Origin of the sequence: Samsonia erythrinae, assembly GCF_004342665.1 — a bacterium.
GTDB lineage: Bacteria > Pseudomonadota > Gammaproteobacteria > Enterobacterales > Enterobacteriaceae > Samsonia > Samsonia erythrinae.
This window is the reverse complement of record NZ_SMBY01000002.1, coordinates 1-115,343: the sequence shown is the minus strand read 5'-3', so window position 1 is coordinate 115,343 and position 115,343 is coordinate 1. Positions and strand designations below refer to the sequence as shown.

General features: G+C 54.6%; 105 protein-coding genes, 1 rRNA gene and 1 other RNA gene (1 of these 107 running past the window's edge). 55 read left to right on the top strand and 52 right to left on the bottom strand.

Annotated elements, in window-relative coordinates; translation table 11 throughout:
* The 5 genes from cas7e to EDC54_RS04910 form a co-directional block, all read right to left on the bottom strand.
* Window positions 1-776: the 5' portion of a type I-E CRISPR-associated protein Cas7/Cse4/CasC gene (cas7e, locus tag EDC54_RS04930; protein ID WP_132453874.1), read on the bottom strand. It extends 292 nt beyond the left edge of the window; 776 of the gene's 1,068 nt are visible here — the first part of the coding sequence; it begins with the start codon at window positions 774-776; the stop codon falls past the left edge of the window.
* 3 nt (window positions 777-779) lie between these two features.
* A complete protein-coding gene (gene casB / locus EDC54_RS04925; protein WP_132453872.1) occupies window positions 780-1,421 on the bottom strand; it encodes a type I-E CRISPR-associated protein Cse2/CasB in 642 nt (213 codons plus the stop codon).
* On the bottom strand, window positions 1,405-2,973 hold the full coding sequence (gene casA / locus EDC54_RS04920; protein ID WP_132453870.1) for a type I-E CRISPR-associated protein Cse1/CasA: 1,569 nt from the start codon (window positions 2,971-2,973) through the stop codon (window positions 1,405-1,407). Before casA ends, casB begins: the two co-directional genes overlap by 17 nt.
* Before the next feature lie 147 nt (window positions 2,974-3,120).
* Window positions 3,121-5,841 carry a CRISPR-associated helicase Cas3' gene (gene cas3, locus EDC54_RS04915; RefSeq protein WP_132453868.1) on the bottom strand — a complete coding sequence of 907 codons (2,721 nt, stop codon included), beginning with the start codon at window positions 5,839-5,841 and terminating at the stop codon, window positions 3,121-3,123.
* 29 nt (window positions 5,842-5,870) lie between these two features.
* On the bottom strand, window positions 5,871-6,599 hold the full coding sequence (locus EDC54_RS04910; protein ID WP_230514468.1) for a bactofilin family protein: 729 nt from the start codon (window positions 6,597-6,599) through the stop codon (window positions 5,871-5,873).
* Window positions 6,600-6,881: 282 nt separating this feature from the next.
* Here EDC54_RS04910 and EDC54_RS04905 point away from each other — a divergent pair, with 282 nt between their 5' ends.
* From EDC54_RS04905 to EDC54_RS04885, 5 genes are all read left to right on the top strand, one after another.
* Window positions 6,882-7,817 (top strand): aminoimidazole riboside kinase, encoded by a 936-nt coding sequence (locus EDC54_RS04905; RefSeq protein WP_132453866.1) that lies wholly within the window; start codon window positions 6,882-6,884, stop codon window positions 7,815-7,817.
* 187 nt (window positions 7,818-8,004) lie between these two features.
* The gene (locus tag EDC54_RS04900; protein ID WP_132453864.1) at window positions 8,005-9,552 is read left to right on the top strand and encodes a carbohydrate porin; all 1,548 of its coding nucleotides are present in this window, start codon (window positions 8,005-8,007) and stop codon (window positions 9,550-9,552) included.
* 79 nt (window positions 9,553-9,631) lie between these two features.
* Complete coding sequence (locus EDC54_RS04895) at window positions 9,632-11,002, top strand: sucrose-specific PTS transporter subunit IIBC (protein ID WP_132453862.1); 1,371 nt, start codon at window positions 9,632-9,634, stop codon at window positions 11,000-11,002.
* Window positions 11,002-12,411, top strand: a complete 1,410-nt coding sequence (locus tag EDC54_RS04890) for a glycoside hydrolase family 32 protein (protein ID WP_132453860.1) — start codon at window positions 11,002-11,004, stop codon at window positions 12,409-12,411. The genes EDC54_RS04895 and EDC54_RS04890 overlap by 1 nt, the downstream gene beginning before the upstream one ends.
* Window positions 12,412-12,441: 30 nt before the next feature.
* Entirely contained in the window at window positions 12,442-13,461 is a 1,020-nt protein-coding gene (locus EDC54_RS04885; protein WP_132453858.1) for a substrate-binding domain-containing protein, read from the top strand.
* 107 nt (window positions 13,462-13,568) lie between these two features.
* Here EDC54_RS04885 and exbD read toward each other — a convergent pair whose 3' ends face one another.
* Both exbD and exbB read right to left on the bottom strand, forming a co-directional pair.
* Entirely contained in the window at window positions 13,569-13,994 is a 426-nt protein-coding gene (exbD, locus tag EDC54_RS04880) for a TonB system transport protein ExbD (protein WP_132453856.1), read from the bottom strand.
* A gap of 3 nt (window positions 13,995-13,997) precedes the next feature.
* On the bottom strand, window positions 13,998-15,023 hold the full coding sequence (gene exbB / locus EDC54_RS04875; protein WP_132453854.1) for a tol-pal system-associated acyl-CoA thioesterase: 1,026 nt from the start codon (window positions 15,021-15,023) through the stop codon (window positions 13,998-14,000).
* Between the two features lie 505 nt (window positions 15,024-15,528).
* Here exbB and metC point away from each other — a divergent pair.
* Together metC and EDC54_RS04865 are read left to right on the top strand one after the other, a co-directional pair.
* The gene (gene metC, locus EDC54_RS04870) at window positions 15,529-16,752 is read left to right on the top strand and encodes a cystathionine beta-lyase (RefSeq protein ID WP_132453852.1); all 1,224 of its coding nucleotides are present in this window, start codon (window positions 15,529-15,531) and stop codon (window positions 16,750-16,752) included.
* 256 nt (window positions 16,753-17,008) lie between these two features.
* The gene (locus EDC54_RS04865; RefSeq protein ID WP_132453850.1) at window positions 17,009-17,668 is read left to right on the top strand and encodes a DedA family protein; all 660 of its coding nucleotides are present in this window, start codon (window positions 17,009-17,011) and stop codon (window positions 17,666-17,668) included.
* A gap of 31 nt (window positions 17,669-17,699) precedes the next feature.
* Here EDC54_RS04865 and EDC54_RS04860 read toward each other — a convergent pair whose 3' ends face one another.
* Window positions 17,700-18,674 (bottom strand): AraC family transcriptional regulator, encoded by a 975-nt coding sequence (locus EDC54_RS04860; RefSeq protein ID WP_132453848.1) that lies wholly within the window; start codon window positions 18,672-18,674, stop codon window positions 17,700-17,702.
* A 204-nt stretch (window positions 18,675-18,878) separates the two neighbouring features.
* Here EDC54_RS04860 and EDC54_RS04855 point away from each other — a divergent pair, with 204 nt between their 5' ends.
* On the top strand, window positions 18,879-19,619 hold the full coding sequence (locus EDC54_RS04855) for an NADPH-dependent oxidoreductase (protein ID WP_132453846.1): 741 nt from the start codon (window positions 18,879-18,881) through the stop codon (window positions 19,617-19,619).
* A 3-nt stretch (window positions 19,620-19,622) separates the two neighbouring features.
* On the top strand, window positions 19,623-20,786 hold the full coding sequence (yqhD, locus tag EDC54_RS04850; protein WP_132453844.1) for an alcohol dehydrogenase: 1,164 nt from the start codon (window positions 19,623-19,625) through the stop codon (window positions 20,784-20,786).
* 107 nt (window positions 20,787-20,893) lie between these two features.
* On the opposite strand, the gene EDC54_RS04845 is transcribed toward yqhD, so the two are convergent.
* Window positions 20,894-21,820: an alpha/beta fold hydrolase gene (locus EDC54_RS04845; RefSeq protein ID WP_132453842.1), complete on the bottom strand. Its 927-nt coding sequence runs from the start codon at window positions 21,818-21,820 to the stop codon at window positions 20,894-20,896.
* Between the two features lie 93 nt (window positions 21,821-21,913).
* Between EDC54_RS04845 and EDC54_RS04840 the strand changes: the two genes are divergently transcribed.
* A complete protein-coding gene (locus EDC54_RS04840) occupies window positions 21,914-22,495 on the top strand; it encodes a CGNR zinc finger domain-containing protein (RefSeq protein WP_132453840.1) in 582 nt (193 codons plus the stop codon).
* A gap of 178 nt (window positions 22,496-22,673) precedes the next feature.
* Window positions 22,674-23,501 (top strand): 2,5-didehydrogluconate reductase DkgA, encoded by an 828-nt coding sequence (dkgA, locus tag EDC54_RS04835; RefSeq protein WP_132453838.1) that lies wholly within the window; start codon window positions 22,674-22,676, stop codon window positions 23,499-23,501.
* A gap of 36 nt (window positions 23,502-23,537) precedes the next feature.
* Here the strand turns inward: dkgA and EDC54_RS04830 are convergent, their stop codons facing one another.
* From EDC54_RS04830 to parC, 4 genes are all read right to left on the bottom strand, one after another.
* The gene (locus EDC54_RS04830; RefSeq protein WP_132453836.1) at window positions 23,538-24,275 is read right to left on the bottom strand and encodes a GntR family transcriptional regulator; all 738 of its coding nucleotides are present in this window, start codon (window positions 24,273-24,275) and stop codon (window positions 23,538-23,540) included.
* Window positions 24,276-24,610: 335 nt separating this feature from the next.
* The gene (gene ftsP / locus EDC54_RS04825; RefSeq protein ID WP_132453834.1) at window positions 24,611-26,026 is read right to left on the bottom strand and encodes a cell division protein FtsP; all 1,416 of its coding nucleotides are present in this window, start codon (window positions 26,024-26,026) and stop codon (window positions 24,611-24,613) included.
* A 90-nt stretch (window positions 26,027-26,116) separates the two neighbouring features.
* Entirely contained in the window at window positions 26,117-26,854 is a 738-nt protein-coding gene (locus EDC54_RS04820; protein WP_132453832.1) for a 1-acylglycerol-3-phosphate O-acyltransferase, read from the bottom strand.
* Between the two features lie 222 nt (window positions 26,855-27,076).
* Window positions 27,077-29,347, bottom strand: coding sequence for a DNA topoisomerase IV subunit A (parC, locus tag EDC54_RS04815; protein WP_132453830.1), 2,271 nt, complete (start codon window positions 29,345-29,347; stop codon window positions 27,077-27,079).
* Window positions 29,348-29,848: 501 nt separating this feature from the next.
* Between parC and EDC54_RS04810 the strand changes: the two genes are divergently transcribed.
* The gene (locus tag EDC54_RS04810; protein WP_132453828.1) at window positions 29,849-30,880 is read left to right on the top strand and encodes a CAP-Gly protein; all 1,032 of its coding nucleotides are present in this window, start codon (window positions 29,849-29,851) and stop codon (window positions 30,878-30,880) included.
* Between the two features lie 100 nt (window positions 30,881-30,980).
* Here EDC54_RS04810 and parE read toward each other — a convergent pair whose 3' ends face one another.
* From parE to nudF, 5 genes are all read right to left on the bottom strand, one after another.
* Window positions 30,981-32,876: a DNA topoisomerase IV subunit B gene (gene parE, locus EDC54_RS04805; protein WP_132453826.1), complete on the bottom strand. Its 1,896-nt coding sequence runs from the start codon at window positions 32,874-32,876 to the stop codon at window positions 30,981-30,983.
* Between the two features lie 84 nt (window positions 32,877-32,960).
* Window positions 32,961-33,542: an esterase YqiA gene (yqiA, locus tag EDC54_RS04800; RefSeq protein WP_132453824.1), complete on the bottom strand. Its 582-nt coding sequence runs from the start codon at window positions 33,540-33,542 to the stop codon at window positions 32,961-32,963.
* Window positions 33,542-34,369, bottom strand: coding sequence for a 3',5'-cyclic-AMP phosphodiesterase (gene cpdA / locus EDC54_RS04795; protein WP_132453822.1), 828 nt, complete (start codon window positions 34,367-34,369; stop codon window positions 33,542-33,544). The genes yqiA and cpdA overlap by 1 nt, the downstream gene beginning before the upstream one ends.
* Before the next feature lie 27 nt (window positions 34,370-34,396).
* Window positions 34,397-34,819 carry a DUF1249 family protein gene (locus tag EDC54_RS04790; RefSeq protein ID WP_132453820.1) on the bottom strand — a complete coding sequence of 141 codons (423 nt, stop codon included), beginning with the start codon at window positions 34,817-34,819 and terminating at the stop codon, window positions 34,397-34,399.
* 4 nt (window positions 34,820-34,823) lie between these two features.
* The gene (gene nudF, locus EDC54_RS04785) at window positions 34,824-35,456 is read right to left on the bottom strand and encodes an ADP-ribose diphosphatase (protein WP_132453818.1); all 633 of its coding nucleotides are present in this window, start codon (window positions 35,454-35,456) and stop codon (window positions 34,824-34,826) included.
* A 324-nt stretch (window positions 35,457-35,780) separates the two neighbouring features.
* Here nudF and tolC point away from each other — a divergent pair, with 324 nt between their 5' ends.
* The 3 genes from tolC (at window position 35,781) to EDC54_RS04770 (ending at window position 39,274) form a co-directional block, all read left to right on the top strand.
* The gene (tolC, locus tag EDC54_RS04780) at window positions 35,781-37,172 is read left to right on the top strand and encodes an outer membrane channel protein TolC (RefSeq protein ID WP_132453816.1); all 1,392 of its coding nucleotides are present in this window, start codon (window positions 35,781-35,783) and stop codon (window positions 37,170-37,172) included.
* A gap of 264 nt (window positions 37,173-37,436) precedes the next feature.
* Entirely contained in the window at window positions 37,437-38,102 is a 666-nt protein-coding gene (locus tag EDC54_RS04775) for a DUF1190 family protein (RefSeq protein WP_132453814.1), read from the top strand.
* Window positions 38,103-38,113: 11 nt separating this feature from the next.
* Window positions 38,114-39,274, top strand: a complete 1,161-nt coding sequence (locus EDC54_RS04770) for a glutathionylspermidine synthase family protein (protein ID WP_132453812.1) — start codon at window positions 38,114-38,116, stop codon at window positions 39,272-39,274.
* A 70-nt stretch (window positions 39,275-39,344) separates the two neighbouring features.
* On the opposite strand, the gene ygiD is transcribed toward EDC54_RS04770, so the two are convergent.
* From ygiD to rsmI, 3 genes are all read right to left on the bottom strand, one after another.
* Complete coding sequence (gene ygiD / locus EDC54_RS04765; RefSeq protein ID WP_132453810.1) at window positions 39,345-40,130, bottom strand: 4,5-DOPA-extradiol-dioxygenase; 786 nt, start codon at window positions 40,128-40,130, stop codon at window positions 39,345-39,347.
* A gap of 181 nt (window positions 40,131-40,311) precedes the next feature.
* An RNA gene (gene rnpB, locus EDC54_RS04760) (RNase P RNA component class A) lies at window positions 40,312-40,689 on the bottom strand.
* Window positions 40,690-40,714: 25 nt separating this feature from the next.
* Window positions 40,715-41,602: a 16S rRNA (cytidine(1402)-2'-O)-methyltransferase gene (rsmI, locus tag EDC54_RS04755; RefSeq protein ID WP_132453808.1), complete on the bottom strand. Its 888-nt coding sequence runs from the start codon at window positions 41,600-41,602 to the stop codon at window positions 40,715-40,717.
* A 60-nt stretch (window positions 41,603-41,662) separates the two neighbouring features.
* On the opposite strand from rsmI, the gene EDC54_RS04750 reads away from it, so the two are divergent.
* The 4 genes from EDC54_RS04750 to dolP are packed head-to-tail and all read left to right on the top strand — an operon-like array spanning window position 41,663 to window position 45,241.
* Window positions 41,663-43,672 (top strand): penicillin-binding protein activator, encoded by a 2,010-nt coding sequence (locus tag EDC54_RS04750; protein WP_132453806.1) that lies wholly within the window; start codon window positions 41,663-41,665, stop codon window positions 43,670-43,672.
* On the top strand, window positions 43,669-44,025 hold the full coding sequence (locus EDC54_RS04745; protein ID WP_132453804.1) for a YraN family protein: 357 nt from the start codon (window positions 43,669-43,671) through the stop codon (window positions 44,023-44,025). The genes EDC54_RS04750 and EDC54_RS04745 overlap by 4 nt, the downstream gene beginning before the upstream one ends.
* A gap of 41 nt (window positions 44,026-44,066) precedes the next feature.
* Complete coding sequence (gene diaA, locus EDC54_RS04740; RefSeq protein WP_132453802.1) at window positions 44,067-44,657, top strand: DnaA initiator-associating protein DiaA; 591 nt, start codon at window positions 44,067-44,069, stop codon at window positions 44,655-44,657.
* A gap of 11 nt (window positions 44,658-44,668) precedes the next feature.
* Window positions 44,669-45,241, top strand: coding sequence for a division/outer membrane stress-associated lipid-binding lipoprotein (gene dolP, locus EDC54_RS04735; protein ID WP_132453800.1), 573 nt, complete (start codon window positions 44,669-44,671; stop codon window positions 45,239-45,241).
* Between the two features lie 341 nt (window positions 45,242-45,582).
* Here dolP and mtgA read toward each other — a convergent pair whose 3' ends face one another.
* The 4 genes from mtgA to EDC54_RS04715 form a co-directional block, all read right to left on the bottom strand.
* Window positions 45,583-46,317: a monofunctional biosynthetic peptidoglycan transglycosylase gene (mtgA, locus tag EDC54_RS04730; protein WP_132453798.1), complete on the bottom strand. Its 735-nt coding sequence runs from the start codon at window positions 46,315-46,317 to the stop codon at window positions 45,583-45,585.
* Window positions 46,314-46,967: an isoprenoid biosynthesis glyoxalase ElbB gene (gene elbB / locus EDC54_RS04725; RefSeq protein WP_132454424.1), complete on the bottom strand. Its 654-nt coding sequence runs from the start codon at window positions 46,965-46,967 to the stop codon at window positions 46,314-46,316. Before elbB ends, mtgA begins: the two co-directional genes overlap by 4 nt.
* Before the next feature lie 379 nt (window positions 46,968-47,346).
* The gene (gene arcB / locus EDC54_RS04720; protein ID WP_132453796.1) at window positions 47,347-49,692 is read right to left on the bottom strand and encodes an aerobic respiration two-component sensor histidine kinase ArcB; all 2,346 of its coding nucleotides are present in this window, start codon (window positions 49,690-49,692) and stop codon (window positions 47,347-47,349) included.
* Between the two features lie 93 nt (window positions 49,693-49,785).
* Entirely contained in the window at window positions 49,786-50,727 is a 942-nt protein-coding gene (locus EDC54_RS04715; RefSeq protein WP_132453795.1) for a TIGR01212 family radical SAM protein, read from the bottom strand.
* A gap of 655 nt (window positions 50,728-51,382) precedes the next feature.
* On the opposite strand from EDC54_RS04715, the gene gltB reads away from it, so the two are divergent.
* Together gltB and EDC54_RS04705 are read left to right on the top strand one after the other, a co-directional pair.
* Window positions 51,383-55,843: a glutamate synthase large subunit gene (gltB, locus tag EDC54_RS04710; protein WP_132453793.1), complete on the top strand. Its 4,461-nt coding sequence runs from the start codon at window positions 51,383-51,385 to the stop codon at window positions 55,841-55,843.
* Between the two features lie 9 nt (window positions 55,844-55,852).
* Window positions 55,853-57,271: a glutamate synthase small subunit gene (locus EDC54_RS04705; protein WP_132453791.1), complete on the top strand. Its 1,419-nt coding sequence runs from the start codon at window positions 55,853-55,855 to the stop codon at window positions 57,269-57,271.
* A gap of 35 nt (window positions 57,272-57,306) precedes the next feature.
* On the opposite strand, the gene EDC54_RS04700 is transcribed toward EDC54_RS04705, so the two are convergent.
* Window positions 57,307-57,720 carry a GFA family protein gene (locus tag EDC54_RS04700; RefSeq protein ID WP_132454422.1) on the bottom strand — a complete coding sequence of 138 codons (414 nt, stop codon included), beginning with the start codon at window positions 57,718-57,720 and terminating at the stop codon, window positions 57,307-57,309.
* A 369-nt stretch (window positions 57,721-58,089) separates the two neighbouring features.
* Here EDC54_RS04700 and EDC54_RS04695 point away from each other — a divergent pair, with 369 nt between their 5' ends.
* Window positions 58,090-58,863, top strand: coding sequence for a (S)-acetoin forming diacetyl reductase (locus EDC54_RS04695; protein ID WP_132453789.1), 774 nt, complete (start codon window positions 58,090-58,092; stop codon window positions 58,861-58,863).
* 77 nt (window positions 58,864-58,940) lie between these two features.
* Here the strand turns inward: EDC54_RS04695 and sspB are convergent, their stop codons facing one another.
* The 5 genes from sspB to zapE form a co-directional block, all read right to left on the bottom strand.
* Complete coding sequence (gene sspB, locus EDC54_RS04690; protein ID WP_132453787.1) at window positions 58,941-59,447, bottom strand: ClpXP protease specificity-enhancing factor; 507 nt, start codon at window positions 59,445-59,447, stop codon at window positions 58,941-58,943.
* Window positions 59,448-59,452: 5 nt separating this feature from the next.
* Window positions 59,453-60,094 carry a stringent starvation protein SspA gene (gene sspA, locus EDC54_RS04685; RefSeq protein WP_132453785.1) on the bottom strand — a complete coding sequence of 214 codons (642 nt, stop codon included), beginning with the start codon at window positions 60,092-60,094 and terminating at the stop codon, window positions 59,453-59,455.
* 325 nt (window positions 60,095-60,419) lie between these two features.
* Complete coding sequence (gene rpsI, locus EDC54_RS04680; RefSeq protein ID WP_039346610.1) at window positions 60,420-60,812, bottom strand: 30S ribosomal protein S9; 393 nt, start codon at window positions 60,810-60,812, stop codon at window positions 60,420-60,422.
* Between the two features lie 15 nt (window positions 60,813-60,827).
* On the bottom strand, window positions 60,828-61,256 hold the full coding sequence (rplM, locus tag EDC54_RS04675) for a 50S ribosomal protein L13 (RefSeq protein WP_012773011.1): 429 nt from the start codon (window positions 61,254-61,256) through the stop codon (window positions 60,828-60,830).
* 238 nt (window positions 61,257-61,494) lie between these two features.
* On the bottom strand, window positions 61,495-62,643 hold the full coding sequence (zapE, locus tag EDC54_RS04670) for a cell division protein ZapE (RefSeq protein WP_132453783.1): 1,149 nt from the start codon (window positions 62,641-62,643) through the stop codon (window positions 61,495-61,497).
* Between the two features lie 215 nt (window positions 62,644-62,858).
* Between zapE and zapG the strand changes: the two genes are divergently transcribed.
* The 3 genes from zapG to degS all read left to right on the top strand — a co-directional run bounded on the left by zapG (window position 62,859) and on the right by degS (window position 66,193).
* A complete protein-coding gene (gene zapG, locus EDC54_RS04665) occupies window positions 62,859-63,263 on the top strand; it encodes a Z-ring associated protein ZapG (protein WP_132453781.1) in 405 nt (134 codons plus the stop codon).
* 241 nt (window positions 63,264-63,504) lie between these two features.
* Window positions 63,505-64,875: a serine endoprotease DegQ gene (gene degQ, locus EDC54_RS04660; protein WP_132453779.1), complete on the top strand. Its 1,371-nt coding sequence runs from the start codon at window positions 63,505-63,507 to the stop codon at window positions 64,873-64,875.
* Window positions 64,876-65,095: 220 nt separating this feature from the next.
* On the top strand, window positions 65,096-66,193 hold the full coding sequence (gene degS, locus EDC54_RS04655; RefSeq protein ID WP_132453777.1) for an outer membrane-stress sensor serine endopeptidase DegS: 1,098 nt from the start codon (window positions 65,096-65,098) through the stop codon (window positions 66,191-66,193).
* Window positions 66,194-66,291: 98 nt separating this feature from the next.
* On the opposite strand, the gene murA is transcribed toward degS, so the two are convergent.
* The 7 genes from murA to mlaF all read right to left on the bottom strand — a co-directional run bounded on the left by murA (window position 66,292) and on the right by mlaF (window position 71,129).
* On the bottom strand, window positions 66,292-67,554 hold the full coding sequence (gene murA, locus EDC54_RS04650; RefSeq protein ID WP_132453775.1) for a UDP-N-acetylglucosamine 1-carboxyvinyltransferase: 1,263 nt from the start codon (window positions 67,552-67,554) through the stop codon (window positions 66,292-66,294).
* 77 nt (window positions 67,555-67,631) lie between these two features.
* Window positions 67,632-67,886 (bottom strand): BolA family iron metabolism protein IbaG, encoded by a 255-nt coding sequence (ibaG, locus tag EDC54_RS04645; RefSeq protein WP_132453774.1) that lies wholly within the window; start codon window positions 67,884-67,886, stop codon window positions 67,632-67,634.
* Window positions 67,887-68,009: 123 nt separating this feature from the next.
* Complete coding sequence (gene mlaB, locus EDC54_RS04640; protein ID WP_132453772.1) at window positions 68,010-68,300, bottom strand: lipid asymmetry maintenance protein MlaB; 291 nt, start codon at window positions 68,298-68,300, stop codon at window positions 68,010-68,012.
* A 13-nt stretch (window positions 68,301-68,313) separates the two neighbouring features.
* Window positions 68,314-68,943 (bottom strand): phospholipid-binding protein MlaC, encoded by a 630-nt coding sequence (gene mlaC / locus EDC54_RS04635; RefSeq protein WP_132453770.1) that lies wholly within the window; start codon window positions 68,941-68,943, stop codon window positions 68,314-68,316.
* 12 nt (window positions 68,944-68,955) lie between these two features.
* Window positions 68,956-69,522 (bottom strand): outer membrane lipid asymmetry maintenance protein MlaD, encoded by a 567-nt coding sequence (mlaD, locus tag EDC54_RS04630; protein WP_132453768.1) that lies wholly within the window; start codon window positions 69,520-69,522, stop codon window positions 68,956-68,958.
* Window positions 69,523-69,526: 4 nt separating this feature from the next.
* Entirely contained in the window at window positions 69,527-70,309 is a 783-nt protein-coding gene (mlaE, locus tag EDC54_RS04625) for a lipid asymmetry maintenance ABC transporter permease subunit MlaE (RefSeq protein ID WP_132453766.1), read from the bottom strand.
* A gap of 7 nt (window positions 70,310-70,316) precedes the next feature.
* Window positions 70,317-71,129 (bottom strand): phospholipid ABC transporter ATP-binding protein MlaF, encoded by an 813-nt coding sequence (mlaF, locus tag EDC54_RS04620; protein ID WP_132453764.1) that lies wholly within the window; start codon window positions 71,127-71,129, stop codon window positions 70,317-70,319.
* Window positions 71,130-71,490: 361 nt separating this feature from the next.
* On the opposite strand from mlaF, the gene EDC54_RS04615 reads away from it, so the two are divergent.
* The 12 genes from EDC54_RS04615 to rnk all read left to right on the top strand — a co-directional run bounded on the left by EDC54_RS04615 (window position 71,491) and on the right by rnk (window position 80,139).
* Entirely contained in the window at window positions 71,491-72,453 is a 963-nt protein-coding gene (locus EDC54_RS04615; RefSeq protein WP_132453762.1) for a calcium/sodium antiporter, read from the top strand.
* 17 nt (window positions 72,454-72,470) lie between these two features.
* Window positions 72,471-73,496: an arabinose-5-phosphate isomerase KdsD gene (gene kdsD, locus EDC54_RS04610; protein ID WP_132453760.1), complete on the top strand. Its 1,026-nt coding sequence runs from the start codon at window positions 72,471-72,473 to the stop codon at window positions 73,494-73,496.
* A 20-nt stretch (window positions 73,497-73,516) separates the two neighbouring features.
* Window positions 73,517-74,083, top strand: a complete 567-nt coding sequence (gene kdsC, locus EDC54_RS04605) for a 3-deoxy-manno-octulosonate-8-phosphatase KdsC (protein ID WP_132453758.1) — start codon at window positions 73,517-73,519, stop codon at window positions 74,081-74,083.
* On the top strand, window positions 74,080-74,646 hold the full coding sequence (gene lptC, locus EDC54_RS04600) for an LPS export ABC transporter periplasmic protein LptC (RefSeq protein WP_132453756.1): 567 nt from the start codon (window positions 74,080-74,082) through the stop codon (window positions 74,644-74,646). The genes kdsC and lptC overlap by 4 nt, the downstream gene beginning before the upstream one ends.
* Window positions 74,627-75,199: a lipopolysaccharide ABC transporter substrate-binding protein LptA gene (gene lptA, locus EDC54_RS04595; protein WP_132453754.1), complete on the top strand. Its 573-nt coding sequence runs from the start codon at window positions 74,627-74,629 to the stop codon at window positions 75,197-75,199. The genes lptC and lptA overlap by 20 nt, the downstream gene beginning before the upstream one ends.
* Before the next feature lie 3 nt (window positions 75,200-75,202).
* Window positions 75,203-75,928, top strand: coding sequence for an LPS export ABC transporter ATP-binding protein (gene lptB / locus EDC54_RS04590; RefSeq protein WP_132453752.1), 726 nt, complete (start codon window positions 75,203-75,205; stop codon window positions 75,926-75,928).
* 48 nt (window positions 75,929-75,976) lie between these two features.
* On the top strand, window positions 75,977-77,410 hold the full coding sequence (rpoN, locus tag EDC54_RS04585) for an RNA polymerase factor sigma-54 (RefSeq protein WP_132453750.1): 1,434 nt from the start codon (window positions 75,977-75,979) through the stop codon (window positions 77,408-77,410).
* A gap of 22 nt (window positions 77,411-77,432) precedes the next feature.
* On the top strand, window positions 77,433-77,720 hold the full coding sequence (gene hpf / locus EDC54_RS04580; RefSeq protein ID WP_132453748.1) for a ribosome hibernation promoting factor: 288 nt from the start codon (window positions 77,433-77,435) through the stop codon (window positions 77,718-77,720).
* Between the two features lie 98 nt (window positions 77,721-77,818).
* Complete coding sequence (gene ptsN / locus EDC54_RS04575) at window positions 77,819-78,292, top strand: PTS IIA-like nitrogen regulatory protein PtsN (RefSeq protein WP_132453746.1); 474 nt, start codon at window positions 77,819-77,821, stop codon at window positions 78,290-78,292.
* A 144-nt stretch (window positions 78,293-78,436) separates the two neighbouring features.
* Complete coding sequence (rapZ, locus tag EDC54_RS04570; RefSeq protein WP_132453744.1) at window positions 78,437-79,294, top strand: RNase adapter RapZ; 858 nt, start codon at window positions 78,437-78,439, stop codon at window positions 79,292-79,294.
* A gap of 11 nt (window positions 79,295-79,305) precedes the next feature.
* Window positions 79,306-79,578: a PTS phosphocarrier protein NPr gene (gene npr / locus EDC54_RS04565; RefSeq protein WP_132453742.1), complete on the top strand. Its 273-nt coding sequence runs from the start codon at window positions 79,306-79,308 to the stop codon at window positions 79,576-79,578.
* Between the two features lie 150 nt (window positions 79,579-79,728).
* Window positions 79,729-80,139, top strand: a complete 411-nt coding sequence (gene rnk / locus EDC54_RS04560) for a nucleoside diphosphate kinase regulator (protein WP_132453740.1) — start codon at window positions 79,729-79,731, stop codon at window positions 80,137-80,139.
* Between the two features lie 72 nt (window positions 80,140-80,211).
* On the opposite strand, the gene pmbA is transcribed toward rnk, so the two are convergent.
* Window positions 80,212-81,552: a metalloprotease PmbA gene (pmbA, locus tag EDC54_RS04555; RefSeq protein WP_132453738.1), complete on the bottom strand. Its 1,341-nt coding sequence runs from the start codon at window positions 81,550-81,552 to the stop codon at window positions 80,212-80,214.
* Window positions 81,553-81,804: 252 nt separating this feature from the next.
* Here pmbA and yjgA point away from each other — a divergent pair, with 252 nt between their 5' ends.
* Window positions 81,805-82,356 (top strand): ribosome biogenesis factor YjgA, encoded by a 552-nt coding sequence (gene yjgA / locus EDC54_RS04550; RefSeq protein ID WP_132453736.1) that lies wholly within the window; start codon window positions 81,805-81,807, stop codon window positions 82,354-82,356.
* Between the two features lie 75 nt (window positions 82,357-82,431).
* Here yjgA and EDC54_RS04545 read toward each other — a convergent pair whose 3' ends face one another.
* The 4 genes from EDC54_RS04545 to aaeX form a co-directional block, all read right to left on the bottom strand.
* Window positions 82,432-83,886, bottom strand: a complete 1,455-nt coding sequence (locus tag EDC54_RS04545; RefSeq protein ID WP_132453734.1) for an NAD-dependent succinate-semialdehyde dehydrogenase — start codon at window positions 83,884-83,886, stop codon at window positions 82,432-82,434.
* A 137-nt stretch (window positions 83,887-84,023) separates the two neighbouring features.
* A complete protein-coding gene (gene aaeB, locus EDC54_RS04540) occupies window positions 84,024-86,012 on the bottom strand; it encodes a p-hydroxybenzoic acid efflux pump subunit AaeB (protein ID WP_132453732.1) in 1,989 nt (662 codons plus the stop codon).
* 11 nt (window positions 86,013-86,023) lie between these two features.
* Window positions 86,024-87,013, bottom strand: coding sequence for a p-hydroxybenzoic acid efflux pump subunit AaeA (gene aaeA, locus EDC54_RS04535; protein WP_132453730.1), 990 nt, complete (start codon window positions 87,011-87,013; stop codon window positions 86,024-86,026).
* Window positions 87,014-87,020: 7 nt separating this feature from the next.
* A complete protein-coding gene (gene aaeX, locus EDC54_RS04530) occupies window positions 87,021-87,224 on the bottom strand; it encodes a p-hydroxybenzoic acid efflux pump operon protein AaeX (RefSeq protein WP_132453728.1) in 204 nt (67 codons plus the stop codon).
* 362 nt (window positions 87,225-87,586) lie between these two features.
* Between aaeX and aaeR the strand changes: the two genes are divergently transcribed.
* On the top strand, window positions 87,587-88,528 hold the full coding sequence (gene aaeR / locus EDC54_RS04525; RefSeq protein ID WP_132453726.1) for an HTH-type transcriptional activator AaeR: 942 nt from the start codon (window positions 87,587-87,589) through the stop codon (window positions 88,526-88,528).
* A gap of 39 nt (window positions 88,529-88,567) precedes the next feature.
* Here the strand turns inward: aaeR and tldD are convergent, their stop codons facing one another.
* The 8 genes from tldD to csrD form a co-directional block, all read right to left on the bottom strand.
* Window positions 88,568-90,013, bottom strand: coding sequence for a metalloprotease TldD (tldD, locus tag EDC54_RS04520; protein WP_132453724.1), 1,446 nt, complete (start codon window positions 90,011-90,013; stop codon window positions 88,568-88,570).
* Window positions 90,014-90,069: 56 nt separating this feature from the next.
* Entirely contained in the window at window positions 90,070-93,894 is a 3,825-nt protein-coding gene (gene yhdP / locus EDC54_RS04515; protein ID WP_132453722.1) for an AsmA2 domain-containing protein YhdP, read from the bottom strand.
* 40 nt (window positions 93,895-93,934) lie between these two features.
* Window positions 93,935-95,404: a ribonuclease G gene (gene rng / locus EDC54_RS04510; protein ID WP_132453720.1), complete on the bottom strand. Its 1,470-nt coding sequence runs from the start codon at window positions 95,402-95,404 to the stop codon at window positions 93,935-93,937.
* Window positions 95,394-95,987 carry a Maf family protein gene (locus tag EDC54_RS04505; protein WP_132453718.1) on the bottom strand — a complete coding sequence of 198 codons (594 nt, stop codon included), beginning with the start codon at window positions 95,985-95,987 and terminating at the stop codon, window positions 95,394-95,396. Before EDC54_RS04505 ends, rng begins: the two co-directional genes overlap by 11 nt.
* Window positions 95,988-95,995: 8 nt before the next feature.
* The gene (gene mreD, locus EDC54_RS04500) at window positions 95,996-96,484 is read right to left on the bottom strand and encodes a rod shape-determining protein MreD (RefSeq protein ID WP_132453716.1); all 489 of its coding nucleotides are present in this window, start codon (window positions 96,482-96,484) and stop codon (window positions 95,996-95,998) included.
* Window positions 96,481-97,464, bottom strand: coding sequence for a rod shape-determining protein MreC (gene mreC / locus EDC54_RS04495; protein ID WP_132453714.1), 984 nt, complete (start codon window positions 97,462-97,464; stop codon window positions 96,481-96,483). The genes mreD and mreC overlap by 4 nt, the downstream gene beginning before the upstream one ends.
* Before the next feature lie 170 nt (window positions 97,465-97,634).
* Window positions 97,635-98,678: a rod shape-determining protein MreB gene (gene mreB / locus EDC54_RS04490; RefSeq protein ID WP_132453712.1), complete on the bottom strand. Its 1,044-nt coding sequence runs from the start codon at window positions 98,676-98,678 to the stop codon at window positions 97,635-97,637.
* 317 nt (window positions 98,679-98,995) lie between these two features.
* Window positions 98,996-100,936 carry an RNase E specificity factor CsrD gene (gene csrD / locus EDC54_RS04485; protein ID WP_132453710.1) on the bottom strand — a complete coding sequence of 647 codons (1,941 nt, stop codon included), beginning with the start codon at window positions 100,934-100,936 and terminating at the stop codon, window positions 98,996-98,998.
* Window positions 100,937-101,093: 157 nt separating this feature from the next.
* Here csrD and acuI point away from each other — a divergent pair, with 157 nt between their 5' ends.
* The 16 genes from acuI to EDC54_RS04410 all read left to right on the top strand — a co-directional run bounded on the left by acuI (window position 101,094) and on the right by EDC54_RS04410 (window position 115,013).
* The gene (gene acuI, locus EDC54_RS04480) at window positions 101,094-102,071 is read left to right on the top strand and encodes an acrylyl-CoA reductase (NADPH) (RefSeq protein WP_132453708.1); all 978 of its coding nucleotides are present in this window, start codon (window positions 101,094-101,096) and stop codon (window positions 102,069-102,071) included.
* Between the two features lie 159 nt (window positions 102,072-102,230).
* Window positions 102,231-103,232 (top strand): protein-methionine-sulfoxide reductase catalytic subunit MsrP, encoded by a 1,002-nt coding sequence (gene msrP, locus EDC54_RS04475; protein WP_132453706.1) that lies wholly within the window; start codon window positions 102,231-102,233, stop codon window positions 103,230-103,232.
* Window positions 103,233-103,268: 36 nt separating this feature from the next.
* Window positions 103,269-103,868, top strand: coding sequence for a protein-methionine-sulfoxide reductase heme-binding subunit MsrQ (gene msrQ / locus EDC54_RS04470; protein WP_132453704.1), 600 nt, complete (start codon window positions 103,269-103,271; stop codon window positions 103,866-103,868).
* A gap of 241 nt (window positions 103,869-104,109) precedes the next feature.
* A complete protein-coding gene (aroQ, locus tag EDC54_RS04465) occupies window positions 104,110-104,562 on the top strand; it encodes a type II 3-dehydroquinate dehydratase (protein WP_132453702.1) in 453 nt (150 codons plus the stop codon).
* A gap of 24 nt (window positions 104,563-104,586) precedes the next feature.
* On the top strand, window positions 104,587-105,054 hold the full coding sequence (accB, locus tag EDC54_RS04460; protein WP_132453700.1) for an acetyl-CoA carboxylase biotin carboxyl carrier protein: 468 nt from the start codon (window positions 104,587-104,589) through the stop codon (window positions 105,052-105,054).
* Window positions 105,055-105,065: 11 nt separating this feature from the next.
* Window positions 105,066-106,409 (top strand): acetyl-CoA carboxylase biotin carboxylase subunit, encoded by a 1,344-nt coding sequence (accC, locus tag EDC54_RS04455; protein WP_132453698.1) that lies wholly within the window; start codon window positions 105,066-105,068, stop codon window positions 106,407-106,409.
* Between the two features lie 163 nt (window positions 106,410-106,572).
* The gene (locus EDC54_RS04450) at window positions 106,573-106,815 is read left to right on the top strand and encodes a YhdT family protein (RefSeq protein WP_132453696.1); all 243 of its coding nucleotides are present in this window, start codon (window positions 106,573-106,575) and stop codon (window positions 106,813-106,815) included.
* Window positions 106,805-108,256 (top strand): sodium/pantothenate symporter, encoded by a 1,452-nt coding sequence (gene panF, locus EDC54_RS04445; RefSeq protein WP_132453694.1) that lies wholly within the window; start codon window positions 106,805-106,807, stop codon window positions 108,254-108,256. Before EDC54_RS04450 ends, panF begins: the two co-directional genes overlap by 11 nt.
* A gap of 17 nt (window positions 108,257-108,273) precedes the next feature.
* Window positions 108,274-109,161 carry a 50S ribosomal protein L11 methyltransferase gene (gene prmA, locus EDC54_RS04440; RefSeq protein ID WP_132453692.1) on the top strand — a complete coding sequence of 296 codons (888 nt, stop codon included), beginning with the start codon at window positions 108,274-108,276 and terminating at the stop codon, window positions 109,159-109,161.
* A gap of 329 nt (window positions 109,162-109,490) precedes the next feature.
* Window positions 109,491-110,456 carry a tRNA dihydrouridine synthase DusB gene (gene dusB / locus EDC54_RS04435; protein WP_132453690.1) on the top strand — a complete coding sequence of 322 codons (966 nt, stop codon included), beginning with the start codon at window positions 109,491-109,493 and terminating at the stop codon, window positions 110,454-110,456.
* Between the two features lie 23 nt (window positions 110,457-110,479).
* Window positions 110,480-110,776, top strand: coding sequence for a DNA-binding transcriptional regulator Fis (fis, locus tag EDC54_RS04430; protein ID WP_012883002.1), 297 nt, complete (start codon window positions 110,480-110,482; stop codon window positions 110,774-110,776).
* 240 nt (window positions 110,777-111,016) lie between these two features.
* Window positions 111,017-111,793, top strand: a complete 777-nt coding sequence (locus EDC54_RS04425) for an isocitrate lyase/PEP mutase family protein (protein WP_132453688.1) — start codon at window positions 111,017-111,019, stop codon at window positions 111,791-111,793.
* On the top strand, window positions 111,777-112,823 hold the full coding sequence (locus EDC54_RS04420) for a bifunctional transcriptional activator/DNA repair enzyme AdaA (RefSeq protein WP_132453686.1): 1,047 nt from the start codon (window positions 111,777-111,779) through the stop codon (window positions 112,821-112,823). The genes EDC54_RS04425 and EDC54_RS04420 overlap by 17 nt, the downstream gene beginning before the upstream one ends.
* A gap of 277 nt (window positions 112,824-113,100) precedes the next feature.
* The gene (locus EDC54_RS18140; protein WP_268991092.1) at window positions 113,101-113,223 is read left to right on the top strand and encodes a hypothetical protein; all 123 of its coding nucleotides are present in this window, start codon (window positions 113,101-113,103) and stop codon (window positions 113,221-113,223) included.
* A gap of 256 nt (window positions 113,224-113,479) precedes the next feature.
* Window positions 113,480-114,247, top strand: coding sequence for an amino acid ABC transporter substrate-binding protein (locus EDC54_RS04415; protein ID WP_132453684.1), 768 nt, complete (start codon window positions 113,480-113,482; stop codon window positions 114,245-114,247).
* 100 nt (window positions 114,248-114,347) lie between these two features.
* Window positions 114,348-115,013, top strand: coding sequence for an amino acid ABC transporter permease (locus EDC54_RS04410; protein ID WP_010681530.1), 666 nt, complete (start codon window positions 114,348-114,350; stop codon window positions 115,011-115,013).
* A 242-nt stretch (window positions 115,014-115,255) separates the two neighbouring features.
* On the opposite strand, the gene rrf is transcribed toward EDC54_RS04410, so the two are convergent.
* Window positions 115,256-115,343, bottom strand: a 5S ribosomal RNA gene (gene rrf / locus EDC54_RS04405); the annotation flags it as partial.

Below are 115,343 nucleotides of genomic sequence, written 5' to 3'. Positions count from 1 at the left end.
GCCGTTTCCGTCAGGGCCCGCAGGGTACGCGCCGCCAGCGCTTCATCGTTATTCAGGTTTTCCAGCAGCAGCTCGCGGTTAATACAGATGTAGTGATAGAACAGCGCGGAGGCAAAACTCTGTTCCCCCATATGTGCCGATCCACTGTCAGCTGCCGTATTCAGATCATCCACCGCCGTAAAGAAGTCATCTTCGATGGTGACGGCACTCACGCCCAGCGCGTGCGCCACCTGGCAGGCCGCTTCAACATTAAATTCCGGCTCGGCGGCCAACATACGGCCAAACAAGGCGATATCCACACTGGCGGCATCCTTACGCAGCAATTTTAGCTCTTCGCTACCTGGCTCACGCGCTTCTGCCACCAGTTGGGCGACCAGCCGATCGATCAACGCGTTTTCCTGTACGCTCACGTGCGCAAGCTGTTCGATATCATATTTCTCCAGCGGATCTTTGCTGTTTTTCTCCTCTTTCTTCAATTTACCGAATTGGCTGGCAATGCTCTGCGCAACTTTGTCCGCCAGCTTTTCGCTCATGCCGCCGGCGAGGAGCTTACCGTAAACCTCACGCCCTAACCGACGGCTGCGAGTGCCGATATATCCATTAAGCGCCTCTTCAAATACCTCAGAGGTGCGCCACGCCCGTTTCAGGCTTTGCGAGGACACCCGCAAACGCTCAACGCCGCCGACGATGGCGGTTTTCGGGCGCCCCGCGTCATCACGGTTCAGGTTGGAGGAAGGGTAAGCGGTTAAAAAATGAAGCTGGATAAAAGTGGTCATCCGTTATTCCTTGTCTGAAGCTGTCGTTGACGTTTCTGCGATGTCTGGCTCATCAGCGGTGATGTTTTGCGACGCCTGCGCATACTCGCACGCCCAGCGCACGGCGTTGCGCCGCAAAGGGTGAATCACTGGTGCATGGTTCTCCTGCCGCGCCTGCCACTCCGCCACCCACAGGAAAATGCCGTCCGCCAGCGAAGGGAGGTTTACACCTGCGTCACCGCGTATCTTTACCGCACGGACAAGCTGACGATAGAGTTCATCCGGCGTTTGTGCCCGCTGTAGCCGTTCAAAGCGCAACGGGGAAAGAAAAGCGCGATCGCCGCCCTGCTTTTCACCGAGCTGCGCGGCGAAGCTCTTGTGGCTTTCCCTGGCGGTGTTTTTTGCCGCATGCGCGGCAACGGAAACAAAAATCGCCAGCGCCACAATGTGATGTTCTCTTTCCAGCCGCGCCGCCAGTTTCCCCGCCAAATCGTGATAGCCTTTACAGGTCAGCACGCCAAAAGGGGGCCTGGCGCGACGCAGCTCCGCCCGCCGCGCACGACCATTGCCCACCGCGTTATGGCGGTTTTGCAAATCGTCGAACCAATCATTAATCTTTTTTTCATCATTTTTGCTGATGACCAAAAAATCAGCCGTGTTCGCCATCCACTGCCTCCTGCATCTGTTTAATGGTTTTTGCCGCTTTCTGACTAAAGAAAAACTTGCTCATTTTTTCCCGCGCTTTTGCCGCTTTACTCAGATCGCGGTGTTCGTCCGGGTTGCTAAACACGCGGGCGTCATAGTTAGTCAACAGGTAGCGATAGAGCGTCTGCCGCCAGAGTTTCAGCGCGGCGGGTCCTTCCCCCTGCGCCAGCGACCGGCACAGCCGCACAAAACCGGGCTGCGTCTCCTGCCAGAACGCGACATCAATGGCGCTGAAATCCCCTTTGGCATCCTTCGGACGCGAGAACCAGGCTTCTTTGATCATCTGGCGCAGCAGCGTGGCGCTGTCTCGCGCCAGCTCCACCGCCAGTTGCAAATGATCTTTATATTCACGCAGCGCAAGAGCATCGCCACGAAAACGGGCAGAGGAAAACAACAGCGGAACAGCGTGCTCATACCAACAACGCGCCTTCATGTTGTCCATATCGAAACCAAAGCACCACAATCCCGATTTGCCGCGCAGCGCATCCTGCTCGGCATTGTGCTGCACCACCGTCGCCGGAAACAGGTGGTTGAGCTTATCCTCTCCCTGAACCAGCAGACCCAGCCAGTCGCGATAAGCCAGCCCACCCGGCTGTCCTTTCACCGACAGAAAAGGCGCGTCTTCGCCTTTCAGCGCCCGACGATAGGGGGTGAGTGGATGCCGCCAACTGTCGTACTGAATACCGTAGTTTTTGGTGCGATACTGCGTGAGCAACGCGGCAGAGGTCGTGCCGCACAGATCGCACTCCCCCGCCTGTTGCGTAGCGAAATCCAGCTCGATGCGGCGCGGCATCCCCCAATAGGCCTGTAGCCGATGGGCATTTTCCGGCGTCACGGGCGGGTGCGTCCCCTCGCTGGTGGGCGTGGCCGCGAGCCACGGGAACACGGTTGCATCGGGTTGGCCCTTGGGTATCACCGCCTGGGTCAACACGTTCATCCAGAGCTTTTTCCACAACGGCAGCCCGCGATCTTCCGGCATGAGCAGCGTGGTGATCGGCCCACCGCCTCGCATCCCGGTGCGATGTCCTTGCCCGCCGGACGGCGCATTGGTTTGCAGCGTGAACAGCGCCATTGCCGCGCAGTGCGGACACACCGCCTTGACCGTGCCGCGTTTGATGAAATGATCTTTATTCAGCTTGAGCGTATTGCCGCCGGGCGCGTCGATCAGCAGGCCGGAAATCGGCGTCGGCTCGCTGTCGAGCGTGGTGAAATCCTGCATAAACGCGGGCTTTGTTGCGCCGAACTGCATCGCCGGCGCCAGCGCGATTAATGCCTGCGGGAAATCGGAGCCCAGTCCATGCTCCCAGATTTCGTTCCAGTCATCGTCATCGGCGGGTGCATAGGCGGTTTGTAACAGACCGATCAGGAACTGATAGCCCGCCCCCTGAAAATCGGCACGCGGCCAGGCGAGATCGATAATGGTGTCGTCGGGAAGTTGCTGTGGGGAAATGTTGCCCATCCGACCATCCGCGAATACGGCGGGCAGCCAGGGTTCTTCAATCAATGAAAACATCGTACCTCCTGTGAGTGCCGCGTCCCTGCGGCCAGCCTGATTAAAACAGGTTCTACGACCTCTTTTTTAACGCATTCATTCCGCGACGCCAGAGAGATGGCTCACGTTTGTGGTTTAGCGCGGGGATGCGGTAAAACCAGCCGCCGCTCACGAACCCGATAGCGCCAGTCCCACCCGCTCGCTGTAGAACGCATGGTTTTCCCCCCGATTCAACAACAGCACCTCGGCCTGTGGCCGGTGTAATTGCTGCCGAAACCGTTCCAGTGCGTCTCCTTCCAGTATCGGCAATGCGGTTTTACGTTTCTGCCACCAGCTTACTCTTACCTGCACGCGGCTCTGCTCCCAGCTAAAGGTTTCCGATACGGCATAAGGGTGCGGTAGTTCGCCATCGTTTTCTGGTTTCCACGCCAGATACAGATCCAGCGTTTCCTCTCCCAGGCGGGTGGCGATATCCACTTCGTCATTCCAGCCCGATTCGCTGGATTGCGCGCAGTAACCCTGAACCAATGCCAGCGCAGATTGTAATGCGAAAGATCGCTGACCGTAGTTTTTCCCCAGCACCGTGCAGGCGATCGCCTCCAATGCCGCTGGCACCGCGATCTGTTCTTCATACACGCTGTCGATAAGCCGCCGCGCATCTTCCGGCATTTTTATCGCGCCGCGTTCACGCAATATCGCCTGCGTGCGCCACAGCGCGGCGTGGTCGGGGTAGACGTAACCGCTATTGCGCAGCTCAGCGCCCAGCCAGTCGGCCTCCGCTTCCAGTTGCCAGAGCGGCGCCATAATGTGCAGCACCGCCGCCGGACGCTCATCCGTCAGCGGCGCAGGATCCGTCTCGGTCTTATGACGCCCGTCGAGAAACCGGATATGGCGCTGTAGCCGCCCCGCGCGCTGAATCAGCAAATCGATCGGCGCCAGATCGCTAATCATGTTATCGACATCAATATCCAGCGATTGCTCAACCACCTGCGTGGCTATCAGCACTTTGCCGGCACGTTGCACCGGCGTGCTGTCCTTGCCAAACCACGCCAGCGCCTGTTCTTCAATCGCCATGCGATCGCAAAAGGCAAAGCGGCTGTGGAACAGCAGCATATTTCCTTGCGCCATCCCCGCCTCAATCAGTTGACGATACACGGCGATGGCATCATCCACCGTGTTCCTGATCCAACAAATCGATTGCCCCGCCGCCACGGCAGCCTTGACCCGCTCAATGCCCTGTGGCCGCTCGGTCAGCCAGTCAATTTTCACCTCGCGCCGCACTTCCGCCCGCGTTTCCAGCGCCGTTTCCCGCAGCCCCTCTCGCGTCAACAGCGTCAGCCACGGATAGGTTGCATCGGGATTGGGTGGCGCGGCCTCGCATGCGATCCCCTGTGCAAACGCCTGCATCAGTTTTTCGCGCAGGCCAAGCGGCAACGTCGCGGTTAAGATAATCACGCTGCCGCCCTGCTGCGCATGAAAGCCGATCAACAGCTCGATCAGCTTGCTCATGTAGGCGTCATACGCATGCACTTCGTCCAGAATCAGCAGCTTGTTCTGTAGCCCCAACACCCGCAGCGACTGGTGGCGAAACGGCATCACCGCCATCAGCGCCTGATCGAGCGTGCCCACGCCGATATCCGCCAGCAGCGCTTTCTTGCGCGAGTCCGCAAACCAGATGTTGCAGTCTTTACTGGCGGCATTTTCTTCCTTGTCGTACTGTGCCTGCCCCCGGTTATCCCCGTCCCACAGCGATTGCATAAACGCTGACGACATCTGTCGCGCGCCGTGCGCCAGTATCAGTGAAGGGTTATGTTCTGGTGAATATAATGCGCGATAGGCTTTAGCAAGCCGCAGGTACATGGCGTTCGCCGTCGCCATCGTCGGCAAGCCGACATAAATGCCGCTCGCTTTGCGCTGCGCCATTAGCCGCTGCGCCAGAATCATCGCCGCTTCCGTTTTGCCCGCGCCGGTCACATCTTCCAGAATAAAAAGCTGCGGCCCGTCCACGGACATATCCGCCGTCAGCGCCTGCTGTTGCAGCGGCGTTGGCCGTTGGATAAAAGGAAAAAGCTGCTGAATAGAATGAAAAATCGCCGGAGAGGGGGGACGCGGCAAGCGCGAAACGACATTTCTCGCCGTCGGCAGCGCGTATTCACGCCAGTAGACGTCGAGCGGCATCGGCGTGCTGCAATAGTGAAAATCCTGCTGGCGCGATCCCAGCCAGTCCGCCAGTACGGTCAACCCGGCCAGCGCCCAGCTTTGCTGCTTCAGCCTGCTGCGCCAGTTTTTATCCGCGAAGCAGGCCGGCAATGTCCCCGCCTCAGGAAAGCACGTTTGCAGGTCGTGCAGATACTCCGCTATCGCCTGATAGTCATCACGGTGAAAAGCCAGACTGCCTTTGCACGCTGCCGCCGGCTTGCCGTGGTGCCCGGTAACGATATTCAGCCAGATCCCCAACGTCGTTTTCACCGCCGAGGAGAGCTTCTCCGCCTCAAAAGGAAATACGAGGCGAATGTCGTCACGCGCCGTCCATAGCCAGAAACCCAGATCGTCATGCCGTATCGTCCCAATCTGACCGGAAGGCCGGACTAAAGGGGAATCCGGATTGGCGTATTTGCTCTGAAAGCCGCGGGCGAATTTCCCGATATCATGCCAGGCAAGAAAATAGGCGAACCATGCGACGACGCTGTCGTCGCCGTTCTCCAGCCCGCGCAGTGCATAGTCAGCCTGAAAATAATTTTCTTTTAATAAAAAATAGCCGCAGGCCGCCACATCTAAACAATGATAAGGCAGCAAATGATAATCATCGCCTTCCTGAGTATCTGCGGATTTGTTCGCTTTTCCCCAATAGTGGAAATAACGCCGATCGATGATACCGTCTTGACCCATAGGCTTTACCAACCCGAATACGCCTGACCTTACGCCGTCGACGCGCTGCTCGCTAACGTCACGGGCTTCTCCTGCGCGTTGAGGGCGTTACCCACCTTCGCTTTTTTCTTTTCCACGTAGCTTAGCATTTCCTGCCCTTGCGCTGGCGGAGTCAACGGGTGAGATTGACCGGTAAAGATCCCGCCTTTTTCGATGGAGAGTTCGTCCGAGAAGATATCCCCGAAGACTTTTCCCTGCGCCAGAATAGCCACGACGCTGGCAACCACGCGACCTTCCACACGACCATTGATGATGATCTGCTGCGATTTCATTTCGCCGTTTATCTGGCCGGTGTGCTCAACCTTAATCGTGTCATCGCACTGTATATCCCCTTCGACCTGACCTTCCACGGTAATGTTGCCATCCACCGCCAGAGAGCCCGCCATACGCGCCCCCTGAGAAATGAACGTGTCTTTTTTCACACGCACAGGGTTCACTGAATTAATCAACTCATTCGACGGGCTGATGTCGGAGGAGCTGTTTATGTCACTGCGCCCTTGCGGTTTCTTCACGCCTTTCTTATTTTTATCAAATGAAAACATCGTGTTCTTCCTTTTCACTGTATAGAAAAATGCGAGCGCGGCACTTACGCCGGATACGGCAACGACGACCAGACCATAATGTCGTAGGGGGAAGTCGTAATACACATCCAGTAGCCAAACGATAACCAATAAAGCCCATATCGCCCATACGCCCCAAAGCAGGTTGTAATTACGCACGGGGGTAAACCCGAAAAAAGGTGAGATAGCACATATCCTTCTCCAGTTTGTCCTAGGTACGGCTTAATGCGACCGCGCCTATAGATATCGGATGGTAGACCTTTTTATTTAGTTCGATCGCTGCGGCAGCGTGATGACCATCGCATGAAATTTCGCGAAACTGGGGAAAAAATGTATGTTTTTGTGCGGTAAAAGCCTCTCTTTGATGAAGGGTATTGCCTAGCTAAACCGATTCTTCTATGTTAGCTAATAGTCTAAATACTGTGATAAGAGTAATGTGATATGGCAAATAAAATTTGGGTCATGGGCGACGCCGTCGTCGATCTCATCCCGGAAGATACCGAACGCTATCTGAAATGTCCCGGCGGTGCGCCAGCCAACGTCGCGGTCGGCATTGCCAGACTCGGGGGAAACAGCGCGTTTATCGGGCGCGTAGGGGATGATGTCTTTGGCCACTTTCTGAAAAAAGTACTGAAGCAGGAAAATGTCGATACCCGCCACATGGTGTTCGACAGCCACCATCGCACATCCACCGTGGTGGTGAACCTTGATGAAACAGGCGAGCGTTCCTTCACGTTTATGGTGCGCCCCAGCGCCGATCTGTTTTTACAGCCGGAAGACCTGCCGACGTTCAAGCGGGGGGAATGGCTGCACTTCTGCTCCATCGCGCTTTCGCAGGAGCCTTCGCGCAGTACGGCATTGGCAGCGATGCGGCAGGTGAAAGCCGCGCAGGGATGGGTCAGCTTCGATCCCAACATCCGCGACGACCTCTGGCAAAGTGAACAAGCGCTGCGTGACAACCTGACGCAGGCGCTGATGATGGCCGATGTCGTGAAGCTATCGCGCGAAGAGCTGGCTTTCCTCTGTTCAGGTGCTGACGTTGAAGAAAGTATTCAGCAGTTCATGGCTCGCTACCCAACCCGGCTGTTGCTGGTGACGCTGGGCGGCGAAGGGGTCTGGTTGCACGATCGTCACCAACTCCAGCACTTCACCGCGCCGTCAGTTACCCCCATCGATACCACCGGTGCGGGGGACGCCTTCGTCGCCGGCCTGTTATGCGGTCTGGCGGAATATGATGATTTGTCGCAGCCGCAGACCTGGGCTCCGATCATCGAACAGGCACAGCAATGCGGCGCGCTGGCCACGACGGCAAAAGGCGCAATGACGGCCCTCCCTTACATACGGCAATTAAATACCTTGTCCCAGCGCAAGGGCTAGTTCCCCTACGTTGCATCTCCATCACCCGGTTTTGTAGTCAGGATCACAGTTACAGAATCGGGCGAGTAAAATTTCTTGCTAACCCACCTGCGCGCTTTTATTTTCCTCTTGAAAAACCGGTTTAGCAATTTAGCTAAACAGATCAAAAACCAATAAAAATACAGCTCCTCCAGACGAGAATGAAAAAATGAAAATAAGCGCCCTTGCTGTGACAATAGGATTGTTACTCTCCTCACCGTTTTATGCTTCCGCCGCCAGTACCGACAGTCTTGAAGCCCGTCTGAATGCGATGGAGCTGCGCCTGCAACAGGCGGAAGCTCGCGCTCAGGCGGCCGAAGCCAGAGCCGAAGCCTCGGAAAAAGAGACCCGGCGGCTCGCCGCCCGCACCACGCAAACCGAACAGAAAACCCAGCAGGTGGAACAGCAAACGACGGCATTGGCCAAACAGAAATCCTTTACTGACGGGTTCGAATTCCACGGTTATGCTCGTTCGGGCCTGTCAATCAATGATTCCACCACCAGTTCGAAAACCGACATCGGCCCCGGCATGTCGCCCGCCGGTCAGACAGGCGGACACATCGGTCGTCTGGGCAACGAAGACGAGACCTACCTTGAGCTGAAACTGGAACATAAACAAAAGCTGGACAACGGCGCCACCACCCGCTTCAAAGTCATGATGGCGGACGGCCAGCGCAGCTATAACGACTGGACTGCGGCCAGCAGCGACCTGAACATCCGTGAAGCCTTCGTCGAACTGGGCTCCCTGCCGAGCTTCAGCGGCATTTTCAAAGACACCACGCTGTGGGCGGGTAAACGTTTCGATCGCGATAATTTCGATATTCACTGGCTGGATAGCGACGTCATCTTCCTAGCGGGCACCGGCGGCGGGATCTATGACGTAAAATGGTCTGATGACGCCAAGAGTAACTTTTCGCTGTATGGCCGTAGTTTCGGATCGCCGGACGGTTCTAACAGCACCATCAATGAAGACATCAAAAACTACGTCCTTACCGCCAACAACTACGTCGGGCCGTTCCAGTTTATGCTGAGCGGGATGAAGGCAAAGGATAACGAAGCCCGCCCGAACACCAGCGCGGACGTGACGAACATCCATGCCGGCGATAAAGGCTATCACGCGATGGTGGCCTACCACGGCGACAGCTTCTACGGCTTACGCGAAGGAACGTCAAAAACCGCCATCCTCTACGGCCATGGTCTGGGGGGAGAAGTGAAGAACGTTGGTTCCGACGGCAACCTGACTAACGACGCCAACACCTGGCGTTTTGCCACCTACGGCACCACCGCGCTAAACAAAACCTGGAGCTTCGCGCCATCCATTCTGGCGCAAACCAGTTCAGACCGTTACGTCAAAGGCGATAGCTACAATTGGATCACCTTTAATGCGCGCCTGATTCAGGAAATCACCGAAAACTTTGCGCTGGCCTATGAAGGTAGCTATCAATACATGGACCTCGATCCGAAAGGTTACACCACCTCGAATATGGGCAGGCTGAACAAAGTCAGCGGCGGTTTCTATAAGCTGACCTTCGCGCCCACGTTCAAGGTCGGCGATATCGGCAACTTCTTCAGTCGTCCTGAACTGCGCGTCTTCGCCAGCTACATGGACTGGGATAAACGGCTGGACAACTACTCCAGTGAAGATACATTCGGCTCCACCGGCTTTAAGGCAGGCGGCGAATGGAATTTCGGCATCCAGATGGAAACCTGGTTCTGATTATTGGTTAGCCCGCGCGTCGATTACGCTGTGATCGACGCTGCACAAAAGTATATCCGATTAAATAAAGAGGAATAACATGGATATCAATGCTACCGCTGCCGCGCTCATCCCCCTGCTCGGCGGGAAAGACAATATCGTCAGTGCGGCCCACTGCGCCACTCGCCTGCGTTTGGTGCTGAATGACGACAGTCTGGCAGACAAGAAAGCGATCGAAGACGTTGCTGGCGTCAAAGGCTGCTTCCAGAACGCCGGACAAATGCAGATCATTTTCGGCACCGGACTGGTGAATAAAGTTTACGCCGAATTCATTAAAGTCGCCGGAATCAGCGAATCGACCAAATCAGAAGCGGCATCCATCGCCGCGAAAAAACTGAACCCGCTGCAACGGCTGGCGCGTCTGCTGTCAAATATCTTCGTTCCTATCATGCCAGCCATTATCGCTTCCGGGCTGTTGATGGGGTTGCTCGGCATGATCAAGACCTACGGCTGGGTCGACGCCAGCAGCGCGATTTTCGTCATGCTGGATATGTTCAGCTCCGCTGCCTTTATTATTCTGCCCGTCCTGATCGGTTTTACCGCCGCGCGGGAGTTCGGCGGCAACCCGTATCTGGGGGCGACGCTCGGCGGTATTCTGACTCACCCGGCGCTGACGAACGCCTGGGGGGTCGCCGGGGGGTTCCAGACCATGCATTTCTTTGGGCTGGAGATCGCCATGATCGGCTATCAGGGCACCGTATTTCCGGTTCTGCTGGCCGTCTGGTTTATGAGTATCGTCGAAAAACGCCTGCGTAAAGTCGTACCGGATGCGTTGGATATCATCGTTACGCCTTTCCTGACCGTGATCATTTCCGGGTTTGTCGCGCTGCTAATCATCGGCCCCGCAGGCCGCATGTTAGGCGACGGCATTTCTTTGGTCCTCAGTACATTGATTACGCATGCAGGCTGGCTGGCGGGTTTGTTGTTCGGCGGCCTCTACTCCGCCATCGTTATTACCGGCGTCCACCACAGCTTCCACGCCATTGAAGCCGGCCTGCTTGGCAACCCCGCTATCGGCGTCAACTTCCTGTTGCCAATATGGGCGATGGCGAACGTAGCGCAGGGCGGCGCGTGTCTGGCGGTTTACTTCAAAACGCGCGATGCCAAAATCCGTGCGATCGCCGTTCCTGCCGGGCTCTCCTGTCTGCTGGGGATCACGGAAGCGGCAATATTTGGTATCAACCTGCGCTTCATCAAACCGTTTCTGGCGGCACTGGCGGGTGGCGCGCTCGGCGGCGCCTGGGTGGTTTTCAATCACGTCAATATGACGGCTGTCGGGCTGACGGGCTTCCCCGGTCTGGCCATTGTGCAGGCAGGTTCCATACTTAACTATCTGGTGGGCATGTTGATCGCATTCGGCGCTGCCTTTGCCATTTCTTTACTGCTGAAATATAAAACGGATAGCGAATAATGAAGGAAGTCCACTTATTAAAACGCATGGCGCATGCCCTGATGTCTGGCTACGCCCGGAAACAGGAAGATCCTTACCGCCCGGACTGGCATCTGTCTCCGTGCGTTGGTCTGCTCAACGATCCGAACGGGTTTATCCATCACAACGGGCGTTACCATCTGTTTTATCAGTGGAATCCTTTCTCCTGTGCCCACGGCGCGAAATTCTGGGGGCACTGGAGTTCGACCGATCTGGTGAATTGGAAACATGAGCCGGTCGCGCTGGTGCCAAGTGAAAGCTATGAAACCCACGGCTGCTACTCTGGCTCCGCCGTGGTCGATCAGGGTGCAATCACCCTGATCTACACCGGCAACGTTAAATATGACGACGGCTCACGCACGGCATTTCAGTGTATCGCCCGTGAGAACACCCACGGCGAATACGATAAACTGGGGCCGGTTCTGACGCTCCCGGCGGGCTACACCGGCCATGTTCGTGATCCCAAGGTATGGCGCCACGACGATCGCTGGTATATGGTGCTTGGCGCGCAGGATCTCGATCGTCAGGGAAAGGTGCTGCTCTATGGTTCCGCCGACCTGCTGGCGTGGGAGAAGATCGGCGAGATCGCCGGTTCCCGTTTAGGCGGCCTTGGTGATTTCGGCTACATGTGGGAATGCCCGGACCTGTTCCCACTGGATGGCAAAGAAATCCTGATTTGCTGTCCTCAGGGCGTGCCCGCCGAGGAAGAACGCTACCTGAACACCTTTCAGGCCGGCTATCTGGTGGGCTCGCTGCACTATGAAAGCGGCGCTTACTCGCATCAGGGGTTCCATGAGCTGGATCTCGGCTTCGAGTTTTATGCGCCGCAAACCACGTTAAGTGAAGATGGGCGACGTCTCTTGTTCGGCTGGATGTCCATTCCGGATGAGAATGAATTCTTTGAACCCACGATCGACCACGGCTGGATCCATATCATGACCTGCCCGCGTGAGCTCACGCTGCATAACGATCGCGTTTATCAACGTCCCGCCCACGAACTGCAACAGCTGCGCAGAGATCATTACACCTGGCATGGCGCAGCTAATTACGCCCCCTCGCTACCCGTTCAGAGCGCAGAAGTGCTCATCGACGTACAGGGCGAATTCCAACTCACGCTCGCCTCACAGCTACTCCTGTGCTGGGACGGTGAACGCGTGACGATGAGCCGACGCAATCGACGCACCGGCGAGCCCGAACACCGCTACTGGCGCGGTAATCTGCGCCAGCTACAGATCCTGTGCGATCGTTCCAGCATTGAGGTTTTCATCAACGATGGCGAAGCGGTGATATCCTCACGTTATTTCCCTGAAGGTGAAGCGACGATGACGTTCAGCGGTTCCGGCCTGTTAACACTACAACACTGGCTGTTAGCGTCGTGCGTGATAGAATAACCTCCCTTTTTTCTAATAGCAGACCTCGCGGTGAAACCGACTAAACGCATAACAATCAGTGACATCGCCGCGCTGGCCGGCGTTTCAAAATCGACGGCCAGCCTGGTGCTCAATGGTCGTAGCAAAGAGTACCGCGTTTCTGATGAAACCCGCGATCGCGTTCTTGCTATCGCTCATGAACAGCGGTATCAACCCAGCATTCACGCGCGCTCTCTGCGCTCAACGCGCAGCAATACATTGGGGCTGGTCGTACCGGAGATGACCAACTACGGCTTTGCGATGATTTCCCGCGAGCTGGAAATGCTGTGCCGCGAAGCCGGGCTACAGTTGCTCATCGCCTGCACGGACGAAAACGCCAGTCAGGAAATGATGGCCGTCAACAGTCTGGTCCAGCGCCAGGTTGATGGCCTGATTGTCGCCTCCAGCCTGTTGAGCGACACCGAGTACCAGAAGATTAATCAGCAATTGCCCGTCGTACAATTTGATCGGGTGATTGGAGATTCCACACTGCCAATGGTCATTTCCGAAGCGGTGGAATCCACCGCGGAAATGGTCGAACGCATTGCCCGTCAGCACCGTGATGAGTTCTATTTTCTTGGCGGTCAGCCGCGCATCTCCCCTACCCGCCATCGTTTGGAAGGTTTCCAGCTTGGGTTGACGCGCGCAGGCATTGAATGCCAGCCGGAATGGATTATTCACGGCAGTTACCACTCCAGCGCGGGCTATGAAATGTTTGCCCAACTGTGCGCAACGCTGGGCCGTCCGCCAAAAGCGTTGTTTGTTGCCGCATGTGGTCTGATGGAAGGGGTACTGCGTTACATGAATCAGCATAACCTGATGGAAAGCGATATCCGACTATGCTGCTTTGACGATCACTATCTGTTTGATTGCCTGCCGCTCAAGATCGATACCGTCGCGCAGGACTCAGAGAGTCTGGCGCGCAACAGCTTTGAGATGGTGACAAGCCTGATTGCACAGCAACCGCTTAATGAAAACAGGCGCTATATCCCTACGCGCATTCACTGGCGTCATCCTGATTCACGCGAGTAAGGCGTCGCAAGGTGCCTTCCGCCTTCGTCTAGACATAAAAAAAGAACGCGGTTTGAGCAGACGATAACGCTGCTCATCCCGGCGTTCTCACATTTCTATCGCAGGCGTTACTTAGCCGCAGCGGATTCCGCACCCACCAGACCCACCTTGAGGTAGCCGGCTTTACGCAGCGAATCCATCACACTCATGATGGTTTCATAATCTACGCGCTTATCCGCCTGGAAAAAGATGGTCGTTTCTTTGTTCGCATTGGTTTGCGCATCCAACACCTGCGCCAGCGTCTGCTCGCTGACCGCCTCTTCCCCCAGGAACATCTGCTTATCCGCTTTCACCGTCAGATAAAGCGGCTTTTCAGGGCGCGGCTGCGGCACCGCCGATGAGGCTGGCAGGTCGACTCGGATATCTACCGTTGCCAGCGGAGCCGCCACCATGAAGATGATCAGCAGCACCAGCATGACGTCAATGAACGGCGTGACGTTGATGTCGTGCATTTCACCGTCACCACTCACGTCCTCTTTCAAATGCATCGCCATGATTTAACCCGCCCGCAGTTTTTGCGCGGCTGAAGACACCCGGTTATCGTTGCTGGCAGCAACATCGAGGTCACGGCTTTGCAGTAGCAGAACCTGTGCCGCCACATCGCCAACCATGGCTTTGTAACCGGCAATCCAGCGTGCGAAGATGTTATAGATAACGACCGCAGGGATCGCGGCAACCAGACCAATCGCCGTCGCCAACAGCGCTTCTGCGATCCCCGGTGCGACCACCGCCAGGTTGGTCGTTTGCGTCTGCGCAATACCGATGAAGCTATTCATGATGCCCCACACCGTACCGAATAGCCCGACGAACGGCGCAACCGCCCCAACCGTCGCCAGATAGCCGTTACCACGCCCCATATCGCGTCCGGTCGCCGCCACGCGACGTTCAAGCCGGAACGCGGTACGCTCCTTAATGCCGTTGTTGTCATCTGAACGTGCCGAAAGTTCCAGCTCGTTTTGCGCATCCGCCAACAATTGCTGCGCTACGCTGCCCGACCTGAACCCCTCTGCCGTTACCTGCGCGTCATCCAGCGTTTTCGCCTGCTCCAGCGCCAGATACTCTTGGCGCAGACGACGCTTCGCACTGGCGATCCCAACGCTTTTACTAAAGAAGATCGCCCAGGTCACCACGGATGCCAACAGCAGACCGATCATCACCGTTTTCACCACGGCATCGGCGTGCTGGTACATTCCCCATACGGACAAATCGGTTTTCATCAGATTACTGGTGCCCGCGGCCGCGCTACTCGGCAGCGAGAGCGCGGACGTCGGGGATTGTGCGACGGTCGTCACCGGGGCTGCCTGCGCAGAAGGCATTGCCGGGGCTGCATCAGGCTGAGAGGCTGGCGTCGCATTCTCTGTCGATAATGGCACCGTTGCCGGCGCTGCGAACGCATTTCCACTTAGTCCCGCAGTACAGAGCAGGATGATCGCTACGCTACGGGAAAATGCGCTGAGCGCGCCGCGTTTTTTTTGCCAGGCCAATGACACCTGATGAGTTGTTTTACTGACAGCCGTATTCACGCTGTGCCTCCACCATTCATTCAATACGATACCCATGGGTATCATGACGCAATAAATCAGCGTGAAATCATACCAAACCCTGAACGAATTGATAGTCGTTCTCATTATTATTTACATCAGATAATGCACTTTTCTTGCGTTATGGCAGCGTTCTTCGTGGTACTTACAACGCACATGAATAAGAAAAGCGAAAAAACACGCAGACAAAGAATAACAGCGCCTGCTCGCCTCAATGCGACAGTGATGTGCGCCAGAGATATGACGCATGCGTTACGCTTTTTGCCTGAAATATTTTCATCGATGCCTCCCCCGCAGCAGAGCGATGTCCTGGAAATGCCGTTACCGTGGGGGAATTCCCCTGTAATAACAAAACCCGCCCACACATAGCCAAAGCCGTGATAACGTAGATAACATCAATCGAATAACGCCCCGCACGCTACCGCTGTCGGAGCTCGTTGCACATTGCGCGATCCCGCGGGATTAACAGAAAAAGGAGGTAGTGGTTATGGCAAGCAAAAAAATGGCAACCGCGCTCGTCGCCGCAGGACGCAGTAAAAAATTCACCCACGGCTCGGTAAACCCTATTATCCAGCGCGCGTCCTCTCTGGTATTCGATACCGTACAGGAAAAAAAGCACGCCACCATTAACCGCACCAAAGGCGCGTTGTTCTATGGCCGCCGCGGTACGCTGACACATTTTTCCCTTCAGGAAGCGATGGTCGAACTGGAAGGCGGCGCGGGCTGCGTCTTGTACCCCTGCGGCGCGGCGGCGATCTCTAACGCGATCCTCTCTTTCGTCGCGGCCGGCGACCACGTGCTGGTCACCGGTTCGGCCTACGAGCCCACGCAGGATTTCTGTAATAACGTTCTCAGCAAGCTGAACGTCAGCACGACCTACTTCGACCCACTGATTGGTTCTGGTATCGCCAGTCTGATCCAGCCAAATACCAAAGTCGTTTTCCTCGAATCGCCGGGTTCCATTACCATGGAAGTACAGGATGTACCGGCAATCGTAAAAGCCGTGCGTCATATCAATCCTGAGATCGTTATCATGATTGATAATACCTGGGCTGCGGGCCTGCTCTTCAAAGCGCTTGATTTCGACATCGATATCTCCATCCAGTCCGGCACAAAGTATATCGTCGGTCATTCTGACGCCATGCTGGGAACGGCGGTTGCCAATGCGCGCTGCTGGGCGCAACTGCGCGAGCATTCTTATCTGATGGGGCAAATGGTGGATGCCGATACCGCCTATGTCGCCAGCCGCGGCCTGCGCACGTTGGGCATCAGGCTTAAACATCATCAGGAAAGCAGTATCCGTATTGCGCAATGGCTGGCGGAGCGACCGGAAGTCGCCGTCGTCAATCACCCCGCGTTACCGGGGTGCAAAGGACATGAATACTATTTGCGTGATTTTAACGGCTGTAGCGGTTTGTTCTCATTCGTACTGAAAGAGAAATTAAGCAAAGAGACGCTGGCATACTATCTGGATCATTTTGCGCACTTCAAAATGGCATATTCCTGGGGAGGGTTTGAATCCCTGATCCTGGCCAATCAACCTGAAGAGCTGGCAGCCATTCGCCCCGTTAGCGGCGTGGATTTTACCGGTACGCTTGTTCGCTTACATATTGGACTTGAAGACATAGACGATCTGATCGACGATCTGGCTGCGGGCTTCGAAAGATTAGGCTCCGGCCAGCCACAGGAGAACGCAATACAAGAAATGTGACGGCGATATAGCCACAGCCGTCTGATTTCCCCTGCGGTAGAATGGGTAATGCGTTATGATAGCGCCGAGTCGACGCTACCCTATAACGGCGTGACCTTAACCAGAATTCAGCATTAAGCCCTGCCGTCTTTTTTTATCGCAGGGCATTTTGCCCCGTATCGATTTTAGGGCTTGATAGGCAATAGATTTCAGGTAGCCGGATTTCGCCATCACGTAACCTGAGAGAAAGTGAATATCATCACTGGCAGGAAGTAATATGAATGTGGTTCACGATATTATTCAGGCGCTCTGGCAGCAGGATTTTAGTGCACTGGCCGATCCCCACGTCATTTGGGTGATTTACGGCATTCTGTTCACAACGCTGTTTCTGGAGAATGGTCTGTTGCCTGCCTCGTTCCTGCCCGGCGATAGCCTGCTGTTGCTCACTGGCGCCATGATTGCCAAAGGCGTGATGAGCTTTTTCCCCACAATGTTGTTGCTCACCGTCGCCGCCAGCCTCGGCTGTTGGCTCAGCTATCTTCAAGGGCGTTGGTTAAGCGATACCCGGCTGGTAAAAGGTTGGTTGTTACAACTTCCGGCGCACTACCATCAGCGTGCCTACCACCTGTTTCATCGCCACGGTCTGACGGCACTGCTGATTGGCCGATTCTTAGCGTTTATCCGCACCCTGCTTCCCACCATGGCGGGCATTTCCGGGCTGAACAATACACGTTTTCAGATATTCAACTGGCTCAGCGGGTTATTGTGGGTTGGCGGCATTGTCACGCTTGGTTACGCGCTCAGCCATATTCCACTGGTTAAGCGCTATGAAGATCAGGTGATGACCGCACTGATCGTGCTCCCCTTCATTTTGCTGGTCAGCGGCTTAATCGGCATGGCCTTTATGGTGTGGCGTAAAAAACGGGCCGCCGTCTGACAAGCCGCCCCAGCACAATACCCTGCGGCGTTCAGCGCCCTTCAACGACCGTATTAGTGGCCTTTAATCTCGCGATCTCATCGCCGGGCGGCGCGCCAAAGTAGCGCTTAAATTCCCGACTGAACTGCGACACGCTTTCATACCCTACGCGGGAGGCCGCGACACCGGCTCGCAGACCATCGTTTAACATCATCAGACGCGATTTATGTAACCGATAAGATTTCAGGTACTGAAGCGGTGATGTGTTGGTGACCGCTTTGAAGTTTTGGTGAAACGCGGAGACGCTCATATTCACTTCATTTGCCAACTGCTCCACGCTCAGGCTTTCGGCATAATGATTTTCAATATGCCGCAAGGCCTTTGCGATCCGGCTGAAGTGAGTGTGACGATTGACCAGCGCCTGTAATGCCGCACCACGTTCGCCACAGAGCATATGGTAGACAATCTCTCGTACAATCGACGGACCCAGAACTCGGGCATCACGCGGGTTGTTCATCGCCTCCAGCAGCCGTTCTACGGCACACAGAATCTCATCGGTCAGCGGCGCACTGCTCACGCCGCAGGTGTCGGAGCAGGGACGGATGACGCTGTCGTCATCACCGATGTCGAGCAGTAAATCCTGAAGCATCTGGATGTCGATACGGAGCGCTATCCCTACCAGCGGTTGCTCCGCGCAGGCTATCGTTTCGCATTCAAAGGGCAACGGCACCGTCATCAACAGGTAGTTTTCCGGGTCATACTGAAATGTTTTTCCGCCCAGATAGCCAATTTTTTGCCCCTGAAAAATGATGACAATCGTCGGGTCATACATCACTGGCACACGAGGATGGTGCTGTTGCGTGTAAATGATCCTGACGTTCGGCACGGGTAACGGCATGAGGCCATTTTGGGTCGCATAGCGTATTGCCTGCTGCACAATGCGCTGCTGCACGGTATGTTGCCGTACTCTCTGTTTCTGTACTTCTGGCTGCTGTACCAGCCCCTCGCGTTGGCTTTCCGTCGACATGGTGTTCTCTCGCTACGGTTCTTTTTTCCTGCCCGGAGCCTCTCTCCCGGCAGGGGAAACAAAATGACACACAACGCCATTTTTATCACGCGTTCCTCTTGAATTTTGTAGAAATAGGCAACAAGCGAGTAGAAATGTGCATTGAACGCTTTCCACGGCTTGACGACAATACTGGACAGACACTCGCGTTAGTAGGGGAAAAAAATGAATAACACTATTGAACTGTTCAGCTCACACCGCAGTGAACGTAGCTATCTTGATAAACCGATTCCCGATGACGTACTAGACGCCATTATTCAGTCCGCGCATCTGGCGCCCACGTCGGTGAACTCGCAGCAGGTTTCGCTCGTCGTCACCCGCGACCCGGAACGCCGGGCGCGTATTGCCGAACTGGCCGGAGGCCAGCCGTGGATTGCTAAGGCCCCTGTGTTCATCACCGTGGTGCTGGACATGCATAAAACGCAGGTTGGGATTGCCATGAGCGGCAAACAGCAGCATGCGCATGAAAGCCTGGAAAGCCTGATCTCCGGCAGCACAGATGTCGGCATCGCCCTCGGCTCGCTGATGGCGGCCGCCCGTTCGTTCGGACTGGGCATCGTGCCGATTGGCGGCATCCGCCGCGATCCCACGGCGATGATCGATCTCCTGCAACTCCCCGCGCTGACGTTCCCTGTCGCTGGTGTTGTTATCGGCTATGTGGACACACCTGCGCACCAGAAACCGCGCCTGCCGCTGAATACATTTCGCCATGATGAAACCTATCATCAGGATGTGTTGCCCGCCGGGATCGCACAATACAACGAGACGTTGGTCGCCCACTGGAAAAAGACGGGACGCGCGGACGGCGATAACTGGGGCGACAACACCGCCAGTTATTATCAACACATCTACTTCCCTAATGTCCTGCCTGCGATCCTCCAGCAGGGCTTTAAACTGGATCAATAAACAATGCTAAATTTCACACTTCATACCCCGACCAAGATTTTGTTTGGCAAAAATCAGATTGCTGAATTAGGCAAAGAAATTCCTGCCGACGCCCGTATCCTGATTACTTACGGCGGCGGTAGCGTGAAGCGTAATGGCGTGCTGGATCAGGTCTATCGCGCACTGGAAGGCCGCAACGTGCGTGAATTTTCCGGTATTGAGCCAAACCCGTCTTATGAAACGCTGATGAAAGCCGTCGATATCGTTCGGGCGGAAAAAATTGATTTCCTATTGGCGGTGGGCGGCGGTTCCGTCGTGGACGGCACTAAATTTATCGCGGCCGCCGCAGATTATCAGGCCGCACAGGATCCATGGCATATTCTGCAAACCGGCGGGGCGAATATCGATCGCGCCATCGCGCTCGCCGCCGTGCTCACCCTGCCGGCGACCGGCTCGGAATCAAATAACGGCGGGGTCATCACTCGTCAATCAACCAACGATAAACTGCCCTTCCACTCACCACATACGCAGCCGCGTTTCGCCGTGCTCGACCCCGTGGTGACCTACACGCTGCCCGCTCGCCAAATTGCGAATGGTGTGGTGGATGCCTTTGTCCATACGGTGGAACAGTATCTGACCTATCCTGTCAATGCCAAAGTACAGGATCGTTTCTCTGAAGGGCTGCTGTTAACGCTGATTGAAGAAGGCCCCCGCGCGCTGGCCGAGCCGGAAAACTACGACGTCCGGGCCAATGTTATGTGGAGCGCGACGATGGCGCTGAATGGCCTGATTGGTGCAGGCGTACCGCAGGATTGGTCAACCCATATGCTGGGGCACGAGTTAACGGCAATGCACGGTCTCGACCATGCTCAAACGCTGGCGATCGTCCTGCCTGCGATGCTGGCGGCAAGGAAAGCGCAGAAGCGCGCCAAACTGCTGCAATATGCTGACCGCGTATGGGATTTACGTGACGGAAGCGAAGAGCAACGCATCGACGGCGCGATTGCCGCCACGCGTGACTTCTTTGAGAAAATGGGCGTACCGACCCGCCTGTCTGACTATCAGCTGGACGGCAGCTCCATTCCGGCGCTGGTCGCCAAGCTCGGCGAGCATGGTTTGACCGCGCTGGGCGAACATCGCGACATTACACTGGAAGAAAGCCAAAAGATTTACGAGGCGGCGCGCTAGTCAATTCATCGATGCCACAGCCTGTCTGCGGACAGGCTGTGGTCTGAATGGGCGCTAAACCCGATCCTGCCCAGGTTAAGGTTAGGTGACCATGCCCACACCAACGTTTATCGCTCCCCACGGCGACTCGCTCTGGCGCCAGAGCCCGTGACGTTCTCGTCCAGAAATGCCCGTATCACCGGAATTATCTCCTGACCATGCGTTTCCAGTGCAAAGTGCCCGGTATCATAAAAGCGGATATCGGCATCAGGGATATCTCGCTTCCAGGCCTCAGCGCCGGCAGGCAGAAAATACGGATCGTTTTTTCCCCAGACGGCAAGGAGCGGCGGCTGTTTCTCACGGAAATAGGCCTGGAATTTGGGATAGTTATGCACGTTAGAGGCATAATCAAGCACCAGATCCAGCTGGATGTCGGCATTTCCCGGGCGCGACACCTGTAAACCTTCAAGCGTATAGCCATCCGGAGAAACCAGACTGGGATCGGGGACACCTTCCAGATACTGCCATTTGACGGAGGCCGGCGTTGGGAATTCCCGCAGCGCAGCCCGGTTTTCTGGCGTGGGCGATGCCCAGTACTTTCTGATGTCAGCCCAGCCCTGCGCCAGACCTTCCTCATAGGCATTACCGTTCTGAGAGATGATGGCCGTAATGCGGTCAGGATGTTCTGTCGCCAGTCGCCAGCCAACAGGCGCACCGTAGTCATGCACCATTATCGCGTAGCGCTCAAGCTTCAGTTGCTCCGTGAACTGATTCATCGTTTTGGCAATGTTATCAAACGTGTAAGCATATTCGCCTCTGGCCGGCGATTCAGTAAACCCGAATGACGGCAAATCTGGCGCAATAACGTGGTATTGCGCCGCCAGAGCGGGAATAAGATCACGGAACATATATGACGAGGCCGCGAATCCATGTAGCAGCAGAACGCAAGGATGCGAGGGGTCGCCCGCTTCACGATAGAAAATATTCACCAGCCCGACCTGCTCATACCGATAGCGGATCGGTGTTACAGACGTAACAGTTTGGTTGCAACGCATAGATACCTCTCGTCTTTGTAACCATTAAAATGAAAAATTGAAGGTTACTAATTTTTCATGTAACCTGTCAATTATTTTTTAAGGGTTACATAAATGTCTGCATCACATACGCCTGCCCCCCACTTTATTGCAAATCATCTTGCGCTGGATTTCATTAATAGTGCTTATGGCACCGGTGACGAATATCATGATTTTCTGGTCGATGATAAAAGCGTTGTCTTCTGGCTTAAGTCAGCCGGACAGCTCCCTGAGCATTTCGCAGAGATCCCCTCCGGCCTCGCCAGCCAGGCCAGAGCCTTGAGGGAGGCGGCAATCCAGATGCTAAATTCAGGTCGGACAGGCTCCCCCTGCTGTCCGGATCGGGTGAATCAACTACTTGATAAAGGTCGGCCAGTAAAATATCTGAAATGGGATGATCGGCAGGCAAGCTTCCAACTGATCGAAGACAGAAGGGACAATAGCGTTGACAGCCTGCTTGAGCCGATAGCGGCGTCGCTTGCACGTCTGCTGTCAGGCGATGAGCTAAAATATGTCCGCCAGTGTGAAGCGCATGACTGCACGCTGATGTTTCTGGATACCACAAAGTCTCACCGCCGACGCTGGTGCAGTATGGCGCTTTGCGGTAACAGGATGAAAGTCGCGGCGTTTCGTTCACGCAAACACGAAGCCGGATAAGTTTCGGCGCTTTTTATCATGAAGCGGCGCATGACGGACGAATTTTTCTACTAGACTGAAACAATGTGCCTGCTTCGGCCGGGGATCACGAATTCCGGCGATTAAGCGATGAACAGGCCGCCGAATGCCGATAACGCCATGATAAATTATGGATTAACGGATATAAAAGGAGAGTGACATGACGCAACCGAAACTTAAGCTGGCAGATGGCAATATCATGCCGCAGCTGGGCCTAGGTGTCTGGCAAGCCAATCGTGAAGAGACGGTGACCGCCGTGACTGAAGCGCTATCCATTGGTTACCGGGCGATTGATACCGCGGCGATCTATAAAAACGAAGAGGCCGTCGGTCAGGCGCTGCGTTCAGCTAACCTGCCACGCGATGAGGTGTTCATCACCACGAAGCTCTGGAACGACAATCACACCGCTCCCCAAAAGGCACTGGAAGAGAGCCTGCGTAAACTTCAGTTGGATTATGTCGATCTGTACCTGATTCACTGGCCGTTACCACAGCAAAATACCTTTGTGGACGCCTGGCGCGGGCTTATCAAGCTTCAGAAACAAGGGCTGGTGAAGAGTATCGGCGTGAGCAATTTCCATATCCCTCATTTACAACGGCTAAAAGAAGAAACGGGTGTGTTGCCGGTTATCAACCAGGTTGAATTGCATCCCCTTCTCCAGCAAAGACAGCTTCACGCCTGGAACGCCACACACCGCATCCAGACCGAATCCTGGAGCCCGCTGGCACAAGGTGGTGAAGGCATCTTCGACCATCCGACGATTCGTAAGCTGGCGACCAAATACGACAAAACACCGGCGCAGATCGTTATCCGCTGGCATCTGGACAGCGGGCTGGTGGTGATCCCTAAATCCGTCACGCCTTCACGTATCAAGGAAAACTTCGAGGTGTTTGACTTCCGTCTGGATAAAGACGAACTGGGTGAGATCGCCAAACTGGACTGCGGCAAGCGTCTGGGGCCAGATCCCGACGAACCACGAAACGGCTAACTCGCGTTTGCCAGCACAAGGCGTGCTGGCACCGTCCTAATCGGCGAACTGAATCTCGTACACATCGCTGCGACAGTGCGCTTCGCTGTATTCCAGCAGTTCCCCCTGCTCGTTATAGACTTGCAATTGGCAATAGAGCACCGGCGCGCCCACCTCCACGTCAAGATGCGCGGCGACCTCCGCCGTACAGGCAATCGCCTTAAACCGATAGCGTTTTTTATCCGGCCTGATCCCACGCGCCACCCAATATTGATAGAGCGATTGCTCCAGCATCTTCGGGTCAGGGAGGAATGTTCGCGGGATCCAGGTCGCTTCCATCGAAACCGGTTCGCCATTGCTTAGCCGGACACGACGCAGATAGGTGACGCTCTCCCCTTCCGGCAGCGCCATTTCTCTGGCGACAGCGAAGGGCGGAGCCCCTATCGTTCTCTCCAGCCAGAGACTGCCCGCCACGCCGCCCTGTTTTAGCACCAGCGCCGTGAATCCTTCGTCCTCGGCACTCAGCGCATAATTCAGGCGCTGCGCGACCCGCGTTCCCACGCCCTGTTTGCGGACGATCAATCCTTTATCTTCCAGCAGGGACAGCGATCGGGATACCGTTACTCGCGATAACCCTAACTGCTGTGCGATCAACCGTTCCGCAGGTAAAAACTGCCCTGCAAGCGCCTTACGACGGTTGATTTCAGACTCAAACAATGACGCGAGTTGCATATAGCGAGGTGCTGACGACGTTTCGGTAAGCTTATCCCTAACCCAAAGCAGTAGTTCTCGCATAGTGCAACCTTCTTCATCGCGCAGCGCTCTGACTGCACACGGATAAAACTAAAGTGAACCTGATTTCAGTACGAAAAAAAACGCCCGGACGCCGACATTGTTGTAATAAAACGTGTCCCTATCGCCCGTCAGCGTCGCCACGACGCGCGGCTCAGAATGCAATTCTGCCCCTAATCATAGCAACATTCATACACAAGCTATCGTTCGCAAAGCCCGGCATTTTGGATCCTGGCTTATCTGGATCGCATCCGATCGCCTTTAAGCCGCGCTCGGGTATCGAAAACCCCGCCATCTGACAGGATTGCAACCCGTCAGACGGGGTAAACGGCGGAAATTCACAGGGAGGGCTGAACCACTAACTGTCCGGTTGAACCGCGATCGGCCAATTCCAGCGTCTGGCTGTAATACAAGAAGGGGAACGCCAGCGAGGAAGGCTGCATAAAATAAACCAGCAGTTCCACATCGCTGTCCACCCAGACCGTATCTTTCCAGCCGCGGTCCTCCGCCGCCGCCGGGCCGCCATTCACGCTGCGGATCAGGAATTTTACCCCCTGAATATGGAAAGCCTGCGGCGTGTCGGCATGGACGATCCAGCGCTCGCAGCGGCCAGTCTGCGTTTGTACGTCGGCGCGCGTCATATCCCACATCGCACCATTGATGCCCGGCAGACTGTCTCCCAGACGGAATTCGCGCGTGCGGCTGATACTGCCCTCAAGGATATTATCCGCCAACAGGCGCATCGGCAGGTTATCTGTCACCAGCGGCAGCAACCCTGTGGGCCTGAGCGTTAAGATCTGGCTGGAAATCAGGATGCTGGACGGTTCAAACAACCCACGCAGACGATCCATAATTCCGGCAGATTCACCCGCCGTCAGCGTGACCTCTTCCCCTTGCGACATATCGACCAGAATTTCGCGGCGCTCACCGGGCGCCAGAGAAAGCTCACTGACCGCGACCGGCGCCGGCAACAGCCCCTGATCGCTGGCGATCACATGCATGGCGCGACTGTCGCTCATGCGCATAACGTAACGACGCGAGTTAGAGGCATTCAGTAGCCTCAACCGCACCCAGCCGCGGGAAACATCGACAAAAGGATTCTGCACCCCGTTCACTAACAGAGAATCCCCGACGAACCCACCGTTAGCGGGCGGGTTATAGAGCGGCAGACCGAAGTTATCCAGCCGTTTGTCCTGAATAATCAACGGGAAATCATCGACGCCGTAGTGATTGGGAAGCGGCAGGGATTTGCTGATGCTATCTTCCACCAGCCAGAGCCCCGCTAATCCGTTATAGATATGCGGCGCCATGCGGTTTGGCGTATTCGCGTGATACCAGCAGGTCGCCGACGGCTGACGAACCGGCAAGACCGGCGACCAGTCGGTTCCCGGCGAAATCATGCGGGAAGCGCCCCCCATTAGCGGCCCGGGCACCTGCAACCCGCCGATCGTCATCGAGACAGGCTCATTCAGACGATTGCTGTAAATCAGCTTCACGTCGTCGCCATCATACACTCGCACCGTCGGCCCCAGATAATGGCCGTTGATCCCCCAGATGGAGGCCTTACGCGTGCCGGAAAACACCCAGTGGGTGCGCTGCATGGTCAGAAACAGCGGCTGGCCCCGGCGCGATTCCAGTAACGGCGGTATCGGCAAGGCAGTGGAACCGCCGTTGGCTTTCACCGCCAGCGGCATCATCCCCGCACACACCGCAAGGCTCGATGCCTGAATAAACCGGCGTCGACTGAGTGACATAATGACTCCGTAAATCCACTAAACCGTAAACAAAGTTTAACGTCCGATTTGGCATCTGGAAGCGTTAATCAACAGGAAGACTGCATAAGCTTATTTTTTTTCTGCGGCTTCACGCGCTGCGACTTCAGCATCCAGTTCCGCCAGCTTCGCCGCCATAACATCATGGCAATGGGCCGCCAGTTCACGCACCTGTTCTTTGGTGTACGCGTGGGTATCAATCGGCGGCAACATCTCGACGATCACGAGTCCGTTATTCCAGCGGTTCAGCTTGACCTTATTGCTGGTCGTTGAAACGCAAATCGGCACGATGGGTACTTCTGCGCTAATCGCGGCGTGAAAGGCGCCGGTTTTAAATGGCAACAAACCGCGCCCACGGCTACGCGTGCCTTCAGGAAACATCCAGATAGAGGTATTGCGCTCTTTAATGTGTTTGACCACCTGAGCGATGGTGCCGTGCGCTTTGGTGCGATTTTCGCGGTCAATCAGCAGATTGCCCGTCAGCCAATACAGTGGCCCAAAGAACGGTATCCACAGCAGGCTCTTCTTGCCCACGGTTACGGTGCGCGGCTGTACCACATTGGATGCCGTGACCATATCGTAATTGTTTTGGTGATTCGCAATATAAATGCAGTTGCCGTAATGCGCCGCTTCCTTTGGAACCCGCACTTCGACCTTCAGGCCGAACACGACGGATAAACGTCCAAAAAGATGGCCGAAAGTCGCCACATGGCGGGGGTTTCTCGGGCTGAACAGGCAGTAAACGAAGCCAAATAGGCAAATCAGAATCGAAAATATAACGACGATCAGAAAACGCAAAATGAATAACATAACAACCTCATTAGCCAACAGCCGCGGCTAGTATAGCGATTTCACACTAAAATACACGGTGATTCAATTTCCGATACGGTAGCGAGATAGCAAAGAAAGGCGGCATGATACCTGACGTTGATTGTTTCAATATCAGGCTGAACAGACTATGCAAGAGGCAGATAGCCTGCCCCCTGAGTTTCTCCCTCATACCGGATATCAGCGCTCGGCATGCGGCTCGGCCTATTCTTCGCTGCCGTCTGCACCGCGCTGCGGCGGCGCATCTACGTCAATCCGATCGATACGTTGCAACCCACGCAGCAACGTACCTTTACGCCCACGTTCCCCTTGATATTTCTGCAATTCATTCGGGCGCAGCACCAGCTTACGCTTACCGAAATAGAGCGTAACCGACGCCTGAGGCGGCAGCAGAAGCAACCAGGTCAGACGATCCTTGCCTGCTGAGAAATCCGCCGAAGAAACAGACACAATCTTGTTGCCTTTACCTTTCGACAGCTGCGGTAGATCGGAAACCGGGAACAACAACATCCTGCCTGCGGCGGTGATCGCCATGAGCAGATTGTCGTCACCGGTGATTTCAAGCGGCGTCAGCACCTTCGCCTTCTCCGGCAAGGTAATTATCGCTTTACCCGCGCGGTTACGCGCGACCAGATCGTTGAAGGTGCACACAAAACCGTAGCCCGCATCCGACGCCATAAGCAGTTTCTGATCGTCTGCGGCCATCAGCACCTGTTCAATCGTCGCGCCCGGCGGCGGCGTGAGCTTGCCCGTCAGCGGTTCACCCTGACCGCGTGCAGAAGGCAGTGAAATGGGATCCAACGCGTAGCTGCGGCCGGTCGAGTCAATGAACACCACGGGCTGATTGCTCTTCCCTTTGGCCGCCGCGCGAAAACTATCGCCGGCTTTATAACTCAATCCGGCAGGGTCGATATCATGTCCTTTGGCACTACGCACCCAGCCCATTTCCGACAGCACGATAGTGACCGGTTCGGAAGGGACAAAATCATGTTCGCTCATCGCCTTCGCTTCACTGCGTTCATGCAGCGGTGAGCGCCGATCGTCGCCATAAGCCTGCGCATCCGCCTGAATTTCTTTCTTTATCAGGTTGCTCAGCTTACGCTCTGAGGCCAACAGCGCCTGAAGATGATCGCGCTCTTTCGCCAGATCGTTCTGCTCGCCGCGGATTTTCATCTCTTCCAGCTTGGCCAGATGACGTAACTTCAGTTCCAAAATGGCTTCGGCCTGCGTTTCACTCAGGCTGAACTGACGCATCAGAACCGGTTTCGGCTCATCTTCCGTGCGGATAATATGAATGACTTCATCAATATTCAGGAACGCAATCAGCAAGCCTTCAAGAATATGCAGCCGCTTGAGGACTTTTTCCAGACGGTAATTCAGACGACGGCGCACGGTGTCACGACGAAACACCAACCATTCATTCAGGATCTCGACCAGCCCTTTCACACCCGGTCGCCCGTCCAGACCGATCATGTTCATGTTAACGCGATAGCTTTTTTCCAGATCGGTGGTGGCAAACAGATGGTTCATCACCTGCTCCAGATCGACACGGTTCGAACGCGGTACCAGCACCAGACGGGTCGGATTCTCGTGGTCGGATTCATCACGCAGATCGTCAATCATCGGCAGTTTTTTCGCACGCATCTGGCTGGCGATTTGCTCCAGCACTTTGGCGCCGGAAACCTGATGCGGCAATGCGGTAATCACCGCTTCGCCGTCTTCTTTTTTCCAGACCGCGCGCATACGCACTGAGCCGCGACCATTTTGGTAAAGTTTGCGCACGTCATCGCGCGGCGTGATGATTTCGGCTTCCGTCGGGAAATCCGGCCCCTGCACATGTTGTAATAAATCATTGAGGGAGGCGTTCGGGTTTTCCAGTAGCGCGATGGCCGCCGCCGCGATTTCACGCACGTTGTGGGGAGGAATATCGGTCGCCATCCCGACGGCGATCCCGGTGGTGCCGTTCAGCAAAATATTGGGCAGACGGGCAGGCAGCATCTTCGGCTCCTGCATCGTGCCGTCAAAGTTCGGGATGTAGTCGACCGTCCCCTGCCCCAGCTCCGACAGCAGCACTTCCGCATACTTAGACAGCCGCGATTCGGTGTAACGCATAGCGGCGAACGATTTCGGATCGTCCGGCGCCCCCCAGTTCCCCTGACCATCCACCAGCGGATAGCGATAAGAGAACGGCTGCGCCATCAGCACCATGGCTTCATAACAGGCGCTGTCGCCGTGCGGATGGTATTTCCCCAGTACGTCACCCACGGTACGGGCGGATTTTTTAAACTTGGCGCTGGCATTCAACCCCAGCTCCGACATCGCATACACAATACGACGCTGCACAGGCTTCAGACCATCGCCGATAAATGGCAACGCCCTGTCCATGATGACGTACATGGAATAATTCAGATAGGCATTTTCGGTAAACGTGCGCAAAGCCAGGCTTTCTGCACCGTCATGAGTCATTTCACTCATTTATCTTATTCCCTCACATCGCGGCGCGATTCACTACGCACTCCGACACGCCATAGCGGCGGTATGTTTGACGGGAATATTACCTTATCTGGAGAGGCGATGTCACAAGGAACCGCGCCACAGCGCGCAATGAGGCAAGGAACAGACGCGAATGTTTCGCCAGCAGACAGTCGGATGCGGTTCAGTCGGGCGTATGTCGGCGGCATCCCCTTATTTTCGCCCCGCGCTCCCCGTTGATTCCCCCCCTCGATCCGTTTTAATTTTCTCCTCGACGGTAGTAATGCTCTCCCCAGATCGGATCCTGCCTTAATCAGATATTCCCGGATTCAAAAAAAACCATTAATCACGCTAATTAATTTTATCTCCGTGTTATCTGTAATAGTGGCAAATCAAACCTCCTATATTTACCGTCCCTGTCTATACTTTAATTCGTCTAATAGCAGAGTTTCCTGCGTAACTAAATGAATGACATGAAATAGTAGATAAAAAAGGGGATGTTGTATGAGCGCAACAAATGCACTGTACGAGTCAAAAAAAATATCATGGGGCAGTATCATCGGCGGTGTTGTTACCGTTTTAGCCATTTCTTTGCTACTTTCCACGTTAGGTACCAGTCTTGGTCTGTCGATTGTCGATCCACTATCGGATGAACCCGTCAGCGGCGTTGGCACCACGGTTCTGGTATGGTCCGCCTTATCCATCATCGTGAGTCTGGCAGCTGGTGCATTTATCGCCGGCAGGCTGGCGGCGATTGATGGGATTATTCACGGTTTTCTGGTGTGGGCGACCACATTGCTCGTCACCGCCGTGCTGGGCGGCTTACTGGTTGGCGGCACGCTGAAAGCGACAGGAAGCGCATTAAGTTCCGTTGCGTCTTTAACCGGCAGCACCATCTCAGGCGTTGGCGGCGGACTTCAGGGGATCGCGAATCTGGGCTCGAAGGCCTTCGATAATATCGATCTGGATGTTTCGCTACAGCCCGAAAATCTCAGTCATGAAGTCACAGAGGCTCTGCGCAAAAGCGACATCGACTCCCTGCATCCAGACTACATGCAGCGGCAGTTAGAAGGCGCCAAACAGGATATCAGCGCAGCGGTTAAAGCCATCGCGGTAAACGGTGAAGACAGCGAAGCGGTCGTACAAGACCTGCTGAAGAAACTGAAACAGCGCGCCGAAGCCTTAACCAAAGACGTCGACCGCGATAGCCTGACGAAAGCGCTGGCGGACAACACCAGCCTGTCACAAGAGGAAGTCAACAAAACCGTTGATAACCTGATTGAAGCAAAAAACAAAACGACGCAGTTGGTGAATACCCGATTGCAAGATGCTGAAGCACGCATCGAACAAGCGAAACAACAATATGAAGAGCTGAAACAAAAAGCGCGTGAACAAGCCGCTGAAGCCGCTTCCGCAGGGGCAAAAGCCGCTTTATGGACCTTCTTTGCACTGCTGATTGGCGCCATTGTCAGCCTGTTCGCCGGTTTGTGGGGGGTGAAAACCAGCGCACGGTATCGTCATACCGCACAGGTGTAAGGTCAACAGGATAACACCCGCTCTCTCTGCTTATTAGATAGCAAAAAACGGCCGCGATACTGACATCGTGGCCGTTTTTAACTCTCTACCTTCACCCGCGCTATACTTCGATTTCCGCCTTATCGCCTTTCTCTTGCAGCCAGTTACGTCGGTCTTCTGAGCGCTTCTTCGCCAGAAGCATATCCATCATCGCCATCGTTTGATCGATATCCTCCTCTTTGATGGTCAGCTGCACCAGACGACGGGTATTCGGATCCAAGGTCGTTTCACGCAGTTGCAGCGGGTTCATTTCCCCCAGACCTTTAAAGCGCTGCACGTTCGGCTTGCCTTTCTTGCGCTTAAGCTGCTCCAGCACGCCCGCTTTTTCCTCTTCATCCAGCGCGTAGTACACCTCTTTTCCCAGATCGATGCGGTACAGCGGCGGCATCGCGACATAGACATGCCCCCCTCGCACCAGCGCGCGAAAATGGCGGACAAACAGCGCGCACAGCAAGGTCGCGATATGCAAACCATCGGAGTCCGCATCCGCCAGAATGCAGATTTTGCCGTAACGCAACTGGCTGAGATCGTCGCTATCGGGATCGATACCGATCGCCACAGAAATATCATGTACTTCCTGCGAAGCCAGCACCTCATCAGAGGAGACTTCCCAGGTATTCAGGATCTTGCCTTTCAGCGGCATGATCGCCTGAAATTCACGCTCGCGCGCCTGCTTTGCGGAACCGCCCGCCGAATCCCCTTCCACCAGAAACAGCTCCGTCCGGCTGAGATCCTGCGAGGTGCAATCGGCCAGTTTGCCGGGCAGCGCTGGACCGCTGGTCAGTTTTTTCCGCACCACTTTTTTAGCGGCGCGCATCCGGCGTTGAGCGCTGGAAATGGCCATTTCAGCCAGTTGTTCCGCCGCCTGCACGTTCTGATTCAGCCACAGGCTGAACGCATCTTTCACCACGCCGGATACAAACGCGGCGCACTGACGGGAGGACAATCGCTCTTTGGTCTGCCCGGCAAACTGCGGTTCCTGCATTTTTACCGACAGCACGTAGGCACAGCGTTCCCAAATATCGTCTGCGCTCAGCTTCACGCCCCGTGGCAAAATATTGCGGAATTCGCAGAATTCACGCATCGCGTCCAATAGCCCCTGACGCAGGCCGTTGACGTGCGTCCCCCCCATGGGCGTTGGGATGAGGTTGACGTAGCTTTCCGTCAGCAGATCCCCCCCTTCCGGTAACCAGAGCAGCGCCCAGTCCACCGCTTCGGTATCGCCGGTAATCGACCCCAGAAACGGTTTTTCCGGCAGCGTAATCAGGCCATCTACCGCCTCGTTCAGATAGTCATTCAGGCCATCCTGATAGCACCAGCGTTGCTCGGTGTTATTGACTTTATCTTTGAAGATGATTTCCACGCCGGGGCACAGGACCGCTTTGGCCTTTAGCAGATGCGTTAAACGGGATACGGAAAAGCGGGCGCTGTCGAAGAATTTCTCATCCGGCCAAAAATGAACACGCGTACCGGTGTTACGGCGTCCGCAGGTGCCGGTCACCGTGAGATCCTGCACTTTATCGCCGTTTTCGAAGGCAATATCATAGACCTGACCGTCGCGCTTAACGGTGACTTCGACGCGAGTGGACAACGCGTTCACCACGGAAATCCCTACGCCATGCAACCCGCCCGAAAACTGGTAATTTTTATTGGAAAATTTGCCGCCCGCGTGCAAACGACACAGGATCAGCTCAACGGCAGGCACGCCCTCTTCGGGGTGGATATCCACCGGCATGCCGCGGCCATCATCAAGCACTTCCAGCGATTGATCGGCATGCAGGATCACATCAATACGGCGCGCATGACCCGCCAACGCTTCATCAACGCTATTATCGATCACCTCTTGTCCCAGATGATTCGGACGCGTGGTATCGGTGTACATTCCTGGCCGACGCCGCACTGGCTCCAGCCCGCTGAGTACTTCAATCGCATCAGCGTTATAACTTGATTGAGTCATGGTTTGTGCTAATTCTTTGTGTTCAGTGAATGGTGTTTAACGATCCGCACTCCGTGAATCGTTTTGCAATGCATACGCGGTGAATCAGTCTGCCGTGAGCCCCAAAAAATTCACGATCGGCGTGAAAAAGCGCTCAAATCCGACAAAGGCATGGTTGCCCCCCGACTCCACGGTTTGACGGCAGGCCGTGTAATACGCGACCGCCTGACGATAATCCAGAACTTCATCCCCGGTCTGCAACAGCAGCCAGAGCAAATCCGGCGATTCTAGTTGATCAACCTGCATGACCTTGAGATCGTAAACATGCCGAGACTCTAGCACATATCGCTCACCCGTGTACGGGTTCTGATACTCTCCCAGATGATCCAATAGCAGTTCAAACGGCTTCACAGCAGGGTTTACGACCACGGCCGGCAGCATAAAACACTGAGACAGCCAGGTGGCATAGTAACCACCCAGTGAAGAACCAACAAGACCTACAGGCCGGCCCGCACGCGCCATGATCAGGGATTCCATCATCTCCGCCGCCGCCTCGGGATAGGGCGGAAGCTGTGGAACCACCATATCAATATCAGGATGCTGTTCCGCCAGCCACGTCTTCAGTGCGACCGCTTTCGCCGACTGTGGCGTACTGTTGAAACCATGCAGGTAAATAAGGGTAGGCATTAGTAACCGTCCGAATTCATGTCAGGCAGAAATTCGCTCCCCGACAGACGATGGACCTCGGTTTCCAGACGGCCATCCGGCAGTAGATCCAGATAGCGCCATCCCGGCGCAACATCATCAATCGTAAAATTCGTGCAGTGCGGTTTGAACTGCACGCAGGTCGAAGGCGTCGCCAACAAACGACGGCCGTGCCAGTCAACGTCCATCTCCTGATGAATGTGCCCACACAGCACGGTATTTACCTGCGGATAGCGGTCCAGTACCGCGGAAAGGTTATGCGCATTACGCAGACTGTGCTGATCGAGCCAGGTACAGCCGGAAGGATGCGGATGGTGATGAAGCAATAGCAGCGTAAAGCGATCGGGTTGGCGATTAAGGCTACGCTCCAACCACTCCAACTGATACTCACTCAGTTCGCCGTGCGGAACGCCAAACACCTGGCTGTCTAGCAGGATAATCTGCCATTTATCGCCCAGCAGCACATGCTTGGAGGGCGCAATCCCCGCTTCGGCCAGCGCATCCACCATCGCGGGTTGGAAATCGTGGTTACCCGGCAGCCATACGCAAGGTGCCGGAATCTGCGCAATCCCACGAGAAAAATGGTGATACGCTTCCAGCGTATGATCCTGTGCCAGATCGCCCGTCGCCACGATTAAATCAAACGTATCCTGCCGGGCTTTGATAGCATCCAGCACCGCGTGATAGCTACGATAGGTATTGATACCCAGCAAGGTTTCATGCTCGCCCGCAAAAAGATGGGTATCCGTTATTTGTAAAATCCTGAATCTGGCGCCACTCGCCGCAGGAAGTGTCAACAGGCTTTCCAAATGGTGTCCTTGGTTACGTAAATCTGTCTAACAAACCGGAATCGACATCGAACCATACGCCAAACAATATTTTAGCCAATCAGCAAGAAACTGATTAATTTGATGCTTTTCGTCACGCTGGTGTAACTTCTTATTAGGATAATCATAACGTGCTTTAAAGCGAAAGATCTGCTGGCTGGCACACACTTCCGCAACCAACGCATCATGATATAGCCTGATGCTCATCATTGGCAGGCTCCAGTAGCTGACCGCCGGCGCCGTCTGCTTAATCTCGACCAGTGAGGTATAACGGGTAGACTCAAGAATCGTCAGTTGGTAAACCGCATTATTGACGTGATAAACCGCGGTTTCGCCGACTTCATCAATTTTTGGCAGCAAACGCCGTAATTGCATGAAGTTGGTTTCACATAGCCTCATCATCGCTGGGAAATCCGGGGTATAACGCTTCATAAATTCAGTCCGCCCACGCACGCTTCAGTTCTTCATGGTGCAACGCCAACCATTGCAAGGCAATGACAGATGCCGCGTTATCCACCACCCCTTCCTCAACCCATTGGTAACTTTGCTCACGGCTCACCACATGTACCCGAATATCTTCATTTTCCTCCGCCAGACCGTGGATGCCCTTGGCCGTGCGCGTATCCACTTCCCCCACCATGACGGCCAGACGCTCGCTGGTCCCGCCGGGACTGGCAAGGTAATTGATTATCGGTCGGCAACGCCCAACCCTTAACCCGGCTTCTTCCTGCGCCTCACGCCGCGCCACGTCTTCGTGGCTTTCGCCCGGTTCGATCATGCCCGCCACCAGTTCAAACAACCACGGAGAAGCGCTGGTGTCGTAGGCTGCGATGCGAATCTGCTCTATCAGTACCACTTCATCACGTACCGGGTCGTAAGGCAGCAGCACCACGGCATGACCACGCTCAAAAATCTCACGGCTGACTTCACCACTCATATCGCCATTAAACAGACGGTGGCGGAAACGGTAGCGTTCCAGCGAAAAAAATCCCTCATACAGCGTTTCGCGTGCAATAATTTCTACATCATCTTTGGTAAAAGTCACCGGGCTGGATACGGAAGACGCCATGGCTGAGCTCCTGTAACAAGTATTAATGGAATACGGTATTGTATGGCGGAATCCGCTGTCATTATACTCATCATTGTGTGGAACGTTATCAGGCAAGACGCCAGCGGAGATGAGGGCGATACCGGCGCACTGCGTCACGTTGCGACGGTGAGGCGTCGCCTTAAGCCGCCTAAAGGGTCAATTTACCTGACTATTTGGGCATAATCCGCTGAAAGAACGCACGTTCAGCTACCTTATCCTATTGGCAGATTCTGATAGAATCGGCGACTATTCGTCTATAAACAGCGCTACCCTAGCGAGATTGCGGCACAACAAGGAATGCAAATGAAGAAATTGCTCCCTCTTCTTATTGGTCTGAGCCTGGGCGGTTTTAGCGCCATGAGCCAGGCGGAAAATTTGTTACAGGTCTACCAACAGGCCAAAAACACCAACCCTGATTTACGCAGCTCAGCAGCAACCCGTGATGCCGCGTTTGAAAAAATCAACGAAGCACGCAGTCCGCTTCTGCCGCAATTGGGGATCAACGCAGACTATACCTATAACAAAGGTTACCGTGACAACGACGGGGTCAACAGCAACGAGAAAAGCGCTGCATTACAGTTGACCCAGACGCTGTTCGACATGTCCAAATGGCGCGCGCTGACGCTACAGGAAAAACAAGCCGGCATCGAGGACGTCACCTACCAGACGGCCCAGCAAAACCTGATACTGAATACGGCGACCGCGTATTTTAACGTGCTGCGCGCAATCGACTCGCTGTCTTACATTAATGCGCAGAAACAGGCCATTTATCGTCAGTTGGATCAAACAACACAGCGCTTTAACGTCGGTCTGGTTGCCATTACCGACGTACAAAACGCCCGCGCGCAGTACGACAACGTGCTGGCAAATGAAGTGCTGGCGCGTAATACGCTGGATAACGAACTGGAATCCCTGCGCCAGATTACCGGCAATTTCTACCCGCAGTTAGCGGGCCTGAACATTGAGCGATTCTCCACTCAGAAACCCGCACCGCTCAACAACCTGTTGAAAGAGGCGGAAAATCGCAACCTGAACCTGTTGTCTGCACGCTTGAGTCAGGATTTAGCCCGTGAACAGATCCGTTCCGCTGAAACGGGCTATATGCCCACGCTGGATCTCACCGCATCGACGGGTGTAAGCGATACCCGCTATTCCGGTTCCCGGACGAATAACGGCAACTTTAACGACAGCGACGCAGGGCAGCACAAAGTGGGGGTCAACTTCACCTTGCCGATTTACAGCGGCGGCGCGACGAACTCCCAGGTGAAACAAGCGCAGCACAGCTATGTCAGCGCCAGTGAGCAGTTGGAAAGCGCGCACCGTTCGGTGATCCAGACAGTACGGTCATCGTTTAACAATATCTCGGCCTCCATCAGCAGCATTACCGCCTACAAACAAGCTGAGGTGTCTGCACAAAGCTCGCTGGATGCGATGGAAGCCGGTTATCAGGTCGGCACGCGTACCATCGTTGACGTACTGGATGCCACAACGACGCTGTATAATGCCAAACAGCAGCTTTCAAGCGCACGCTATGATTATCTGATCAACCAGTTAAACATAAAATCCGCACAGGGCACGCTGAACGAAAACGATCTGCAAGCGCTGAACGCCTCTCTGGGTCAACCGATATCCACCACCCCGCCCGCAACGGATAACAGCGCGCCGCAGGTGGCTACAGGCACCGCGCTGCGCTAATCAGCTGCAACGTTGCGATATGCCTGCGACGGGGAACCTCGGTTCCCCTTTTTTATCAGGCCTGTTGCACGGCGTCAGGCGACAACGACCAATCGCATACACGTCTTTCCCACCATAAAGCGAAACGTCGCACAACAGAATGTATAGCAACGTAAAGAGTTCCTTTGTGACGCGCATTGGCGCTTTAAATTCAGGCAACGTTCCCCTATTCTTAGGCTCACTTATTTGTCATCGACCGTGATGCTTTGCTCTGGGATAAACACGATGAAACGTACAAAAAATATTAATCAGGACACATTCCGTAAGGAATGGCGAACGCACCGTCTGGCACCTGTGGCCCTGGCCGTCAGCACCGTCTTTTTCCTCGCCGGCTGCGAACAAACCGACGAAACCGTCTCCCTCTATCAAAATGCGGATGACTGTGCCGCTGCTAACCCATCCATGAGCGCGCAGTGCACCACCGCATACAACAATGCGTTAAAAGAAGCGGAAAAAACGGCGCCGAAATTTGCCACCAAAGAAGACTGCGTAGCAGAATTCGGTGAAGCGCAATGTACCCAGACGCCCGCGCCTGCACAGGCAGGAACCGCCGCAGAGCCGCAACAGAGCGGCATGTCATGGATGCCGCTGATGGCCGGTTACATGATGGGCAGAATGATGGGCGGCGGCGCAGGCTTCGCGCAGCAGCCGTTGTTCACGTCAAAATCGCCGACCAGCCCGGCCAACGGTAAATTCGTTGATGCCACCGGCAAGAATTACGGCAATGCGACAACGGGCCGTACAATGAACGTCCCCAAAACCGCCCTGGCGCCGAAGCCAGCGACCACCACCACCATTACGCGCGGTGGCTTTGGCGAAACCGTCGCAAAGCAAAGCAGCATGCAGCGCAGCAGCGCCAGTTCCAGCTCTTCCCGTAGTATGGGCGGCTGAGGACGGATTGAATGAAGCGGATAGATATCACTGCGCGTCCTGACTGGCAGGAAAAAGCCAACGAGTTTGGTTTTCGGTTCCACACCCTGTATGGCGAACCTTACTGGAGCGAGGAAGCTTACTACCAGTTCACGCTGGCTCAGATCGAAGAGCTGGAAGAAACCACCGCTGAACTGCACCAGATGTGTTTGCAAGTAGTGGAAAAAGTCATCGACAGCGACGCGCTGCTCGCCAAATTCCGTATTCCCAAGCACACCTGGGAATTTGTTCGGCACTCATGGCGTACTCATCAGCCTTCTCTCTATTCGCGCCTCGATCTGGCGTATGACGGCAAATCCCCCGCGAAGCTGCTGGAAAATAATGCCGATACGCCAACCTCACTGTACGAAGCCGCTTTTTTCCAATGGCTTTGGCTGGAAGACCAAATCAACGCCGGAAAACTGCCGCAGAATGCGGATCAGTACAACAGCATCCAGGAAAAGCTGATCGAACGCTTTGAAGAACTGAAGCTGAACCACGGCTTTGGCTTGCTGCATTTCGCCTGCTGTCAGGATACGGAAGAAGATCGCGGAACGGTGCAATACCTACAGGATTGCGCGCTGGAAGCCGGTCTGCCAAGTGAGTTTCTGTTTATCGAGGAAATCGGTCTCGGCGAGAAAGGTCAGTTTACCGATCCCGAAAATCAGGTAATCGGTAATCTGTTCAAGCTGTATCCGTGGGAATTCATGCTGCGCGAGATGTTTTCCACCAAGCTGGAAGATGCCGGCGTGCGCTGGCTGGAACCCGCCTGGAAGAGTATTATTTCCAATAAAGCGCTGCTGCCGATGCTGTGGGAAATGTTCCCGAATCACCCCAATCTGCTCCCCGCTTATTTTGCGGAAGACGATCACCCCAAGCTGGACAGTTACGTCGTCAAGCCGCTGTTTTCACGCGAAGGGGCAAATATCCAGATCGTGGAAAACGGGAAAGAGATTGCGTCGGCAGACGGCCCCTACGGCGAAGAAGGCATGATTATTCAACAGTACCATCCGCTGCCCAAATTCGGCGACAGCTATACGTTGATTGGCAGTTGGCTAGTAAACGATCAGCCTTGCGGTATTGGTCTGCGCGAAGATCGCGCACTGATCACCCAGGATCTGTCACGCTTTTATCCGCATATTATTTTGGATTAAGTCAGAAGGTGAAAAGCAACAAGGCACGGTCTCTCACCGTGCCTTTCTCATTTCTGAAGAACAAAACGGGCTAACCTACCTGTACCGACAACATACTCAGCGATCCCATTTCAAGTCCATCGACCGGAATGCCGATCGCCTCTTTACCGTCCCAGCTTCCCAATACATAGAGCAGCGGAAAATAGTGATCGGGCGTTGGGTTGGATAAAACGGCGCCTTCATGCTGCATAAAATTAACCAAGGGATGATTGTCGCCCTGGTAGGTCAGGTTATCACGCACAAATTGATTGAACGACACGGCCCAAGGATACGGCTCTGCGTCGCCATCCCATTTCACCATCCGCAGGTTATGTACGACGTTGCCACTCGCGACAATCATGAAACCTTCGTCACGCAGCGTCGCCAGTTTGCGTCCTAATTCGTAGTGATACGCGGCAGGCTGCGTGCCGTCCACGCTGAGTTGTACTACGGGAATATCCGCATTTGGGTACATCTTGATCAGCACTCCCCAGGAACCGTGATCCAAACCCCATTGGCTTTGATCGGCAGTAACGGGATATGGAGCCAGCACCTGCTGAATTCTCGCCGCCAATTCCGGCGAACCGGGTGCCGGATACTGGGTATCAAACAACGCCTGTGGGAAGCCGCCGAAATCATGGATGGTGCGAGGGTTTTCCATCGCCGTCACAGCGGTACCACGGGTATACCAGTGTGCTGAAACCGCAATAATCGCCTTCGGACGCGGCAGCGTCTCACCCAGCGTTTGCCACGCCTGAGTATACGCATTGCTTTCCAACACGTTCATCGGGCTACCGTGGCCCAGGAACAGCGCAGGCATACGGGAAGTGTGGGTCATCGTCATATCCTCTGAAAAATGTCAGTTGGCGCGTTAGCCTCACGCGATGACCTTACTTTACGCGCTTTATCACGCGGAAAAAGTCAGAGTTATGTGATGAAGAATATCAATTAATTTGAAATGCCTGAGCTATCTGCTGGTTCTAGATAAGCAAAACCCCGCCGAAGCGGGGTCTTATGATGAAGGGAGTTGACCGTTAAGCCGGGTTCTGTCGTGGACAGTCATTCATCTAGGCCAGCAATCGCTCACTGGCTCAAGCAGCCTACCCGGGTTCAGTACGGGCCGTACCATGTGAACCCCTATTTGGCCTTGCTCCGGGTGGAGTTTACCGTGCCGCGAACTGTTGCCAGCCGCGCGGTGCGCTCTTACCGCACCCTTTCACCCTTACCTGATCCCACTTGCGCGGGCCATCGGCGGTTTGCTCTCTGTTGCACTAGTCGTAGGCTTGCGCCTCCCAGGCGTTACCTGGCACCCTGCCCTATGGAGCCCGGACTTTCCTCCCCTCCACCTGTCTCCCCCGAAGGGACGGCAATGAAGCGGCGACTGTCTGGTCAACTCCGGCGCGGATGATAGGACAAATTGTCCTACTTGTCATCTTCCGATTCACCGCCAGCGTTTTCCTGTTCCAGCGCATAGCGATAAAGCGCGTTCTTCTTCACGCCGTGGATTTCCGCCGCCAGCGCCGCCGCTTTTTTCAGCGGTAGCTCGGCGCGCAACAGCGCCAGCGTACGCAGCGCGTCAACCGACAGCGCGCTGTCATCAAACTGATGCCCCTCTACAATCAGTACCATCTCGCCTTTACGGCGGTTTTCATCTTCTTTCACCCATTCGAGCAGTTCGCCCACGGGCGCACCATGAATCGATTCCCAGGTTTTCGTGATTTCCCGCGCTAACACCACATAGCGTTCTGCGCCCAACACGTCACGGATGTCCTGCAAACTCTCCAGAAGACGATGTGTCGATTCGTAGAAAATTAACGTACGGGGCTCTTCCCCCAGTTCGCGCAGCTTATCTTTGCGCCCTTTGGTTTTAGCCGGTAGGAAACCCTCATAGCAAAAGCGATCGGAGGCCAGACCGGACGCAGAGAGCGCCGTTATCGCGGCGCAAGCGCCCGGCAGCGGCACGACCCGAACACCAGCCTCGCGACAGCGGCGCACTAAGTGGTAGCCGGGATCGTTAATCAGCGGCGTGCCCGCATCGGAAACCAGCGCGATGCGTTGGCCCGACTGCAACTTCGCCAGTAGCACATCCACTTTTTGTTGCTCATTGTGATCGTGTAATGCGAACAGCCGCGCATTAATCGCAAAATGTTGTAACAGCAGACCGGTATGGCGGGTATCCTCTGCGGCGATCAGATCAACGCTCGCCAATACCGTCAGCGCACGCTGTGTAATGTCGCCCAGGTTGCCGATGGGCGTGGGGACAATGTAGAGGGTAGATGCAGAAATGTCTGCTTGTTGGTCTTGATTCATTGTTTCATCCGGGTTGCCGATTTAATATTGAGCATCGTTAAAAAAACCACTGGATACAGTATGCTTCCCTTTCATTTCGTCCGTACCCAGGCAGGGCGGGTTATCCCTGTTTTGTTAGCGGCGCTGTTTCTTGCAGGCTGTCCAAGTCAGGCACCGCAAAGTCCCCCTCCCGAGGTGCAGGGAAAAGCCGATGCGTCATCCGATTATTATCTGCAACAAATGCAGCAAAGTCGCGATAATAACAAGGCTGACTGGCAATTACTTGCTATTCGTTCCCTGTTACAGGAAGGGAAAATCCCTCAGGCAAGCCAGCAATTCAACGCGCTGCCGGAAAACTTGAATGCGGCGCAACAGCAGGAGCGTCAGTTGGTCAGCGCGGAATTATCCGTCACCCAAAACAATATGGAAGCCGCCAAAGACGCGCTGAGCCAGTTGGATGTCGGCGCGCTTTCCGAAGCGCAGAAGGAGCGTTACTATCAGGCGCAAATTAAAACCGCACAAGGGCGCCCTTCCATTGAGCTGCTGCGGGCTTACATCGCTCAGGAACCGCTGTTGCAAGGCGACGAGCATCAAATGAATCTCGATCAGACCTGGCTGGCATTGACGCAAATGTCGCCGCAGGCGTCCAGCGCGCTTCTGATTAATGCGGATGAAAATGTGCTGCAAGGCTGGGTAGACTTGCTCAATAACTATCAGGATAACCGTACATCGCCGGACCAGTTAAAGAGCGCGATTCAGGACTGGCAAACCCGCTATCCCCATCATCCTGCGGCAAAATCGCTGCCTACGCAGTTGAATCAGGTCTTCAATTATCAGCAGTCATCGCTGAACAGTATCGCGCTGCTGTTACCGCTCAATGGTCAGGCGCAAGTTTTCGCCAATGCCATTCAGCAAGGCTTTAACGCGGCGAAAAACGGTCAGATTGCGATAGCAGCCCCAGTCCCTGCTTCCCCGTCAGCGGATGAGGACGCGACGCAAACCGAACAGATCTCTCCACCAGAAGATCCAAATGCGCCATCACCCGCGCCGTACAGCGCGGACGTAGTAGCGCCGCCGCCGGAATCACCGACGACAAGCGCCGGGTTATCCAGTTCGCTCCCGGTAAAAGTGTATGACACATCTTCACAACCGCTGGCGAATATCCTCACTCAAGCACAGCAAGATGGCGCTTCGCTGGTCATCGGGCCGCTGCTGAAAAATGAAGTGGATCAGTTGGCAAATAGCCAATCGCCCTTAAACATTTTGGCGTTGAACCAGCCGGAACACCTCGAAAACCGCCCTAACATCTGCTACTTCGCGCTCTCTCCGGAAGACGAAGCCAGAGACGCGGCAAAATTCATCCACCGGCAGGGCAAACAGCAGCCGTTGATATTAGCGCCGCGCGGCGCGCTGGGCGATCGCATCGTTAACGCATTCGCTCAGGGCTGGAGCCAGCAAAGCGGCACCAGCCCATTGCAACAGCGCTTTGGCAACACGGCAGAATTAAAACAGGCGATTAATAGCGGCGCGGGGCTAAGTCTGAGCGGCCAGCCTGTCAGCGTGTCTCAACAGCAGGCACAGTCAGGCACCACCATCGGCGGTTTGACCATTCCGTCACAGGTTGAGCCGACGGTCAGTTCGTCCGCCAGCGGCAATATTGATGCGGTGTATATCATCGCAACGCCAGACGAACTGGCGTTGATTAAGCCGATGATCGATATGCGCACCACCTCACGTGCTCGTCCGGCACTCTATGCCAGCTCGCGTAGTTTTCAGGCCGGATTAGGGCCAGATTTCCGCCTTGAAATGGAAGGGTTGCAGTTCAGCGATATCCCGTTGCTGGCCGGTGCGAACCCGGCGCTGATGCAGCAGGTCAGCGGCCAGTTTAAAAACGATTACTCGTTAGTCCGCCTGTATGCTATGGGGATGGATGCCTGGACGCTCGCGAACCACTTCGGTGAAATGCGTCAAATTCCGGGCCATCAAATCACAGGTGCAACGGGCACGCTCAGTGCCGGACCAGACTGCGCCATCAACCGTCAACTGACCTGGCAACAATACCGTCAAGGCCAACTGGTGCCCGTCCCCTGAACCAGCGAGCCACGGGGGCCGGTTACGAACAGCGGGCCCGACGTTATCTTGAACGTGCGGGCCTGACCTTCACCGCCGCGAATGTTGCGTTACGCGGCGGCGAACTGGATTTGATCATGCGCGATCATCAAGTCTGGGTATTTGTAGAGGTGCGCTACCGACGTAATGCTGACTTTGGCGATGCGGCAGCCAGTATTACCCGACGCAAACAGCAACGATTGCTGCATGCCGCAGCCGTGTGGCTGGCGCAACGTGGCGCCAGCTTCGACACGGTGGATTGCCGTTTTGATGTGCTGGCGATTACCGGCAATCGGTTCGACTGGCTCCCTAACGCTTTTACTGCACAGGGATAACGTATTCCTGATGGATTTCAATTTACGTAGGTTAATTCAACGTGCTGGATAGAATTAAAGTTTGTTTTACTGAGAGTATTCAAACACAGATAGCGGCGGCAGAGGCGCTGCCGGACGCCATTTCGCGCGGCGCGATGGCAATCGTGCAATCTTTACTGAACGGCAACAAAATCTTGTGCTGCGGCAACGGAACATCCGCCGCCAATGCACAGCATTTCGCCGCCAGTATGATCAACCGCTTTGAAACGGAACGCCCCAGCTTACCGGCTATCGCACTTAATGCGGATAATGTAGTCTTAACTGCGATAGCCAATGACCGTTTGCACGAAGAGGTGTATGCAAAACAAGTCAGAGCGCTCGGTCAGGCTGGCGATGTGCTGCTGGTCATTTCAACCCGAGGTAACAGCCGCGATATCGTTAAAGCCGTAGAATCTGCCGTCACCCGCGACATGACGATTGTTGCCCTGACGGGGTACGATGGCGGAGAGCTGGCCGGGCTGCTTGGGCCTCAGGATGTCGAGATTCGCATCCCTTCACACCGCAGCGCACGTATTCAGGAAGTACACATGCTGACAGTAAACTGCCTGTGTGATTTGATTGATAACACACTTTTTCCACACCAGAACGATTGAAGGAGCACTACATGAGGATAAGTTCTGCACTTGCCGTGCTGTCTATCGCCCTGCTGTTACAAGGCTGTGTCGGGGTTGTCGCTGTTGGCAGCGCCGTAGCGACCAAAGCGGCCACTGACCCACGTACCGTAGGTACGCAGGTCGACGATGGCACACTGGAAGTCCGCGTGACAAATGCAATTAGCAAAGACGAACAGTTGAAAAAAGAAGCCCGCATCGTCACAACGGCTTATCAGGGGAAAGTTCTGTTAACCGGTCAGGCGCCAAACACCGAGATGGCGAACCGTGCGAAACAAATCGCCCTCGGCGTGGAAGGGGCGGAAGCCGTCTACAACGAAATACGTCAGGGCACCCCGGTTTCACTCGGAACCGCCTCCATGGATACCTGGATCACCACCAAGGTTCGATCACAGATTCTGGCAAGTGACACCGTGAAATCCTCTAATGTCAAAGTCACGACGGAAAACGGTGAGGTCTTCCTGTTAGGGCTGGTCACGCAACGTGAAGGGGCCTCCGCGGCGGAAATCGCCAGTAAGGTGAACGGCGTGAAGCACGTGACGACGGCCTTTACCTACCTGCAATAACGCCCCCTGCCGTATGCAACAACCGCTGATGCCTTCATCAGCGGTTGTTATCTCCGTTCACCGTGCCCTCTTTGCCCGATCGAACCCTGACACAACCGGATCAAGCAACCAGAGTGCGCGGCGGGTTTCAACGCCGATCCGGCTCGGTTCTTCAGATACCCGGTACGGCGGAAAGAAAAGGATTGTCGGGGAAAACGGCCTGAGATCCCACATCGGCGCGAATACCGGAGGACATACACCATCAGCACGCCTGACCAATAACGTAACCGCAGATGTCCCCCGCTCTCGCCGACACGACCATTAAGGTGAAGATTCGCGATATCGTCCATCAACAAGAAGCCTCAGCGCAGATGATTGGCGCGTAAAAATGCTTCACCGCCTATCTGCCGCATTTGGCGCAGGATCCATTGCTGACGCTGAATAACATAACCGGAGGGCGCATTGACACGAAACCGAATCGGATTCGGCAACACCGCGGCCAGTAAAGCAGACTCGCTAGCCGTCAGCCTGCTGGCGGATTTATTGAAGTAGTGCCTCGCCGCGGCTTCTACGCCGAAAATGCCGGGACCAAATTCGGCGATATTCAGGTACACGGTCAGGATCCGCCGCTTCGACCAGATCAGTTCAACCCCGGTCGTAATCCCTGCTTCAAGCCCTTTCCGCACCCAGCTACGCCCATCCCACAGAAACAGGTTTTTTACCATCTGCTGCGACAGCGTTGACGCGCCGCGTATTCGCTGCGTATTGCGTTCGTTGTGCTCTAACGCCTTCCCGATCGCATCGAGATCAAACCCCCAATGCTGCGGAAATTTTTGGTCTTCCGCCGCAATCACCGCCAGTACCATTTCCGGCGCGATCTCATTCATTGCAACCCAGTCAGAATGGGCGACATAAGAAAATTCGCCTTTCAGCCAGGCGCTAATCTGCCTGTCTGCCATCACAGCAGAAAAGGGGACAGGCAGAAAGGAAAAGAGCAGGATGCCAGCCAGCCATACGCCAACCACAACTAACGCCCCGCGCACCATCAGGCGCGTAACCCTTTTCAGCAGGCCACCGCGCCGTCGGCTCCTCCTCATTCGATGAGATCCAGTACGCGGGCAACGAGTTTATCAATACCTTTTGCCGCTTCGCTGATGGAGTTAGCCAACATGTAAGCAGGCGTTGTCACAATCTTATGTTCTGCATCCATTACGATATCATCGACCGGACACACGACGTGGATGCCCCCCATCTCATCAACCGCTTCCGCAGTATCGATATCATTACCAATGGTTATACGAACAGGTTCACCGAGTATCTTCGGCAACAGCGCAGGAGAGATGCAAATAAAACCAATTGGTTTATTTTGCTTATAAATTTCCTGTGTGAGCAATTTTAGGGTTTCATCGATCTGACACGCGGTTCCCTGGGTGGCGAAGTCGCTTAAATTTTTCGCGGCGCCAAAACCACCGGGCACAATTAACGCATCCAAATCCTGGGCATTTGCGTTGGAAAGCGGCTCAATTTTTCCTCTGGCGATCCGCGCGGATTCTGCTAAAACGTTGCGATTTTCATCAGTTACGTCGCCGGTAAGGTGGTTAACTACATGTAATTGCGGCTTATCTGGCGCAAAGCAAACGGCTTGTGCGCCAGCACGATCCAGCGCAAGCAGCGTCAACACCGCTTCATGAATCTCGGAACCGTCATAAACACCACAGCCACTGAGGACAATGCCGACTCGTTTCATCATCTTTTCCCTCATTTCATTACATCAACTAATTGATTTTTTAATTGACAAACACTAATCTACATCACACATTTTAATGATTCTTGTAACAAAGATTTCTACATTTGCTATTTTGTTGCTTGATGAAGGTGTACTGTAGTACAGGTTGTCGTTAAGACACGAATATCCGCACTTGCGCGTTTACAAACCCTGAGATCTAAATGCAGGTGCATGTTTTCCCTGGTGTTGGCGCATAATTCGCGCACCCCGACTTCGGTCGGGGTCATTTTTTTTCTACCGGTTGAAAACTTGCCAAGCCCCCGTCTCCCCAAGTCACACTTCATTTCAATTTTCCTATTCGCTTTCGTAACCACGTCCCTGTGAACACCACTGACCCGTATCAGGATCTTTTTTCCGCTTCCGTAACCCAATCACGCAGCACCTGAACATCGTGACGCCAGTCATGCTTAAGCTCATCGATCCACTCCTGCACGTTATCCCACCATGCCGGTAGCGACGAGGTCTGGATCTGCTGGGCGATTTGTTGCAGGTGCCGTAATCCGACAGAACCTGCCGCGCCTTTAATTTTGTGCCCCTCTTCCGTAATGCCTTTCTGGTCGCGCGCCGTCATGTTGGAATCCAGAATTGCCAGATAGCCCGGCATCATTTGTTCAAACATCGCCAGACTCTGATGAATCAATTTCGGCCCGACCAGTTCCAGATACTGCTCCAGCATCGGAATATCCAACAGATCTTCTTTGGCCTCCGCCCTGTCGCCGTCTTTTTCAAGCGTAGCGTCTTCCGTCAGAACCGCATGGTGATCCCAGAACTGCTTGATGACAGCCGTCAGTGCTGGCACCGATAGCGGTTTACTAAGCACATCATCCATGCCCGCATCCAGATACTCACGTTTATCTTTCAGCACGTTCGCCGTCAGCGCCACCAGCGGCGGCAGGCTGCGGTTGCCGTAACGCGCGCGTAACTGGCGGGCGACGTCCAGACCGGTCATATCCGGCAGTTGAATATCCAGCAATACCAGATCGAATTCATCGGGGTCGAACATGTCCAGCGCCGCCTGTCCGGTCATTGCAACGTCGACGCTATTTCCCAGTTTTTCCAGCACGGAACGCGCGACAACCACGTTCAGTTCAATATCTTCCACCAGCAGAACGTGCAGCGCCGGTAACGGCAGCTCTTCGTCCTGTCCGCTTCCCGCTTCATCAACGCCCGGCGCGATGACCGTTAAGGTGAAACAAGAGCCTTTACCCTGTGTGCTGACGACCTGAATATCCCCGCCCATGTTCTGCGCCAGACGTTTTGACACCGCCAGACCGATCCCTGTTCCCGTCGCCGGTTTACCGCCGTTCTGGTCTTTGACCTGATAATACATGGCGAAGATTTTTTCCAGTTCATCCGCCGGGATCCCCATACCGGAATCTTCGACCTCAAAACGCAACCGATCGCCCTTGTCATGCCAGACGCGCACGACAATTTCCCCCTTCGGCGTGAATTTCACGGCGTTACTGAGCAGGTTCCACAGGATCTGCCGCAGGCGCGTGCCGTCGGTAATCACCTTCTGTGGCAGAGGCTGATGCTGCTCCACCACCAGTTTCAGGCCTTTCGGCTCTGCCAACAGCCCGCCGAGATTCTCCAGATCCACCAGAAAACCGGTAAAATCAATCGGCTGATTATCCAGTTGCACCTTGCGGCGCTCCTGTTTGTCCATCTCAATCACGTCATTAAAAATATTCCCCAGCGTAATCGCGCTGACGTGGATGGTTTTCAGGTATTTTTGCTGCTCCGGGTCGAGCTGCGTGTCCAACAGAATGCGGCTCAGACCGACAATGCCATTAAGCGGCGTACGAAGCTCATGGCTGATGGTTGAGATAAATGTGGTCTTCTCCCTGCTGGCGTTCTCTAACGCGTCCTGGTAACGCTTACGCTCCGTTATATCGCGTCCAAATCCCATCAGCCCGTGGCGTTTGCCCATCCGGTCATAAAACGGCACCTTGCGCAGTTCAAAACAGGCTTTACGCCCATCGGGATAAACCAGCCATTGTTCATAAGTCAGGGAAACGTTATGGCGGAACACCTTTTCGTCCGTCTCCATCACTTTCTCAGCAATATCGGGCGAGTAAACGTCCTGCGGCGTCAGGCCTATAAGCTGTTTCTGGCTTTTGCCGACCAGCAGCTCCATCGCACGGTTACAGCCAGAGAACTCTTTGTCTTCGTTGCGGTAGTAAACCAAATCCGGTGAGGCATCCAAAAACGAGCGCAGCAGGGCTGACTGCTGTTCCAGCTCAATCTGCGCCTGCTCGCGATGCGACATCTCTTCTTTAAGCCGGCTCATCACCAGCACGCGCGCCTCTTCCGCCTTGATACGGTCAGCAATCTCCTGATTGAGCTGCGCGATATTCTCCTGAAGCTGCACGTTCAGCTCCAGATCCCGGTGGCGCATCTCTTCGAGTTTTGCCACCAGCTTCGACAACCGCTGGCGCGATTCTTCGAGCTGTTCCACCACCACGGAGAGAAAATACACGGCCCAGGGGGTGATCAGCAGGCCGAAGAAAATGGAGCGCACAATGTCGATATTTTCGACCTCTCCACTGAGCAACAGGGTCACCGCCATCTGCACCACCAGCGCCAGCAGTACCAATATTGAGGCCAGCAGCAGCGAGAAACGGACAAGCCCAAGTTTTACCATCAAATCAACATAATACTGAGCCAACAGGCGAATTTGCTTCATAGCGATTTCCCTTAGTCACCAACTCGCGCATCATAACGTAAAATGGTGACGTGTGCGGCGCCAGCACGCAGATTTACGACGTAGCGAATGCCGTTATCGGCGCGATTCATCGTCATGGTAGCAATAGGGACTCCCCAGCGCGGAGCCTTGCACCCCTTGCGTTCGCAGGTAGCGGTCCAGTTCCACCATGCCCGTCCAGCGGTTTTCACACCAGAGCGGCGCCAGCAGAGTCGGACGACGCGCGCTGGCGGAAACACGATGGTAGATCACCTCCGGCGGCGTATGACGAATCATCTCTCCTGCCGTCTCCACGTAGCGCGTTAGCGCCAGCTCAGGCAGCCTGCCGGCTCGCCAGGCCTTCGCCATCGTACTGCCTTCCACAATATGCAGCGGGTGAAGCTTAACGCCGTCCACGCCGGTCTCAACCACCCGTTCCAGCGTCGATAAACAGCACTGCGCATCTTCGCCCGGTAGCCCGACAATCAGATGGCTGCATACCTTCAGGCCGCGTTTACGGGCGCGGCGGGCGGTTTCCTGATAGCACGCGAAGTCATGTCCGCGATTAATCCGATGCAGCGTTTTATCACTGGCGCTTTGCAGACCCAGTTCCAGCCACACCTCGTAGCCCTGATCATGGTAACGCGACAATAAATCCAGCACCGCATCCGGCACGCAGTCGGGGCGAGTACCGACGCATAGCCCGACCATTTCAGCCTGCTTCAACGCTTCCTGATACAGGCTTTCCAGCACCTGAACTTCGGCATAGGTGCTGGTATACGCCTGAAAATACGCCAGATAGCGTTTTGCCCGGTTCACCTTGCCCGCCTGCGCCGCCAACTGCTGCGCGATGCTGCGTTGCTGCATCTGCTCATCGGCAAACGAAGCCACATTACAGAACGTACAACCGCCGCGCCCCAGCGTGCCGTCACGGTTTGGGCAGTTAAACCCGCCGTGCAGCGTCAGTTTATGGATCTTCTCGCCATAGCGACGTTGAAGATCCCCGCCAAACATATTGATTAATTTTTGCAATTGCATATTCTAACTTGCTCCCTTAAGGAACAGCAGACTACCTTTCTCTCGCCCCCTCCGCGATGACCGCGATCAATCACGCACACCCGCAATAAATGCATTTTTATTCAATTTTAATGAAAATGAAATCACATTCACGCCAATTAATTTTTCTTATCTCATGCACTCATCCGATGAAAAGATGAAGGAATACTTAAAAAGAGTTTCATAAAATCTAAAAGTAGCCATATCCAGAAGAATATCCTGCCATGAAGGGGGGGAAGCAGCATGGATAAGGGTTTCTCATGCTTTTGTATAGTGATACAGCTCACACTTCAATTAAACCCCACGCGCGTCTCTCAGGACATTTTTTTAAATAAAATCATTATCTTTCATAGGAATAATTAAAAATTATCGCTAATCAGCACAATTTGCACTGGTATTTGACCTGAACAGGCTTTCTCGTTAATTTGGAAATCCGCTGGAAGCTTTCCTGACGGGGTCACACCTCGTCATATTTATGCAGTAAATGAAGACTCCCTCTAAAAACAAGTCATTTACCACTTGTGAGACCGCCACGAGAGGCCGAAGAAGAGAGCGTCGCACGAATGTCGCTCAACGCCACGGTGCTTTCTCGCAGTGGGTTGTGAGAGTCACACAGAGCCTGGGGAGGTTCACGAATATGTTGTACGATGCATCCCAAGAGAGAGATAACTGTGGTTTCGGGTTAATCGCCCATATAGAAGGCGAACCGAGCCACAAAGTCGTGCGTACCGCAATTCACGCGCTCGCACGTATGCAGCACCGTGGCGCAATCCTTGCTGACGGCAAGACTGGCGACGGTTGCGGTTTATTACTTCAGAAGCCCGATCGTTTCTTTCGTCTGGTGGCGGAAGAGCGCGGCTGGCGTTTAGCCAAAAACTACGCCGTCGGCATGATGTTTCTCAATCAGGACGAAGATCTGGCGCGCGCCACGCGTCGGATTGTCGAAGAAGAGTTGCAGAACGAGACGCTGTCCGTACTGGGCTGGCGTGAAGTGCCGACCAATCCGGATGTACTCGGTGAAATTGCCCTGTCGTCCATGCCGCGCATTGAGCAAATTTTCGTTAACGCCCCGGCCGGCTGGCGTCAACGTGATATGGAACGCCGCCTGTTTATGGCGCGTCGCCGTATCGAAAAACGTATCGAAGACAAAGAATTCTACGTTTGCAGCTTCTCCAATCTGGTCACGATCTACAAAGGTTTGTGCATGCCGGCGGATCTGCCGCGCTTCTACCTCGATCTGGCCGATCTGCGTCTGGAATCTTCGATCTGCCTGTTCCATCAGCGCTTCTCAACCAACACGGTGCCACGCTGGCCGCTGGCGCAGCCGTTTCGCTATCTGGCGCACAACGGCGAGATCAACACCATCGCCGGTAACCGCCAATGGGCACGGGCGCGCGCCTATAAATTCAAAACGCCGCTCATCCCGGATTTGCAGGATGCCGCGCCGTTCGTCAACGAAACCGGCTCCGACTCCAGTTCGCTGGATAATATGCTGGAACTGTTCCTCAGCGGCGGGATGGATATTGTTCGCGCCATGCGTCTGCTGGTTCCGCCAGCGTGGCAGAACAACCCGGATATGGATCCTGAACTGCGCGCCTTCTTCGACTTTAACTCCATGCACATGGAACCCTGGGACGGCCCGGCCGGCATCGTCATGTCCGACGGGCGCTATGCCGCCTGTAACCTGGATCGTAACGGCCTGCGTCCGGCACGCTATGTCATCACCAAAGACAAACTGATCACCTGCGCGTCTGAAGTCGGCATCTGGGATTACCAGCCCGATGAAGTGGTGGAAAAAGGCCGCGTGGGCCCCGGCGAGCTGATGGTGATCGACACCCGCAGCGGTCGTATTCTGCACTCGGCGGAAACCGATAACGATCTGAAAAGCCGCCATCCGTATAAAGAGTGGATGGAGAAAAACGTTAAGCGTCTGGTGCCGTTTGAAGAGCTGCCGGACGATCGCGTCGGCAGTCGTGAATTTGCTGACGATCTGCTGGAGACTTACCAGAAGCAGTTCGGCTACAGCAGCGAAGAGTTGGATCAGGTCCTCCGCGTACTGGGCGAAAACGGCCAGGAAGCCACGGGATCGATGGGCGACGACACGCCATTCGCCGTGCTGTCGAGCCGTCCGCGTATTATTTATGACTACTTCCGTCAGCAGTTCGCGCAGGTGACCAACCCGCCGATCGATCCGCTGCGTGAAGCCCATGTGATGTCGCTGGCGACCAGCATTGGTCGTGAAATGAACGTCTTCTGTGAAGCGGAAGGCCAGGCGCACCGTCTGAGCTTTAAATCGCCGATTCTGCTTTACTCCGACTTCACCCAACTGACGTCTCAGGATGAGCTGCACTATCGCGCCGACACGTTGGATCTGACGTTTGATCCGTCTAAGCAGTCGCTGCAACAGACGATCGAAAAACTGTGCGACGAAGCGGAAAGCAAAGTCCGAGACGGCGCCGTGCTGCTGGTGCTCTCTGACCGCGGCATTAGTGAATCTCGCTTGCCCGTCCCTGCGCCCATGGCCGTGGGCGCCGTTCAGCGCCGTCTGGTCGAAAAAAGCCTGCGCTGTGATGCCAACATCATTGTCGAAACTGCCAGCGCGCGCGACCCACATCACTTTGCCGTGCTGCTGGGCTTCGGTGCGACGGCGATCTACCCTTACCTCGCCTACGAAACGCTGGCGCGCATGGTGGATAACCACACCATCGACAAACCTTATCGTGCCGTGATGCTGAATTACCGTAACGGCATCAACAAAGGTCTGTATAAGATCATGTCCAAAATGGGCATTTCAACTGTGGCGTCTTATCGCTGTTCCAAACTGTTCGAGGCCGTCGGCCTGCACAAAGACGTCTCGACCCAGTGTTTTCAGGGGGTGGTTAGCCGCATCGGCGGCGCCAACTACAGCGACTTTGAACAGGACTTGCTCAACCTGTCCAAACGCGCCTGGCTGAAGCGTAAAACGCTGGAACAGGGCGGGTTGCTGAAGTTTGTTCACGGCGGTGAATACCATGCCTACAACCCGGATGTCGTCACGACGCTGCAAACGGCGGTGAAAACCGGGGAGTACAGCGATTATGAAAAATACGCCAAACTGGTTAACGAGCGTCCGGCGGCGACATTACGCGATCTGCTGGTGCTGAAACCGCAGGAAGGCGCAGCCATCGCGCTCGACAGCGTTGAACCCGCGACGGAAATGTTCAAACGTTTCGATACTGCGGCCATGTCTATCGGCGCGCTCAGCCCCGAAGCCCATGAATCGCTGGCAGAAGCGATGAACGGACTGGGCGGCTTTTCCAACTCCGGCGAAGGCGGCGAAGATCCGGCGCGTTACGGCACCAATAAAGTGTCCCGCATCAAGCAGGTTGCTTCCGGTCGCTTTGGCGTGACGCCGGCCTATCTGGTCAATGCCGATGTGATTCAGATTAAAGTGGCGCAGGGCGCGAAGCCGGGCGAAGGGGGGCAGCTACCGGGTGATAAAGTCACGCCGTATATTGCCCGTCTGCGTTATTCCGTACCGGGCGTGACGCTGATTTCACCACCGCCGCATCACGATATTTACTCTATCGAAGATTTGGCGCAGTTAATTTTTGACCTCAAGCAGGTTAACCCGAAAGCCATGATTTCGGTCAAACTGGTGTCCGAACCGGGCGTCGGGACTATCGCGACCGGCGTAGCCAAAGCCTATGCGGATTTGATCACTATCGCCGGTTATGACGGCGGCACCGGCGCCAGCCCGCTAACCTCGGTGAAGTACGCGGGCTGCCCGTGGGAGCTGGGTCTGGTGGAAACACAGCAGGCGCTGGTCTCCAACGGTCTGCGTCACAAAATCCGCCTTCAGGTGGATGGCGGCCTGAAAACCGGTGTGGATATCGTCAAAGCGGCAATTCTGGGGGCGGAAAGCTTCGGTTTCGGCACCGGCCCGATGGTCGCGCTGGGCTGTAAGTATCTGCGCATCTGCCACCTGAATAACTGTGCGACGGGCGTAGCGACGCAGGACGAAAAACTGCGCCGCGATCACTACCACGGTCTGCCTGAGCGCGTGGCTAACTACTTCCAGTTCATCGCCCATGAAACTCGCCTGCTGATGGCGGAACTGGGCGTCAGCCGTCTGGTGGATCTGATTGGCCGCACCGACTTGCTGGTTGAACTGGACGGCATCAGCGCCAAACAGCACAAGCTGGATCTGTCGCCGTTACTGCACGCGGCCCAGCCTCAGCCGGGTAAAGCGCTGTACTGCACAGAAGGCAATCCGTCGTTCGACAAGGGCCTGCTCAACAAAGCGTTACTGGCGCAGGCACAGCCGCATGTGGATGCCAAACAAAGCAAGGCGCTCTACTTCGATATCCGTAACACTGACCGTTCCGTCGGCGCGACGCTGTCCGGCGCCATTGCGGAGAAACACGGCGATCAGGGGCTGGCTGGCGATCCGATCAAAGTCTACTTCACCGGTACGGCGGGGCAAAGCTTTGGCGTCTGGAACGCAGGCGGCGTTGAACTCACCCTCACAGGCGATGCCAACGACTATGTGGGCAAGGGGATGGCAGGCGGTTGCATCTCCGTACGGCCTCCGGTGGGCTCCGCTTTCCGTAGCTTTGAGGCCAGCATCATCGGCAACACCTGTCTCTACGGCGCCACCGGCGGTAAGCTGTTTGCCGCAGGCCGCGCGGGCGAACGCTTCGCGGTACGCAACTCCGGCTGCATCACCGTGGTGGAAGGCATCGGCGATAACGGCTGTGAATACATGACGGGCGGTATCGTCTGCGTGCTGGGGCGCACCGGCGTGAACTTCGGCGCAGGCATGACCGGCGGCTTCGCCTATGTACTGGATGAAGACGGCGAATTCCGCAAACGCGTCAACCCGGAACTGGTGGAAGTGCTGGATGTGGAAGATCTGGCTATTCATGAAGAGCATCTGCGCGGCCTGATCACCGAACATGTGCAGCATACCGGTTCACACCGCGGAGAAGAGATCCTCGCTAATTGGCCGGTCTGGGCAGCCAAATTTGCTCTGGTGAAACCGAAGTCAAGTGATGTGAAGGCGTTGTTGGGTCACCGTAGTCGTTCCGCAGCCGAGCTGCGGGTTCAGGCGCAGTAAGGGGTCATCATGAGTCAGAATGTTTACCAGTTTATCGACTTACAGCGCGTTGATCCGCCCAAAAAACCGCTGAAGATCCGTAAAATTGAATTTGTTGAGATCTACGAGCCGTTCTCAGAAAGCCAGTCCAAAGCCCAGGCAGACCGCTGTCTGGCGTGCGGCAACCCTTACTGTGAATGGAAATGTCCGGTACATAACTACATCCCGAACTGGCTGAAGCTGGCGAACGAAGGGCGCATTATCGAAGCGGCTGAGTTATCGCACCAGACCAATAGCCTGCCGGAAGTCTGCGGCCGCGTATGCCCTCAGGATCGTCTGTGCGAAGGGTCTTGTACGCTTAACGCCGAATTCGGCGCGGTCACCATCGGCAACATCGAACGCTATATCAATGATAAAGCGATAGAAATGGGTTGGAAGCCCAGCGTAGCCAACGTCAAACCGACCGGTAAACGCGTCGCTATCGTGGGTGCCGGGCCGGCAGGGCTGGCCTGTGCCGATGTTCTGGCGCGTAATGGCGTGCAGGCCGTCGTCTTCGACCGTCATCCTGAAATCGGTGGACTGCTGACCTTTGGCATCCCCTCCTTCAAGCTGGAAAAAGAGGTGATGGTGAAACGTCGTGAAATCTTCACCGAGATGGGCATCGAATTCCGCCTGAACACCGAAGTCGGCCAGGATGTGCAGATGAAAGCGCTGCTGGATGAGTACGATGCCGTCTTCCTCGGTGTCGGCACCTATCAGTCCATGCGTGGCGGACTGGACAATGAAGACGCGCCGGGCGTCTACGATGCCCTGCCCTTCCTGATCGCCAATACTAAACAGCTGATGGGCTTTGAGGCCGCCGCAGACGCGCCTTACGTCAGCATGCAGGGTAAACGCGTCGTTGTACTCGGCGGGGGTGACACCGCGATGGACTGCGTGCGCACCTCGATTCGTCAGGGCGCGACGCACGTTACCTGCGCCTATCGTCGTGATGAAGAGAACATGCCAGGCTCCAAACGCGAAGTGAAAAACGCGCGTGAAGAAGGCGTCGAATTCAAATTCAACCTGCAACCGTTAAGCGTTGAGATCAATGGCGCGGGCAAAGTGTGCGGCGTGAAAATGGCGCGTACCGCGCTGGGCGCGCCGGATGCCAACGGGCGTCGTCGTCCTGAAATCGTAGAGGGTTCCGAGCACGTTCTGGAAGCCGATGCGGTCATCATGGCGTTCGGCTTCCGCCCGCACGCCATGGCGTGGCTGGCGGAGCATGACGTCAAGCTGGACGATCAAGGTCGCATTGTCGCACCGGAAAGCTGCGATAACGCCTTCCAGACCAGCAACCCGAAAATTTTTGCGGGTGGCGATGCGGTACGCGGTTCCGATCTGGTGGTCACCGCCATCGCGGAAGGCCGCAAAGCCGCTGACGGCATCATGAACTATCTGGAAGTGTAAAAGCTTAAGGGCAGCGTCGGCTGCCCTTTTCTTTTTCACGTTTTACTGGAATACAGCGCGATAATATCCTGTTCCGTCAGCATCGGCGTCTGTTCGGCAAACGAGTAGTAGCCCGGTTTATTATCAATATAAATTTGCGATACCAGCCTCTTATTGGCCTCATCTGAGAAAAAACCTGCGGGAATTTCATAGATGTCCGAGTCGCGCAGCCGATAAAACAGGTGTGTTCCGCAAACGCGACAAAACGCCCGTTCTGCCCACGCCGATGATTGCCAGCGCACGATGTTTTCCTCGCCGTCTATCGCGATCGCCGCCCCCTTGCATTCAACCGCCATCAATGGCCCGCCGCCCCATGTCTGGCACATTCCGCAGTGGCAGGCGGTCACATCCCGGACAGGTTCCGTCGTAGAAATCGTCACGCCGCCACATAAACAACGACCTTGATGCATCATCCCCTCCCGTTCTGTTTAATGCTCAACTATCGCAATATCCTATGAGAAAAGAGGCGTATCAACGCCAGTTTCGGTAATAGCATAGGTTATCTCCCACCTTATGCTCAGGAAGCCGGACAACGTTTAACCTGCATCCCCTAAACGTCGTGGTCAGAATGTGAAGTCATCCGCATCATGCCCGCCAATGGAAACCCTTTCTATTTCCCCTGCGGAATATCACACCAGAAAGTCCAATGAAAACTATCACTTTCCACTCTCCGCTAAAGAATTTTTCGGAATAAACCCTGCAACATCACACTAAAGTCCTACACTTATCTCCGGGATTAGCTTGTTTTACTGAGATCGGATTTCATTTAAGGAGGAACTATGGCTACCGAAGTGGCTCTTGTAACCGGAGCAGGTCAGGGTATTGGTCGCGCGATCGCGCTCAGACTGGCGAAAGACGGCTTTGCCGTCGCTATCGTGGACTATAATCAGGAAACGGCGCACAGCGTAGCGCAGGAGATCGAAAAATCGGGCGGACAAGCCATCGCGCTTCAGGCGGATGTCTCAGATCGTGAGGCCGTTTTCGCCGCCGTCGCAGAAACGAAAAAGCGCTTTGGGGATTTTAACGTTATTGTGAATAACGCGGGCATTGCCCCTTCAACGCTCATTGAAGACATCACGCCGGAAATCGTCGATCGCGTTTATAACATTAACGTTAAAGGGGTCATCTGGGGCATTCAGGCCGCGCTCGATGCGTTCAAATCGCTGGGCCACGGTGGGAAGATCATCAACGCCTGCTCGCAGGCCGGACACGTGGGCAACCCTGAACTCGCCGTCTACAGTTCCAGTAAATTCGCCGTACGGGGGCTAACGCAAACCGCCGCACGCGATTTAGCGCCGCTGGGCATTACCGTCAACGGCTATTGTCCGGGGATTGTGAAGACGCCAATGTGGGACGAAATTGATCGAAAAATGTCTGAATCCGCCGGGAAGCCACGCGGTTACGCCACAGAAGAGTTCGCCAAACGCATCACGCTTGGTCGCCTGTCCGAACCGGAAGATGTCGCCGCCTGTGTCTCTTATCTGGCCAGCCACGACTCAGATTATATGACAGGGCAATCGCTGCTGATTGATGGCGGTATGGTGTTCAATTAACAATATGTCCAATTAACAATACATTCAGTTAATGACACGAAGTAAAAGGGCACCGCAACGGTGCCCTCAGGAACGGATTATTTAACGACCCGTAGCGACGGTCTGCCACCGCCTTTAGGCGGCTGCGGCGGCTCGTTATCAGGGCCGGAGCCCTCTTGTAGAGATGCTGAATCAAGCGGACTTTCAACAATCGATATCACTGCGCCTGAAGAAGACGCTTCTTCCTGAACATCTTCAGACTCACCCGTGGATTCGTAAGCGGGCTCAGGTTCAAACATCGTCCCCGCCCCGTTCTCTCGTGCGTAAATCGCGATGACCGCCGCCATCGGCACATAAACCTGGCGCGGCACGCCGCCAAAACGGGCATTGAAACGAACGCTGTCATCAGCTAACTCAAGGCCGCCAACGGCGCGCGGTGCGATATTCAGCACAATCTGGCCGTCACGGGCGAACTCCATCGGCACCATAACACCCGGCAGCGTCACATCAACCACCAGATGAGGCGTTAATTGGTTATCCAGCAACCAATCATAAAAAGCCCGTAACAGATACGGACGACGAGGAGACAGTTGAGACAACGCCATACAGTTTAACCTCGGGTTTGCAAACGCATTTCACGTTCCACTTCCGTCAGGGAAGCCAGGAACGCATCACGCTCGAAGACGCGTGTCATATAGCCTTTCAGCTCTTTCGCGCCCGATCCGCTAAGCTCAATCCCTAACTGCGGCAAACGCCACAGCAACGGAGCCAGATAACAATCCACAAGGCTGAACTCTTCGCTCATGAAATAAGGCGCTTCATTGAACACCGGGGCAATTGCCAACAGCTCTTCACGCAGTTGCTTGCGCGCCGCATCCGCTTCCTGATCGCTGCCATGCGTGATTTTTTTCAGCAGAGAATACCAGTCGCTCTCGATACGGTGCATCATCAGGCGACTATTGCCGCGCGCCACCGGATAGACGGGCATTAAGGGTGGGTGAGGAAAACGTTCATCCAGATACTCCATGATAATACGGGATTCATAGAGCGTCAGTTCACGATCGACCAACGTCGGCACGGAACCGTAAGGATTGAGGTCAATAAGATCCTGAGGCAGATTATCCATGTCTACCTGCTCAATCTCGACACTCACACCTTTCTCCGCCAATACGATGCGGACCTGATGGCTAAAAATGTCGGACGGACCAGAAAACAGCGTCATTACCGAACGTTTGTTGGCAGCGACAGCCATGAAAACCTCCAAGTTTATCGAGAAATATGGCGAATAACCGAGCAGTCAATAACCTGCAAACTGCTATTCGGAATTTTGCTCGCCGATGTATCAACATCGCCTGACAAAATCCGTCGTTTTAAACTGCGACGATAGCGGGCGCACAGGCAGGAAACCGGCGAACAGTTTATCAGATTTTGTTCGTTTTGTGGGGGGATAAGCGCAAATTCATCGCTAACATATGGAAAGTAAAGCGTATATTTCGAGGAAATTATTTTCAGACATAAAAAACCCGGTGACCAGCACCGGGTTTCTCGTCTCGTTCTCGCTGCAATGCAGCAAGAAATTAACGCTTGGAGAACTGAGGACGACGACGTGCTTTACGCAGACCGACTTTCTTACGTTCAACCTGACGAGCATCGCGGGTAACGAAGCCTGCTTTACGCAGTTCGCTACGCAGAGACTCATCATATTCCATCAGAGCGCGGGTGATACCGTGACGGATCGCACCTGCCTGACCAGAGATACCACCACCTTTAACGGTGATGTACAGATCCAGTTTCTCAACCATGTCGACCAGTTCCAGCGGCTGACGAACTACCATGCGGGCAGTTTCACGACCGAAGTACTGTTCCAGACTACGCTGGTTGATAACGATGTTACCGTTGCCCGGTTTGATGAATACGCGAGCGGCGGAGCTTTTGCGGCGACCAGTGCCGTAGTATTGATTTTCAGCCATTGCCTATAATCCCGATTAAATGTCCAGAACTTGCGGTTGCTGTGCCGCGTGATTGTGCTCGGTACCCGCGTAAACTTTCAGTTTACGGAACATAGCACGACCCAGCGGGCCCTTCGGCAGCATGCCTTTAACCGCGATTTCAATCACACGCTCAGGACGGCGGGCAATCATCTCTTCAAAGGTCGCTTGTTTGATACCACCGATGTGGCCGGTGTGGTGATAATAAATCTTGTCGTTACGCTTGTTACCGGTGACGGCAACTTTGTCAGCGTTCAGAACGATGATGTAATCACCGGTATCAACGTGCGGGGTGTATTCCGCTTTATGCTTGCCGCGCAGACGACGAGCCAGTTCAGTCGCGAGACGGCCTAAAGTTTTACCGTTCGCATCAACAACGTACCAGTCGCGTTTTACGGTTTCTGGTTTAGCTGTAAAAGTTTTCATTAAAAGCTTACCCAATAATTAGTTACACGCAGGTGTTCACCCAAACGCTTAAAAACAGTTAAGGCTCACACGACGATCAAGTCCAGCAAACCTACCCCTTCGAATAGCCATTGCCGGCACGATAAAGTTTTTGGGAAAAAAACTTTGTTGTAACGTGGGGTCGCAGGATTATAGAGAAGTCGCTCTTAAAAATCGACCTTTTTCACGCGAAAATAATCATGAAAGGCCGCGGCCTGCGTTATGCCAAATGCGGCTGACGCAGGTACTCTTCACTTTGCATTTCCTGTAAACGGGATAAACAGCGCTGATATTCAAATTTCAGATGATCTCCCTGATAGATCTCAAACATGGATGCCTGCGCTGAGATAATCAGTTTAATACGGCGCTCATAGCATTCATCCACCAGCGCCAGAAAACGGCGAGCCGTGTTTTCTTCCTTCGTTTCCATTACCGTCACATTGTGCAACAGTACCGTGTGATAGAGACGCGAAAGTGCGATGTAATCATTCTGGCTGCGCGCTTCAGTACACAGCGTGTGGAAATCGACCGCCAGCACGCCGTCGCTCGCGGCGAGTGTCGCTAGCGGGCGATGATTGATTTCCAACACCGGCCCCGGCGTCTGCCACGGTTTCCCGGTCAGGCGGGTAAACATCTGCTGCATCGCGGCCTCCGTCTCGCCATTCAACGGCGAAAGATACAGGTGCGCCTGTGTCAGCGTACGCAGGCGATAATCGATGCCCGCATCAACATTGCGTACTTCGCAGTGCTGCTTAATCAGCGCAATCGCCGGGAGAAAACGCGCACGTTGTAATCCATTGCGGTAGAGATCGTCCGGCGGAATATTCGATGTCGCCACCAGCGCAATGCCACGGGCAAACAACGCTCGCAGCAGTTCAGCCAGCAGCATCGCATCGGTAATGTCAGAGACGAAGAATTCATCGAAACACAGCACGTCGGTTTCCGCCTTGAAACCGTCCGCCACTTTCTCCAGCGGATTCTCCTGCCCTTGTAACTGATTCAGTTCTTCATGCACGCGCAGCATAAAACGGTGGAAGTGCAGGCGCATCTTGCGTTCTGCAGGCAGGCTGTGAAAAAACATATCCATCAGCCAGGTCTTACCGCGCCCGACGCCGCCCCACATGTACAACCCTTTAACCGGCACAGACTCGCGTTTATCACGCCGCCCTAGCCAGTGACGCCATTTTCCTATGCGGCCAGAGATACCGGCATCAACAGCGGCACGCTCGCATAGCGCCTGATGTATCGCTTCCAGACGCACAACGGTTTGCCGCTGCACCTCATCCGGCTGATATTCACCGGCGGAAAGCGCCTGCTGGTAAAGCGCCAAGGGTGTTGTTTGCTGCCGTGTTGTCGGTGAAGTAGCCATCGCGATCCCTGAGAAAAAAGTTAGTCGTGTTTTACCGTGCGTTGCCGACGATTTCAGCCGCAATCGTCGCAGTTAACTACCTTGATATCTGCGGTGAGTCAACATTCTCCGATGTCATTGTGCATCAGGATTCCACTCAGACAAGGTTAACGGTTATAGTGACTATTATTAAGTGAAAAACCCGACGGGACAACGACGTCAAAAGAGGAGCGATTATGACTTGGGAGTATGCGCTGATAGGTTTAGTTGTCGGTATTATTATTGGTGCCGTAGCCATGCGTTTTGGCAACCGTAAACTGCGGCAACAACAGGTATTGCAAAACGAGCTGGAGAAGAGCAAAACCGAGTTAGAAGGGTATCGTCAGGAACTGGTTGGACACTTCGCCCGCAGTGCGGAGCTGTTGGACAACATGGCGGACGATTACCGTCAGTTGTATCAGCACATGGCAAAAAGCTCCAATAGCCTGCTGCCGAACATCCCCGGCCAGGATAACCCATTTAAATATCGCCTGACCGAATCCGAAGCGGATAACGATCAGGCTCCGGTAAACATGCCGCCGCGCGATTATTCCGACGGGGCGTCCGGGCTGCTGCGCGGCGAGGCGCCGACCCGCAAATAATCGCCGTCAGCGATTCCCTAAGCGTGAGGCTTTCTGGCCTCGCGTTTTCCCTCTTGTTCTACACTTAGATGCGATATAGGCCGCAATCGTCATTTTCAGCAATCCGCCAGACAGGCAGTTACAATCTGTTGACGAAACATCAGTGAACTTTACACGCTGAACGTCAGTCTGACTCTTCACCGTGTCTTTAAGTTTATATATCATCGTGTTATTCATCCGCAGGCCATGAGAGTTAATAACAATGAAAAAAACATCATTCTTATTTAGTGTACTGGCAATGAGTATAGGTTTTACCTTATCCACACTCCCCGCAGCTAACGCTGCGCTGCCTGCCGTGGTGCAAGGGCAACAAACGCCAAGTCTGGCGCCGATGCTGGAAAAAGTCTTGCCAGCCGTCGTCAGCGTGCACGTTGAAGGTACACAGGTACAGCGCCAGCGCGTACCGGAAGAGTTCAAATTTTTCTTTGGCCCCAACTTCCCGACGGATAAACAAAGCAGCCGTCCGTTTGAAGGACTGGGCTCCGGCGTCATTATTGATGCCGCGAAAGGCTATGTGCTCACCAACAATCACGTTATCAATAACGCCGACAAGATCAGCGTTCAGCTCAACGACGGACGTGAATATAACGCGAAGTTGATTGGCCGCGACGAGCAAACCGATATCGCTCTGCTACAGCTCAATGATGCCAAAAATCTGGTTGCCGTGAAGCTGGCCGACTCCGATCAGTTGCGCGTCGGTGACTTCGCGGTGGCCGTCGGTAACCCGTTCGGCCTCGGTCAGACCGCAACATCCGGCATTATCTCCGCGCTGGGGCGCAGCGGCCTGAACCTGGAAGGGCTGGAAAACTTCATCCAGACCGATGCCTCCATTAACCGCGGTAACTCCGGCGGCGCGCTGGTTAACCTCAAAGGTGAGCTAATCGGCATCAACACCGCGATTCTGGCGCCGGGCGGCGGCAATATCGGCATTGGTTTCGCCATTCCCAGCAACATGGCGCAGAACCTGGCGCAGCAGCTGGTTGAATTTGGCGAGGTGAAACGTGGGCTGCTGGGTATCAAAGGCAGCGAAATGACATCCGAGATCGCGAAAGCGTTCAAAGTCGATGCACAGCGCGGCGCTTTCGTCAGTGAAGTCTTACCTAAGTCCGCTGCCGCCAAAGCCGGCATCAAGGCTGGTGATGTGCTGATCACACTGGACGGTAAACCGATCAGCAGCTTTGCAGAACTGCGAGCGAAAGTCGGCACCACCGCGCCGGGCAAGACCGTGAAAATCGGCCTGCTGCGTGACGGTAAACAGCAGGAAGTGTCCGTCGTGCTGGATAACAGCGCATCGGCCTCCACCAGCGCAGAAACGCTGTCACCGTTATTGCAGGGAGCATCGCTGACCAACGGCCAGTTGAAAGACGGCAGCAAAGGCGTACAAATTGATAATGTCGCCAAAGATTCTCCCGCCGCGCAAATCGGTCTGCAAAAAGGCGATATCATCATCGGAGTAAACCGCGAGCGGATTGAAAATATCACGCAACTGCGCAAAGTGCTGGAAGCGAAACCTTCAGTATTGGCCCTGAACATTGTCCGCGGTGAAGAAACGATTTACCTGCTGTTGCGCTAATCGCCTATCGCCAGTAACTGAAACCAACGTCGAGCGGCCAGAGCGCCGCCGATGTTAAAAAATTTCCGGGAGAAATTTTTAACGTTGTATCAGCAACGGCCCGTAAGGGTGGCGGACAAGGATGGCACGCCATAAAAAATCGGACGCCGGCCATGCGGTGTCCGAACTTATTCATGGTATCCTCCATGTTATCCCCTTTTTTCCACCATAAATCACGACCATGCTTGCTAAGTTATTACGTTCAGCGTTATTTGGTGTCCTTGTCGCCGGTATTATTCTGGCTGTACTCCCTTTTGTCGGGCCCGACACACCGTTGCTGAAAGGTCGTGATGGAAATAGCGACAGTGCCCCCGTTAGCTACCATCAGGGAGTCACCCGCGCGGCGCCTGCGGTGGTCAATATCTATAATCGGGTTAATCACGCGGAAAAACGTAGCGAAGTCGCAATCCAACCGTTGGGTTCCGGCGTCATTATGAATGAAAAGGGATATATCTTAACCAATAAACATGTCATCAATAACGTACAGCAAATCCAGATTGAACTGTCTGACGGCAGGCTGTACGAGGCGCGAGTGATTGGTTCCGACACCCTGACCGATCTGGCGGTGCTGCAAATCGATGGCACTAACCTCCCCGTCATTCCTATCAACCCGGAGCGTATTCCGCACGTCGGCGACGTCGTGATGGCCATTGGCAACCCTTATAATCTGGGACAAACCGTCACTCAGGGCGTCATCAGCGCCACGGGTCGCGTCAGCCTTAGCGGCTATGGTCAGCAAAGAAGTCAGGTAGGACGTCAAAACCTGCTGCAAACGGATGCGTCGATTAACCGCGGTAATTCCGGCGGCGCGTTGGTCAACACGCTCGGCGAGCTGGTCGGCATCAATACCCTGTCTTTTGATAAAAGCAATAATGGCGAAACGCCGGAGGGGATCAGCTTCGCGATCCCCGTGGCGCTGGCAACCAAAGTGATGGGCAAACTCATTCGCGATGGCCGCGTCGTTAGGGGGTATATTGGCGTCAACGGCGTCCAGCTAGAAAACATTGATACCAGTAACCCCGCCTACAACCGCGATGCGCAGGGAAGATTGACCGGCATTCTCGTCCAGACTATCGATCCGGGCAGCCCGGCGGATAAAGCGGGTATTCGTATCGAAGATATTATCGTTAGCGTGAACAATAAGCCGGCTCGCTCGATTATTGAAACCATGGAGCAGGTTTCGGAAATACGCCCCGGCACCGTTATTCCAGTCACGCTTGAACGAGATGAGAAACAAATCACGCTACAAATGACTATTCAGGAATTTCCTAACCAATAGCAATTGAGGAAACAGGGAAGGGATCGCCGGGAGTGAATAAACAACCGGGTGGTTACACCCGGTCTAAGCGGCTTAGTGAAGAGAGATGTGTGAGAGACTTAATCGGGGGCTTTGACGCGCTCGATGTTCGCCCCTAAAGCACGCAGTTTATCTTCAATGCGGTCATAGCCGCGATCGATATGATAAATACGATCCACCAGCGTTACGCCTTCCGCGATACAGCCGGCCAACACCAGACTGGCGGACGCACGTAAATCGGTTGCCATGACCTGCGCACCGGACAGCGTTTCAACGCCGTGACAAATCACCGTATTGCTCTCGATTTCCGCCTGTGCGCCCATACGGATAAGCTCCGGCACATGCATGAAACGATTCTCAAAGATGGTTTCCGTAATCACGCCGGTGCCTTCGGCGACCAGATTCAGCAGGCTGAACTGTGCTTGCATGTCGGTCGGGAACCCCGGGTGCGGCGAGGTACGCACGGTAACGGCTTTCGGACGCTTACCTTGCATATCCAGACTGATCCAGTCTTCGCCGGTTTCAATCTCCGCGCCGGCTTCACGCAGCTTCGCCAATACCGCATCCAGCGTATCAGGACGGGTATTACGACAGACGATCTTACCGCGGGATACCGCTGCGGCCACCAGAAACGTCCCGGTTTCAATACGGTCAGGCACGACGCGATACACGCCGCCGCCCAGACGGGTGACACCTTCGATGGTGATTTTATCGCTGCCCGCGCCGCTGATTTTCGCCCCCAGCGTATTGAGGAAATTGGCCGTATCGACAATCTCCGGCTCACGCGCCGCATTCTCAATAATCGTGGTGCCTTCCGCCAGCGTCGCCGCGCTCATGATCGTCACCGTAGCGCCGACGCTCACCTTATCCATGACGATGTGCGCGCCTCTTAAGCGGCCATCGACGGTAGCTTTCACATAGCCTTCTTCCAGAACGATCTGCGCCCCGAGTTGCTCAAGGCCGTAAATGTGCAAATCCACCGGGCGCGCGCCAATCGCACAGCCGCCGGGAAGCGATACCTGCCCTTGCCCAAAGCGTGCCACCAGCGGCCCCAACGCCCAGATAGACGCCCGCATGGTTTTCACCAGATCGTAGGGCGCGCAAAATACGTTCACCCGGCTGGCGTCAACATGCACGGAACCATTGCGACTCACATGCGCCCCCAGTTGATCGAGCAGCTTCATGGTGGTGTCAATGTCACGCAGTTTTGGTACGTTCTGAATCTCTACAGGTTCTTCTGCGAGTAACGCGGCGAACAAAATAGGCAATGCGGCATTCTTGGCGCCGGAAATGGTGACTTCCCCCGCCAGGCGGGTTGGCCCTTGAACACGAAATTTATCCATAGTCTTTGTATCTCAATGTCTCAATTCAATCTTTCGTCACGCTGATTCTGGCGGTTGATCGCCGCCCGCAGGAACCCTTAGAAGCCGTTCAGTTTACGATCGCGCTGCCACTCTTCCGGCGTATAGGCTTTGATCGACAACGCATGAATACGATTATCCGCGATGAACGCCATCAGCGGCGCATAGACGGTCTGCTGTTTTTTTACCCGGCTCATTCCGGCAAAAAGCTCGCCCACCGCAATGACCTGAAAATGGCTGCCATCACCAGAAACATGGACTTCTTCCAGTGCCAATGCGTCCATCAGCACATCTTTAATTTCACTATTTTCCATCGCTCTCGATTTCTATGTCAGGGGGAGATGATTTACAGGAGGGTATCTTAGATGAATCTGGCGCTATCTTAAACAAAGAATGCGCCGACGCCGAAAGGGGCCACGCGGCATCGGCGCCGTCGTTTAAGACACGGGAATGATTTCATTCAGGTTATAGAGCGCTATCAGCGTTTTTAGCCGATCGCTGGCTCCCGCGATCGTCATTCCACCACGCGACAATTGCGCCTGATAAACGTGCACCAGCACGGCCAAACCGGCCGAATCAACGCGGTTTAACCCGGACACATCCAGCGTGGTTTTATCCGCGATCAACGCTTCACGCTGCTGCCAGAACGGCAACAGCGTTTCACGATCCAGATCGCCCGTTAACGCCAGCGTTTCACCTTGCGCCTGCCAGTTCAATGCATTCGCCATGTTCATACCCAACTTATTTTTTCTGATCCAGCGTGATGGTCTGCTTCGCCGACGCTTCCAGCTGTTGAGTCAGGCCATCAACCCCTTTCTGACGCAGTATTGTCGCCCACTCGTTCTGCTTAGTGGTGATCATGCTGACGCCCTCGGCAATCATGTCATAAGCTTGCCAGTTGCCCGTTTTGCTGTTCTTGCGCCATTGAAAATCCAGACGCACCGGAGGACGGCCCCCGTTATCAATAATCGTCACGCGGATAGCGACAATATCGGCATTACCCAACGGCTGCTCCGGCGCGATCTGGTAAGTCTGACCGTGATACAGCGCCAGCGCCTGACCGTAAGCCTGCTCCAAATAGGCCTCAAACGCTTTAAAATAGGCATCACGCTGCGCAGGCGTCGCATCTTTATAGTAACGGCCCAGCACCAGCGCGCCGGCGTATCTCACCTGAACGTAAGGCAGCAGTTCTTCACGTACCACATTGCGCAAATAATCTGGGTTCTGTTTGATTTTCGGCTGTTCATTTTTCAAACGGTCAAAAGTTTTTTCCGCTGCTTCATTCATCAAACGATAAGGGTTCGTTTGATCTACCGCGTTGGCTAATGGCGCCACCACCAGTAAAGCTACCATCAGTAAACGTTTAAACATGCAGATATCCTCTTATGGATGTGAAGGAACGGTTGGGGCGTTCTGTTCCGGGGCAGCCGCAGGCGCCGTTCCCGGTTCAGTACCCGATTGACCGGCATTATCTTCGCTATTGCTGCCGCTCTTATATAGGAATTGACCGATGAGGTCTTCCAGCACCATTGCCGACTTGGTGTCCTGAATCACACCGCCGTCTTTGAGGATCGCGGTGCCCATTTCCTCATCCTCAAACCCGATATTCAATGCCAGATACTGCTCGCCCAGCAAACCGGACGTGCGAATAGCCAGCGAACTGGTATCAGGAATATGATCGTAGCGCTGCTGGATATCCATCGCCACGCGCGGCAGATAGGTTTTCTCATCCAGTGAGATATCCGCTACGCGACCAATCACCACGCCGCCGATTTTAATCGGCGAACGGGCCTTCAACCCGCCGATATTGTCGAACGTCGCGTACAGACGGTACGTCGTCTCGCTGCCGATCGATTTGAGATCGGCCACTTTCAGGCATAAAAACAGGACGGCCGCCAGCGCAATCAACATAAACGCGCCAACCCAGACTTCAGTTTTCTTTGTTTGCATCGACTTAGTTCCCAAACATCAGTGCTGTCAGCACAAAATCCAATCCCAATACGGCTAACGACGAGTGCACGACGGTTCGGGTCGTTGCACGGCTGATTCCCTCAGACGTCGGGATCGCGTCATAACCATTAAACAGAGCAATCCAGGTGACGGTAATCGCGAATACGATACTTTTTATCACACAGTTCAAGACATCCTGACGCCAGTCAACCGCGCCCTGCATGGCAGACCAGAAGAACCCGCTGTCGATACCTTTCCAGTCCACGCCGACCAACGCGCCGCCCCAAATGCCCACGGCGACAAAAATCACGGCCAGCAGCGGCATGCTGATGAGCCCCGCCCAGAAACGTGGGGCGATAACGCGGCGCAGCGGGTCGACGGCCATCATCTCCATGCTGGAGAGCTGTTCCGTCGCCTTCATCAGGCCGATTTCCGCCGTCAACGCCGAGCCCGCGCGTCCGGCAAACAGCAGTGCCGTCACCACCGGGCCGAGTTCGCGCAGCAGAGACAGCGCCACCATCATACCCAGGCTGGCCTCGGCGCTGTACGTCGTCAGAATGATATACCCCTGCAAACCCAGCACCATGCCGATGAACAAACCGGAAACCATGATGATGAGCAGCGACTGCACGCCGACGCTGTAGAGCTGTTTCACCAACAGCGGCCACTGTTTTTTGAATTCAGGCTTCCCCACCAGCGCATTAAACAGCATCAGCCCGGCGCGCCCAAACACGGCACTGGTGGAAAGCCCCTGACGCCCCAGCGACGCCAACGTCCGTAATAACATGACTGCGTTAACCTCCAGAACCTAACAGCGACGTTTTATAGTCGCCCGCAGGAAAACGGAAAGGCACCGGCCCATCGGCGATACCATCCAAAAACTGGCGAACGCGTGGGTCGTTGTTCGCCCTCAGTTGGTCCGCCGTCCCTTCCGCCACGACCTGTTTATCGGCCACGATATACGCATAATCCGCGATGCTCATCACCTCAGGTACGTCGTGGGAAACCACAATGCAGGTCACGCCCAGCGCATGATTCAACTCATCGATAAGCTTCACCAGCGTCCCCAGCGTGATCGGATCCTGCCCGACAAAAGGCTCATCAAACATAATCAACTGCGGGTCAAGCGCAATGGCCCGCGCCAGCGCGGCGCGGCGCGCCATACCACCGGAAAGCTCCGCCGGCATTAAGGCTTCCGCACCGCGTAGCCCCACCGCTTCCAGCGTCATCATCACGATGCTATGCAACAGAGATTCCGGTAACGTTGTATGTTCACGCAGCGGCCAGGCGACATTATCAAAGACGTTCAGATCGGTGAATAGCGCCCCGGACTGAAACAACATGCTCATTTTCTTGCGGGCGTTGTACAGTTTGCGACGCGACAGCGTCGGAATATTCTCGCCATCAAACCAGATTTCGCCGCTATCCGGCTGTAGCTGCCCACCTATCAGGCGCAGCAGGGTCGTTTTACCAATACCGGAAGGCCCCATGATCGCAGTGATCTTACCTTTAGGAACATTCAGCGTGATATCCGTAAAAATCTCACGCTCTCCGCGCCGAAAGCTAAGACCACGGACCTCGACCAGATTCGTCACCTCATGGCTCATTATTTCCATTCCTTACCAAACAGTACGTCAGTACACCGGATGGCTACATGCATTTTCGCAAAACACGGACTGTGACCAACACAGTGTATTACACGAACGCGAACGTAACAGTTACTTCACCTCAGCCTAACGGCTGGTTCTCATTAACGTGCGAATTTTACAAAAAATTACCGTCGGTTATTGACCAAAATGGCGTCATAAGCCATTACCTGATGTTACTTATCGTGACAGGTTTTACTTTTTCGCTAAGCGCCGTCAGAATTAACACGCATCACAGAAAAATGCTTTTTGCGCGAAATTTGTCCCCAAACTGACTCATTCGACAACAAGCCAGTGATTATATCCTATTAAAGGACGCTGCATGCTCTTTGCGACACTTCTCTTATGTATTGGTTTACTTTTGCTGGTTTACGGTGCCGATCGTCTCGTCTATGGCGCAGCAGTGCTTGCCCGCTCTCTCGGCTTACCGCCGTTTGTCATCGGCATCACGATTGTCGGTTTCGGCACTTCGCTCCCTGAGTTGATCGTTTCCGTCACCGCCGCCTTAAACGATCAGAATGACATGGCTGTGGGCAATGTCATGGGGTCGAATATCGCCAATATCTTGTTAATTCTCGGCAGCGCGGCGCTGATCCGTCCACTGACGGTGCATTCAGACCTGCTACGCCGGGAACTCCCGCTCATGCTGTCGGTCACTTTATTGTGCGGCATTTTACTGCATGATAGCGACCTGAGCCGCGCTGACGGCATGCTGTTGCTCTTTTCCGCCATTCTGTGTCTGGTGCTGATACTCCGCATGGCGCAACTGGCGCAGCAGGGGGGCGATATATTAGCGCGTGAGCAGTTAGCGGAACTGCCGCAGGATGACAGTAACCAGATGGTCGCCGTGTTATGGCTGATTCTCGGCATGATTATTTTACCCATGGCGGCCCGCATGGTGGTGGATAACGCCACTGTGATTGCGCGCTACTTTAACATCAGCGAGCTGACTATCGGGCTGACCGTGTTGGCCATCGGCACCAGCCTGCCAGAACTGGCGACCGCCATCGTGGGAACCTTGAAGAAAGAAGATGATATTGCGCTGGGCAACCTGGTGGGTTCGAACACGTTTAATATCGCGATAGTGCTGGGCATCCCCGCCCTGCTCTCGCCGGGGTCGCTCGACCCTCAGGTATTCCAGCGCGACTATTGGGTCATGCTGGCAGCCAGCGTGTTATTAACCGCACTGTGCCTCAGTAAAAAACGCCGTATAGGACAAGGCGCGGGCGCATTGTTATGCTGCGCGTTTATCGCCTACCTCGCGGTGTTGTTCCATTTTTCATAACAATCAGGATTATTGGTATGTCACAGTTTGAACAACATGCTCACCTAAACCACCAGCCTGAACAAGGCGCGCCCCATGTCGACTTCGATTTCCAACAGGCGGGTAAACAGGTACTGAGCATCGAGCGCGACGGCCTTGCGCAATTAGATCAATACATTGACGACAATTTTACCCTCGCCTGCCAAAAAATCTTTCACTGTCAGGGCAAAGTCGTCGTGATGGGAATGGGGAAATCCGGTCACATCGGCTGCAAGATGGCCGCCACCTTCGCCAGTACCGGCACCCCCGCGTTTTTTGTGCATCCGGGCGAGGCCAGCCACGGCGACCTCGGCATGGTAACGCCGCACGATATCGTCATCGCCATATCCAATTCGGGCGAATCCCATGAGATTCTCTCCCTGATCCCCGTTCTGAAACGCCTGAATGTGTTCCTGATCTGCATGACCGGCGCGCCTGACAGTACGATGGGCAAAGCCGCAGACATTCACCTGTGTGTCCATGTCCCGCAGGAAGCCTGCCCGCTTGGTCTGGCACCGACCAGCAGCACCACCGCGACGCTGGTCATGGGCGATGCACTGGCCGTAGCGCTGTTGCAGGCGCGCGGCTTTACCGCCGAAGATTTCGCACTTTCGCATCCCGGCGGCGCACTGGGCCGCAAACTTTTACTGCGCGTCAGCGATATCATGCACACCGGAGACGAGATCCCCCATGTCCCACACGATGCGACACTGCGGGATGCGTTGGTGGAAATTACGCGCAAAAATCTGGGTATGACGGTAATCTGCGAGGCAGATATGAAGATTCAGGGCATTTTCACCGATGGTGATCTGCGCCGCATCTTCGACATGAATATTGACTTGAACAGCGCGCGCATTGCTGATGTGATGACCGCAGGCGGTATCCGGGTCGCGCCGCAAACGCTGGCCGTGGACGCGCTTAACCTGATGCAGTCGCGCCACATCACTTCGCTCTTGGTGGCGGAAGAAGATCGGCTGGTCGGTATCGTCCATATGCACGATATGTTGCGGGCTGGCGTGGTTTAAAAAAGAAAGGATAATTGTGAATGAGTGAAGTCAGGGCGCAAACCGATACCTGCTATGGGCCTGTCGACCAACAGGTGCTGGATAAAGCCCGTGAAGTTCGCCTGTTAATCTGCGACGTTGACGGCGTGATGTCCGATGGTCTGATTTACATGGGCAACCACGGCGAAGAACTGAAAGCCTTCAACGTGCGCGATGGCTATGGCATCCGCTGTTTGCTGACATCCGGCATTGATGTCGCCATCATTACCGGGCGTTCCGCAAAACTGTTGGAGGATCGGTGTAAAACGCTGGGCATTACCCATCTCTATCAGGGGCAATCGGATAAGCTTTTGGCCTTCAACGATCTGTTGGATAAACTGTCGCTGGCAGCCCATCAGGTTGCGTATATCGGCGACGATCTGATCGACTGGCCGGTGATGGCGCAGGTCGGGCTGAGCGTCGCCGTTGCGGATGCCCATCCGCTGTTGTTGCCGCGCGCCGATTATGTCACCCGCATCGCGGGAGGACGCGGCGCGGTACGTGAGCTGTGTGATTTGATTTTGTTCTCGCAGGACAAGCTGGAGCATGCCAAAGGGTTGTCAATATGAGTAAAAGCAAGCGTTGGCTAACCGCTTTTCTGGCACTGCTGGTGCTCATTCTCATCGGTTGGAATATGACCGATGAAGATACGGTCACGACGCCGGATATCAACACGCCCGCCGTCCCGGTCTATACCAGCGAAAAAACCAACACTCAGGTATACAGCCCCGCTGGCAAACTGAGCTACAAATTGGTTTCGGAGAAAGCGGAATATTTCAGCGACGATCAGCTCAGTTGGTTTAGCGCGCCCGTTGCCACGCTGTTCAATGAGCAGGGTACGGCGACCTGGTCAGTGCGCGCCAACCGCGCCAAACTGACAAAAGACAGGATGCTCTACCTGTACGGCAACGTAGAGGTGAATAGCCTGACGCAAGACTCGCAGCTTCAGCGCATCACAACGGATAATGCCCAGGTAAATCTGGTGACCCAGGACGTCTCGTCCGATGATGAAGTCACCCTGTACGGCGCCAGCTTTACCTCAAGCGGAATGAAAATGCGCGGTAATCTGCGCAATAAAACGGCCGAGTTGGTCGAAAAGGTAAAAACCTCTTATGAAATCAAAAACCCATAATCTGATGCGTCAAACCCTGATCGCCAGTTCGCTGCTCGCCGCCAGCGTTTCCGCCTTTGCCGTCACGGGTGACAGTAACCAGCCGATTCATATTGACTCGGAGCATCAATCCCTCGACATGCAAGGCAATACGGTGACGTTCACCGGCAATGTCGTGGTCAAACAGGGAACGATCGAGGTGAAAGCCGATAAGGTTGTCGTGACGCGCCCACAGGGCGCGCAAGGCAACGAGGTCGTGGAAGGCTTCGGCAACCCCGTAACCTTCTACCAGATGCAGGACAACGGTAAGCCCGTAAAAGGTCACGCGCAGAAAATCCGCTACGAGCTGGCGAAAGACTTTCTGGTGTTGACGGGGAACGCCTATCTGGAGCAGCAAGACAGCAACGTCAAAGGCGATCGCATCACCTATCTGGTAAAACAGCAGCAGATGGAAGCGACCAGCGAAAAAGGAAAACGCGTGACGACAGTGTTAGTCCCCTCTCAGCTTCAGGAGAAAGAGAACAAGGGCCAGTCTTCTCGTTCTCCACAATCGCAACCACGGATCACTGAATAAGTTATGGCAACATTAACCGCAGAAAATCTGGCCAAAGCGTACAAAGGCCGTAAAGTCGTGGAAAACGTCAGTCTCACCGTCAACTCCGGTGAGATCGTCGGCCTGCTCGGGCCGAACGGCGCCGGGAAGACCACCACGTTCTATATGGTCGTCGGCATTGTCCCGCGGGATGAAGGCCGCATTGTGATTGACGACGACGACATCAGCCTGCTGCCGTTGCACGAACGCGCGCTGCGCGGCATCGGCTATCTGCCGCAGGAAGCCTCTATTTTCCGTCGCCTGAGCGTCTATGATAACCTGATGGCGGTATTGCAGATCCGCAAAGATCTCACGACGGAGCAACAGGAAGATCGCGCGAACGAACTCATGGATGAATTCCATATTCCCCATTTGCGCGATAGTCTGGGACAATCACTGTCCGGAGGGGAACGGCGCCGCGTGGAAATTGCCCGCGCGCTGGCGGCCAACCCGAAATTTATCCTGCTGGACGAGCCGTTTGCCGGCGTGGATCCTATCTCCGTACTGGATATAAAAAAAATCATTGAGCATCTGCGTGACAGCGGGCTTGGCGTGTTGATTACCGACCATAACGTCCGCGAAACGCTTGATGTGTGTGAACGAGCCTACATCGTGAGTCAGGGAAACCTCATCGCCCACGGTTCGCCGGCCGATATTCTGGCCAATGAACAGGTAAAACGCGTCTATCTGGGCGAAGGTTTCCGACTCTGATAGGGTAATTTTTTCTCTTGCAGTACTGATGGGACGTTAGCGCGATTTATGAAGCAAGGTTTGCAACTCAGGCTTAGCCAGCAACTGGCCATGACTCCACAGCTCCAACAGGCGATCCGCTTGCTGCAACTGTCCACGCTTGAACTGCAACAAGAGATTCAACAGGCGCTGGAAAGCAATCCGTTGCTCGAACAGGCGGATCACCACGATGAGATCGCGTCCGTTGAAAAAGCGGACAGCGATTCATTAGATACCGGCGAAGCCCTTGAGCAAAGGGACATGCCGGAAGAACTGCCGCTCGACGCCACCTGGGATGAGATTTACTCGGCCGGCACGCCGTCGGGCACCGGCACCGACTATCGTGATGAAGAACGCCCAATCTATCAGGGCGAAACCACGCAAACGCTCCAGGATTACTTAATGTGGCAGGTTGAGCTGACGCCATTTTCAGACACCGATGCCGCCATTGCTACCTCGATCGTTGATGCGGTGGACAACACCGGCTACCTGACCGTGCCGTTGGAGGACATTCTGGAGAGCATCGGCGACGACGATGTGACGCTGGAAGAAGTTGAAGCCGTGCTTAAACGCGTGCAGCGCTTTGACCCTGTCGGCGTCGCCGCACGCGATCTGCGCGACTGCCTGCTGGTACAGCTTTCTCAGTATGCCAACGGCACGCCGCGTCTGGCCGAAGCACGCCTGATCGTCAGCGAGCATCTCGATCTGTTAGGCAACCATGATTTCCGCAGCCTGATCCGCATCACGCGCCTGAAAGAAGATGAGCTGAAAGAAGCGCTGGCGCTCATCCAGTCGCTTGATCCCAGACCGGGACAGTCGATTAACACCGGTGAATCGGAATATGTGATCCCCGACGTACTGGTGCGTAAAGTCCAAAACCGCTGGGTCGTTGAACTCAACACCGACAGCATTCCCAGACTGCAAATTAATCAGCAATACGCGGCGCTGGGCAACAGCGCACGCAATGACAGCGACGGACAATTTATCCGCAGCAACCTGCAAGAGGCGCGCTGGCTCATCAAGAGCCTCGAAAGCCGCAACGACACGCTGCTGAAAGTCACCCGCTGTATCGTCGAACAACAGCAGGATTTCTTCGAGCAGGGTGAAGAATTCATGAAGCCGATGGTGCTGGCCGACATCGCGCAGGCCGTGGAGATGCATGAATCCACCATCTCGCGCGTGACGACACAGAAGTTCCTGAACAGCCCTCGCGGCATTTTTGAGCTAAAATATTTCTTCTCCAGCCACGTAAATACCGACAGCGGGGGAGAAGCCTCGTCAACGGCGATCCGTGCGCTGGTGAAGAAACTGATTGCGGCGGAAAACCCCGCGAAACCGTTAAGCGACAGCAAGCTCACGACGCTGCTCTCCGAGCAGGGTATCATCGTGGCGCGCCGTACCGTCGCAAAATACCGAGAGTCTTTATCTATCCCACCATCAAATCAGCGTAAACAGCTGGTTTGATTCCAACTAGAAGGAAGACGCCATGCAGCTCAACATTACCGGACACCACATCGAAATCACCGAACCGCTGCGGGATTTCATCAAGGGTAAGTTTGCCAAGTTAGAGCAGTATTTTGACCGGATTAATCAGGTCAATGTGGTATTGAGAGTGGAGAAAGTTCAGCAAATTGCCGATGCCACGCTCCACGTGAACGGCGGAGAGCTGCATGCAACCTCGGAATCGGAAGATATGTACGCCGCAATAGACGTATTAATTGATAAACTGGCACGACAGCTCAATAAGCATAAAGATAAATTGAAGCAGCACTAATTTTCTTCTTTGCCGCTTGGCAAAGGAACAAACCCGGCCTGTCCATGTGACGGGCCGGGATCACCAGAAGCGAAAAAGCATCGTCAAGTGAAGATAAAATGAACAACGATCCCGAATGGCAACTCAGCACGGTACTACGTCCTGAGTGCACCCGAAGCGCCGTCCACTGCCAGAGTAAGAAACGGGCATTGGAAATTATCAGCGAGCTGGCCGCCAGACAGCTCAACATTCCCTCGCAGATCGTCTTTGATGCCATCCTGACCCGGGAGCGGATGGGCAGCACCGGGATTGGCGGCGGGATCGCGATCCCCCACGGTAAGTTGGAGGACGATAACGCGCCGGGCGCTATCGGCGTTTTCATTCAGTTGGCGCAACCGATCGCATTCGATGCCGTTGATAATCAGGCAGTTGATCTGCTTTTTGCCTTGCTGGTTCCGGCGGAACAATGTAAAACCCATTTACATACCCTGTCGCTTGTCGCCAAGCGGTTGGCGGACAAAACGGTTTGTCGACGCCTGCGGGCGGCGCAAAGCGATGAAGAGCTGTACCAGATTATGACGGAAGCGGGTTAATCGGGCCGTTATCTGCGTGAAAACTGGCGCTTCACGGTAGGAGCGGAGCATGATCGTGTCCGTGCGCGAAGTCGTCATTTTTTATTTTATCAACACAGTGGCAATGAGAAGTTCGCCATCACGTTGCCAGAGGAGAGTCGTCAGATGGTGCTGATGATTGTCAGTGGTCGCTCAGGCTCAGGGAAATCGGTCGCCCTGCGCGCACTGGAAGATATGGGATTCTACTGTGTAGATAACCTGCCCGTTGTGCTGTTGCCGGAACTGGCTAATACGCTTGCGGCGCGCAATATTTCTGCGGCGGTCAGCATTGACGTGCGCAACATGCCGGAATCACCGGAAATCTTCGAGCATGCCATGGAACAGTTGCCGCAGAGCTTCTCGCCTCAGTTGCTGTTCCTCGATGCCGACCGCAATACGCTGATCCGCCGCTACAGCGACACCCGTCGTTTGCACCCGTTATCCAGTAAAAATCTGTCGCTGGAAAGCGCCATCGATGAAGAAAGCGACCTGTTGGAACCCCTGCGTTCACGCGCCGATCTGATTATCGACACCTCAGAGATGTCGGTACACGAACTGGCGGAAATGTTACGCACCCGCCTGCTCGGCAAACGCGAACGCGAACTGACCATGGTGTTCGAATCATTCGGCTTCAAACACGGTATCCCCATCGATGCGGATTATGTCTTTGACGTGCGTTTCCTGCCGAATCCGCACTGGGATCCGAAACTGCGCCCGATGACCGGTCTGGATAAGCCCGTCGCTTCCTTCCTCGACAGGCACACCGAAGTTCACAATTTCATCTATCAGACTCGCAGCTATCTGGAACTGTGGTTGCCGATGCTGGAGACCAATAACCGTAGCTACCTGACTGTCGCCATCGGCTGTACAGGCGGTAAACATCGTTCCGTCTACGTCGCAGAACAGCTGGCAGACTACTTCCGCTCACGCGGTAAAAACGTGCAATCTCGCCACCGTACGCTGGAAAAGCGTAAACCATCTTAATCAGGCCATATATGACAGTCCGGCAAACGGTTGAAATCAAAAACAGGCTGGGCATGCATGCCCGGCCTGCCATGAAACTGTTTGAGCTGGTGCAAAGCTTTGATGCCGAAGTGATATTGCGTAATGAGAGCGGCACCGAAGCCGAAGCCAGCAGCGTTATTGCGATGCTGATGCTGGATTCGGCCAAAGGGCGTTTCATTGAGGTGGAAGCAACAGGCCCGGATGAAATTCAGGCGCTGGCCACCGTAATTGAACTGTTTGAAGCCGGGTTCGACGAAGATTAGATCTTTCCCTGCGGAATATCCTTTTGAGTTCGTGACAGCGAACACTTCACTTTCCTTGCCGAACCTCCTACTATCCCTATCATCATTTTTTATACCCCCCGTTCCTTTGGGCCGGGGGGTTCTTTTTATCAATACCAACTGGAGAGGAGTATGAAGAAACCTAACCTGACAATCAGTGAACTGGATGCAGAACGTCTGGATATGTTATTGGAGCAGCCCGCTTTTGCGGACAGCGATGTTGCGCAGGCGTTGAATGAGGAATTGGATCGCGCAGAGATACTGCCGCCGGAATCCATCCCTTCAGATGTTGTCACCATGAATAGTCGGGTGCGTTTCCGCGATCTGAACACCAACGAAGAGCACATTCGCACGCTGGTATACCCAAGCGCGGTGAAGGACAGTCAGGCACCCCTGTCGGTGATGGCGCCGCTAGGCGCGGCGCTGCTGGGAATGCACGTGGGAAACGCTATCGCCTGGCAGTTGCCAAACGGCGAAGAGACGCGTATCGAAGTCTTAGAGTTACTTTATCAGCCTGAAGCCGCAGGCGAATATCGCCGCTAAGCTGGCGTAACCAGCCAGTGCGGTAAGTAACAGCCGTCGGACTCTGCCGACGGCGACGGTTACCCTGCTGAGTTATTCGCCGGCGATCTTCATCTCAGGCAGCAACACGGAACCACACTGAATGTTGCTCCGGGTTTCAATATCATTCCCTATCGTCACAATATTGCGCAGCATGTCTTTCAGGTTGCCGGCAATCGTGATCTCGCTGACCGGATACTGAATTTCACCGTTTTCGACCCAGAAACCGGACGCCCCACGGGAATAATCCCCCGTTACGCCGCTCACGCCCTGCCCCATCAATTCAGTCACCAACAGCCCCTTGCCCATCTGTTGCAACATACCGTCAAAATCCAGCCCTTGTCCGGCAATGCGCCAGTTATGAATACCGCCGGCATGTCCCGTGCTTTGCAGCCCCAGTTTACGCGCGGAATAACTCGTCAGCAGCCAGGTCTGCAATACCCCGTCTTTAACAATCTCACGCGCCCGCGTGCGCACGCCTTCGCTGTCAAACGGCGTGGAGGCCAGCCCCTTGAGCAAGTGCGGCTGTTCCTCAATCGTCAACCACGCCGGCAGAATCTGCTGACCCAGTTTATCCAGCAGGAAGGTGGATTTGCGATAAACGCTGCCGCCGCTGATTGCGCCCACCAAATGGCCAAACAGGCCGGTCGCCACTTCCGCAGAAAACAGGACCGGCGCCTGCATCGTTGACAGCTTGCGCGGCGACAGGCGGGACAGCGTGCGGCGCGCACACTCTTCGCCCACCCATTCGGGGCTCCGCAAATCGTCCAGCGCTCGACCGACGGTGTAGGCATAATCCCGCTCCATCTCACCGTTAATCTCGGCAATGACGCAACTGGACATGGAGTGACGGCTGGAACAGTAGCTTTGCAGCATGCCGTGGCTATTGCCGAACACCCTAACGCCGTAGTGGCTGTTAAAGCTGCCCCCTTCGGTGTTGGTAATGCGCTTGTCGGCCTGCAATGCCGCCTGCTCTGCACGAGCGGCCAACTCGATACCGCGATCCGCATCCAGCTCAGCCGGATGGAACAGATCGAGATCCGGTGCGTCAAATGCCAGCAGATCCCGATCCGCAGGACCGGCGAACGGATCGACAGAGGTATAGCGTGCGATATCCAACGCCGCCTGTACGGTACGCGCTATCGCATCCGGACTGAGATCGGTAGACGAAGCGCTACCTTTACGCTGCTGGTGATAGACCGTAATGCCCAGCGCGCCGTCGCTATTGAATTCGACATTTTCAACGTCGCCATACCGGGTGCTGACGCTAATGCCCGTCGTTTTTGACACCGCGACTTCCGCCGCATCGGAACCGGCGCGCGCCAGTTCCAGCGCCTGTGCCACCGCGAGTTCCAGCGCTTTACGCTGCTCTGCAACCTGAGTAGTTATCGTCATTGTTCTGCCATAATGAGTGGAAGAAAGCCACCCCTTCCCCCGGAACGGGTAAGATAGAGGGATATGCTGTCACGAGCATAAAAAGGTGTAGCATAATGCTTTCTAGTCTAACAGGATCTACAGACAATTTCGCACAAAGCCTAAACCTGTTAGTATCAGCCTCTTTTTTTCTGGTGGGCGCGCTGTTCACCATCCCGGAGCCGCTATCAATAGCGTTAAGCATTGCTCCTGGACACTTTTTAGGAGCCAACCATGAAGCATAAAGACGAAGACTGGTTAAATGACATCCCGGATAATCAAGAAGACGACGAAGATGATGAAATTATCTGGGTCAGCAAAAGCGAAATAAAACGCGATGCCGAGGCGTTGAAAGATCTCGGGGCGGAGTTGGTTAATCTGGGTAAAAATGCCCTGGAAAAAATCCCGCTGGACGACGATCTGCGTGCCGCGGTGGAGCTGGCGCAGCGGATCAAGAAAGAAGGGCGCCGTCGCCAACTACAGCTGATTGGCAAGCTGTTACGCGCCCGCGACCCGGAGCCGATTCAGACAGCGCTGGATAAGCTGAACAATCGCCATAATCAGCAGGTGGCGCTGTTCCACAAGCTGGAACAATTACGCGATCGTCTAATTACCGAAGGGGACGATGTGATCCCGGATATTCTGGCGTTGTATCCGCACGCTGACCGCCAGCAGTTGCGTTCTCTGGTGCGTAATGCGCAGAAAGAAAAAGCCGCAAACAAACCGCCAAAAGCCGCTCGCCAGATCTTCCAGTATCTGCGTGAACTGGCCGAAACCGAAGCGTAATGGCAACCACAGGATGAGGCGGCTCGTCCTCATCCCATGTGGTCTCGGCGTCTGAACGGGTTTACTGTTTTCTAATCACAACCCGCCCAGATGCCAGGTTTTCACTTCCAGAAATTCATCCAGGCCCAGCACTGAACCTTCACGACCCAACCCGGATTCTTTCACGCCACCGAATGGCGCCAGTTCGGAAGAGACGGCACATTCGTTAATCCCAATCATGCCGCTCTCCAACGCTTCCGCTACGCGAAAAACACGCTGTAGATTCTGGCTGTAGAAATAGGCCGCCAGACCAAACGGCGTATTATTCGCGCGCTGAATCACCTCATCTTCCGTTTTAAAACGGAAACAAGGGGCAACCGGGCCAAAGGTTTCTTCCTGCGCAAGCAACATCTCTTCGCTGGCATCAGCAATCACCGTCGGTTCAAAGAAGCTGTGGCCAAGCGGATGCCGTTTACCGCCGACCAGCACCCGGCCGCCTTTTTCCACCGCATCATTCACATGCTGTTCCACTTTCTCGACGGCGGCGGAATCAATCAGCGGGCCGAGTACAACGCCCTCATCCATCCCGTTGCCGACCTTCAGCGTTTTCACCTCTTCCGCCAGCAAAGACACAAACTTGTCGTAAACGCCATCCTGAATATAAAAACGGTTGGCGCTAACGCACACCTGACCGGCATTGCGGAAACGGTTGGCGATGGCGCCCTTCACCGCCGCCTGAATATCCGCGTCGTCAAAGACGATATAGGGCGCATTGCCGCCCAATTCCATCGAAACGCGCTTCATGGTATCGGCAGCGTTGCGCACCAGCGTTTTTCCCACCGACGTTGAGCCAGTGAAAGAGATTTTGCGCACTTTATCGCTCGCCATCACGGTATCGCTAATCGCCTGCGTATCCCCCGCCACGCCATTGAGCACACCGTCCGGCACGCCCGCCTGTTGCGCCAGCGCCAGCAGCGCAAATGCGGACAGCGGCGTATTATTGGCGGGCTTGATCACGCCGGTGCAGCCCGCCGCCAGTGCAGGCCCGAGCTTACGCGTCAACATCGCCAGCGGGAAATTCCACGGCGTAATCGCCACCACGACCCCGACCGGTTCACGCGTGGCATAAATTTTCGACCCCGGTTTGGCGGGCGGAATAATTTCACCGTTGGCCCGTTTCCCCTGCTCGGCGAACCACTGAATAAAATTCGCCGCATAGATGACTTCGCCTTCGGCTTCCTGTAGCGGCTTGCCCTGCTCGGCGGTCATGAGTTCCGCCAGATAGCGTTTGTTCTGCAAAATCAGTTCGTACCAGCGAAACAAAATTTCGGCGCGCGCCTTCGCGGTTTTACGCTTCCAGCCGGGAAAAGCATCATAGGCGGCGTCAATGGCGGCCTGCGTCTCTTTTTTGCCTGCTTTCGCCACGTTGGCAATAGGTTCACCCGTCGCGGGATTGACGACCTCAAAGGTTGTGCCGCTCTGCTGCCATTTCCCGGCAACAAAGTAGCCCGTTTGAAACAGTTTATGATCCTGAAAATGCTGCCCTGACATCACGTTACCTCCTGAAAAGGGTCATTCCCACAGGTTATGAGAGAAGCGATACCTGATTCAGTATAGAAGCGATGGGCGCAGCCTGCGCCACTCTCGGACTAATCGCGGGTGCACTTAAGCCACTCATCCCGTATGGATTAGCGACTTAGCGCATGCTGGTAATCATGCAGAATCCCGGCCAGTCTTCCCACGGGCAACGTGATGCTCGGGGGAAGCTGGTGCTCCGCCAGCCGCTGTTGGTAACCGTCAAGCTCGTCCAACAACTGCGTGAAATAGCGGCTGCGCGTGGTCTCACGCCGCGCCAAAATCACCTGCTCCGCCGTCGCGCGAATCTGGCGATGGGAGGCCGACAGCATCGCGTTTTGCGGGATATCCAGCGTTCTCAGGCGTTGGTGCATGATGATCAACCACAGCGCGAGACGATACTTGGCAATGTCATCAGGAAAGCGGTTCAGCAACAGGAATAACTGCTGATACAGCGCCGGCAGGTGATTTTCCTTACGCCGCGTCGTGTTGGTCGTCAACGCCGAAACCGCACCATAAACAAAACGGTTCAGCAGCGTTCTGCCGGTATGGGCCTTGGTGTTATCGCGGATCAACAGGATCACCATCATCGCCAGAAAACAGCCGATGATCTGGCCGATCGCGCTGTCCAGAAACGCGTTGATGTTGAAGGTCATCGGGTTATCCAGCACCAGAATATTGATGGTACTGGCTAATGCGCCCAGCGACCCCAGCCGACGTTTTTGTATTTCGATACCAAGAAAGAAGGCCATCGCCCCCAGACTCAGGCATAGCAGCAACATACTTTGCTGCGTCGAGGGCATCACAAAGATAAACATCAACGCCCCCAGCGGTAGCGCGTAGATCGTGCCGAAAAGAAAGTCCTTCGCCATCATCTGGGGGTTCGGCAAACGCATGGCAAGCGACGTCACCACCGCGATCATCACCATACACACGCTGCCTGACGTCCAACCGGTGCTCAACCAGAACAGGCAGCCCAACGCGGTGGCCACGCCGGTACGTAAGCCGTTGATCATGGCATGATGGGTTTCGGCCGATGGGGCTTTAATTTCCACATCGCTGTTGAGCACATCGGCTTCAATCGCATTAATACGCACGTTGGTCTGAACGCCCTTCGCCAACAGCAGATAGCGCGTCGCTGCCCCGACCCAACCGATCAACGTTGGCGGTACGCCGCGGCTGTCTGCCGCAATCAGGTGGCGTAATGCTTTGAGACGGCAATGCACATCGCGAAACGACTCAACCGGCTGATCCAACACCAGTTTCAGGCTGCTTCTTACGTGCGTTGGAACGTCCTGCAAAACCAGGTAGGTTTCACACGCCTGCGTAATCATCGTCAGCGACTGCGTATGCAGCGACGTTAAGCGGCGATTGCTGTTCTGCCAGCGCGAGGACTCCATCATCAGGCTGCTGCGCATGCCGTTTAACGCCGTGGTCTTGCGCACCAGCGCATGCCACGCACGGTCTATCACCGCATTGTCCGCCCCGCTCAGGCTGAGTTGCAGCAACCGATACTGATCCACCAGCAATTCACTGATGCTGCGGTCAACCTCCTGTTTGATCGAACGCGGCGAAAACAGCAAATCTGCCAAAATGGCGCACACAATGCCCAGCACAATCTCACTACAGCGTTCGACGGCAAACTGTGGCGTCAGCAGCGGGGTTCCCTGCGTCGACACAATAATGATTAACGTGGTATAGCCGGACAGCCCGAATATATAGGAATTTTCAATGCTGACCAGCGAGGAAACCCAGGTGCAGAGGCCAGCCCAAAGACAGCACAGCATCAACATCACCACTGGCGCGCGAACGGTGGCGATAATGATGACAAGCGCGCCGATACAGCCAATAAACGTACCAATAACGCGCAACATACCACGGTGGCGAATCGCACCGGAAAATGGCTCGCCGCCCGCGGCGAACGCCGGAACGGCAGCGACAATCGCCGCCGTCAGCACCGACCAGCGGGGCGTTTCCAACTGCAAATGGAACCCCAGAAACAGCGCCAATACGATGGCGAAGCTCAGCTTGAAGGCATAGCGAAAACGCACGAATCCCGGTGTTGTGAACAGCGGGTGTCCTGTCAACCGCAAGTTTCTCATCGCCGTCTCACTTAACCAAATTCACGCAGGCGATAGAGAAAACGGATGAGAGGCGAAGGTTTCTTGTCATTGTTGACCTGCTCGCCGGTGATCACCACCGTTGCCGTCGTACCAGCCGGATACAGGTCGCCCATTTGGCGATCGAGACGGATTTTTACCGGTACGCGCTGCGCCAAACGGACCCATTCCAGATTGGAATCCACATCGGCCAGCCCCTTCGAGTTCGTGCTGTTGCTGTTGCGGTTGCTGGTGCTGCTGCTGGCGCTATTCACCCCAGCCGCGACGCTGTCCACCGTGCCATAAAAGATCTTTTCGCTACCCAACGGGGTAATTTCCGCGCGATAGCCGCGGCGCACGCCTTCCAGCTTGGTTTCTTCCATATACGCCAGCAGGTAGAAGGAGTCTTTTTTAACCAGCGCCACCGCCGTATTACCGCGTTCGATAAACTCACCGCTGTGTACATTCAGATTCGTGATCCAACCGTCGGCAGGGGCTCGCACCACGGTGCGCTCCAGCTCCAGTTTCGCCAACGCCAGTACCGCCTGCGCTTTCGCAAGCTGGTGCGTGGCGGTTTCCAGCGCATTCGTGGACTGATCGATATTTTCCTGCGACATCGCGCTGATGCCCAACCGCGCCCGACGCCCGGATTCCCGGCGTTTTTCCGTTACCAGCGCCTGATAATAAGCCACGTCCGCTTGCGCTTGCGCCACCGCCTGCTGGTAGCGCGGCCGATCGATAACAAACAGTACGTCGCCTTCTTTCACCAGTTGATTGTCCGTGACGCGGACTTCCGTCAGCAACCCGCTGACATCCGGCGCTATCGCCACGACATCCGCCGTAAATTTGGCGTCGCGCGTCCAGGGCGATTCGGTATAGAACGCCCACATGCGAAAGATCGCGACAATGGCGCACAACACAACCACCAGCGTGATGACCACGCGGCTCAGCTTTTTAAGCAGTACGGCCTGTTGTCTGAACAAAGTGACAAAATACGTTTTCACAAATACCTCACAGGCCGAAACGGAACAGTAAATAAAACAGGCAGCAGAACAGCGCGCTATTAAACAGCGCCGGATGCCAGACGAAGTCATAGATCCCCGTCGGCTGTAGCAGACGATTTACGACAAAAAACAGCGCCAGCGACACCAGCAAGACAAAAAATACCGGGGGAAATGACAGCCCGAACAACACCATAACCGGGAGTGAACTCATCCTCTTTTCCTTTTCTCAAATAGGTGACGGTAACGAACAGGCGCGCTACCGGATGCAAAATCATACCGAGTGATGGTGCCGTTGTGCGGAAGACAAAAATGCGTTATCGCGCAGGCTGGCCGCCAGCGGATCGGGTACGTTAAACTCATGAGTTGCAATGTCAGTATAGACTGGCTGGCAGTGAACAATCAGGGACAACGATAAGCATTATGCCCGTTGGCTTTCAGGTTAAGATAAGAGATTCACCTGACGGGCGGCGAAGAATGTGCCGCCCGGCACCATTAGATACGCTATATTATGGATGGTTATTATCACCTTATCTACATAGTGTGATCTAAATCACTTTTAAGTCAGAGTGAATAATGGAAAGACTAAAGAGTATGTCGGTGTTTGCCAAGGTCGTGGAGTTTGGCTCTTTTACCGCCGCCGCCCGTCAGTTGCAGATGAGCGTATCTGCCGTCAGCCAAACCGTCACCAAGCTCGAAAACCAGCTACAAATCAAGCTGCTTAACCGCAGCACGCGCAGCATCGGCCTGACGGAAGCCGGGAAGATTTACTATCACGGCTGCTGCCGCATGCTGCATGAAGCGCATGAAGTCCACGAGCAGCTCTATGCATTCAATAACACGCCAATCGGTACGTTGCGCATCGGTAGTTCATCCACCATGGCGCAAAATGTGTTATCGACGATGACCGCCGCGATGTTGAAGGAGTACCCCGGCCTATCCGTCAATCTGGTCACCGGGATCCCGGCCCCCGACCTGATTGCCGACGGGCTGGATATCGTTATCCGCGTCGGCGCGCTACAGGATTCGAGCCTGTTCTCCACACGCTTAGGCTCGATGCCAATGGTGGTCTGCGCCGCCAAAAGCTATCTGGCGCAGCACGGCACGCCGGAGAAACCGGCGGATATGGTGAATTTTTCCTGGCTGGAGTATAGCGTGCGGCCAGACAGCGAATTCGAGCTGATCGCCCCCGAAGGCATTTCGACGCCCGTCACGCCACATGGCCGCTTTGTCACTAACGATCCCCAAACGCTGGTACGCTGGCTGAAAGTTGGCGCCGGTATCGCTTACGTGCCGCTGATGTGGGTTGTCGACGAAATCAATCGTGGCGACATCGAGATTCTGTTCAACCGTTATCATTCCGATCCCCGCCCGGTCTACGCACTCTATACCCGCAAAGATAACCTGCCGCTGAAAGTACAGGTGTGCATCAATTACATGACGGAATACTTCAAAAACGTTGCGCTGACGTATCAGGGTTATCGGCAACATGATCGGGATGAACAAAAACCGCGCTAATAAAGCGCGGTTCCGACAAACATCAGAGGGCGGGAAACGTTAGGCCGTGCCGCCGACGGTCAGGCTTTCCAGTTTCAGCGTAGGCTGACCTACGCCAACCGGCAGGCTCTGCCCTTCTTTGCCACACACGCCAACGCCCTTATCCAGCGCCAGATCGTTGCCCACCATTGAGATCTGCTGCATCGCCTCAATACCGGATCCAATCAGCGTCGCCCCTTTAACCGGTGTGGTAACGCGTCCTTTTTCAATCAGGTACGCTTCGGATGTCGAGAAAACGAACTTGCCGGACGTGATATCCACCTGACCGCCGCCAAAGTTGGGCGCGTACAGACCGTATTCCACGCTGGCAAGAATGTCTTCCGGCGTGGATTTCCCGGCCAGCATATACGTGTTGGTCATGCGCGGCATGGGCAGATGCGCATATGACTCACGACGACCGTTACCGGTTGGCGCAACGCCCATCAGACGAGCATTCAGCTTGTCCTGCATGTAGCCTTTCAGAACCCCGTTCTCGATCAGAACGTTGTATTGCCCCGGCACCCCTTCATCGTCCATCGCAAGGGAACCACGACGCCCCGCTAATGTGCCGTCATCCACCACCGTACACAGCTCAGACGCAACCAACTGCCCTATCTGCCCGCTAAAGACGGAGGTGCCGCGACGGTTGAAATCCCCTTCCAGCCCGTGCCCTACGGCTTCATGCAGCAACACGCCCGGCCAGCCGGCCCCCAGCACGACGGGCATCGACCCCGCGGGCGCCGCCACCGCCGACAGGTTAACCAGCGCCATGCGCACCGCTTCTTTCGCCCAGGCATCAACGCGCGCCTCACCATCGACGACGGCCCAGAAATACTCATAGCCGCTGCGAGCACCGCCACCGCTGGCGCCACGCTCACGTTTGCCCTCGGCCTCCACCAGCACGCTGATCGACAGGCGAACCAGCGGACGCACATCCGCCGCCAGCGTGCCATCCGTCGCCGCCACCAGCACCAGTTCATACACGCCGGTCAGGCTAGCCGTGACCTCCTGTACGCGCGCATCGGCAGCCCGCGCGATGGTGTCAGCACGCTGCAACAGCGCAATCTTGTCTTCACGCGTCAGGCTGTCCAGCGGATTCAACGCCGGGTAGAGAGAACGATGCGCAACCTCCCCCAATGTGCGTGCGGTGCCGGAACCCTGTTCCCGTACAATGCTGCGCGCCGCCTGCGCGCTCTGGTGCAAGGCATTCAGCGTAATCTGATCGGCGTAGGCGAACCCGGTTTTTTCACCGTCAATCGCACGGATCCCCACGCCCTGATCGATGTTATAAGAACCGTCTTTGATAATACGATCTTCCAGTATCCAGGATTCATGGTAGCTGGATTGGAAATAAAGATCGGCATAATCCAGCCGACGCGCGTTGAGCGTCCCCAGAACAGCCGCGAGATCGTCAAGTTTTAAGTTGTTGGCGGTGAGTAATTGCTCACTGACAAACGAAAGGCTCATAGTTTTTCACTCTTTATCTGATAATCGGCTGAGTACGCTGCGTGACGCTCACGGCGCTATCCGCCCTTCTTTTTGTTCGGCTCACGCAGCACTTCCTGAATCTTCGGCTGATCGACGCTGCCGGAGATATGGTAGCGGATCAGCGAAATCTTGTTCCATAGCGGCGCCAGTACCTTGCTGGCCGCAAACACGGCGGCCCCCACCACCGGATTGACGGCGAATGCCGTCGCCACGCCCACCGTGGCGGAAATTTCCGGGGCGATGACCGCTTCCACATCAATCTGCCATTGGGTAAGGTCGAGATCGCCTTTCAACGCGATATCCGCCTCAAGCCCGTCGATCAGCATATCATCCGTATGCATCACGCCATCTTTAATCCATATCGTGTTGCTGATCGAATCAAAATAGAACCCGCTGCCGAACGTATCGCTAAAATCAAAGCGTAGCTTACGCATCAGCGCATCAAAGCTCAGCAAACGCAGTAGCTGCGCAGCCTGGCCCGTATCGGCTTGCGCAATTTCCCCCTTGCCAATGCGCGTATGCAATATCCCGCTCAGGCTGGCGATATCCGGCGCCCACGGCGTACCGCGCCAATACAGATCGTAATCCACATCGAAAGAACCGGCTTTCAGTGGCGAACTCACGCCAAACCAGTCGGCATTCTGCTCCAGACTATCGCCCTTCAGGCGGCCTTTCAGCGCAGTTCGCACGCCTGCGGCATTTTCCTGCCAGGTGCCGCTGACCGTCAGGCGGGCTTTGCCGGTATCAATGATACCGTCCTCCAGCGTCAGCTTTTCTTTTTCCGGCAGCAGCGTTCCCTGAATACGCCCCATATTCTGCCCGATAATCCAGCACTGGCGACAGTTAACGGTCAGAGGCGGCCAGTTGTCAAAACTGATGCTCGGATCGTTAAGCGGTGATTTCTTCTCTGCCAGCGCAATCGGGTTGGTGGCTTCATTCCCTTTCCACTGCGGGTTGTAGTAGAGATACCGGATATCGCCGCGCCACATGCCCTGATTCGGCATCTCAATCGTTCCATCGATTTCACGCCCTTTCACCTGCACGGCACTGCCGCTTAGCGTATTTTGGCGTGTGATGTCCAGATCGTGCCACTGCTGTCCCAGCAGCTGTATTTCAGGCGTCCGCAGCGTGACGGCTTTCGGCAACCGGAAGGAACGGCTCGCTTTTTTCCCCTCCGTCGATGTGTGCAGCGCCGGCAAGAGCGCCAGCCAGTTTTCACCATCCAACGGCGGAAGATCGAGCACCAAGGCGGAATCGTCCGGCAACGCAGGCGCCGCGCTGCCTCCATTCTGCCAGCTCGCCCGTGCCAACGTCACCGCATCGCCTTTCAGCAGCCATTGGCTATTGAAACGGTTCGCCTTACCTATCCGGCCATGCATCGCAAAACCGTTCAAATCGCCGCTGGCTTTAACGTCTAACGGCAGACTCTCGCCGGCGTGTTTCGCCAGCGGGCGAGGTAAGTGACTGCTTACTTCTTTAAAATCCGCCTTCACATCAACATCATAGGTCGTTTTACCCGAGTGCGGCAGCGTTAAGGCAACCGTGCTCTTCCAGTCCGCGGCGCCGGACAAAGCTTTTTTCGCCGATGCTGGTAAACCGGGCAACAGCGCTGGCTGCCATGCGCCCTGTAAGCCCACATTCACCAAAAAAGCCTTTTCCTGCTCTTGCGTCGTGAAATTAACGGCCATCGGCTGATTTAGCCAATTCGCCCGGAGCGTTTCGCTGCGTAAGTTGCCGTTATCGTAGTGGAATTTACCTGAGAGATTTTTAATCGTGGTATCCAGCGGCTTGATGTACAGGCTGTTATTGTTCAGCGTGATGTCGCCGCTGGCGCGCACGTCGTCGCCGGCAAGCGGAATATCAAGACGCACCGTTCCCTGCACCGGCCCGCCGATGTTCAGCGCATCCAGCGCCGTGCCCAGCGAAGATGCCAGCGGCGTCTGATGGAAATAGTTTCCCACTTCAGGCCCCGGTCCCGCCAGTTCACCCTCAATGAACAGTCGCTCTTTTGCATAGTCAGGAATAACCGCGCTGATATTTTTGCCTTCTACCTGACCCAGCCAGATTTGCGGCGCAAACATCCTCAGTCCGTTATTCGCGAAATCCAGCTGAATATCCAACGGCGTCAGCGCCGGCCAGTCCGGTTGAAATTCAAAAGTCGCATCCTTCACCGGCACCCAAACTTCAAACTGACCTTCATTATGCGTAAACGGGAAACGCTGCGGGTTACCGGCAAAAATCAACGTCGCGTTATCGACGCGTCCCCCTTTGAGCGCGCCGCTCAGATAATCCACCACCTCGGTGCCCATAAAGGGTTCCGGATAATAACGCCAGGCATCTGCCGCATCGGTCATCCGAATCCCCGCCAGAATATCCAGCCGCGGCGCCTGTTTGGCGGGCTGCTCATAGCGAAAATCACCGTTAGCCCAGAGCGATTTCGCCTGTACATTCAGCCGATGACTCCAGAGTGCCAACCCCTGCGCGTCATTACGCCAGTCAATCGTGCCGCTCGCCTGTTTGATCTCCAGCGGCGCGCGAAACATCTCAGCGTAAGGCAGCGTACTCTGCGCTAACGCCATCTTAATCTGCCCACGTTCGGCGCTCCCGCTGGCGGAACCGGAGAAATGATCGATCCCCGGCAGTAATTTCCACGCTTTCCAGCTCACATCCTGCCAGCTTGTCTGAAAGCGGCTTCTTTCTGGCTGTTGCAAGGGGATATCCACGGCAACGTGATTCACCGTGCCTGTCGGTTGCAGCGCCGCCCATCGTTGTTTCAGGGCGGGCGTGGTGCCGGACAGCAGCGGAAGCAGCGTGCTCACGCGTTCCAGCGCCAGATTGCTGGCACGAATACGCAGCTCCTCTTGACGATCTGGACCCAGCAGGTGTTCATTCTTAGGCAGCCAGAGCGCGGAAAGCCGGCCAGTTGGCCAGGCAATGCCATCCGTCGCCAGATTCAAGGCGGGAATATCGACCTGCCAGCCATTTTCCTGACGGCTGACGTGCAGCGTCATGTCATCAACGTTCAGGCGATGCGATTCATTCCCCTCCCCCCAGCTCGCCGTTCCCTCATTGAGAAACACGTCGCCGCGATGAATATCGCCCTCACGAATATTCAGCCACGCCGCCAGACTGAAATCGGCGCTTTTCAGCCCGGTACTGTTTTTCATCCAGCGACTGAGCCAGGGCTTCATATCGATATTGTCGGCTTGCAGATAGAGCGTGCCATTGCTAAGCAACCCCTGCTCATCGTGCAAATCCATGCGCATTTGCACCACGCCATGCTGACCGTTAAAGCTCGACAGGCTGATCAAACCTTCCGCACGGTGTCGTTTATCGGAATTCAGCCAGGTCAGTTGGGGAATGCTCAGTTCCGCCCGGGAGCCGGAAGGCGTAAGAAAGGTAATGTGACTGTCGCGCAAATCAAAGTGATCGAACTGGCGCAGGAAAAGGTCGCTGATATCCCCCGATTCGATCAGCTTGCTGTTCTGCCGCTGCGCATTCAAAGGACTCTTGAGTTCAAGCGTTAACTGATGAAAAGTCAGATCGCGAAACTGCCAGCGTCCGTGCAGCAACGACTGCCACACATCCAACGCCAGCGTTACACGCTCAACCTGCCAGTTCGATTCCGGCAGGGACGTGCGCAATTTTTCAATTTCCAGCGTCGGGCCAAAAGACGCCCAGCGCCCCTTCAGCGCGCCGATTTCCAATGGCACACCGGCAGCAGACTGCACCCAGTCCACCAGCTGTGGCCGGAAATGATCGAGCTGCGGCAGCGCCAGTCTTAAGCCGCTGACTAACAGCGCAACCATCACGACAAGCGTGGCGCCCGTGACGGCGAGTATTCCGGGCAGTCGCCTCACTCATTTCTCCTCTTTTCGTCGCCGACGACGAGCGAACGAATTACATCATTACGACGTCAAATTGTTCCTGGCTATACAGGGGTTCGATTTGTACTTTGACCTGCTTGCCGACGAAAATTTCGACCTCAGCTAACGCATGCGATTCTTCACTTTTCAGCGCTTCCCCCACCGCGGGCGAAGCGTAGACCAGGAAGCGATCGGTGTCATACGCGTGATGCACCCGCACGATTTCACGCATGATTTCATAACAAACGCTTTCTACCGTCTTCACCGTACCACGACCACGGCACGTCGGGCACTCATGACAGAGTATGTGTTCGATGCTTTCACGGGTACGCTTACGCGTCATCTCCACTAAGCCTAGCTGAGAGAAACCACTAATACTGGTTTTCACCCGATCTTTACTCAGCGCCTGCTCTAAAGAATGCAACACACGCCGACGGTGTTCTTCGTTGTTCATATCAATGAAATCGATAATGATGATACCGCCGAGGTTACGCAGACGCAGCTGCCGCGCAATCGCCTGCGTGGCTTCCGTGTTGGTATTGAAAATGGTTTCATCCAGATTGCGGTGGCCAACAAACGCACCGGTATTGATGTCGATGGTCGTCATCGCTTCCGTCTGGTCGATAATCAAATAGCCGCCAGACTTCAGCTCAACCTTTCTATCCAGCGAACGCTGGATCTCGTTTTCGACATCAAACAGGTCAAAAATCGGCTGTTTACCCGCATAGTGCTCAAGCTTATTGGTCATTTCCGGGATATATTCGGAGGTAAACTCCAGCAGCGCTTCATATGTCAGCCGGGAATCAATCCGAATACGATCCAGCTCCGCCCCCGCGAAATCCCGTAAAATCCGCTGTGCGAGCGCGACTTCGCCGTAGAGCTTGTATTTACTCTGGTTACGCTTCTTGCGTTCCATGACTTTGCCCCACAGGCGCTTCAGAAACGCGGCATCCTGAGAAAGCTCTTCTTCGCCAATCCCTTCTGCGGCAGTGCGGATAATGAAACCACCCTGATCGTCGCAATATTCGGCGACCGTCTTCTTCAGGCGTTCACGCTCGGCTTCGCTTTCAATGCGTTGTGAAACGCCCACGTGCGATGCCCCGGGCATAAACACCAGATAGCGCGACGGCAACGTGATATCGGTGGTGAGACGCGCGCCTTTGGTGCCCAGCGGATCTTTCACGACCTGCACCATCAGGTCCTGTCCCTGGCGCACCAGTTCGGCAATATCACGGACGTGGAAATTCTTCTGTTCATCACCGGCAACACATTCGGTATGCGGCATAATATCGGACGCGTGCAGGAACGCCGCCTTATCCAGACCGATATCCACAAACGCGGCCTGCATCCCCGGCAAGACGCGGCTTACGCGCCCTTTATAAATGTTGCCGACAATACCGCGCTTCGCTTCACGCTCAATGTGGATCTCTTGCAGAATGCCGCCATCAATGTAGGCAACCCGCGTTTCCGAAGGTGTAACGTTTACCAGTAACTCAGCAGTCATGTTTCCCTCTTGCGCCCCTCAGCGCAGCAAAATTACTGAACAGCTCATGTGTTTCGACCAGCGGCAATCCCACCACCGCATAATAGCTTCCGCTGAGCGACCGGACAAAGCACCCACCTTTTCCCTGAATTCCATAAGCCCCTGCTTTATCCATCGGCTCTCCGCTGGCGATATAACGTTCGATATCCTGTGGCGACAGTGGACGAAAGACGACATCGGTGATCACCAGAGCGCTTAATATATCGTCTCTGTCCGCCAGCGCGACGGCGGTCATCACCTGATGTTGTTTTCCCGACAGTTGACTCAGCATTTCCGCCGCATGGGCCTCATCGCGCGGCTTTTCCAATACCTGCCCGTTCAAGGCCACGATGGTGTCCGCCCCCAGAACCGGGAGATCGAACGGCGCCGCCGCCACGCCAGCGATGGCCTTTTCATGCGCCAAACGCCGGACGTAGGTTTCCGCCGCCTCTTGCGATAAACTCACTTCTTCCACCGCCACGTTCAGCACAGAAAAAGGGATGTCGAGCTGCGTCAGCAGTTCCCGACGGCGGGGAGAAGCAGAGGCCAGATAAAGCTGGGTCATGGGTCACCTTATTGCACAGTAAACTGACGACGAATTTTACGCATCAGCAGGAACAGCCACGGCCAAAGCACGCCATCGACCACGCAGTTCCAGAACGTTTCCGGCCGGAAAGAGACATGAATAACCAAAAATTCTGCCCAGAATACAATCAGATCCATCAGCAACGACAGCGCCATGACAATCAACGCCTGTTGCCATAACGCCATATTTCGAAACAACTGAAATTTGAACGCCACCAAATAGGCAATGACGCTAAGCGCCAACGCCCGGACTCCCAGAGTAGACCCAAGAATCAGGTCCATAATCATACCCAATAAAAACCCGGTACCGACATTCACCCGGTGCGGCAACGCCATCACCCAGTAAATCAGGAACAGCGTCAGCCAGGACGGACGAAACATATAGATTTCATCCGGCCACGGCATAATCTGCAAGATCATGGCAATCAGGAATGAGAGCCAGATAATCCAGTTGCCATGCCTGCGATAGCGGTTCATTGATGGCCTCTTTGCGGCTCGGTAGTGGGAACAGCGATATCAGGAGGAAGCGGCGGCCCTATTTCATCAGGCGACGGTAATACCTGTGGCATCATCTGCATCAGGCGCTCATTGGCAACCCGATGCACCTCCGCTGGCGGCAGCGAGGTATTAGAGTTGTTTTCCACGCCCCATAATAATAAGAGATAGCGCAAACGTTGCAGCCCCGCGGTCGGATGAGCCTGAATAATCGTATAAGCGCGCTGAGTATCCACTTTCACCGAGGATACCACCGCCACCGGATAACCTTCAGGGAAACGCCCACCCAGGCCGGACGTCACCAGCACATCGCCCACACGGATGTCCGTATTGTTAGGCAGATGTTCCAATTGCAAATCGTCGGTACAACCGTTGCCGGCAGCGATTACGCGGATATCATTGCGCAGCACCTGAATCGGCAACGCGTGGGAAACATCACAAATTAACAGAACCCGGCTGGTAAACTGACCGACCGCGACGACCTGCCCCACCACGCCTTTATCGCTGATGACCGGCTGCCCCTCATACACGCCATTTACCTGGCCTTTATCAATCACAACCTGATCGCTATACGGGTCGGTTCCGGCGGACATCACCTGCGTGACCATCTTCTGTTCATCCTGACGCAGCGGCGAACCGAGCAGTTCGCGTAACCGCGCGTTTTCCTGCTTGAACTGCCCTAACAGCAACAGATCGCTGTTTTTCATCAGCAGTTCCTGACGCAACGCGGTATTTTCAATGCTCAGCTGTTCACGCGTCGCCAGCGATGCGGAGACATTATCCAGCACCTGACGTGGCCCATTGGCCAGAAAATAGAACGGGCTGACCGCGGTGTCCATGTACGTTCTGATTTTAACGAACGAACCAAGCCGACTGTCCGCGACGATCGCGACGATCGCGGTAACGACAGCAAGAAAAAGTCGTAATTGCAGGGAAGTCCCCCTGCTAAAAAGCGGCTTCATAAAATTCGCGTATTCCTCGACTGCAACCTCAAATCGCTCCGGCGATTTTTCATGTCACAAAGCAGCGCCCCGCAGGGCAAATCTCATTGTTCGGCAAATAAAAAAGGGGCAACCACGAGAGATGAAAAACGCTTGCGTTCATCCATCCGGCCCCCCTTTTCCAGACAGGATTACTCCTCGCTGAACAAATCGCCACCGTGCATGTCGATCATTTCCAACGCCTTACCGCCGCCACGGGCAACACAGGTCAGCGGATCTTCAGCCACCACGACAGGAATACCGGTTTCTTCCATCAGCAGGCGATCCAGATTACGCAGCAGCGCGCCGCCGCCGGTCAACACCATACCGCGCTCGGAAATATCGGAAGCCAGTTCCGGCGGGCACTGCTCCAGCGCGGCCATCACCGCACTGACGATCCCCGTCAACGGCTCTTGCAACGCTTCAAGAATTTCGTTGGAATTCAGCGTGAACCCACGCGGCACACCTTCAGCCAGATTACGGCCACGAACTTCAATTTCCAGCACTTCATCGCCCGGATAGGCGGAACCGATTTCATGCTTGATGCGCTCAGCCGTCGCTTCACCAATCAGCGAGCCATAGTTACGGCGAACATAGTTGATGATCGCTTCGTCGAAGCGATCGCCGCCAATACGGACAGATGACGAGTACACGACGCCGTTCAGCGAGATAACGGCGACTTCCGTCGTGCCCCCACCGATATCAACCACCATGGAACCTGTTGCTTCGGATACCGGCATACCTGCGCCGATCGCGGCGGCCATCGGCTCTTCGATCAGGAACACTTCACGTGCGCCCGCACCCAGCGCGGATTCACGAATGGCGCGCCGCTCGACCTGTGTCGCGCCGACCGGGACGCAAACCAGCACGCGCGGACTTGGACGCATAAAGCTGTTGCTGTGTACTTGCTTGATGAAGTACTGCAACATTTTCTCCGTGACCTGGAAATCGGCGATGACGCCGTCTTTCATCGGGCGAATGGCGACAATATTTCCGGGCGTTCTACCCAGCATCTGCTTAGCGTCATGGCCTACCGCCGCCACGCTTTTTTGAGAGCCTGCGCGATCCTGACGGATGGCGACCACCGAGGGTTCATTCAGTATGATGCCCTGCCCTTTAACATAAATCAGGGTATTGGCGGTACCCAGGTCGATGGACAAGTCGTTGGAAAACATGCCACGAAATTTCTTAAACATAACTAAAGGATAATCCTGCAAGCTGGGGGCGAAAAATAAATCCGCCTACTTTACCAACCACACGAAGCAGCGACAAGGCACGAAAAAGCTCTGCTTCGGTGAAAAATTAAGTCTGAGTTGCGCACATCGACGTCAGGGAACAGACACATCATGTCCTCTCCTTAGGCGGCAAAGCAGATTACCACGATCCGCACGACGGAATTGCGCTAACACCGGACATAAAATCTAACATTTAATCGGATTGTCGCTAACGTAAGCACACACTAACTGATTTAACAACCGCCTCATTCTACGTTAATTTGAGCAGTGCGTTTATATTAAACACGATGGCGCGGTGAATATTTTTTCAGCTCATCCGTTACTGAAATTGATGCGGCAAAAAAATCCCCTTGTCCGCCATAAACGCCTTTCCCCAAGAGCATCCGCCACTCTTCTTTCGTTCGCACGCCAGCGGCAAACACTTGCGTTTGCGTTCCTTTACAGGCTTCGGTCAGACTTTGTACAAAGAGCTGGTTTTCCGGGCGACGCTCCAGACTACGCACCAGTCCGGGATGAAGCTTGATGATTTCCACAGGAAGCGACTTGATATACGTCGTACTGACGAGCGTTAAACCGGCCTGTGTGACAGCCAGACGACATCCCAGTCCCAATATCAGATTTAGAATCGGGCGCAGACGGCCGATATATTGACAAACATCTGCCTCCGCAAGTTCAAATAAAATACGCTGCCGTTGCGATTTCGGACATTGTAGTAATGTTTCTTTTAGCCAGCGCAAAAAAGCTTTCTGCAAAAGTGAGTCCACACTGACCGGCACAGCCAGATTTTCACTCGGCCAAATCGCCAACAGGTCAATAACCCGCGCAAGAAGTTGCCGGTCATAGTGGGTTGTCAGTCCGAGTTGCTGCACCAACGGCATATATTCCGCAGCGAGCAATTCCTGCTCGCCGTCATAAATTCGGCTCATCATTTCACGATGATGCACAACGCCCTCTTTCGTGACGGCAGGCTTCTGATAGAGCCTCGGCCCCCCTCGCGCCAGCGTTTGCTCCAGCAACGTGCGCCATTTCACGCTGCCGCGGCTCTTGTCCGGCACCTGTCGGTCATACACACACCAGCCGTTCCCTCCCTGCAAGACGGCGTTGCGCCTTGCATCCTGCACGCTTTCCATCACCTGTTCCGCACTTTGACCGCTGTGATAGGCGCAAATGCCGATGTGCAAGATATCTTGCGGATCGATCAACGGACAGACGGGAAGAATATCGATCGCTTTCACCAACTGAGCGGCGATAGCATCGGCTTCTTTCAGCGTGCGGTGAGGGAGCAATACGGTGAAGTCGCTGCTGAAATAGCGCGCCAGCAGTGCGGAGGGATAACGCATAACAAACGTCGACAGCAGGTTGACCAGCGTAAAACGGTATTCCTGAAGGACACCTCGGTTGTAGCCGTGTGTTTCCTGGAGGATTTCAAAATCCGGCACGCGGATCATCATGACGATCCCGTGCGTCCCCACGTCTTCGCTGTCTTCCAGTTGTGTCGTTAGTTGGTTATCAAAAAACAGACGGTTGTTCAGCCCGGTTTCCGCATCCTGTGCGGCAAAGGCACGAATTAAGGTATCCACCCGCCCCCGCTCCTCACGCGCTTCCACTAGATCCGACAACAGCAGATCGAGCGCTCCGCTGCTATTGGCGGGCCATTCACGCGCCGACCCCTGCATCACCGATTCACGTTCGCCGTTGAGAATATGCCGCGCGCGCGTTTCCAGCTCTTGCAGCCCTACAGACTGACGCTGTAGCCAGCGAATGGACAGATAGAGCATCAGGAGCATCAGGCCTGCGGCCAGCAGTATCGGCAACATGGATATCACGACGCGCGACAAACCAATTAGCGGATCAACATATTTTAAGACGACCACCCCATCCAGATGGTGCATAAGCGGGAATTCAGCCTGATGGTAGAGATGCGTTCGTTTCCACGCCGAGTCAGGCAATGCTATCGAATAGAGCGACGAATCGTTATCCCAAATCTCCAGCGTGACAATGCCTGCCGTCTTCATCATCCCCGGCAGCCAGAACTGGACATCTTCAGGCGGCTGCACTAATAACGCCTGATCGATACTGGCTATCACCTCATGTAACTGTTGCTCAGTTCGCTGCTGGCTATAAGCGTAGAGACTGAACAGGTTACTGAACAGCATCAGGAAAATAGCGAACGTCGTCAGCAATGTTACAAGTATTGAGAATCTGGTCGTAAATCCCATCCCTGCGTCCTATTCCAAAGAATGCCATTTCAGCAAGTTTTTTGTTTTTTATCAGTTTGCCAACGCCGATTGCAACGCATAGTACTTATAACGAAAGATATTCGTCATAATTATAGTATGGCTTCCTCACTTTTAATCCTGCTACAGGAGATTGCTCATGCAGGCTTTGGTTCTTGAACAGTCCGACGGTCTGACGCGCGCCGAGATCCGTGAGATTGATGCGGAACAGCTTCCCGCCGGGGATGTTACCGTCGATATCAATTGGTCCGGTATTAATTATAAAGATGCGCTCGCCATTACGGGCAAAGGCAAGATCATTCGTCACTTCCCGATGGTGCCGGGGATCGATTTCGCGGGCGTAGTGCGCCACAGCGACAGCGCCCGATTTACCGTAGGACAGCCCGTCATCCTGACCGGCTGGGGCGTGGGGGAAAACCACTGGGGCGGTCTGGCGCAGCAAGCGCGGGTGAAAAGCGATTGGCTGGTGCCTTTGCCCTCCTCGCTGGACGCCCGTAAGGCAATGATCCTCGGCACCGCGGGCTTTACTGCCATGCTGTGCGTCATGGCGCTGGAAGACGGCGGCGTCACACCGGCAAGCGGCGACATCATTGTGACGGGCGCCAGCGGCGGCGTCGGCAGTACGGCAGTCGCCCTGCTCGCCGCGTTGGGTTATCAGGTGACCGCCGTCAGCGGACGTGCTGACAACACCGACTATCTGAAGAAACTGGGCGCGGCACAGGTGCTCGAACGCAGCGAATTCACCGGCAATGCCCGCCCGCTGGAAAAGCAGCGCTGGGCAGGCGCGATTGATACCGTCGGCGACAAAGTGCTGGCGACGCTGCTGGCGCAGATGGATTACAACGCGACGGTGGCAGCGTGTGGTCTGGCTGGTGGTATTGCGCTGCCGACAACCGTCATGCCCTTCATTTTACGCAATGTTCGTCTGCAAGGCGTGGATTCCGTGATGGCGCCGCTGGCGCGTCGTCAGCAGGCGTGGGATCGTCTGGCGACCATCCTGCCTGACGCATTCTACGAGCAGGTGACAAAGGAAATCGGGTTGGAAGATGTCCCCGCCGCCGCCGCCGCGCTGCTGGAAAACAACGTCACTGGCCGCACACTGGTGAAAATCGGCTAACGTTTTTTTAGCCGCTTTCGGGCGGCTGTTACACCCTGCAATAAAAGTCCTTCGTTTTACCGTGCGATTTCTACCGCAACTCATCTATAACTAAGTGAACGATAAGCATTAAAAAACGCCATTTTGCTTTAACAAAAATCATGACTGGCGGGAGTTCACATGCACAAACATCGCAAGCTCACGGAAGCCGACGTTACCCCGGAATCCCTCTTCTATCAGCGCCGGCGCGTATTAAAAGCGCTGGGCATTTCCGCGGCGGCGCTCTCACTGCCGCTTTCTGCACAGGCTGACCTGCTAGCGTGGTTTAAAGGCGGAGAGAAACCCAAAGCGCCGCCGGGTAAGCCGCTCACATTTAGTCAGCCTGCCGACTGGAGGCTCGATCTGCCTCTCACGCCGGAAGATAAGGTCACGGGTTATAACAACTTCTATGAGTTCGGGTTGGATAAAGCCGATCCGGCGGCCAATGCCGGCGGGTTAAAAACCACTGGCTGGACCGTTAAGATAGACGGCGAGGTAGCCAAACCTATCACGCTGGATATCGACGATGTGCTAAAACGCTTTCCGCTAGAAGAGCGGATCTACCGCTTTCGCTGCGTTGAGGCCTGGTCGATGGTCATTCCGTGGGTCGGGTTTGAGCTGGCCAAGCTGATTAACTTCGCCGAACCCACCAGCAACGCACGCTACGTGGCGTTTCAGACGCTTTACGACCAGGAGCAGATGCCGGGACAAAAAAATCGCGCGATAGGCGGCGGGCTGGACTACCCCTATGTCGAAGGGCTGAGACTGGATGAGGCCATGAATCCCCTGACGCTGCTGGCCGTCGGCGTTTACGGCAAGACACTGCCGCCGCAGAACGGCGCGCCTATCCGACTCGTGACGCCGTGGAAATACGGGTTCAAAAGTATCAAATCCATTGTGCATATTCGGTTAACCCGTGAACAGCCGCCCTGCACGTGGAATCTGGCGGCCCCAGATGAATATGGCTTCTATGCCAACGTTAACCCCCATGTCGATCACCCGCGCTGGTCGCAGGCGACGGAACGCGTCATCGGGTCAGGCGGCCTGCTTAACGTTGAGCGTCAACCTACGCTGTTGTTCAACGGCTATGCCGATCAGGTCGCCTCGCTGTATCGCGGCTTGAATCTGCGCGACAACTTCTAGCGATCACTTCCTGTCAGGATAGGAATCCACATCAGCATGAGACTGACGTTACAACACATTAATCGGCTAAAAGTGCTACTCCATCTGGCAGGTTTTCTGCCATTGCTGTGGCTGATATTGTCGGTTGACCAAGGGTGGTTCAGCGCCGATCCGGCCAAAGATATCCAACACTTTACCGGCAGGATGGCGCTAAAACTGTTGCTGGCGACGCTGTTGGTCACACCGCTGGCGCGTTACGGCAAACAGCCGCTGCTGATTCGCTGCCGTCGTCTCCTCGGGCTGTGGTGTTTTTTCTGGGCGTCGTTGCATCTGGCAAGCTATGCGCTGTTGGAGCTCGGCCTGAACCATCTGGCTTTGCTGGGTCAGGAGCTGATATCCCGGCCTTATCTGACATTGGGTCTGATAAGCTGGCTGATTTTGCTGGCGCTGGCAGTGACCTCGCCACAGAAACTGATGCGCAAACTGGGATCGAGATGGCAAAAATTGCATAATTTCGTCTATTTGGCTGCCATCCTTGCGCCTATCCATTATCTTTGGTCGGTTAAAACATACTCTCCGCAGCCTATTTTATATGCACTCGCGGCGCTGATATTGTTGCTGTTTCGTTATAAAAAATTTCGCCAATGGTGGCGCTAAACGCCGCGGCAACACAGGAAAAACCGGTGACTGACCACGGAGAGATTCACACCTTCTCACGACCTCACACCGGAATATCTCCGCAGATAAGACCAGTATTTAGCTGCGAATTGCCACGATATGGTTATAATGCACGGTTTTGAATTCTCCGGTCGGACAATTTTCGTCACGAAAGGTGACAAACGAACAGCTTCGCGCTATTTTGTGCGACACGAAGATAATCGCGGGAGATAGCAGCACAATGGCAGAAAAGTTTCACATTTTGCTTTTGAACGGCCCAAACCTGAACCTGCTAGGTACCCGAGAGCCTGACAAATACGGTAAGACGACGTTAACAGACATTGTCAGCGAGCTGGAAGCACAGGCGCAGGCATTGAACGTGGAGTTTTCCCATCTGCAATCCAACGCGGAACATGTTCTGATCGATACCCTCCATCAGGCCAAAGGAAACACGGACTTCATTCTGATTAATCCGGCGGCATTCACCCACACCAGCGTTGCGCTGCGTGATGCCCTGCTGGCGGTCGACATTCCGTTTATCGAAATTCATCTGTCCAATGTGCACGCGCGTGAACCCTTCCGCCATCATTCCTATCTTTCTGATATTGCAGTAGGCGTGATATGTGGTCTGGGGGCAGAGGGTTATCAGTATGCTTTACAGACGGCGGTAAAACGCCTGTCAACTTCCAATTAAACAAAAGAGTACGGAACCACATCCATGGATATTCGTAAAATCAAAAAACTGATCGAACTGGTTGAAGAGTCTGGCATCGCCGAACTGGAAATTTCTGAAGGTGAAGAATCAGTACGTATCAGTCGTGCCCCGGCAGCAGCCAACTATCCGATGATGCAGCAAGCCTATGCCACACCGATGATGCAGCAACAGCCTGCTCTGGCCGCCGCGGTTGCGCCAGCGCCCGCTGAAGCCCCGGCTGCGCCAGCGGCTGTCAGTGGACACATCGTTCGCTCTCCAATGGTTGGAACCTTCTATCGCACCCCAAGCCCGGATGCCAAAGCATTTGTGGAAGTGGGTCAGCAAGTCAACGTTGGCGATACCCTGTGCATCGTCGAAGCCATGAAAATGATGAACCAGATTGAAGCCGATAAAGCGGGCGTAGTGAAAGCCATTCTGGTCGAAAGCGGCCAGCCGGTTGAATTTGACGAGCCACTGGTTGTCATCGAATAACGAGGCTTATCATGCTAGATAAAATCGTTATCGCTAACCGCGGAGAGATTGCACTGCGCATTTTGCGTGCCTGTAAAGAACTGGGCATCAAAACCGTCGCCGTTCACTCCAGCGCGGATCGCGATTTGAAACACGTATTGCTGGCGGACGAAACCGTGTGTATTGGCCCGGCGCCGTCAACAAAAAGCTATTTGAATATCCCGGCCATTATTTCCGCTGCGGAAATTACCGGTGCCGTTGCGATCCACCCCGGCTACGGTTTTCTGTCCGAAAACGCCGACTTTGCCGAGCAGGTTGAACGCTCCGGCTTTGTGTTCATCGGCCCGCGTGCCGATACCATCCGTCTGATGGGCGATAAGGTCTCCGCCATCAACGCGATGAAAAAAGCGGGCGTGCCGTGCGTACCGGGTTCTGATGGCCCGCTGGACGGCGATATGGACAAAAACCGCGCCTTTGCCAAACGCATCGGCTATCCGGTCATCATCAAGGCCTCCGGCGGCGGCGGCGGTCGCGGTATGCGCGTGGTGCGCAGCGACAAAGAGCTGGAACAATCCATCAATATGACCCGTGCGGAAGCCAAAGCGGCTTTCAACAACGACATGGTCTACATGGAAAAATACCTGGAAAATCCACGCCATGTGGAAATTCAGGTACTGGCGGACGGTCAGGGTAACGCGATTTATCTGGCCGAGCGTGACTGTTCCATGCAGCGCCGCCACCAAAAAGTGGTGGAAGAGGCGCCGGCGCCGGGCATTACGGACGAACTACGTCGCTATATCGGCGATCGCTGCGCGAAAGCCTGCATCGATATCAATTATCGCGGCGCAGGTACGTTCGAATTCCTGTACGAAAACGGTGAATTCTACTTTATTGAAATGAATACCCGTATTCAGGTGGAACACCCGGTAACCGAAATGATTACCGGTGTGGATCTGATCAAAGAGCAATTACGCATTGCCGCCGGTCAGCCGCTGTCCATCAAACAGGAAGATGTGAAGGTGCGCGGTCATGCGGTGGAATGTCGTATCAACGCCGAAGACCCGAATACCTTCCTGCCAAGTCCGGGGAAAATCACGCGCTTCCACGCGCCGGGCGGCTTTGGCATCCGCTGGGAATCGCATATTTACGCCGGTTATACCGTACCGCCGTATTACGATTCCATGATCGGCAAACTGATCACCTACGGTGAAACCCGCGAAATCGCGATTTCCCGCATGAAGAACGCGTTGGCTGAGCTGATCATTGACGGCATCAAAACCAACATCGAACTTCAGATGAAAATCATGCAAGACGAAAACTTCCAGAGAGGTGGCACGAACATCCACTATCTGGAGAAAAAACTCGGGTTGCAGTAGATACGGTACGATCTCAGTGACGATCATAAGGCCGGTGCAAACCGGCCTTTCTCTTTTTATATCAATTCAGGCTAGTCAATTCGCCCACATGCCGTAAAATTCCCGCTTTCGTCATCACAACGGTCATAACACTGCCAATACTCCCTTCACGGTGGAGAAGAATATGGACACACGCTTTCCTCAGGCGCACAAAGAGGCCCGCTGGGCTTTCGGCCTGACGCTGGTTTATTTAGTGGCCTGGGTGCTCGCCGCCTATTTGCCTGACAACACACAAGGGATCACCGGCCTGCCGCACTGGTTTGAGATGGCCTGCCTGCTGCTGCCGCTGGTTTTTACGTTGCTGTGCTGGCTGATGGTACGCGTCGTTTTCCGCGATATCTCACTGGAGAGTGACGATGCAAATTGAAATTTTATTACCGCTGATTGGCTATCTGCTTCTGGTCTTCGGACTGTCGGTCTATGCGTACCGTCGCCGTCAAGCGGGTAACTTTCTTAACGAATATTTCCTCGGTGGTCGATCCATGGGCGGGTTTGTGCTGGCGATGACGCTCATCGGCACTTACGTCAGCGCCAGCTCCTTTATCGGCGGGCCGGGTGCCGCGTATAAATACGGGCTGGGCTGGGTGCTGCTTTCGATGATCCAGCTCCCCACCATGCTGCTGTCGCTCGGAATTCTGGGGAAAAAATTCGCTATTCTGGCGCGCCGTTACAACGCCATCACGCTGAATGACATGCTGTACGCCCGTTACAACAGCCCGCTGCTGGTATGGTTCGCCAGCATCAGCCTACTGGTGGCGTTTATCGGCTCCATGGCCGTGCAGTTCATCGGCGGCGCCCGCCTGCTGGAAACGGCGGCAAACATCCCTTACGACATCGGCCTGCTGATTTTCGGCGTCACTATCGCGTTGTACACCACGTTTGGCGGCTTCCGCGCCAGCGTGCTCAATGATGCGATGCAAGGCATCGTGATGCTGATCGGCACCGTCATCCTGCTGATAGGCGTGATCTATGCTGCCGGCGGCTTGCACAGCGCAGTGGATAAGCTGCAACAGATTGATCCTATGCTGGTCTCGCCACAGGGCAGCAACGGTATTCTATCGATGCCGTTTATGGCCTCATTCTGGGTGCTGGTCTGCTTCGGCGTCATCGGCTTGCCGAACACCGCCGTCCGCTGTATCTCTTATCGCGACAGCAAGGCGCTGCATCGGGGGATTATTATCGGCACGATCGTCATCGGCGTGCTGATGCTCGGCATGCCTCTGGCCGGGGCGCTGGGCCGCACAGTGATGCCAAATCTGACCATTCCCGATCAGGTTTTACCGGCACTGATGGTCACGGTGCTACCGCCGCTGGCTGCCGGGATCTTTCTCGCCGCGCCAATGGCCGCTATCATGTCCAACATTAATGCCCATCTGCTTCAGGCGTCCGCGACGATCATCAAAGATCTCTATCTCAGTGTACGTCCGCAGCAGATCCATAATGAGCACCGCATTAAGATCTTGTCCAGTATGGCCACTCTGCTGCTAGGTCTTCTGGTGCTGCTGGTTTCTTTACGACCGCCGGATATGATCATCTGGCTGAACCTGCTGGCGTTTGGCGGTCTGGAAGCGGTGTTCCTGTGGCCGCTGGTGCTGGGCCTGTACTGGGAGCGCGCGAATGCCGCGGGGGCACTTAGCGCCATGTTCAGCGGGGCGATTTGCTACACCTTGCTGGCCAGCTTCGATCTGCATCTGGCCGGGTATCACCCGATTGTGCCATCGCTGTTACTCAGCCTGATGGCGTTTATTATTGGCAACCGCTTTGGTCATAACCCACCCGCGCCGGTTGCCGCTTCATCTTCACTTTAAATGTCATAGAGACTGCCATGCCGTGGATTCAACTGAAAATAAACACCTCAGGAAAGGTTGCAGAACAACTGGGTGACGCCATGATAGAAAGCGGTGCGGTATCCGTTACGTTTCAGGATACGCACGATACCCCGGTGTTCGAACCGCTGCCGGGCGAAACCCGCCTGTGGGGAGATACCGATGCCATTGCGCTGTACGATGCCGAAACCGACATGAACGCGGTGATCGCCATGCTTGAGCAAGAGCCGCTGCTGGGCGTCGGTTTTAAACATAAAATCGAACAGCTGGAAGACAAAGACTGGGAACGTGAGTGGATGGATAACTTCCACCCGATGCAGTTCGGCAAACGCCTGTGGATTTGCCCAAGCTGGCGTGACATTCCAGATCCGGACGCCGTCAACGTCATGCTCGATCCCGGTCTGGCGTTTGGCACCGGCACGCATCCCACGACCGCCCTGTGTCTGCAATGGCTCGACGGGTTGGATTTAGCAGGAAAAACGATCATCGATTTCGGCTGCGGTTCCGGCATTCTGGCCATTGCCGCCCTGAAACTGGGTGCAGCGCGCGCCATCGGGATTGATATCGATCCGCAGGCGATTCAGGCCAGCCGCGATAACGCGCAGCGCAACGGCGTCTCCGAGCGTCTTGAGCTGTATCTGCCGAAAGACCAGCCTGCCGACCTGTCTGCCGATGTCGTCGTCGCCAATATCCTTGCCGGCCCACTGCGCGAGCTGGCACCGCTGATTAGCGATTTACCTAAAGCGGGCGGTCACCTCGGTCTGTCCGGCGTGCTGGCGACGCAGGCCGAAGGCGTCGCAGAAGCCTACGCAGACAAGTTCATGCTCGATCCGGTTGCAGAACGTGAAGAATGGTGCCGCATTACCGGCATCAGAAAAGCGGTGTAGTGGTTTTCGACTCGGACTGGATACAACACAAAAGCCGCATTGGAGGACATATTACACTGCCTGCGGCTTCTTACCTCTCCATCAATCACTACGTCAGAGACATCTGGTAGCATATTCTTAGCAGATGTTTTCACTGCCGGAGTAGAGAAGGCAGAGCCCCTAAAACAACATAAGACATTGTTGTTAATGAATAAATTAAATTTTCAAGTCTGAAAAACTCTGATTTATTGATCTATTCGGCTTAATTGGTCAAAGTTTGGCCTTTCATCTGGCGTAAAAAATGCGTAATATACGCGCCCTTGCAGGCACAGTATGGTCAATCTTTGTCTATGCACATTGGACAATTTCAGCTTACCAATCGTTTGATAGCAGCCCCGATGGCTGGTATTAGCGATCGCCCATTCAGAGCACTCTGTCATGCGATGGGCGCTGGAATGACCGTGTCTGAAATGCTCTCTTCCAATCCGGAAGTGTGGCGTTCAGATAAGTCGCGTTTGCGTATGGTACATAGCGATGAGCCCGGTATCAGGGCCGTGCAGATTGCCGGCTGTGACCCGGATGAGATGGCGGCGGCAGCCAGAATCAATGCTGATTTCGGTGCGCAAATCATCGATATCAATATGGGCTGTCCGGCAAAAAAGGTGAACCGCAAGATGGCAGGATCTGCTTTGTTGCAGTATCCGGATTTGGTCAAACAAATCCTTTCTGCGGTAGTGAAATCGGTAGACGTACCGGTGACGCTGAAGATCCGTACCGGTTGGGCACCCGAGCACCGCAACTGTGTAGAAATTGCCAAATTGGCTGAAGACTGTGGCATTCAGGCATTAACCATTCACGGACGCACCCGTGCGTGTTTGTTCAATGGTTCAGCAGAATACGACAGTATTCGGGCAGTTAAGCAGGCCGTTTCCATTCCAATTATTGCGAATGGCGACATTACAGACCCGCATAAAGCCAGAGCGGTTCTTGATTACACCGGGGCAGATGCCCTGATGATAGGACGAGCCGCTCAGGGAAGACCCTGGATCTTTCGGGAAATCCAGCATTATCTGGACACAGGGGAGTTGCTGGCGCCAATGCCATTGGCGGAGGTCAAGCGCTTGTTGATCGAGCACATACGGGAATTGCACGACTTTTATGGTCCAGGCAAGGGATTCCGTATCGCTCGTAAGCACGTATCCTGGTATCTCCAGGAGCACGCTCCAAACGACCAGTTTAGGCGCACATTCAACGCCATTGAGGATGCCAGCAAGCAGCTGGAGGCGTTGGAGGCATATTTTGAAAATCTTGCGTAAACAGAAAAAGAGCTGACAGAACTATGTTCGAACAACGCGTGAATTCTGACGTACTGACCGTTTCCACTGTAAACTCTCAGGCCCAGGTAACCCAAAAACCCCTGCGCGACTCGGTTAAACAGGCACTGAAGAACTATTTTGCTCAATTGAACGGTCAGGACGTTAATGACCTGTATGAGCTGGTACTGGCTGAAGTTGAACAGCCACTGTTGGACATGGTGATGCAATACACCCGCGGTAACCAAACCCGCGCCGCCCTGATGATGGGCATCAACCGCGGTACTCTGCGTAAGAAATTGAAAAAATACGGCATGAACTGATATTAATCAGTTAAGCATTTGAAAAAAGGCGCTTTACCTTTCTGGTTAAGCGCCTTTTTCTTTGCTGTTTTTCAGGGCGACAGCCGCCTGAACGGATGGATACATGAAAGAGTCGGAGCGGGTTATTAAGCCGTTCTGCTATCCATGATCGGTTTACAGAAAATGGTCGTCTGATTTTCGGTTGTGGGAGTGCCGTAGGGTGTTCAAGATGAATCCTGCATATCGCCAGAGGAGATAATCATGGACTTCACTGAACTTCATCATCAAAACACGCCATTACTTATCGCCAATGTCTGGGATGCTAGCAGCGCTATTGCGGCTCAGCAGGCTGGCTATCAAGCTCTGGGAACCTCAAGCGCAGCCATTGCCGCCATGTTAGGTTACGAGGACGGAGAAGCAATGTCATTTGATGAATTGCTGTATATCGTCACTCGTATCAAATCCGTCATTAACTTGCCATTGAGCGTTGATGTTGAAGCGGGTTTTGGTAAAACAGCAAACGAGATCGCCACTCATCTTAAACGTCTCATTCTTCTGGGCGTTGTTGGTATAAACCTTGAAGATAGCAGAGTAATTAATGGTGTCAGACAACTTGATGATGCAATGGTATTTGCCAGCACCATAAAAGAGATTCGTCATGCATTGGCCACAGAGAATTATCCATTATTTTTTAATATTCGTACCGATACCTATCTTCTTAGCCATGAGCAGGCATTGCAGGAAACGTTATTGCGCGGTCGATTATACGAAGAGGCGGGTGCTGATGGTCTTTTTGTTCCATGCCTGACGTCTGAAAATGATATTGCGATCATTTCTCGGGAGATTAATTTGCCACTCAACGTCATGTGCATGCCAGACCTCCCTGATTTTGACAGGCTGAAAAAACTCGGCGTAAATCGCCTCTCTATGGGTAATTTTGTTCATTCAGCCATGCAATCGACGTTTAAAAATGTAATGCTAACTATCCAGTCGCAACAGTCATTTGCAGGAGTTTTTGTTGATGAAAGTTCTCGATAATGACCAGTGCGACATCTGGTATCAGGCACTACTTGAGCGGGCTTCAGAGTATACCGGGATCTTTTTTGTTGGTGTGATAACAACGGGCGTATTTTGTATTTCCGTATGCCGGGCACGAAAACCAAAACGTGAAAATGTTGAATTTTATAAAGATATTAAATCCGCTCTGGATGCGGGATTTCGCCCCTGTAAAGTGTGCCGACCCACGGAAAATGCACATAGCGCACCGCTTTTAATTGAACAAGCGCTTGAACTCGTGCGTGCCAATCCTAAAACACGGATAAGCAATGCTGAACTGCGTAAACACAACATCAGCCCAGAGCGGGTTCGTCGATGGTTTCTGCAAAATCACGGTATTACCTTTCAGGCTTTCCAGCGCATGCAGCGGGTGAATATCGCACTTCAGGAACTAAAAGGTGGGCGTAATGCAACCGACGTTGCTTTTGATAGCGGCTACGAATCATTAAGTGGTTTTGGCTATACCTATAAACAGCTTACGGGCGTGAGTCCGACCGAACACAGCCAGGTGATTATGATTCACCGTTTTACCACGCCGCTCGGCCCCATGTTTGTCTGTGCCACCGAACGTGGCGTTTGCCTATTGGAATTCACCGACCGTCGAATGCTGGAGACCGAATTTCGCGATCTTCAGCGATTGCTCAAGGCTCGGATAATCTCTGGTGAAAATAATCATACCCGGCAAACAGAAAAAGAGATCAGCGAGTATTTCTCAGGAACGCGCCAACAGTTTACTCTTTTACTCGATACTCCAGGCAGTGATTTTCAGCGTACCGTCTGGCAAGCGCTACGCACGATCCCTTATGGCCAAACCTCACACTATCAGGCGCTCTCCGGGCTGATAGGGAACCCAAATGCAGTACGAGCGGTGGCGGCAGCGAACGGAGCAAACCGAGTGGCAATCGTCATTCCTTGCCACAGAATTATCGGCAAGGATGGTACGATGACAGGCTATGGTGGCGGAGTGGCGCGCAAAGAGTGGCTCATTGAGCATGAAAAAAACAATGCTTAATCATGCCAATGGAAGCGACGTCAAATAGCGTGAGAATGCCTCAGCATATTGAATCATCAAAAAATTTATAAACCTCTAGCCACTTGCGGGCAATAAGCCCGCTTAGGGTTCACAACAATGAATCCAGAATCTAAACACCTCGACGGGAGAAACGCTTAAAACAGCAGCAACCTATCTGGAGCGAAGGAGCCTTCTCGTTCGAAAAATTTCCTGATGTCCTTTGCGCCAAAAAACCCTGTTGGATGCCGCGATACACGTGCGAGCGGAAAAGACGTTAATGATACTTCCCCCTGCCTGCATCTCAGGCCCCGCCAATGCCTTACTCAACGAAGATGACGCCATCCGACACCGCGATTATCGTACTTACCAGTACGGCGCCTTATCGGCTCAGGAAGGGTAAACAGAACAATACGCTGACCGTTGCGACCATTCTCTCTGACAATAGACTGTTTCTGACATTCCCTCTCGCAACATAGTTAAAGCCTGTTAGGCGCACTATAGTCATCGTAAAAGTACGGTTCGCTATAAAAGGACTATATTCACTTCTGATATAAATCATCACACAACGTGATTTATAAACAAATGTCTTGTCACGTAGATTAGTTATTAATAAAAGTTATAAGTACATCACTGCATACTACCCACAGGAATTCATAATGAAAAAAATACGTTTTGCTTTACTGACCAGTGCCCTGCTTGCTACCAGCGTATTCGCTCATGCCGATGACCTTAGCGCCATCAAGTCCGCCGGCGTGCTCAAGATCGGCACAGAAGGCACCTACGCGCCTTATACCTATCACGATAAATCAGGCCAGTTGGTGGGCTTCGACGTGGATATCGGTCGTGCGGTGGCAGAAAAGCTCGGCGTGAAAGCCCAGTTCATCGAAGGACGTTGGGACGGATTAATCGCGGGGATTGATGCCAAACGCTACGATGTGGTCATCAATCAGGTTGGCGTAACCAAAGAGCGTCAGGCTAAGTATGATTTCTCCAAGCCGTATATCGACTCCAAGGCGGTGCTGGTTGTTCGTGGCGATAACACTACTATTAAAGATTTCAGCGATCTGAAAGGCAAAAAATCGGCACAAAGCCTGACCAGTAATTATTCGAAGCAAGCCACCCGCTACGGTGCGGACATTGTGCCGACGGACGGTTTTAACCAGTCGCTGGATTTAGTGCTTAGCGGCCGCGCCGACGCGACGTTAAACGATAATCTGTCATTTCTGGATTTCAAAAAGCAGAAGCCGAATGCCAACGTGAAGATTGCGGCAACCGCAAAAGACGGCGAACCTTCTGCGATTCTGGTGCGTAAAAATCAGGCGCCACTGGTGGAGGCATTGAATAAAGCGCTGGATGAAATAAAAGCGGACGGCACCTATAAAACAATATCTGTGCGATACTTCGGGGAGGATGTTTCTCAATAATCACACGGTTACCAGAGTGCGTTGTTCAACCTGATTTTTATCGACATGATATATCAGCGCGTTCTGTGATTAACACATACCGTTATCGGAGCTCGTTTTCATGCCGCCTTGGCTACAACTCATGGCAGACTCCTTCTGGAGCCTGCTGTCTGCGGGACTGAAATTTACCGTCCCTCTGGCGATTCTGTCTTTCATCTTTGGCTTAGCCCTCGGCATTATCATCGCGCTGGTTCGCCTTTATGGCCCCAAGCCGCTGAAATGGCTGGGTGATTTCTACGTTTGGGTCATTCGTGGCACGCCGTTACTGGTGCAGCTTTTCCTGATTTTTTATGGGCTGCCCAGCGCGGGGATTACTCTGGATGCCTTCCCTGCTGCACTCATTGGTTTCACCATTAGCGTGGGTGCTTATAGCTCAGAGATCGTCCGTGGAGCCATACTGTCTGTCCCGAAAGGGCAATGGAATGCCGCTTATTCTCTCGGCATGAACGGAAGGCAGGCAATTCGTTGGGTCATATTTCCCCAATCTGTTTTTGTGTCTCTGCCGCCGCTTTCCAATACGTTTATTTCGTTAATCAAAGATACGTCGCTGGCCGCCGTTATTACCGTACCGGAGATGTTCTTATCCGCTCAGCGCATCGTTTCCGTTACCTATGAGCCTCTGATTCTGTATGTCGAGGCTGCACTGATTTACCTGATGTTCAGCACCGTGCTAAGCCAGTTACAGGTTAAACTCGAAAAGTATTATCAGCGCCACATCACACACTGACGTTTCAGCATCAGCCCATGCCATCCACGGGACAGATCTGCCGTTTGCGGGGTTTCAACCACTGTTGAATAAATTGAGCTACCAGGACATACACATACTTTTTAGATATAAGAGTGGCGGAGAAATTGAGGATGTGGTCGCATATCTGGCGTTTTACCACAGGAGACACAGCAGCCCCTTTCCGCACTCCACGCATAGCAAAAAGCCCCTGTCTTACGACAGAGGCTTTCCACTTATTTGATGCCTGGCAGTTCCCTACTCTCACATGGGGAGACCCCACACTACCATCGGCGCTACGGCGTTTCACTGCTGAGTTCGGCATGGGGTCAG

Bases quoted from the DNA above. Each gene is read 5' to 3' on its own strand.
- EDC54_RS04750 (WP_132453806.1), top strand. From the start codon at position 41,663: ATGCTTCCCTTTCATTTCGTCCGTACCCAGGCAGGGCGGGTTATCCCT.
- rng (WP_132453720.1), bottom strand. From the start codon at position 95,404: ATGACTGCTGAGTTACTGGTAAACGTTACACCTTCGGAAACGCGGGTT.
- mreD (WP_132453716.1), bottom strand. From the start codon at position 96,484: ATGAACCGCTATCGCAGGCATGGCAACTGGATTATCTGGCTCTCATTC.
- aaeX (WP_132453728.1), bottom strand. From the start codon at position 87,224: ATGAGTTCACTCCCGGTTATGGTGTTGTTCGGGCTGTCATTTCCCCCG.
- EDC54_RS04615 (WP_132453762.1), top strand. From the start codon at position 71,491: ATGCTCTTTGCGACACTTCTCTTATGTATTGGTTTACTTTTGCTGGTT.
- EDC54_RS04715 (WP_132453795.1), bottom strand. From the start codon at position 50,727: ATGCAATTGCAAAAATTAATCAATATGTTTGGCGGGGATCTTCAACGT.
- parC (WP_132453830.1), bottom strand. From the start codon at position 29,347: ATGAGTGAAATGACTCATGACGGTGCAGAAAGCCTGGCTTTGCGCACG.
- mlaE (WP_132453766.1), bottom strand. From the start codon at position 70,309: ATGTTATTACGGACGTTGGCGTCGCTGGGGCGTCAGGGGCTTTCCACC.
- accC (WP_132453698.1), top strand. From the start codon at position 105,066: ATGCTAGATAAAATCGTTATCGCTAACCGCGGAGAGATTGCACTGCGC.
- mlaF (WP_132453764.1), bottom strand. From the start codon at position 71,129: ATGAGCCATGAGGTGACGAATCTGGTCGAGGTCCGTGGTCTTAGCTTT.
- yjgA (WP_132453736.1), top strand. From the start codon at position 81,805: ATGAAGCATAAAGACGAAGACTGGTTAAATGACATCCCGGATAATCAA.
- aroQ (WP_132453702.1), top strand. From the start codon at position 104,110: ATGGCAGAAAAGTTTCACATTTTGCTTTTGAACGGCCCAAACCTGAAC.
- lptB (WP_132453752.1), top strand. From the start codon at position 75,203: ATGGCAACATTAACCGCAGAAAATCTGGCCAAAGCGTACAAAGGCCGT.
- degQ (WP_132453779.1), top strand. From the start codon at position 63,505: ATGAAAAAAACATCATTCTTATTTAGTGTACTGGCAATGAGTATAGGT.
- EDC54_RS04830 (WP_132453836.1), bottom strand. From the start codon at position 24,275: ATGCGAGAACTACTGCTTTGGGTTAGGGATAAGCTTACCGAAACGTCG.
- EDC54_RS04895 (WP_132453862.1), top strand. From the start codon at position 9,632: ATGGATATCAATGCTACCGCTGCCGCGCTCATCCCCCTGCTCGGCGGG.
- zapG (WP_132453781.1), top strand. From the start codon at position 62,859: ATGACTTGGGAGTATGCGCTGATAGGTTTAGTTGTCGGTATTATTATT.
- EDC54_RS04450 (WP_132453696.1), top strand. From the start codon at position 106,573: ATGGACACACGCTTTCCTCAGGCGCACAAAGAGGCCCGCTGGGCTTTC.
- dusB (WP_132453690.1), top strand. From the start codon at position 109,491: ATGCACATTGGACAATTTCAGCTTACCAATCGTTTGATAGCAGCCCCG.
- gltB (WP_132453793.1), top strand. From the start codon at position 51,383: ATGTTGTACGATGCATCCCAAGAGAGAGATAACTGTGGTTTCGGGTTA.
- pmbA (WP_132453738.1), bottom strand. From the start codon at position 81,552: ATGACGATAACTACTCAGGTTGCAGAGCAGCGTAAAGCGCTGGAACTC.
- EDC54_RS18140 (WP_268991092.1), top strand. From the start codon at position 113,101: ATGATACTTCCCCCTGCCTGCATCTCAGGCCCCGCCAATGCCTTACTC.
- mlaB (WP_132453772.1), bottom strand. From the start codon at position 68,300: ATGGCGAATGCATTGAACTGGCAGGCGCAAGGTGAAACGCTGGCGTTA.
- aaeB (WP_132453732.1), bottom strand. From the start codon at position 86,012: ATGAGAAACTTGCGGTTGACAGGACACCCGCTGTTCACAACACCGGGA.
- zapE (WP_132453783.1), bottom strand. From the start codon at position 62,643: ATGGCTACTTCACCGACAACACGGCAGCAAACAACACCCTTGGCGCTT.
- parE (WP_132453826.1), bottom strand. From the start codon at position 32,876: ATGACTCAATCAAGTTATAACGCTGATGCGATTGAAGTACTCAGCGGG.
- ygiD (WP_132453810.1), bottom strand. From the start codon at position 40,130: ATGACCCACACTTCCCGTATGCCTGCGCTGTTCCTGGGCCACGGTAGC.
- sspA (WP_132453785.1), bottom strand. From the start codon at position 60,094: ATGGCTGTCGCTGCCAACAAACGTTCGGTAATGACGCTGTTTTCTGGT.
- kdsD (WP_132453760.1), top strand. From the start codon at position 72,471: ATGTCACAGTTTGAACAACATGCTCACCTAAACCACCAGCCTGAACAA.
- lptA (WP_132453754.1), top strand. From the start codon at position 74,627: ATGAAATCAAAAACCCATAATCTGATGCGTCAAACCCTGATCGCCAGT.
- EDC54_RS04900 (WP_132453864.1), top strand. From the start codon at position 8,005: ATGAAAATAAGCGCCCTTGCTGTGACAATAGGATTGTTACTCTCCTCA.
- mreC (WP_132453714.1), bottom strand. From the start codon at position 97,464: ATGAAGCCGCTTTTTAGCAGGGGGACTTCCCTGCAATTACGACTTTTT.
- rsmI (WP_132453808.1), bottom strand. From the start codon at position 41,602: ATGAATCAAGACCAACAAGCAGACATTTCTGCATCTACCCTCTACATT.
- cas3 (WP_132453868.1), bottom strand. From the start codon at position 5,841: ATGGGTCAAGACGGTATCATCGATCGGCGTTATTTCCACTATTGGGGA.
- dolP (WP_132453800.1), top strand. From the start codon at position 44,669: ATGAGGATAAGTTCTGCACTTGCCGTGCTGTCTATCGCCCTGCTGTTA.
- EDC54_RS04695 (WP_132453789.1), top strand. From the start codon at position 58,090: ATGGCTACCGAAGTGGCTCTTGTAACCGGAGCAGGTCAGGGTATTGGT.
- degS (WP_132453777.1), top strand. From the start codon at position 65,096: ATGCTTGCTAAGTTATTACGTTCAGCGTTATTTGGTGTCCTTGTCGCC.
- EDC54_RS04905 (WP_132453866.1), top strand. From the start codon at position 6,882: ATGGCAAATAAAATTTGGGTCATGGGCGACGCCGTCGTCGATCTCATC.
- mlaC (WP_132453770.1), bottom strand. From the start codon at position 68,943: ATGTTTAAACGTTTACTGATGGTAGCTTTACTGGTGGTGGCGCCATTA.
- panF (WP_132453694.1), top strand. From the start codon at position 106,805: ATGCAAATTGAAATTTTATTACCGCTGATTGGCTATCTGCTTCTGGTC.
- EDC54_RS04770 (WP_132453812.1), top strand. From the start codon at position 38,114: ATGAAGCGGATAGATATCACTGCGCGTCCTGACTGGCAGGAAAAAGCC.
- msrP (WP_132453706.1), top strand. From the start codon at position 102,231: ATGCACAAACATCGCAAGCTCACGGAAGCCGACGTTACCCCGGAATCC.
- rnk (WP_132453740.1), top strand. From the start codon at position 79,729: ATGAAGAAACCTAACCTGACAATCAGTGAACTGGATGCAGAACGTCTG.
- hpf (WP_132453748.1), top strand. From the start codon at position 77,433: ATGCAGCTCAACATTACCGGACACCACATCGAAATCACCGAACCGCTG.
- arcB (WP_132453796.1), bottom strand. From the start codon at position 49,692: ATGAAGCAAATTCGCCTGTTGGCTCAGTATTATGTTGATTTGATGGTA.
- yqiA (WP_132453824.1), bottom strand. From the start codon at position 33,542: ATGCCTACCCTTATTTACCTGCATGGTTTCAACAGTACGCCACAGTCG.
- EDC54_RS04425 (WP_132453688.1), top strand. From the start codon at position 111,017: ATGGACTTCACTGAACTTCATCATCAAAACACGCCATTACTTATCGCC.
- sspB (WP_132453787.1), bottom strand. From the start codon at position 59,447: ATGGCGTTGTCTCAACTGTCTCCTCGTCGTCCGTATCTGTTACGGGCT.
- ibaG (WP_132453774.1), bottom strand. From the start codon at position 67,886: ATGGAAAATAGTGAAATTAAAGATGTGCTGATGGACGCATTGGCACTG.
- yqhD (WP_132453844.1), top strand. From the start codon at position 19,623: ATGCTAAATTTCACACTTCATACCCCGACCAAGATTTTGTTTGGCAAA.
- EDC54_RS04855 (WP_132453846.1), top strand. From the start codon at position 18,879: ATGAATAACACTATTGAACTGTTCAGCTCACACCGCAGTGAACGTAGC.
- elbB (WP_132454424.1), bottom strand. From the start codon at position 46,967: ATGAAACGAGTCGGCATTGTCCTCAGTGGCTGTGGTGTTTATGACGGT.
- EDC54_RS04505 (WP_132453718.1), bottom strand. From the start codon at position 95,987: ATGACCCAGCTTTATCTGGCCTCTGCTTCTCCCCGCCGTCGGGAACTG.
- EDC54_RS04840 (WP_132453840.1), top strand. From the start codon at position 21,914: ATGTCTGCATCACATACGCCTGCCCCCCACTTTATTGCAAATCATCTT.
- ftsP (WP_132453834.1), bottom strand. From the start codon at position 26,026: ATGTCACTCAGTCGACGCCGGTTTATTCAGGCATCGAGCCTTGCGGTG.
- tldD (WP_132453724.1), bottom strand. From the start codon at position 90,013: ATGAGCCTTTCGTTTGTCAGTGAGCAATTACTCACCGCCAACAACTTA.
- EDC54_RS04705 (WP_132453791.1), top strand. From the start codon at position 55,853: ATGAGTCAGAATGTTTACCAGTTTATCGACTTACAGCGCGTTGATCCG.
- EDC54_RS04420 (WP_132453686.1), top strand. From the start codon at position 111,777: ATGAAAGTTCTCGATAATGACCAGTGCGACATCTGGTATCAGGCACTA.
- dkgA (WP_132453838.1), top strand. From the start codon at position 22,674: ATGACGCAACCGAAACTTAAGCTGGCAGATGGCAATATCATGCCGCAG.
- mtgA (WP_132453798.1), bottom strand. From the start codon at position 46,317: ATGAGGAGGAGCCGACGGCGCGGTGGCCTGCTGAAAAGGGTTACGCGC.
- acuI (WP_132453708.1), top strand. From the start codon at position 101,094: ATGCAGGCTTTGGTTCTTGAACAGTCCGACGGTCTGACGCGCGCCGAG.
- accB (WP_132453700.1), top strand. From the start codon at position 104,587: ATGGATATTCGTAAAATCAAAAAACTGATCGAACTGGTTGAAGAGTCT.
- rplM (WP_012773011.1), bottom strand. From the start codon at position 61,256: ATGAAAACTTTTACAGCTAAACCAGAAACCGTAAAACGCGACTGGTAC.
- csrD (WP_132453710.1), bottom strand. From the start codon at position 100,936: ATGGGATTTACGACCAGATTCTCAATACTTGTAACATTGCTGACGACG.
- fis (WP_012883002.1), top strand. From the start codon at position 110,480: ATGTTCGAACAACGCGTGAATTCTGACGTACTGACCGTTTCCACTGTA.
- EDC54_RS04775 (WP_132453814.1), top strand. From the start codon at position 37,437: ATGAAACGTACAAAAAATATTAATCAGGACACATTCCGTAAGGAATGG.
- EDC54_RS04845 (WP_132453842.1), bottom strand. From the start codon at position 21,820: ATGCGTTGCAACCAAACTGTTACGTCTGTAACACCGATCCGCTATCGG.
- metC (WP_132453852.1), top strand. From the start codon at position 15,529: ATGGCAAGCAAAAAAATGGCAACCGCGCTCGTCGCCGCAGGACGCAGT.
- EDC54_RS04865 (WP_132453850.1), top strand. From the start codon at position 17,009: ATGAATGTGGTTCACGATATTATTCAGGCGCTCTGGCAGCAGGATTTT.
- EDC54_RS04790 (WP_132453820.1), bottom strand. From the start codon at position 34,819: ATGAAGCGTTATACCCCGGATTTCCCAGCGATGATGAGGCTATGTGAA.
- EDC54_RS04415 (WP_132453684.1), top strand. From the start codon at position 113,480: ATGAAAAAAATACGTTTTGCTTTACTGACCAGTGCCCTGCTTGCTACC.
- exbD (WP_132453856.1), bottom strand. From the start codon at position 13,994: ATGGCGATGCATTTGAAAGAGGACGTGAGTGGTGACGGTGAAATGCAC.
- mlaD (WP_132453768.1), bottom strand. From the start codon at position 69,522: ATGCAAACAAAGAAAACTGAAGTCTGGGTTGGCGCGTTTATGTTGATT.
- rpoN (WP_132453750.1), top strand. From the start codon at position 75,977: ATGAAGCAAGGTTTGCAACTCAGGCTTAGCCAGCAACTGGCCATGACT.
- casB (WP_132453872.1), bottom strand. From the start codon at position 1,421: ATGGCGAACACGGCTGATTTTTTGGTCATCAGCAAAAATGATGAAAAA.
- rpsI (WP_039346610.1), bottom strand. From the start codon at position 60,812: ATGGCTGAAAATCAATACTACGGCACTGGTCGCCGCAAAAGCTCCGCC.
- aaeR (WP_132453726.1), top strand. From the start codon at position 87,587: ATGGAAAGACTAAAGAGTATGTCGGTGTTTGCCAAGGTCGTGGAGTTT.
- tolC (WP_132453816.1), top strand. From the start codon at position 35,781: ATGAAGAAATTGCTCCCTCTTCTTATTGGTCTGAGCCTGGGCGGTTTT.
- EDC54_RS04700 (WP_132454422.1), bottom strand. From the start codon at position 57,720: ATGCATCAAGGTCGTTGTTTATGTGGCGGCGTGACGATTTCTACGACG.
- murA (WP_132453775.1), bottom strand. From the start codon at position 67,554: ATGGATAAATTTCGTGTTCAAGGGCCAACCCGCCTGGCGGGGGAAGTC.
- EDC54_RS04890 (WP_132453860.1), top strand. From the start codon at position 11,002: ATGAAGGAAGTCCACTTATTAAAACGCATGGCGCATGCCCTGATGTCT.
- rapZ (WP_132453744.1), top strand. From the start codon at position 78,437: ATGGTGCTGATGATTGTCAGTGGTCGCTCAGGCTCAGGGAAATCGGTC.
- EDC54_RS04545 (WP_132453734.1), bottom strand. From the start codon at position 83,886: ATGTCAGGGCAGCATTTTCAGGATCATAAACTGTTTCAAACGGGCTAC.
- nudF (WP_132453818.1), bottom strand. From the start codon at position 35,456: ATGGCGTCTTCCGTATCCAGCCCGGTGACTTTTACCAAAGATGATGTA.
- EDC54_RS04820 (WP_132453832.1), bottom strand. From the start codon at position 26,854: ATGTTATTCATTTTGCGTTTTCTGATCGTCGTTATATTTTCGATTCTG.
- mreB (WP_132453712.1), bottom strand. From the start codon at position 98,678: ATGTTTAAGAAATTTCGTGGCATGTTTTCCAACGACTTGTCCATCGAC.
- EDC54_RS04860 (WP_132453848.1), bottom strand. From the start codon at position 18,674: ATGTCGACGGAAAGCCAACGCGAGGGGCTGGTACAGCAGCCAGAAGTA.
- EDC54_RS04810 (WP_132453828.1), top strand. From the start codon at position 29,849: ATGAGCGCAACAAATGCACTGTACGAGTCAAAAAAAATATCATGGGGC.
- kdsC (WP_132453758.1), top strand. From the start codon at position 73,517: ATGAGTGAAGTCAGGGCGCAAACCGATACCTGCTATGGGCCTGTCGAC.
- npr (WP_132453742.1), top strand. From the start codon at position 79,306: ATGACAGTCCGGCAAACGGTTGAAATCAAAAACAGGCTGGGCATGCAT.
- EDC54_RS04410 (WP_010681530.1), top strand. From the start codon at position 114,348: ATGCCGCCTTGGCTACAACTCATGGCAGACTCCTTCTGGAGCCTGCTG.
- lptC (WP_132453756.1), top strand. From the start codon at position 74,080: ATGAGTAAAAGCAAGCGTTGGCTAACCGCTTTTCTGGCACTGCTGGTG.
- casA (WP_132453870.1), bottom strand. From the start codon at position 2,973: ATGTTTTCATTGATTGAAGAACCCTGGCTGCCCGCCGTATTCGCGGAT.
- msrQ (WP_132453704.1), top strand. From the start codon at position 103,269: ATGAGACTGACGTTACAACACATTAATCGGCTAAAAGTGCTACTCCAT.
- prmA (WP_132453692.1), top strand. From the start codon at position 108,274: ATGCCGTGGATTCAACTGAAAATAAACACCTCAGGAAAGGTTGCAGAA.
- ptsN (WP_132453746.1), top strand. From the start codon at position 77,819: ATGAACAACGATCCCGAATGGCAACTCAGCACGGTACTACGTCCTGAG.